The organism is Nostoc favosum CHAB5714, assembly GCF_020829495.1.
GTDB classification, from domain to species: domain Bacteria; phylum Cyanobacteriota; class Cyanobacteriia; order Cyanobacteriales; family Nostocaceae; genus Nostoc; species Nostoc favosum.
Genome location: NZ_JAIVFQ010000018.1, coordinates 1 through 88060, shown reverse-complemented (window position 1 = coordinate 88060; position 88060 = coordinate 1). Strand labels below are relative to the sequence as shown.

Sequence of the window (88060 nt, the reverse complement as noted above, 5' to 3'; positions counted from 1 at the left end):
AAACTGGGGTTTGAGTAAGTCAAAGCTGATTTTACTTACGGAAAACACCAAAATCAGAAAGCAAACTGGGGTTTGAGTAAGTCAAAGCTGATTTTACTTGCGGAAAACACCAAAATCAGAAAGCAAACTGGGGTTTGAGTAAGTCAAAGCTGATTTTACTTGCGGAAAACACCAAAATCAGAAAGCAAAAGCTTATTTTGAGTAAGTCAAAGCTTCTTTTGAGTAAGTAATTGCGGATTTTGCTTATTGAATTTAGTCAAAATATGAAGTTTAGATAAAAATATTGAAAAAATTACTGATAAATTTTGATCCGTCAGATTTGACTGTAATCCTTGAGCATCAATGCCTAGATGTAGATGCATAAAGCTATCACACTCAGGTGTCGCTTGTCGTTTAGCCCGGTACTGTTTCGGTATTGCATTTTCTGGTAGTAACTTCAGTGTGTCCCAAACCGATGCATTAGAAATTACTGCCCGCCGCGCCCGAATTTCTTGGCGATCGCGCAGACGCACACCCACCGCACGATTACCTTCTACAAGCACTTCTTCCACATGAGCGCCTAGAATCAGCTTCCCGCCGTGACGCTCCAATCCTTGTACAAGGGTGTCAACTAAAGCACCACTACCACCAATGGGATATTCAAGTATTGCATCTGGACGATACCAGTCCGCAAACATAAATCCTACCTCTGCGGCGCTAGTGCCATCTGCGGGCAATCCAGAAAGCAGGAAACACAGCAAATTAAGCCAATTTCGGGTAAATGGATCTTTAACAACGCCATCCATAATCCGGCTGAAGGGGCCCGTCAGCTTAATTATATTCGCCAGATGTTTTGTCAGAGATGGGATAAATGGGCCGACAGTTCTAGCTGCACCAAAGTCAAAGCGTAATGCCGCCGGTGGTATGGAAGTTGCTGCACTAGCGAATGGTTCCATAACGCGCTGGAGTTCTTGCCATTCGGCTACAGCATCATGTCCCCGGAATTTCATCAGCACTTCACAAAATTGCTTGGCACCAACTGACGTGTCAAAATCGCCTTCTGGTACACAACAACCCCAAGTATCATAGGTTACGCATGGTAATTCCGAACCAATTGCATCTAAGACTTGCCGCAGAGGGTTGGCAGAGGGGCTGTAAGACAGTCCAGAGTAAAGGGACGGGCCCGAGTCAAATTTGAAACCATTGCGCTCAAAAGCATGGGCAGCCCCTCCAGCAATGGAGTGGCTTTCGCAGACTATCACATCAAAGCCATACCGTGCCAAAACAGCAGCACAACTCAAACCGCCAATACCGCTACCAATGACAACTACATCTGTAACTTGCATATCTGTTTGCAACAATAAATTAAAACAGTTGGGGAAACTTGGATAAGTTATATCTTGCACCTGCCCCATATCCCAATACAGTTCAGTTAAGCTTTTTTTCTCCCCCTGCTTCCTCTGCCTCCCCTGCTCCCCCTGCCTGCCTTAACAGATAAATTTGCTTAACTGAACCGTATTGCCCCATATCCCGCCAGAGAATAAATTCTCAGGCTAATAGCGCAAGTCCACTCAAGTGGACTACAAACCTTACTCAGTCTTCTTTAGAAGACTTTAGCTATCAGCCTCAGAATTCATTCTGAGGCGGTTGTAGGGACTGGTGAAAGTTCTGAGATAATATCATTCGCTCCTCCATCCATAAACCGCTCTAATTGGTTAATATCATCACAAATGATGGACATTAAACCGCCAGTGCTGCGTTCTTCAGATTAAAGGCTTGATTCACACAGACTAATAAGAAGCTTAAACTAGTAACTGAGTTTACTCAAGCTAAAGTAAAACTTCTTACCCAGCACTGGGGCTAGACAAGAAAGGCAGGGAGAAAAATAATAACTCTTCATGACTAATGACTAATGACTAATGATCAATGACTAACTCATATTGGAGAGAGGAATTTGAAAAATCAGCAATTTGGAAATTGGCAAAGCACAGTTTTAGGAATTGTGTTAGCAACACTAGTGATTTTGGGGCTAAATTCCTTTATCATTATTAACCCAGGACAAGCAGGAGTGATCAGCATCTTGGGTAAAGCGAGAGATGGGGCATTATTGGAAGGGATTCATGTGAAACCGCCTTTTATCTCAGTGATAGATGTGTATGATTTAACGGTGCAAAAATTTGAAGTGCCAGCAGAGAGTTCTACTAAAGATTTGCAAAATTTATCTGCGAGATTTGCGATTAACTTTCGCCTCGATCCCATCAAGGTAGTTGAAGTTAGAAGGAAACAAGGAACCTTAGAGAATATTGTATCGAAAATCATTGCACCCCAGACCCAAGAAGCATTTAAAATTGCAGCCGCCAGAAGAACAGTAGAAGAAGCAATTACCAAAAGAAGTGAGTTGAAAGAAGACTTTGATCAAGCGCTAGGCGATCGCTTAGACAAATATGGGATAATTGTGTTAGATACTAGCGTAGTTGATTTAGCATTCTCACCAGAATTTGCCAGAGCAGTGGAAGAAAAACAAATTGCTGAACAGCGGGCGCAAAGAGCCGTTTATGTAGCACGGGAAGCAGAACAAGAAGCACAAGCAGATGTCAATCGAGCCAAAGGTAGGGCAGAAGCTCAAAGACTCTTAGCAGAGACACTCAAAGCCCAAGGAGGACAGTTAGTTCTGCAAAAAGAAGCAATTGAAGCTTGGAGGAGCGGCGGCGCTCAGATGCCCAAAGTCCTCGTTATGGGTGGTGACTCAAAAAGCGGCGTCCCCTTCATATACAACCTTGGGAATGTTCAAAATCAACCTTAATTTGAGTAAATAATATTTAGATAAGTTGGGCTAGACAGGTCGGCGGAAATAAACCTACCATTTCATTACAGCCATAAAGCCCAAAATTAAAGCTTTTTGACTTTTGACTTCCGCCTTGCGGCACTAGTACAGCACAGTGGAAATAAACCACCTATTTCAAATGTCTAGAACCCTTACGCAATCATAATTACGAATTACGTAGCTTGCTTCTCGCCGGAGGCGAGTATTACGAATTACGAATTACGAATTACGAATTACGCCTTGCGGTACTAGTCCCAATAACGTTCGGTTAAGGAATTTTTTGGTTGAGGCAGGCTGTTCTTGAGCAGGGGGAGAAGAGAAGCTGTTCTTGAGAGAAGAATTGCTGAACAATAACCTTCTTTCCTCAAGAGCCTCCCCTGCCTCCCCTGCCTCCCCTGCTTATCCGAACGGTATTGGTACTAGTCCCAACTTCAACATAGAAAAACCAACAAGACAATAATCCAAGTTTATGTCAACCCCCAATCCTCAGAATCTCACCGCCGAAGAAGCGAAAAAATTACTGAATAAATTCAACTGTCTAGACATTGCGCCTGTCCTCAAGCCATCAGAAAAATCAGTAATTCGTAGTGCCTTAATTTTGATCGCCAAACTTGCTGATTATCAAATTTTAGGAATCTGTGCTGATACAGCAGAAGAAGGAATACTTGCCATGAAGACTTATTCTCTGGCTTTGGGTTATGAACCACCAGACAATTTACTGACACCTGAAGGCCCAGTTTATATCAAATTAAATGGTAAAAATGGCTTGTGTTATCTTGATTCATATCCTGGACATCATCGTGGCGTATTAGTGTCTTGTCAGTCTTACCACGAAGACGGAATCAACGAAATGTATGGACATCTACCCTTGGATTTATTTCTATAGAATTCAGCGAATGTAGGTAAGGTATTTGCCTTACCTACTAACTAACGAGCAATGAAAAACTACTAAATCTTATGAGTATTATTACACTCCAATCAGTAAAAAAAGACTTTGGCATCAAAGAAATTTTAAAAGATGCTAGCTTTAGCCTCGATGCTACCGATAAAGTTGGCTTAATTGGTACTAACGGTTCTGGCAAATCAACCCTATTAAAAATGATCGCTGGGTTAGAATCGATTGATAGCGGTCAGATTTTAGTCAACTCTGGTTCTAGAATTATCTACTTACCCCAGTTGCCAGATTTAGATGAGAATCACACAGTTTTAGAGCAAGTTTTTGCCGACAGTGGCGAACACATGGCTTTGGTGCGTGAGTATGAAGAACTCTCAGATAAATTGGCTCACTATCCAGATGATAGCCAACTGATGTCTCGCCTTTCTGTGGTGATGCAACGGATGGATACAACTGGTGCTTGGGAATTAGAAACTAATGCTAAAATCATCCTCACTAAATTAGGAATTTCTGACTTTGATGCCAAAATAGGCACTTTGTCTGGAGGCTATCGCAAGCGTATTGCTTTAGCATCGGCGTTGCTAGCAGAACCAGATGTTTTGCTCATGGATGAGCCGACAAACCATCTGGATGCTCTTTCTGTAGAATGGTTACAAAGTTATTTAAATCGCTATCGCGGCGCACTTTTTCTCATCACTCACGATCGCTACTTTCTAGATCGTGTTACCAATCGGATCATTGAAATTGACCGAGGCGACATTTACACCTATACAGGTAACTATTCATATTACCTTGAAAAGAAAGCTTTAGCTGAAGAATCTGCTGTAAGTAGTCAACGTAAACACCAAGGCTTGTTGCGGCGCGAGTTAGAATGGCTCAAAAAAGGGCCAAAAGCCAGAAGTACCAAGCAAAAAGCGAGAATTGACCGCGCTCATGCTCTGCGAGATACTGAATTTAAACAAGTTCAGGGTAAAGTTGATATTTCTACAGTTGGTCGTCGCATTGGCAAAAAAGTTATTGAATTAGATAACATTTCTAAAGCATACAATGGACGTACCCTAATTAATAATTTTACCTACGAATTTAGCCCTGAAGACCGCATCGGTATTATTGGTGCGAATGGTGCTGGGAAATCCACTTTAATGGATATTATTACTGGTCAGATTAAGCCAGATTCAGGTATTGCAGAAATTGGGACTACAATTCACATCGGTTATTTTGACCAGCATTCTGAAGAATTGCTCACAGCCTTAAACGAAAATCAGCGCGTGATTGACTACATTAAAGAAGAAGGAGAGTTTATCAAAATTACCGATGGTACTCAAATTACTGCTTCTCAAATGTTAGAGCGGTTTTTGTTTCCTGGTAATCAACAGTATGCTCCAATTAATAAACTTTCTGGTGGTGAAAAACGCCGTTTATTTCTGTTGCGCGTCTTGATGAGTGCGCCCAATGTCTTGATTTTAGATGAACCGACCAATGATTTAGATGTTCAGACATTGGCAGTACTAGAGGATTATTTAGAGGATTTTGTCGGGTGTGTAATTGTAGTTTCTCACGATCGCTACTTTCTTGATCGCACCATCGACACAGTATTTTCCTTTGAGTCAGGCGGTAATCTCCGACAATATCCAGGTAATTACTCGATTTATCTAGACTATAAGAAGGCTGAAGAGGCACAGCAACAAGCTGCGAATACTAAGGAGAAGCCTAAAAATGCCGAAGTCCAAAATGGTGCGGCTTCACCCAAGGATGTAGAGAATACAAAGCGGCGGAGATTATCCAATTGGGAGAAAAAAGAATTTGAGCAGTTGGAAGGTAAAATTGCCCAGTTAGAGGGTGAGAAAGCGGAAACCGAGAAAACACTGGCGAATGTCTCACCGGGGAATTATAGCCAGGTGCAGAAATTGTACGATCATGTGGAATCGCTCAAGCAAGCGATCGATGTGGCAACTGAACGGTGGTTAGAATTGGCAGAGATGGAGTCTTGATTAGTAGGATGCATTACGGCGTTGAGCCTAACGCACCACATACTTTTACAAACATCTCGACACAAAGCCAATCATTGCCAGTCGTATTACCGCCTAATCGAACATAGGGTTTTCGATGCGTGGGTTAAAGGGCTTGGAGTACAACGTTGTCGATATTTATGTTGAGATCACTAAAACCACTTCTGACTACAATTTCATCAAAAGAGGTAATGATTCCAGGGCCAGAATCAACAGCTCTTACAAGGAAACCATCAATTGATGCACTTATCCGAACTGTTTGCGAATCTAACCGTCTGATAGTGAGGACTGCTGTATGACGTACTGTGTCGTCAATGGTTGGCACAGAGCTAGTTGATATTAACGAAAGACCTCCAAAACCACCAGTAATACTATCCCTACTGTTAAAGTTTTCTCTAGAAACTCCTAGATTGCTGGTACCAGCTAGACCAACTACTACAAAATAACCACCGTCATCTTCCACAGGAGTGCCGCTGCCGACAAGTGAAGCCAAAATATTAGTCGTCACAAGAGTAGATGCAGAGTTGTATAGACCAAAACGTAAACCCCCTGCGCGAAAATTCGGATATTGACTAGAGGTTGTGGAGGTACTAGGTTTAGTAGTAAAACGAAAATCAAAGCTCAAATAAAGCGTATCACCTGGATCACTTCCTAAACTAACGGGAGCGAAAGTTCCAAGGGCAAAGTGAGGAGGAATAAAATCGGGATTGCTAGTAGTAAAAGAGGGAGTGTCAAGGTTTAAAGCTTTTCCACTTCCAAGAATAGGCTCTTCAACTACGCTTAATTGAATTCCAGAAGGAGTTGAAACTGTTTGATAAAAATTTGATGAAATTCCAAACCAGGAAATATCTAACGGATCAGCACCATTGGTCAGTCCACCGTCGGTAAAAGTATCGTTAACAACAGCTTGAGCGTTGACGTTTTCACTGAAACTAGTTCCTACAGTAAGCAGCAAAGCAGATGAAAGAAGTACTTTAAGGTATTTATTCAGCACTGTTTTATCATTCTAGTATGCTGTTACTAAGCATATACCTAAAAGTGCAGTTTTATGCGAACGAAAGGCGCGATAATTTCATTTCTTGATTCTTTCTTACTCGTGTCCAAGAACACAAGTAAAGTCCTCATTAACTCTCTGAAGACCTTGATTTATCTTTATGTCAGAATCAAGCGATCGCCCTTATCCACTTGACCAATATCGTCAAAAGTCGAGCTTTTCGCTGAGTCCAACCAGGGGGGATTGACGGAAAAACCTACGATTCTAGTGGATTGGTCTGGGTGGGTGTTGTGTGTGGTCAGGCTTTGGGCAAGGAGTTAGATAATAAAGCAGTTATAATAAAGTTATTATTGGGTTAAATATTTGTCTTTTAGCCTAACGCAATGGAAGTTATGATGCCTTTGGCAACCCCTTTGGGGAACGGCAGAAGCTGCCGATCATTCTGCCTCCCCTACTTAAGATTTACTAATAACCATAATACAGCTACTCAACCCAGTTCTCTAATAACAGCGTAGGAATGCGAGAAAATTCTCGGACATTATTGGTAACAAGGGTAACTCCTAAACTTAGAGCATGAGCGGCTATGAGCATATCCATTGCACCAATGATCAGTCCTCTACTTTCGAGATCGCTTCTAATGCTGCCGTAAATTGTCGCAGATGCTTGATTGAATTCAACAATTTCTAAAGGTAGCAAAAATTGTAGCAGGGCGGTGCGGTTTTTCTCTTGCTCTTGGCTTTTAGCAATTCCATATTCGAGTTCCGCAACAGTGATGGAGGAGATACCCACATCAGAAATGCTAAGGGTTTGAAATTTATCCAGCACTTTTTGAGGTTTTTGCTTGATGAGGTAAATGCAGATATTGGTATCAAGCAGGTATCGCATTTACAAAATCTCTCTGGTGTCGATGAGTGGCTGATCTCTAGTAGTCATGAAATCATCAGAGAAATTGTCTAGACTGTCGATGAGCGATCGCCAGGGGTTATCTTTGGCAATGAGAACAATAGCGTTACCAATTTTTTTGATATAGACTTCTGTGCCAGTGAGTTGAAAATCTTCGGGCAAAATAACAACTTGATGAGTCCCATCAGTGATCAGTTTGGCGGTGTTCATGATATTACTTTTCTTCTGTTGCTGTTGCGAATTTGGCTCATGAGAGCTTTTGGGTTTTATGCAGTGTCTCTAATCTGTCAGCTTCTGCTTCTTCTGCTGCAATGTCAGCATCAACTTTGTCGCAATTAGCATGATAATAAGCTAAAGCTGCATAAACCTGCGCTAAAGTCAGATGACTAATTTGATCGGCAATCTCTTCTGCGCTGTAACCTTGTTTATACCAAATAGCTATGCGTCGGACTGTCACACCTGTACCAGCAATAATCGGACAACCGCCGTGTATTTCAGGATTATAGTTAATCAGTGTGCCAATATCGGTAATAGTTGTCAAAACTTGTTCTCCGAAATTTTTTACATTATCTCTAATTTGACCAGTTAGCAAGATATTCATTTAGAGTAATTGACTCACCATCGCTATACTCAGCGCGAACTGCTTGAATTTCTGCCAGCGTATCTGCATCGTCATCGTACAACGCTTCTTCGGCTTCAAAAATTTGTTGCTCAAGAGCTTCTTGAAGTTGACGTTTTTCTGTTAAATCAAGGGAAGATATTGCTTCTGCTAAAGTTTCTAAGGAGAGTTGTAGTTTAACAATGGCTGGCATTTTTCTGCTACTGGGTGTGTTTTTTTCGCATTTTGACATTATTATGCTGATTTTAACAGTTATATTTTTGTCAAGCCGAGAGTCTTTGGGTTGTGTTTCAGGACAAATGCATCTAGACTTCACTAATATCATGTCCGCTTAATCACTTACAATATGTCATTGCGAGTGGAACGGAGTGGAACGAAGCAATTCCCTTTGACTCTGCGATTACTTCACTCCGCTATCGCTGCGTTCGTAATGACAAGTATTTAGCCGGACATGATATAACTGACAATTAGTGCAATCTGCGTAGTTTACCGCCGTAGGCATCGCCAACAAAAGCTTTGCCTACGCACCAATATCCATCAGCAAGCCGCTTTGCATCTACGTACTCCCCAACTTACGGGAGCAGCTACAGAACTTACGGGAGCCGCTACAGAACTTACGGGAGTAACTACACAACTTATGGGAGCAGCTACAGAACTTATGGGAGCAGCTACAGAATTTATGGGAGCAGCTACAGAATTTATGGGAGCAGCTACAGAATTTATGGGAGCAGCTACAGAATTTATGGGAGCAGCTACAGAACTTATGGGAGCAGCTACAGGACTTATGGGAGCTTATAAATACCAAAATCTAGTAATTAAGTTACGAAAAATTACTGTTATCAATCAAAAATTTTAGTAAAAAAAATGCGAGTTTTACTGAACCGGAACGCAGTTTAATTGAGGCAAGCTAGCTATAGAAGCATCTTAAAGGAGTAATTTTATGTCTCGTAAAAAACGCACATCCCGTATTTTAGAAAAAGCTCAGTTAAGATCGGCTGGACTTAAATCAATTGTTCCAAACATCAAATTTGATGAAAATTATAGTCTGGAAAAACTAATTGAGTCAATCGATCAGTTACGTAACAAAATTGATGTTTATAATACCGCTCTGTCTGTGGTTGATTCTTCTAAAACTGAAATTGAAGAGATGGAAAAAAACTTGAGTCAGCTTTCTGAGAAGATGCTGATGGTAGTTGGTATCAAATACGGCAAAGACAGCCGCGAATATGAGATGGCGGGTGGTGTTCGCTATAGCGATCGCATCCGCAAAATCAGGTCGAGCCGCTTGAAAAATGTTGCAGAGCAAGCATCAGATGAGAATGCTAAAACTGCATGATCGTGGTTAGCATAACTATCTATGCGGACATGATATTATATGATGTCCGCTTGATTACTTATTAAACGCTAAGAACCCCACCCCGCCAAAGCTATGCTTTGTCTCCCCTCCCCGCTTGCGGGGAGGGGTTGGGGGTGGGGTGTAATGATCGTGGTTAGCATAACTATCTATGCGGACATAATATTATATGATGTCCGCTTGATTACTTATTAAACGCTAAGAACCCCACCCCGCCAAAGCTATGCTTTGTCTCCCCTCCCCGCTTGCGGGGAGGGGTTGGGGGTGGGGTGTAATGATCGTGGTTAGCATAACTATCTATGCGGACATAATATTATATCATGTCCGCTTGATTACTTATTAAACCCGAAGAACCCCACCCCGCCAAAGCTATGCTTTGTCTCCCCTCCCCGCTTGCGGGGAGGGGTTGGGGGTGGGGTGTAATGATCGTGGTTAGCATAACTATCTATGCGGACATAATATTATATCATGTCCGCTTGATTACTTATTAAACCCGAAGAACCCCACCCCGCCAAAGCTGTGCTTTGTCTCCCCTCCCCGCAAGCGGGGAGGGGATTAAGGGGTGGGGTGTAATGATCGTGGTTAGCATAACTATCTATGCGGACATAATATTACCGCCGACTGCGAAAACCCTGTCTTCCATTAACTTGGTCAAAAAGTACATCGTATTTATCAAAAAATGCGATGCCAGTATTTACAAATATAGGAAGTTCTGCTTGCGGTGAGATACTCAAATTCCAGCGATTAAATCCGTCGCGGGTTCCTGGTGTCACACTATAATCAAAAATGCCATTAATTGCTATTTTTAGAGCATTTGCTGAACGTAACACTCCTGGTTTAAGTTTACCTGCTGTGGAAGCTGACTTGAATTCAGTCAAACCATTAATAGTTCCAGTATCAGCGATCGTTGTGCCATTACAAGAATTTTTAGCAGAACTCCCAGCAAGAGTTAAACAAACTTTGCTCAGTCGAGAGTCCCATCTATTACCAGGTACACCATTAATTTCGCTTTGTTGACTCCAAGCAGCCATTTTGAAACCTGCTTGATTATTGGCAGTCAAACCGAGGATTAAACTGCCATTCTTGTTACTACCACCATTTCCAATCACGATAAATCCGTTACTCAGATTTCCTGGTAATTTTCTTAACGGATTATAGAGAAGTGACTTTTCAAAATAGTTGACACCGATAATACCAGAAAATGGCACACCACTCTTTGCTGAACAATTTGGCTTTTGGGCAGTACATTGGCGACTAGTAACAATCTGTACCAGAACGGGTTCTGCGGCGGGAAGCAAACCAAACCGGATGTTAGTATAAACTAATTCTCCCTCCAGGATAGTACCATCACTTAATACCTCCTTGATATTTTGTCCGGTTCTGCGGATAGGGGCATTACCTAAAAACTCTTTGGGAACTCGCAGCCCTGCTGAACCTGTATCTAATAAGATACGTCTTGGTTGACCACCTGCGATCGCCATTTCCAGAAAATAACCGCGAACCCGTTGACCGAGGGAAGGTTTTGTGTATAAAGGTAAGGATATGGTATCAAAAGTTGGCTTGCGGGGTGTATTTTGAGAGATGTCGCGCAACGCTGGATTTGGGAAAAGAGCCGCAAATGCTGACTGTCGTTGTGCTGCTGGTTCAGGCGCGATATCCCAAAGGCTTTCGTAGTAGAAAAAGCCGCTACCTAAACCGCGTTGTTGCGCTGCTTCTACCTGGGATTGAATTTGTGGCATGGAAACTGGGCGATTTCGCAATCCTGCCATAATACCGATACCAGTTGGGATGACTTTTTGTGTTTCTAAAATTTCTGGGCGGTTAATTTGAGCGATAAAACTTTCTAAATCATTACGGTATACTTGCATGACTAACTCATCGACAATACCCAACCGTACCCAGTTGAGCCAGTCTTGCAGTTGCAGCTTGTAGGCGAAATCATAATAATTAGGAGAAACTGAGAAGATGGCATTCGGTTTTCTAGCTTTCACGGTTTGGTGAAGGTTTACCATGAATGCAGTGATTTTATCTGCCCGCCATTTTATCCATGCTTGGGCTTGGGGATTGGGCGGGGGAGGATTGCCAGTTTCTTGAGTATATAGACTAATTGTGTATTTATCGTAACCAAAATCTACAGGTAAACTCATGTGGTCGTCAAATTGAACGCCATCAGCATCGTATTGAGTAATGACTTCCATCACGAGTTCAGTGATAAACTTTTGCACTTCCGGGTGAAACGGATTCAACCAAGCTACTTCACCCGCAGCACTAATTGAAGTTTGAGTCCCATCCGGCTTTTGTGTCAGCCAATCTGGATGCTCTGATGCAAGTTCCGAACTTAGGGGAACCATGAAACCAAATTCAAACCAAGGTATTGCTAGTAACCCTTCTCTGCGGGCTTGGCTGATTATGTCTGCAATCACATCTTGTCCATCTGTTCCCTTGAAGAAGAAGGGAATACCCTTTTTTTGCATGATGGCGCTGGGGTAATATGTATAGCCATCGTTCCACACTACTGGATAAACAGTGTTAAAGTTTAACTGCCGCAGTTGGCTCATGGCTGCAAGCACCTTTGAGCGATTTCGGAAAACGCTAAAATCGTTACCACTCAGCCACACCCCCCGAATTTCTTGACGAGGTTGAGGAGGTAGTTGGGCAATGGTAGGGGCAAAAGTGTTGAGTAGTAATACCGCAACGAATGATATCAGACATAATAATGGCAGCAGACGCTTCCTTAAAAGCAACCAACCTTGATGAATGAGGCGACTAGGGGCAATACCAGACGCTTTGTGTAGCTTGCTGCGACACAGGAGTAAGCCTCTATGCACAGGTGTAAATAGTAAGTTAGTTAGAGTAGCATTAATTTCTATGGTTTTTTCCCAGAACTGAGTTGTCATTACTTCTGCTTACTAAATGAGGTTAATTGGTTATATATCATTCCATATCAACGTTAAATTGCTGCACCAGGAAAACTGATACAGTAATTTAGCTGCAAGAAAGTTGACGCAATTATCGGGTTAGTGGTGCCAAGTATAAATGTTTCAAATGTAACCTGTAATAAATTCTCGCTGCTCTCACGCCTACGCCTGGTAGATTTTTTGCATAGCACCATTCCTCCTATTGAAATTAAGTCACAATGATAATAGGCAATCATAGAGGGTGCTGTTATGTTTCGTCTAACTCAAACTGTTCGGAACTTGTTCATTCGGATTCAAGGCTTGTTTGGTGTTTTATTCCAAAGTGTTTCTAATTTTTTCGGAAATTTCTTTGGTTTTTTTGGCAACCTGTTTGGATTCAATAGCTCTGGTTATTTCTTGGAATCTGATCAGCAGCAAGGTATAAAACAAGCTTCTGCAAAAGAGCCAAGTGAAACGAATCAGGATAACACTCCTAAAATTTCCGCCACTACCCGCCGTCGTTCTAATGCCAAAATTGACGACTACTTTCTCAATATGGCTCGTGATGTGAAAAAGAATTAACAAAAGCCATCAATTGAATGGTGATCTTAGTGCAGCGTTAGCGAACGCGAGTGCGTCTCCAAGAGTTGCTTGCCGTAGGCATCGCTTTGTCAGGGTAAGATCATCTCAATTAGACAAGTCAATTTTTTTAACGTAGACGCAAAGCGGTGAAGCAGCGCGGTCTTGGGGGTTTCCCCCATGAGCGACTGCACCAAGCCGGAGGGCTTGCCGCAGGCTACCACAGAGGCGCAGAGAACACCGAGAGAAGAAAGAAATGTTTAACTGAACTGTATTGAGGCGTAGCCCGTTCTAGACATCGCTCTTAGATCGAAAAAAATAGCCTAAGTTTTCTGTTGCTTATCGCTTGAGCATTGCGGCGATCAAGCTACATAATTTTTGTTTGACTTTTTTTACTTATTGTGATTTTAGCGGGGAGCGATCGCACCTCACGCTATTAATTGTGTTTTAATCGCCGTCGATGATTGGCTTTCTCTTCTGATACCACTCTCAATACGGTTCGGTTAAGGTTGTTTGATGAAAATTCTAGATCATAGACGCGACTTTTTGAGATTACTTATTTCATCCAGACTGGAATAAGTAGTTGTGCAAAATTAAATATACATTTGTCATTGCGAGTGGAGCGAACGCGAGTGCGTCTCTAAGAGTTGCGAAACGTTCGCGGAGCGTCTCGTAGAGAAGCAATTCGCTTGCGGCTTTGGATTGCTTCACTTCGTACCCTTCTCTTCTTAGGCTGCGCCAACGGGAACGCTAAGAGCGAACGCAATGACATAAATAATTTTGCGTAACCACTTAGCTAGGAATCTCATCAAACACAAGAGATTTAACAGACTCGAACACCGGGGTACTTTTCAACGCCTTAAGGTCTTTGATAAAACTAGGCATATACTCGCAATTCATAGTTGTTCAAGTTCCTCAAGAGCCTCATTCCTCCTTAAAGGTGTTTCGCCCTTAACTGCTTGCATTGCAGGGTAAAGTCCTTCGTCTTCAATCGCATCTAATAAGCGCTGATATGCCTTAAACTCTAGGACTACTTTGAGAACTTGACCTTGTTTATCCGTAATTAACTCCTGAACAAACGGATATTCTTCAGCTTTCATATATGAACCAAAGTAATTGTTTAATATCTTAGGAAATGGCAAGAAGCGCTGAAGCTTTGGCAACAAGTTGATGATAAACGCTGGGAAGCCGTCACCCTTCTTAACATTGGCAAAGTCTACTCCGATTTAGGGGAAAAGCAAGAAGCGCTCAAATACTACAACCAAGCTTTACCCATACGCCGTGTAGTGGGGGACAAGGGAGGGGAAGCCAACACCCTCTTTAACATGGCTTTCCTAGAACGCAGTCAGGGTAATTTACAACAAGCCCAAACACATATTCAAGCAGCTATTGAAATCATTGAAGATTTACGCACCAAAATAGCTAACAAAGAACTACGCGCTTCTTACTTTGCCTCAGTCCAAAACTACTACAAGTTCTACACCGACCTGCTGATGGAACTGCACAAAAAAGACCCATCAAAAGGATACGATGCTTTGGCACTGGAAGTTAGCGATCGCTCTCGTGCCCGTGTTCTAATAGAATTACTAACCGAAGCTAAAATAGACATCAAAAAAGGCATTGACCCAACACTTTTAGCAGAAGAACGCCGTCTACAATGGCAAATCAATGCTAAAGAAAAATTATTATCAGAACTATCAACTAAAAAAGAAACCCCAGAACAACTTTTAACCAACACCAAACAACAAATCCAAGACTTACTCAAACAACAGCGAGAACTTCAGATAAAAATCCGCGCCAATAACCCTGAATATGCCGATTTGATATATCCCCAACCTCTGACTCTCAAAGAAATTCAGCAACAACTAGATAAAGACACACTGCTATTGCAATATTCTTTAGGTGAAAAACGTAGCTATCTTTGGGCTGTCACACCCGACTCTCTCTATAGCTATGAACTCCCAGGAAGTGAAAAGATAGACAAAGCAGCCAAGAATTTATACAACAACTTAAGAAATCCTGGGATGCTGGGAGTTTCCCCAGAAGAAATGGCTCAAGCTGCTAATGAACTGAGTCAACTTATCCTCGCACCTGTTGCTGATAAGTGAATATCGTAGGTTGGGTTGAGGAACGAAACCCAACAAGCCCCGGAAAATGTTGGGTTTCACTTTGTTCAACCCAACCTACTTTGAGACAAAATTTACAGGAGTGATTTTTCATGAAAAGCATATTTACATCCAGACAATTTATTCTTCCCTGCGTAGCAACAATTGGGGTAGGAATTTTGGGGATTTGGGCTTCAGTCTCAGCCAAACCACAAACCCCACCCAGCTTTACCAAGGTTGAAAATCCCGGAGAATTTAAACTAGAAGGAAAAGGGGAGCCTTCGGTGCTAAATTAGAAGGAAGAACTCCCCGGAGAACGGGTAATCATTGGTTCAAAGGATGACCGTATTCCCATGACTAGCAGAGACTACCCTTGGTCAGCCATTGGTAAAATCGAGGGGATAGGTGCTGATGGTGGCGGTTACAGTTGCACGGGAACGTTGATTGCTGAAGACGTTGTTTTGACAAATGCTCACTGTGTCGTTAACCCGGAAACCAGAAAAGTTAGTCAAGAGTTGGTATTTCTGCCAAACTTAGTTAATGGTGTCGTCAAAAGTAAAAATGATGTAGCTTATGCAACTAATGTTTATTACGGCACAGACTTTAAAAATGGCGATTTAGGCGATTACGCAAATGATTGGGCGATTTTGAAACTCAACAAGCCTATCGGTAAAAAATATGGTTATTTGGGCTGGAAATCCCTACCATCTTCTACTCTTGTTGGAGATACAAAAAAATTCGCCTTAGTCGGCTACTCTGCTGATTTCCCCAACCCCAAGATATACGAAAACCTCGCTGCTGGTGAAAGTATGACTGCTGGCGTTCACCTGGAATGCAGCATCTTACGCCGTCAGGATAATTTGTTGTACCACAACTGTGATACTAATCACGGTGCTTCTGGAGGTGCAATTATCAGTAATATAAACGGCAAGTATTATATTTTAGCCCTCCACTCCGGCTCAAACGAGGTGAATGGATTGCTGTTGAACCGTGCGGTGGAAATGTCTCGCTTGGATGAGTGGTTGCAAGGGAATTAAGGACTAAAGTCCTTACTACGAACTTGCTTATCCATCAATTTAAATTTGACAAACTACTAGAAACTAAGCACAATTATAATCACTTTGTGCCTAGTTCTCACATTTATTGGCGGCGCATGAACATAATATCAGTTGGTTCAAAAATTTCCGCCTGCACTGCTATAGTGTGAGGGCGTTTTTCTAGAAAATCATCCAGCCACAATTAATATCATGTTCGCATAATTAGTTATGATTTCCACAGTCATTGCACCCCACCCCTTAATCCCCTCCCCGCAAGCGGGGAGGGGAGACGAAGCGTAGCTTTGGCGGGGTGGGGTTCTTCGGGTTTAATAAGTAATCAAGCGAACATGATATAACGGATAAGTCTTGTGCATAGGCGTAGCCCAACCCAGCCATCGCACCTTTCAAATAACTATATCCAGCTTGAGGCTGGACAATAGCTAGAGATATTTTTGAGATTCAATGTTTACTTGATTTTTAACTTACCAAATCAACCAAGGCGTTGCTCTGAAAGCGGACTATAGATGAAACTGAGCAACCGCGATAATTCTCAGATGTGAATACTGATAATGTGATATTAGCTTGACCGGGATCTAAAATACGTTTTACCTTGCAGGTTTGCATTTTGTTATTGCAGTAAGCAATAATGCGATCGCCAGCCTTGACTTCCAACGCTTGAATTTTCAATTAATACCAACCTTGCCAGGAATTTGCTTAGTTAAAGGAAAAATATATTGCTATATTTCACTTGCTCAACAATAGCAATGTTCTTCCAGTGTAACACAAAAATCAAGGATATCAATGCTATCAATTTAATCTTGATGATGTCAAGTTTATTTATGCTCAAAACACTATATAAATGCTGGATTTTCAGAAAATAAGGATAAAATCCCGACCTTCGCGCAGCCTCTAGGCCGGAAGCCTTATCTGAAAAATCCAGATGGTGGAAAACCTGCGCTCCAATTTCTCTGGAGCTAAATTTTTTCGAGTCCAGATTTTTTCCTTCTATGTTTTTGTTACAATCAATGAAATTTTTACATAAAAATACCACTATGGCTTTATATGCTGAATTACATAGACATCTAGGCGGCTCGGTCGTACCACGAGTTCTATGGCGATATTTTGAGCGACATTCTTCAGAGTTGATTTCCCGCTTTGCTGACTATTCACAATTTGAGGATTTTTACACCCGTCCACGCAACACCCTGGATGAGTATCTAGAATTACACACCTTGGTAGAAAGTGTGCAAACTGTTGAGACTTTGCCTTACTTTATCTATCGCTTAGTGCGGGGTGCTTACATTTTTGAAAATTTGGCTTATCTGGAACTGCGTTACACTCCCTATTTGCGGACACCTGAGCATCTGAGTCAATCCGAAAGAATTGACAAGATGGCAGAAATCGTTCAAGTAGTAGGGCTTGCCAGCAACCAGCCAGAATATCCGATTGTTACTAGCCAAATTCTCTGTATGCACACGCGCCTACCTTATGAGGTGAACAAGGCGATTGTTGATTTGGCGGCGCAAAATAAGCAGTATGTCTGTGCAGTAGATGTAGCGGGGGGTGATAGCTATTATGCTGATCGCTTAGAAGAATGGATTAGCTTATATGATTATGCGCGATCGCAGGGCGTTAACACCACCGGACATCTATATGAAACCACTGCTGGCTGTTACCCTGAACTGTTACCCTATCTCATGCGAATCGGTCACGGTATCCAAATTCCCCTACTATATCCAGAGTTACTTAATGATGTAGCTAGACGCGGACAGTGTTTAGAGGTTTGCCCCACAACTTACCTGAAAACTGGTACATTGCAGGATATCCGTCAACTCAAATTAGTTTTTGACCGTTGTTTTGATGCTGGGGTAGATATTGCTATCTGTACTGATAATGCTGGATTGCACAATGTGCGTCTGCCATTTGAGTATGAGAATCTCTTGACTTACAATATTATCAGTTTTGCACAACTACAAGCTTGTCAGGATGCAGCTTTCCGTCATGCTTTTGCTTGGCCTTACACTCAACGTCCCGCATCCCTGTTGAATGGGTTACTGAAACCTGAACCACCTAAAGTATTGGCAACAAGGGATAGTAATTAACCACCATCTAGAGGTAGGCAGAAAGTAAGATGATTTAAATAATTCGTAATTCGTAATTCGTAATGGGCTTCGCCCCGCTGCGAAGACAGTAAATTTTGTTTTGTAATGGGGATTTAACCCCAACACAAAACAAAATTTTTATTGAACCGGGGGACTTAAACCCACGGAACTAGTTAATGTTAATTAATGTTGCAATCAGTGTGTTTTTTTGATGCTGTAGAGAAAGCTATAATGCACAGTAGATAAGCTGTTACGCATTTAACTTGTACATTTACCTGATGACTGTTGACCGTCAACCGTCAACCGTCAACCGTCAACCGTCAACCGTCAACCCCTACGTAAGAGCCAACCAGTCCCAATTACACATATTCCGAATAGTGTTGTGTTAGTTCTTGGTTCTGGAGTTTTCTGCGGTGTCTGGAAGGAACCACTCAAAAAAGCTTGACCTTTCAAGGGAGCAGTTGGATCTTGATCGAGTGACTCAATTTCACTAAAGTTTAATATACCTGTAGCACCGCTAAACCTACCTGCACCACCAGTGATAGTTATAGTACCAGAACCTACTAATTGGCGGTTGATAAAGTCAAATGAAGCAGTAGCGCTACTGCTGCCAAATAATTTATCATCGCCACTGCCAAAAAACTCATCTCTGCCGATTGGTAAGCCTTGTAAACCAAATTTTGCTGGGTCTTGCAAGAATACGAGATTACCAGTATTGGGATCAGTTCGGCTGTAGTTATTTATGCTTTAAAAGTTACTCAGACCGTAAGGAGCATCAGAATTAAAGCCTGAGACAAATGCTTTTGATACGTCGGTCGATGGGATAGGTGTGAGAGTGACTTCCGTGTTGTATACTACATCAAATGGATAAATAGTCTGGGCGATCGCTTTTGTCGTATTCGCACCCACACTAACTAAAGACAAAACTAGCCCAACAAGACATATATTATGCGATCGCAGTGTCATTTGAAGACCTCTACTATAATGACAACGAGGAGAATCTTTGTGCTATGAGCTAGAGAATCAATTTTCTAGCAAGTAAGCATAGAATACCAATTTGTAATTCGTAGTTCGCCATAAATGCTACCACGTCAGCGATAAAAATTTTTTGTAAATTCGCTTCCTTATTTGGCTCAACTTCCTCACTCCCCCCACTTCCCTTGTACCCAGAAGCTATAAACGCTGTGTGCAACTTTTACTCGAACCTAACCCCCCAGCCCCCTTCCCTACTAGCGTTGGGGGAGAATTCAAAGCCTCTCAAGAGCAGGAGAGAGGAATGGAAGTGAGGTCAAAAATTAAGTTGCACATCGTGTTATAAACTATAATTTATGGCATCTACTATTCAAGCTCTACCAACAGAAGTCGTATATCTCATTACAGCTGGTGAGGTAATCGACTGTTTCGCTTCTGTGGTGCGGGAATTAGTAGAAAATTCCCTAGACGCAGGTGCAACGCGAATTGTGGTTTCTTTATGGCCGCAGCAATGGCGAATTCGTGTGGCAGATAATGGTTGTGGAATGAACCTAGATGATTTGCAACAAGCAGCCACAGCCCACAGCACCAGTAAAATTCGTTCTAGTGCCGATTTATGGAAAATTAACAGTTTAGGATTTCGTGGTGAGGCGTTACATAGCTTAACGACTCTGGCAGATTTAGAAATTTTGAGTCGTCCTGTGGGTGGAAAATTAGGATGGCGAATTAGCTATGGCGATGGTGGGGAAGTTGTGCAAGTTGAAGTAACTGCGATCGCACCTGGTACAGTGGTGACAGTTTCTCATCTTTTCGGTAATTGCTCATCTCGTCGTCAGGGATTGCCCACAGCAGCACAGCAAATGAAAGCCGTGCAAGCCACAATTCACCAAATCGCCCTGTGTCATCCTCATGTTACTTGGCAGATTTGGCAAAATGACCGTCAATGGTTTACCATCTCTCCCGCCGCGACAACTGGGCAATTGCTACCGCAGATTTTACCCCAAGTGCGACAAGGTGATTTGCAAGAAGTCAAACTCGAAATACCCAACCCTCCGAACTCTTGTACAGACGCGATGAATCGCGTCTCTACTCCCAACTCCTGTACAGACGCGATGAATCGCGTCTCTACTCCCAACTCCTGTACAGACGCGATGAATCGCGTCTCTACTCCCAACTCCTGTACAGACGCGATGAATCGCGTCTCTACTCCTAACTCCTTACTCACTTTAGTGGTAGGATTACCCGATCGCACTCATCGTCATCGTCCAGATTGGGTACGTGTAGCCATTAACGGACGGATGGTTAAGACACCAGAACTAGAGCAAACAATATTATCAGCATTTCACAGAACATTACCACGCGATCGCTATCCAATTTGTTTCTTACATCTTGCCATTTCCCCAGATCAAATTAACTGGAATCGCAATCCAGCAAAAACAGAAATTTATCTCAACGAAATCATTTATTGGCAAGAGCAAATTACCCAAGCTATTAACCAAGCACTCAGCATTTCTTCTAGCAATCTCAAAGAAGCTGTCCATACAACACGAGTTAGTAAATTACTCAAAGCCGCAGAAGCCAAAGGCAGCTACAATTTCAATTCTCAAAATCCTAACCCTTGTACAGACGCGATTAATCGCGTCTCTCCTAACTCCTTAAAAGCTGTCGCTCAAGTTAGCAACACCTATATTGTGGCGGAACATCCAGGTGGTATATGGTTAGTGGAACAGCACATTGCCCATGAGCGAGTTTTGTATGAGCAATTGTGTGATGATTGGCAACTTGTCCCCGTCGAACCGCCAATCATTCTTTATCAATTGTCGCCAGCGCAAGTATCGCAACTGCAACGCATCGGTTTAGAAATAGAACCCTTTGGCGAACAACTTTGGGCAGTGCGAAACATACCCGCACCTTTGCAGCAGCGAGACGATTGTGCAGAAGCAATTTTAGAACTTAGTTGGGGAGGCGATTTACAAACAGCCCAAGTAGCTGTCGCCTGTCGCAGTGCCATTCGTAATGGTACACCTATGAACCAACAAGAAATGCAGACACTTTTAGATGATTGGCAACGCACTCGCAACCCTCGCACCTGTCCCCACGGACGCCCAATTTATCTATCTTTAGAAGAATCAGCTTTAGCGCGGTTTTTCCGGCGGAATTGGGTAATTGGTAAAAGTCATGGAATTTGACTTTTTATTTAAATTATCTTAATTGTTAATTATCTGTGCCACCGCAACAGAAATATCTGGAAATGCCAGAGGTTGAATTGTTCCCGTAGTCAATGTTAGTTTTGTGGCATACTCTCCGTCTAAGATTTCCCGAAACACCACTAAGTGTAGCTTTTTGAGATTGACAACCCAATACTCTAAAATACCTGCTTCTGCGTATATTTTGCTTTTTCTCTGTAAATCTTTTTCTAAACTGGAGTTAGAATACTCAATTAACCAGAAAATATTTTCTGGATAGGGATGATGCTCTCGATACTCGCGTCCTAAACGTTGGACAATGGCAATATCTGGTTCTGGTTCCGAGTCGTTGGGTAATGTGATAGGCTTGGCATGACGAATTTTGGCACGTTCAGCCAATAACTTTGCCAGATACTCACCACTTTCATCACTACAATAAGCATGGGGTTCCCCTTCCGGCGACATTTCGACAATTTCTCCCTTAAGTAGTTCTACTTTGCGATCGCTCAAAATGCCAGCATCAATCATGCGGTGATATTCGTCAATCGTCCACTTTGCAAGAATAACAGTCATGACGATTGATTCCTCCCAATGATTATTGATATTTTCCCATCTTAAACGTATTTTAAAGGAAGCCGCTAGCGCGTATGTAGCCGTATAGCCAAGACTTACAATCATTAGGGTTGTAGTCAATACTGCGTAGGTTTTGAGTCGATCCCCCCAACCCCCCGATAAATTGGCTTGCTCAAAATATTGCCCTTTCAAATTTTACGCCAATAACACAAAAACTCCACTTCCTAAAAGATAGTGGAGTAATTAATGTTAGACTATCAGTAATAGAATCATCGTTAAGATTACTATTTACACTGCAAAAACTAAATTAGTCTAAAGCTTTCTTAAGTTCATCTTTAATGTTTTCTACAGTGTGAGTAGCTTGGGCTTGGGCTTGCTTTGTTTGTCCTTCAGCCTTATCTTGTGGATTGCCGGTTATTTCACCCACAACCTCTTGAATTTTCCCTTCAATATTTTTTGCAGTAGCTTCTACTCTTTTTTCAGCACTCATGGTTTTTATTTCCAGCTTGTAGTTGATTCAGCTATTACATAAACTAACAGTAGTGTATTATTTGTGACTTCCATCAACCGAGAGAAGAATTTGTTAGATTATGTATCTTAAGATAGATACGGGCTGCGACAGAACACCCGACTGAAAAAATATGAAGATATAGCAGAATTCAGAATTCAGAATTCATACCGTTTCTTTGTGAAGCTGCGCCAAATCTCTTAATTTCTTATTTCTTGGCGTACTTGGCGTACTTGGTGAACCAGCGCTGTAGGCGGGTTTCCCGCCGTAGGCGACTGGTGAACCCGAAGGGCGGTTCGTTCTTGCAGTATAGGCGCATCTTCATACAGAATTAGTATCAGAATTTAGAAGTAAAACAGGCTTTATATCTGGCTTTGAGATTTAGCTTGTGTACAACACTTTCCTTAAAATCTCCTGTATCATAAATTCGCGGTGTTCAAATCCCCGGTTTCTTTGAGAAGTTGGGGATCTAACTTTTCACGAATAATTTAGGACTGCTATATACATATTCATAGAGAATTAATATAAGTCAAAGCAAATTTTCAACAAAAGGAAATGGCAACAAAACGTCAAAAAAAAGTATGGAGGAGTGAGATTAATGACATCATACGGGGTGCTTGCGGAGGTTTTTTATTTGGTATACCTTTACTGTACACAATGGAGGTTTGGTGGATTGGCTCATTGGTAAAACCACAACTGATGATGATGGCGATCGCATTCATGTTTATTGTGGTTTACTTGCTGAATCACACAGAAGGCTTTCGGAAACGCAGATATAGCTGGCTAGCTCCTCAAGCCGTAATGGATACCGTAGAAGCGATCGCGATCGGGCTAGCTTGCTCTGCCTTTGTGCTGCTACTATTGCGAGAATTGACCCCAGAAACTTCCCTAAAGGAATCTTTAGGTAAAATCATCTTTGAAAGTGTGCCTTTCACCCTCGGTGTAGCATTAGCCAACCAGCTTTTGGGAGATACTAGAAATGGCAATGCAAAATCACAAGCAAGCGATCGGGTAAATAGCACAACCAAGAACAAAGGGGATGAGTTACACGCCACCTTTGCCGATGTGGGTGTAACCCTGATTGGTGCAACCATAATTGCATTTAACATAGCTCCAACAGATGAAATTCCTATGCTTGCAGCCGCCGCCTCGCCACCTTGGCAATTGGCAATGATCGCCACATCTTTGCTGATTTCTTATGGCATTGTATTTGAGGCAGGCTTTTCTGACCAGCAAAAGCGAAGACAGCAAAAGGGAATTTTCCAACGACCATCAAGCGAAACCATTATGTCCTACCTAGTATCACTGCTAGCAAGCGCTTTTATGCTGTGGTTTTTTCAAAAGTTAACTTTTAGCGACCCTTGGACAATGTGGTTAGATCACACCTTGATGCTGGGCTTACCTGCAACTATTGGCGGTGCAGCCGGAAGGTTAGCAATATGACTAAAACAGAACAACCAAAGCGTTCAATTGCAGAGTGGGTAACATTCAGCGTCGCCTCACTTATCGTAGCAATCATTGTGAGTTTGGTGGGCTACACTTGGCTGAACGAAAAGAATCAACCTCCCATTGTTTCTGTCAGCAAAAAACAAACAATTCGGGAAATTAATGGGCAATTTTATGTTCCCTTTGAAGTCGTAAATAGTGGAGGAGATACAGCCGAGTCAGTTCAAATTATGGCTGAGTTACTGATTAACGGTAAAGTTACAGAAACAGGAGAGCAACAGATCGATTTTTTATCTAGTGGGGAAAGTGAAGAAGGTGCATTTATATTCAGCCAAAACCCGCGCCAAGGTGAGTTAAATCTGCGTGTTGGTAGCTATAAATTGCCCTAACGAAGATTTAAAACCGCAGATATAGCGATTCTCACGGGTAGGGACACGGCAATGCCAATAGGTGTCAACCTAAGCTCAAACGCTTGTCCCACATACGCTTTACCCCACCCCCAACCCCTCCCCGCAAGCGGGGAGGGGAGACAAAGCACAGCTTTGGCGGGGTGGGGTTCTTCGGGTTTAATAAGTAATCAAGCGGACATGATATTACTCATGCGGCTGACAATTCAGGTTATGTGGAAAAGCCCGCGAAAACCTAACACCCTAGATTCAGATCCCTCCTGAATAGGAGCCACCAAATTTTTTGGTGGGGGTCTTAAACTCAAGTTCGCTACGGTCACGGGCAGAGAACTTTCCATCAGAATTCCCTTCTGCCCTCTGCCTTTCTTGATAATTTATTTTTTGGAAATCTTTAAGCTTTAACCTTAGCTTTTGACCAAACCCCATTTTCATCTTCATCATATTGCTGATGAACAGACTCCCAAGCGGCTTGTTCAGCAGTGAACTCGTCATTTTTCTCATTGAAGACAGTATTATAGCGCTCAATGAATGTGCGTTGAGCTTCATCAGAAAGATGAGCGCGAACTTCAGGAGACAAGTCTTCTGGGCTGTTGCACTGTCCAGGACAAGGACGAGCAAAGGTTTTTTCAATTGTGTGAATTTCTTCGCCACCAGCACTTTCGAGCAACAATTGAAATTCGCCAGTGCGATCGCTCGGAACTTCTGCCATCACTAAGAACTCGCCAGCTTGTAAGCGGGTTTGGTAGATAGCCGCTTTATCTTCTGGCATCCCCAAAGTAGTTAAAACCGATACTAGACCGGCACCTGCACTACCTGCGATCGCTCCACTAGCAGCCCCCAACAGCACTGCACCAATAGGCCCTGCTGCCACGATTGGGCCGACAAAAGGAATAAACAGTACGCCTACACCCGTGAGCAAGCTGAGAAAGGAACCAAACAAGGAACCAAAAACTGCTCCTGTTCTTAAACCTCCCAGAATCACATCTTTTTTACTAATAAAGCCAGCGATTCTAGTTTCGGACTGGAAATTTCTACCCATGACCGAAATATGATCTCTAGGCACACCCCTGTCTAGTAAACGCCGAATCACATCATCAATTTGCTTCTGCTCTTTAAATACAGCAGAGATAGTACGTTCTGCTTTATATACTTCTGACACTTAAAACCCCCTGTTTGGCTTGTATTATCTTGTTTCTGCAATGAATATGGTGAATAGATAGATGCAGGCAGATTAATTCCTTCATACCAATTAGAAGGAGAAATCAATCCTCCTTCTCACTGGTTTCACAGACAACCATCCTCTACTCAGACGTTATGAGCTACACACCTACAGGAGTCTTAGCCCCTTCTGCTGGCTGTCTACCATCTGGGCCCAGTGCTTCGCCTTCAATGAATGAACGCAGCATCCAAGCCATTTCCTCATGCTGTTCCATCAGTCCAGTCAGAAAGTCAGCAGTTCCCTGATCGTGGAACTGGTCACCAGACTGATCCACATGGTCTCTTAAGTTACGAATAACCTGCTCGTGATCATTCACTAGATTAGCTACCATCCCCGTTGCTGTGGGAACATTACCAGCATGTTCTTTGAGGCTAGCAATCTTAAGAAATCCTTCCATTGTGCCAACTGGATAACCGCCCAAAGCACGAGTCCGCTCTGCCAAAGCATCAATATTTAGAGTCAGCGTTTGGTAGTGTTCTTCCCAAAGCTGGTGCAAAGAGCGGAACTGAGGCCCAACGACATCCCAGTGATACTTTTTGGTTTTCACCAACAGTAGATAAGCATCTGCCAAATCTTGGTTTAACAGATTAATTACACCTTGACGCTGTTCTTCAGTCAAACCAATGTTTATCGAACGCATTGTTTTCCATCCCTAAGCAAACTTATCCATTAATTTCTCAAATTTCAGATAGATTCCACATCAACCAAAGGTAACATTGTCGGCTGAAATTAATTATATGCCTATGCCTTAATAGGTAGTGTTAAGCCAATATTCTAGTAATTAGCGAACTTTATTGATTTTTTGGCTACAACAATAAAATATACTAAATATAATTATCAATTAAGATATCTTTAATCAAAACTATGCAAACCCAGTTTCACCATAGATGCTCAAGGGTGAATATATTTTTATAATTAAATTGTAGCCGTCAGGTGAACAATACTAATTAGTAATGGGTAACTGCTTTTACGCAATCACCCATTACTATCGAAAAATTACCAGAACTATTAATTTAGTTCTTACCTGTAACTTTCTCCAATGCATTCTTTATATTTTCTTCCACTGAGGTTGCACTCTGGGAATTTTCTGGACGCTTCTGCTTGTCAATATCAGCAGCTCCCTGAACCTCATTAAGTCCTTCGTTAGTCTCTTTTTGAGTCTTTTTCAATCCTATTGGTGGTGCTTTACCGGCTTCATCAGTTTTGGCCTGAATGTCAAGCAGTTGTGTAGTACCTTCGGTAGGGTCACTTTGGTAACTATCGATCGCAAAAGCAGGAAAAGCACTAGATAACAATAGTAAGGCGCAAGTAAAAGCCACAACTAGGAAGCGTACTGGACTTAAGACAGAAGCAATAAATTTCATTTGAAATCCTCAATAACAGCTTTAACAACGCAGAACTTTGACTGAAATAGCGGCAGATCACACCTTACTTGGTAAAGAGCAATAATAAAAAGAGCCAGCTACGCTTCAATCGAAAGTTTTTTAGAAACGAACCTGACGAAGAAATTGTCTTAGGATTTCTGCATTGAACTAGTTAAGGCATAATAAGCAAATACCACCTTAATTCTTTAGCAAAATCATTACGTTTTTTATTGACAATCTTCTCTCAAGGTTCCCTGTTTTTACTTGTACTTTGAAAATGCTAACGCCTGCATCAATCTCTAGAATGAAATTTACTATATCTTTAGTTGTAATAAAATCAGTCTCTAGGTATATCGACTTAATATAGTTTTGGCAAGCTAATGGCTCTACTATTAAGCTGATATGCGTCTAAATTATATAAACATTCTTTATAATCGTTGACGGTTGACGGTTGACGGTTGACGGTTGACGGTTATCGGTCATCAGTCAACCGTCAACAGTCATCAGTCATCAGGTAAATGTACAAGTTAAATGCGTAACAGCTTATCTTCAGTAGCTTGACTTTATCCAATCAAAGGACTTTAAGGGCTATACCCCTTAACCGAACCTTATTGTGAGTGGAGGAGCAAACACAAAATTATGCCCCTCTGCTCTTAATAGTCCCCATTGACAATTTTTTCTAAACTTGATAAGTCTGCCTTATTACCTCTTCTATAGAACTTACACGATGAAACATTTGTATTAATTCATGGGATCTTGTTTTTCGCTTCGCCAGCATTACTTTTAACGGCGTTAAATAATGAACATCTGCGTCATCTCCCAAAGCAACTTCGGCCGCTTGCAAGACTTTTGTCGCATTCCCAAAAATATCCTCGTTATCAAACCCTTCTTTTGCAGAAAGTTGGTGTAATGCTGCATCGGGTACACTTGCTCTACCCAGCAAGGTTTCATCTAACACCAAACCTTTTAATAATGTCAGTAAAGCTGCATAGATTAAAAAGTTATCACAACTATCACAAGCCTTAAATTCAATGCGTCCCACTTCAGCCGGAATGCGGGCAATTTTTGTTAAGGAAGGTGTGCTATCAATCAGTTCTTCCTGTTTCTGAACAAAAACTAAGGCTGCTGGTCTTTTTCCAGTTCTGATAAACGTTCGTACTGATAGCCCATCCCATAAACCTCCCTTATAAAAAGGGGAACTATAACTAAAAGGGACGATATAAGGACTATAATAAGTTAACTTTCTGCCAATATCAATTACACGTTCAGTAGACAAATCTGCCACAGAAATATTTAAATCTGGGCCGTATGACACCATGTGAATATTAGCAGTTTGTTCGTCAGGATAAGCCTCTAGCTGTTTGATTTCATAATCATTTAATGGGGGTTGAGGCTCAAAAACCGGATTGTATGGATTAAAACTAACCAAAACTGGTGATAAACCAAAGTTAGCAGCAACCTCACGTAACAAGTGAAAACTTTCTGATAATTCAGTAATAGCGCCTTGAATATCAGAATGTATAGTCGTTCTAATTTCGATACCTTTAACATGACAGTCTATCACCTGATCGGAATCTGCAAATCTTTCAAATCCCTCAATGTACCATCTCTTCATCTTAATACCCGCATCCCCGACGCGCAGTTGAGAATAGTCGTTAGGGTATGTAGGTAGCCTTTCAATAATTTGATTGAAATCAGCAAATTTGGTGTGGGAAAAATCAGCAAACTTTCCTTCTTTGTTTAGGAAAGCGACTTCATGTTCAATGCCAAATAAAAACATTATGTATACCTTAATTGCTTAGAGCTAACCTAATTTAACTAATGCCAAACGAGACGAATCGCACAGAAGAGGAAATAACATCAGTAAACGATTCATTAGAGAAAAACGTCGGCGATATTTAGTTGGCAGATTGGCATAATTACAGACTTCCATGACTTCGTAACATGAATTCCAGTCTTTAATCTTATGAATATTTGAGATACACCAATCAAATTTTGCCGAAGTGTATTTGAGTGAGTCATGGTGTTTCTGATTCTTCACAATTAGCGGTGACAAGGAATCAAAGGCAAACCACGAACCAGGAAAATACTGCAAAAGATTAGCAAACAATAGCTTCACTTCCTGTTCATTGAAATACTGCAACACGCCTTCGGCGACAAACATAACAGGTTGTTTAGTAGTGGACTTGACATGCTCAATCCAATTGCTATCTAGGGCAGAAGCCGTGATTAATTTACGGCGTTCCGTTTCCTCAAAAAACTGTCGTCGCAGAACCATGACATCCGGTAAATCTATGTCAAACCAGCAAACCTTGCCGTTATCTACTCGCTCAAAGCGTGTGTTCAGTCCTGCACCAATCTCGATAACGGAACCTTGCGGATGTTGATTGAGGTAGGTACGTACCCAGTTGTCGAGGATAGTTCCTCGTAAACAACAGCCTATCTGAGAAGATTTTGCAGTAGTAAATTTATCAAATTCGTAATCTATCGCTGCAAGAATCTCAGATGATTTCGGGTCTACTATAATTGGATCTGCTGCCTGAAGCTCACAAGCTCTAGCCCAGAGGGGAATTAATAGTGTTTCTTGAATGACACCGAGGTGAACTTTGGTTTTATTCATCAATACCTCCACAGCACAGTTATATCTTGCTTTTCTGTTAAAGTAGAAAGAATTCTCAAGATAACTCTCAAATGGATTTTACGCCAAGACCGACTATTGGAATTTGGAAATTTCTCTGGTTTATTTCTTGAGGCAGCGATGCCTACGCACTTTCTTGATTATTCTGTATTGCCTCCACTATCTTCATAGTCGCTGGGTAGGGTAGCTTAGTAGTGACTGAGGAAAGCTTGAGACGTGAGTTTATGACAAGTACCGTTCAATCCCCATACAGCAACGAACAGATTGCCGCTTGGTTGCGTGGGCTGCTCACCATTGCTTGGGCAGATGGTAATTTTGATGCCCAAGAACAGGAATTAATTGCCAGCATCACCAAAAATGAATTAGCTCCTAAAATTAAATGGGACTCACTAGAGGTAATTACACCAGAAGAATTAGCCGCAGTCTTGGGTAAGGGTACGCCAGCAGCGGAAAATTTCTTAAGGACAGCAGTAATGGTAGCGATCGCAGATGGCACTTATTCTCCCAGCGAAGATCAGGTTCTGCATCAGTTCTGCCAAGCCTTAGAACAGCCAGAGAATTTACTAGAAGCCCTTCGCCACACCCTAGAACACCCACAGCTTACCCCCACTATCGCCAGCACCGAGCTTACAAAGCGTCAAATTGATGCACTACACCCCCTGCGCGACTGGCTGGATCGGCTAGATATCCAAGACCCAAGAGTAGCCCGCTTTTTGTGTAAAATGATTCCCTCCCAGTGTCCATTTGAGCGGGATGTCACCTTATTTGGACGAAAGATTGTCCATATACCGCCGATGTGTAAAATCAACCCCTTGTATGAGCAACTGGTGGGCTTACGTTTCCGCGCCCTCTCTTATCTGGCAGATAAATGTGGTGAAGATGTTTCACCATATATTTAGTCATTAGTCTTTAGTCATTAGTCATTAGTTAAGAAGGATAATGTCAAGTAGGAGGTTTCAAGAATTACGGGTTTATCAACTGGCAGAACGATTAGCTGACGACATCTGGAAAATTGTTAATGGATGGGAGTCATTGCCACAAGATACAGTAGGTAAACAGATTGTCCGTTCAGCCGATAGTATTGGTGCCAACATAGCTTTATGAGTAGGACGAGGGAGTTATCAAGACAATCGACGATTTGTCAGAATAGCAAGAGGATCTTTGTATGAAACTCAACACTGGCTAAGACGAGCATATAGCCGTAATCTGTTAACAGATCAACAAGTAGATGCACTCAAGCTAATCATTAATGACCTAGCACCTCAATTAAACGCCTACCTAAAATCAATTGGCAATGTTCCAGATGACTAATGACTAATGACTAATGACTAATAACTAATGACTAATGACTAACTATGCAATTTATCGACCAAGCAAAAATTGAAGTTGAAGCTGGTAAGGGCGGCGATGGTATTGTCGCCTTCCGGCGAGAAAAATACGTGCCGACTGGTGGCCCCTCTGGTGGTAATGGGGGAAGAGGCGGTTCGGTATTTTTCGTTGCCGACGAAAACCTGCAAACCTTGCTGGACTTCAGATATAACCATCGCTTTCAGGCAGAAAAAGGGACTCGTGGTGGGCCAAATAACTGCACTGGAGCAGGAGGAAAGGATTTAATCATCGAAGTTCCCTGTGGTACAACCATTTATGATGCTGAAACTGGCGAATTGCTGGGGGATTTAACTGAGCCTAAGCAGACTTTGCTGATTGCCCAAGGTGGTAAAGGTGGCCTGGGAAATCAGCATTTCTTGAGTAACCGTAACCGCGCCCCAGAATACGCTCTCCCAGGATTACCAGGGGAAATAAAACAGCTGCGCCTAGAGTTGAAACTTTTGGCAGAAGTGGGGATTATTGGCTTACCAAATGCTGGTAAATCCACTCTAATTTCATCTTTATCAGCAGCACGTCCAAAAATCGCAGACTACCCTTTCACTACCCTCATCCCAAATTTGGGTGTAGTGCGTAAACCTACTGGCGATGGTACTGTTTTCGCCGACATTCCCGGATTAATTGAGGGAGCGGCTCACGGTGCAGGACTGGGACACGATTTCTTGCGCCATATCGAGCGCACGCGAGTGCTACTTCACTTAATTGATGCCACTAGTGATGATGTGGTTAGAGATTACAACACAATTAAGGAAGAATTACAAGCTTATGGACGGGGTTTAGCAGAACGCCCGCAAATTTTAGCGCTGAACAAAATTGATGCAGTTGATCGGGAAACTGTCGATTTGGAGGCGTTAGCCACCCAACTTAATCATCTCTCCTACGCCCCGGTTTTTGTGATTTCAGCAGTTACCCGCACCGGGTTAGAGCCGATGTTACAAGAAATCTGGGGAATTCTCGACCAAATGAAGGTTCCTCAAGAAGTGGAGGTATTTAGATAATTACTAATTCGTAATTCGTAATTCGTAATTACTACTTCCAGAAGGGTTTGAAACGGAAGTAGGTGCTGGCAGGGGAAATACTTTGTTTTTACTTACGGTCTTAAAATTACGAATTATGTTGACGGATGCTGAATTAGGGGAATCTTAATCACAAACTCAGCGCCTTGTCCTGACTGCGAATGATTATTTCAATATTGATACAAATACTTAAAAGCCTTGTTTGCTCGTAAAAAAACGGAGTTAAACTAGAACCACAGGGTAACAATCAGAGGAATTTTATGATGAGCGATCGCGACTACACATTAATCATTGACAAAAGCGGTAGTATGTCCACACCCGACCAAGTGGGTGGTAGAAGTAGATGGGACATAGCCCAAGAGTCTACTCTCGCTTTGGCAAGAAAGGCTGAACAGTTTGACCCCGATGGCATTACGGTGTACGTGTTTTCCGGTAGATTTAAACGCTACGATGATGTCACTTCAGCCAAAGTCGCGCAGATATTTCTCGAAAATGATCCTGCTGGAACGACAAACTTAGCAAGTGTACTTCAGGATGCCCTAAATAATTACTTTCAACGCAAAGCTGCCGGTAAAACCAAGCCAAACGGAGAGACAATTTTAGTCATTACCGATGGTGAACCAGACGATCGCAAAGCTGTGTTTGAAGTCATCATTCATGCGACTCGCCAGATGGAACGTGATGAAGAATTAGCAATTTCGATTATTCAAGTGGGTTCAGATACCCAAGCAACTAAGTTCCTCAAAGCTTTGGATGACCAGTTGCAAAGTGTCGGTGCTAAATTTGATATTTGCGATACCGTCACTTTAGACGACTTAGAAGAAATGAGCCTTGTAGATGTATTGACGAACGCAATAACTGACTGATGTGTTGCTCGCCCATAGTCAAGTAACCAATTTTAGATTTTAAATTTTGGATTGAAGGATTTAAAATTTAAATCTGGTTTCACGACTAGTTTAAACTATGAAATTCAAATCCCAAATTTCTTTCCAATACCCTATCTTTAGGTTAACAATTAATCTAAAATCCAAAATCCAAAATTGATTGACTATTAATTGGAGATTGAATAATGCTAGAAAATCGTGATTATACCTTGATTATCGATAAAAGCGGCAGCATGGCAAGCAAAGATCAAAAGGGTGGTAGAACTAGATGGGTTGCAGCACAGGAATCTACTTTAGCTCTAGCTAGTAAGTGTGAGCAATTTGACCCAGACGGCATTACTATTTATGTATTTTCTGGTAAATTTAAACGATACGAAAATGTGACATCCGGCAAGGTAGCACAAATTTTTCAAGAAAATGACCCCTCTGGTACAACTGACTTAGCGGGCGTATTAAAACATGCAACTGATGATTACCTTCAACGCAAAGCAGCCGGTCAAATCAAACTAAATGGTGAAACAATTTTAGTGGTTACTGATGGTGAACCGGACGATCGCAAAGCAGTAATGAAGGTAATTATTGAAGCTTCTCGCCGCATCGATCGAGATGAAGAATTAGCTATTTCTTTCATTCAAGTCGGCACAGATCCCCAAGCTACCCGTTTTCTCAAAGTCTTAGACGATGAACTCCAAAGTGCTGGTGCTAAGTTTGATATCTGTGACACCATTACTATGGAAGATATGGAAGATTTGAGTCTATCGGAAGTGCTACTCAATGCCATTAATGACTAGCTATACTATTTATTAGGAATTACCAAAATGGATTCCATTGATAAGCTATTAGCTGAACTCCAAACCGAATACAAAGAAGTACAAACTCAACAGCAGCAGTCAAAATCAGCCACAGCTAAATCGTTTATGCCATCATCGCCAAAGTCGGCATCTTTCATGGATAACCTTTTGGCAGAAATTAAGGCTGATTTTGCCGAAGAGGATGCTGCTATTGAGTTAAAAAGACAGCAAGAACTAGAACAAGAACGAATTCGACAAGAACAACTCAAAGCCAAACAACTAGAGGCTTTGAAAGTGGAAGCAAAAGAATGGTTAGCCAAAGTAGATCCACTTTCTTCCGAAGGGCTTTGGTTTGAAAGGTTTGCTGAAAGTTACTCCTCAAAATTAGAGGCAGCGATTGAATATTTAAGAAACAACGAATAAAATAATTCGTAATTCGGAGAAAGCTGCTAGCTAAAATTATATAGCCGTTCCCATTCAGATGCGGTACAACATTACATCACGAGGTGTAGGGGCACGGCAGTGCCGTGCCCCTACGGGTGTACCTCATATCATGTTCGCTTGATTACTTATTAAACCCGAAGAACCCCACCCCGCCAAAGCTACGCTTCGTCTCCCCTCCCCGCAAGCGGGGAGGGGATTAAGGGGTGGGGTGCAATGACTGTGGAAATCATAACTAATTATGCGAACATGATATCACGTAAACGAGAACCGCTATAAGTTAGCAATTGTTATTTATTACCTGTGCTCAATATTGATGGTGATTTTTTAGAGCTAACCGTTGCACAGCCCATTCATGCATAGCATAGAGAATTGGTTGTAAAGTTTCTCCTAAAGGCGTCAGAGAATATTCCACCTTGGGTGGAATTTGGGGATAAACTTCTCGAAGAATAATACCGTCTTCCTCCATTTCTCTGAGTTGCTGGGTAAGCATCTTTTGCGTAACTCCAGGTAAAGCCCGTTGCAACTCACCAAACCGTTTTACGCCAGTCATTAATTCTCTAATAATCAAAACTTTCCAGCGTCCGCCAATCACCTTTAAGGTAGTTTCTACTTCACAAGTCAGCCTGCTATTGTTTTCTGCTTCAGCTTTCATAGTTAGTTTTTAGGAAAAACCTTACTCAGGTTTGTTAGGTAGTACTTATACTTCCAAGTATAGGTACATCCACAACACTCTACAAGATTTAACTGCTCTGTTTGATGGACTAAAGTTTTTTGAAAATGTGAAAAGCTGAGATATATGACAGATGAAGACTGCCTCCAAAGTCATCTTCTATTGTGTGCCTCAATCCTGCAAATAATGCTTCTTTGCTGTGTGAATCTAACTTTAGGTAAGGTGAGTAAGTGTTTAAAAGCATTAAATATTCATCAACATTATATGTTACTTCAGAGAGAAATTGTCCCGATATTAAATCTTTAAATTTCCCCGAATCAATTGCCATCTCTCCTAATCCTCTCAATATCTCTTCTTGCGTTTCTCTGTTTTCATATCGATCGAGAGATGGAGCATATAGTTGATAGATTCGGGATAAACGTTGATACACCTCATACGGGGGTTGAAGTTCCTTGTTCCATAGTAAAATTAGGTAGCCACTTTCATGTAAGGCATTTGCTGCTTTTGGATATCCTATTTCTGGTGGTATCCAATGAAAAGAACTCGCTGCTAAGACGGCATCAAATTCAGAAGTTTTTAGCGTCCACTCTTCAAAAGATGTATTCTGAATCTCTACATTAGGATACGGTTGACAATTCTGTTGAGCTAACCGAAAAAAATCTGGGTTGGGTTCTAAGCAGATCATTGAGCAACCCAATTGAGCGAATGCTACCGTTGCAGTTGCAGGGCCACATCCCACTTCTAGAATTTTTGAGTCAGTGGAGAGTTGAGCAACTTCCATAGCTTGGTGAATTAAATCCTCACGATAGCGGGGTCGTACCTTGTTGTAAGCCTCTGCTGCCGGAGAATACCAATTTTTGCGCTGTTCGAGTTCTCTACTGGAGTAGCTGATTATTGTTTGTTTTAGGTCTTCCATAATCTACTTGGAGATAGTGCATCATACGAATTCACGAAAACCTTGATACATATAGATTTATCGTAGGTGCATGGCATTGTTCCTACCAATATATTTGTATCATTATTAAAGCAGAATAATATCAAGGAAAGAAGTGTGGAATTAGCTTGAAAGGCAAGGACAAAGCTCGTGCCTTTCAAGCTAAATGTTGAATTTTCACAAATTTGTGAACATTAGATACTCAAGAATATCTATAATTACGTAGCTACCAACTCAGAATCGATTTCCGACGGCGCACTATCCTGGACTAGCGATCGCGTTTCACCATTACGCTGGAGAATACCGCCAACCATTGCCAACAAGGCGTTTACCTTGCGGGTTCGCCACATATCTACGAGTTTTTGCACTTCAGTCGCAGACATCCGTCGCATCATCGCTTCGTAGAGATAAGCAGCATGTCCAGTTTCATCTTGGGCAATACAAAGCATTCCTAACTTCAAGTTACGAGCGGTTGACTCGTTATCAGGTAATACTTTCGCCATTCGCGCAAAGTCTTTACTAGCATCTAACTCAAGAATGTATGTGCTAGCCATAAACACATCCCAGTCAATAACAGCCGGTTTTAGCTGTTCTTGGGTGTAGCCTTCAAAGAATGCTGCGAAAAAGGGACTACGCTGTTGTGATTTTTTTGTAGATGTAGTTTGGGGTTGACCCTTGAAATCTATAACTTGTTTATTCAACTGTTGTAAGGCGTGGGCAAAAATTTTACCATGCCTAGTTTCATCTGATGCATGTTTTGCTAGTTTTTCGGCTAGCCATGTATCGCCTTCAGCAGCTGCGCGATCGCTAAGTGCAGATAAAAACGGCACAGAACCAGATTCGGCCAACTGAAACCCCGCAAGGATATTAGGGCGGGTTTTAGAATCACGAATTTGAGCAGCAGAGTAATAGGCAAAAGCACCTGAACCAGCTAAATGCAGAACGTGAGTCAAGAAGTTCATCAGAAATTCCCGCCGACAATTGGAAGGTTACAATTCTTATACTAATCCGCATTTTCTATAGTGTGCCGCCAGAGGCTCTTACCATTTGGAATTTTCAATTGCCTGTGGCAATTATGTCAACGGTTAACAAATATAGCGGTTCTCGAATGGAAGCAATACACTTTGACCTCACTTCCATTCCTCTCTCCTAAAAGGAGAGGCTTTGAATCTTACTCCCCAACGCTACAAGGGTTGGGGCTGGGGGTTAGGTCTGTATTGCACTCAACAGAGAAGCGCTATATATCTTTGCATTTTGCTAGTATCATCCCACAGAGGTAATTTGGTAACTTTGGATGGAGAAATTAATTAAACCAGTGCGATTTTGGCTTTGTGCAACTATCCTAATTTTAGGTTTGATAGGCTGCAATCGCTTTATCGGTACTTCTGGAGAACCAGTTGAGCGAGTGAGTGATGGCGATACTTTAGTAGTGAAAGATACCAATGGCAAAAATCTTACCGTGCGTTTTGCTTGTGTAGATGCGCCAGAAATAGCTCATACTAACAAAGAAAAGCAGAGTAAACGCACTAGCGATCGCAATCAATTTACTTGGGGTGTGAAAGCCCAAGAACGGGTGCAAGAACTGGTGCAACAAGGAGGCGATCGCGTGACTTTGAATATCACCGATAGCGATCGCTATGGACGTAAAATTGCCGAAGTTCGTTTACAAAATGGCACTTTTGTGCAACAGGTATTGTTGCAAGAAGGATTGGCGAAAGTGTATCGTCCCTATTTAAACAAGTGTCCTAGCAAAGACTTAGTTCAACAAGTCGAAGCTAAAGCGAAGGAACAACGGCTTGGTATTTGGAGTGATACTAAATTTGTGAATCCTTGGGAATATCGCAGCCTATATAAAAAAAAGTAAAAACTCTAGCTGTTTCTAACTGAATACACTAAATTTTGTAGCATTGCATATTTGCATGATGATTCAGCAATTTCCAAAATCCCCCCCTGCCCCCTACTCTTCTCCCCAAGTTTGCAGTTGCAAATAAATTAGTACCAGCGTCGCTGCTAGTAACACCGTTGCGGCGGCCGCTGCATAACCAAAATCAAATTGCCCAAAAGCCTCTTGGTAAATGTAGTAAACTAACAAATTAGTCGAATTCAGTGGGCCACCGCCAGTCATCACAAAAACTTGCTCAAAACTCCGCAATGTAAAAATCGCGGTAGTGATGACTGCAAATATCACAGTCGGGCGCAATCCAGGGAGAGTAATATACCAAAATTGTTGCCAAGCATTTGCTCCATCCAAATCTGCTGCTTCATAACGACTGGGAGGAATTGCTTGTAACCCTGCTAAAAAAACTACCATATTGAAACCGAGTTGTTTCCAAATACTCATTAAAATAATTACTGGCATTGCCCAAAATGTGTCTCCTAGCCAGGCTATGTCTGGAATACCGAAAAAATCTAAAAGTCCGTTCACTGGCCCTAATGTTTGAAACAGCCAGCGAAATCCCAAACCGGCTGCTACAAGTGAGATAATTGAAGGCAGAAAATAGGCACTTCGCAAGATGCCCCGCAAGGGAATGGAGCGGTTTAATAGCACTGCCAATCCCAAAGAGATAACTAAACTGGGAATGATAGTGGCAACAGTAAAATAAAAGGTGTTACCCAGAACTTGCCAGAAGTCGGGGTTGAGTAGCAAGCGCGAATAGTTTTTTAAGCCTATCCAATAAATACCTTTTAGAGTGAAACTACCAGCAGTGAAACTGAGGTAAAACAAATAAGCGATCGGCCAAATGATAAAAACGCCCAGCAAAATTAGTGCTGGTGTGAGAAAAATCCAGGCAGCTACTGTATCATTATCCAACCAGGACTTAGTATTAGTATATTTTTTTTTCATCTATAATTAACCCTCTTAGCTGTTATGACCTTCCGCCCTGATTCTACCCTTAGCTTGGTTTCTCCCAGCATTAGCGATATTTGCCAACAAGTCGCCCCTCTAAAACTGGGAATTATGGCTTCTGGGAATGGCAGCAATTTTGATGTAGTTGCCCAAGCTATCCAAAATGGGCAGCTAAATGGCCAAATTCAAGTTTTAATTTACAATAACCCCTCGGCGAAAGCAGCCGTAAGAGCAGCCAATAGAGGTGTAGAAGCTGTTTTATTGAATCACCGCAACTATAAAAGCAGAGAAGAGTTTGATGAGAAAATTGTGCAGACATTGCAGCACTACGATGTGGAATGGGTGATTTTGGCAGGTTGGATGCGATTGTTAACATCAGTTTTCATCGATGCCTTTCCTGATAAAATTATTAATATCCATCCTAGTTTGTTACCTAGTTTCAAGGGAATCCATGCTGTAGAACAAGCCTTGGCATCTGGGGTAAAAATCACTGGTTGTACAGCGCATATAGCTTGTTTAGAAATGGACAGTGGCCCAATATTAATGCAAGCCGCAGTACCAGTATTGCCCGATGATACAGCAGAAACACTCCACGCCAGGATTCAAATTCAGGAACATCGGATTTTGCCATTAGCGATCGCTCTAGCAGCTTCTTCGTCAAAATGATAAGCTTTAGTAGCTTGATACGCTTGTGGTTAAGAATATTTGTAGGTTGTGGTTGAGGAACGAAACCCAACTATTGCAGGGTTTGTTGGGTTTCGTTCCTCAACCCAACCTACACATTTTTCTTTTTTGGGCTTAACCGAACCGTATTATATCATGTCCGCTTGATTACTTATTAAACCCGAATCAGCCCACCCCTTAATCCCCTCCCCGATGCCTTGGGGAGGGGAGACAAAGCGCAGCTTTGGCGGGGTGGGGTACAATGACTATGATTCCCACAATCATTGCACCCCACCCCTTAATCCCCTCCCCGCTCTTCGGGAGGGGAGACGAAGCGTAGCTTTGGCGGGGTGGGGTTCTTCAGGTTTAATAAGGAATCAAGCGGACATGATATTATATCAAGTCTGGTTAATCAGTTATGATTACCCCATCTGTGCAAAAATCCCAAAAGCCTCTTTCCCCAAGCTTTGTGCCCCCTGCGGTCTAAATGATAAGTTTTTACCCGCACATGATATTAGACATCTGGTAAAAATTAAATATGCGTTACCCAGAACCCTTGTAGAGACGTAGCAGTGCTACGTCTCTACGTTCTTTTTCGCCAGATGTCTATTGCATCCTCTTCCATAAAGCTATTCACCAGAGTTAGCTTCAGTAGCTTGATATGCTTGTAAAAGCCTAGCATGATCGAGAGTAAATCCTACTTGCATCGCTATCTGGGTAAATAAATCAATCTCAGGCTGTTGCCAATCACGGGGGCCAGAACACTGATGTGCAACTAACAAGCCAAACAGCTGCTCATCTTTGATAATGGGTGCTATTAAATTTGCTTTCACACCAAAGGATTCGAGCAGGGTAACGTGACAATCAGCCAAACCGGCCTCATAAATGTTGTTTATTGCGACAACACGACCAGACTTGTACTTTTCTATATAGTTTTCAGTGAAACAGGGGTCGTAGATTTTAGACCGCAAAACTTTGGGATAACCTGGAACTACTGATTCAGCAATTATAATTCCGAACCAATTAGCGTAAAAGCTATAAACCAATACTCGGTCAACACTCAGTGCTTTGCGAACCTCTTCCACAGTGGTTTTGATGACATCCTCTTCGTTAAGCGATTGGCGAATGCTGCGGGTAATATCCACCAGTAACTGACTTCGCCTACTTTCAGCTTCGATTCGTTGCAGGAGTCTTGCATGGTCGAGAGCAAATCCCACTTGCATCGCTATCTGGCCAAATAAATCAATCTCAGATTGTTGCCAATCACGAGGTTTGGAACACTGATGTGCAATTAATAAACCAAATAGTTGTTCATCCTTAAGAATGGGGGCAACTAAATTTGCTTTGACAGCAAAGGATTCGAGTAGGTTAATCTGATAATCAGCCAAACCGGCTTCGTAAATGTTGTTTATTGCTAAAACGCGACCAGACTGATAATCTTCTACATAGCCTTGACCAAAATATAGGTCTTGGATTTCAGATCGTAAAACTTTTGGGTAGGTGAGGACAACTGATTCGGCAATCACAGTTCCAGAATAATTAGCATTAAAGCTATAAACCATCACTCGGTCAGTACTTAGTACTTTACGAACCTCTTCTACAGTGGTTTTCAGGACATCCTCTTCGTTGAGCGATTGGCGAATGCTGCCGATAGTATCCGCCAGCAACTGACTTTGCACACTCTCAGCCTCGATTCGTTGCACGAGCCTTGCATGGTCGAGAGCAAATCCTACTTCCATCGCTATTTGGGCACATAAATCAATCTCAGACTGTTGCCAATCACGGGGTCTGGAGCATTGATGTGCAACTAATAAGCCAAAAAGCTGTTCATCTTTGAGAATGGGTGCGACCAAATTTGCTTTCACACCAAAGGATTCGAGCAGGTTAATATGACAATCACGCAAACCAGCTTCATAAATGTTGTTTATGGCTTGAACGCGACCAGACTGATACTTTTCTACATAGTCCTGAGCGAAACATGGGTCTTGGATTTCAGACCGCAAAACTTTGGGATAACCTGGAACCACTGATTCTGCAATCACTGTTCCAGACCAACTAGCGTCAAATGTATAAACTAGCACGCGATCGCTGCCCAGTGCTTTACGAACTTCTTCCACGGTGGTTTTGATGACATCCTCTTCGTTAAGTGATTGGCGAATGCTACGGGTAATTTCGATAAATACCTGAGCTATATCTGCCTTCGTATCAACCTGTTCTAGAAGTTTGGTGTAGTCAAGGGCGAATCCTACTTGTATAGCTATCTGAGTGAACAAATCAATCTCAGACTGCTGCCAAAAGCGAATTCTAGAACACTGATGTGCAATCAATAAACCGAATAGCTGTTTGCCTTTGAGAATAGGTGCTACTAAATTAGATTTGACAGCAAATTGCTCTAGCAACTCAATATCATCATCACTGAGATCGGCTTGATAGATATTATCAATAGCACGGATGGAACCATTCTGGTATTTTTCTATATACCCTGCCTCGAACCCAGGCTCAGAGACTGTAACCCCTAATATTCTTGGTAAACCAGGTGCCACTGACTCAGCGATAAAAGTTCCATTACAATTGGAGTTGAAGCAAAAAATGCTTACGCGGTCAATGCTTAAAGCTTTACGAATTTCTTCTGAGGTAATTTTGAGAACATCTTCTTCATTGAATGATTCTCGAACCCATCGCGTAACTTTCATCAATAGTTGGGAGTAATCAGCTTCGGTTTCTTTTTCCTTTATCAAAACTGAAAGCAGCTCTGTAAATAAGTTTATGTTTCTCTCTAACATCACTAATTCATCTTCGTTAGCGATGAAATATTGAGTAAACTCACTGTCTGGACGCAGCTTGTTTTTGATACTATTAGAAATTGCCGCAGCTTTACTGACTCGACTAATAGCTCGATTAGTCACAAAAACAGCGATCGCACCTGTTAAAATTGCTGTTACTCCCATACCAGTTAACAAGAGTGACAATTGTCTTTGTAGAGCTAGTTCAGTTTCTGTTGAACTTGCTGCACTCTCAAGTCTGACTTGCGGAATTTGTTTGGTAATTAAATTAATGCCATAGTAGTAAGTAGCTGTTCCAATTGCAACCACAGGAAGGATACTAATGCTTAGTGCCCAAACAATCGCTTTAGTTTTTAAACTCCATTTTTGTTGCCACAGCCTTTGTTCACGATTTCGTCTTGCTTGGTTTTGAGAAAAAGACTGATTCATAAATGAAACCTGGATTGCTGCAATTGAGAATCAAGTAAATAACCTCTCCACCAAATTCTACACAAAACTTATTAAACAAGGATTGGCTTTCAGGCTTATTTTGAGGGACTAACCTTTTACATCGTGCCCCATAAAGCTTTTGTTGCCTTTGACCTCAAAAAAAATCAGGTCTGATTAACGGGCTTGTTAACAATAAAATGGCGATCGCTTTGTTTAATGTCTTATTTTCTCATCAGGTGTTGTAGTTTTCTGGCAAAACAGCCAAAAATTCTTTCTTTTTCAACAAGAGTCATACAGACTTATCAGAGTTAGCCTCCCCCCTCAGAAAGAGAAGGAACAACGCGAAAATAAGCCTTTAAGCCTCTTGACAGAGAGAGACTTACTACTCACCTTCCTTAGATTTGTGTAGCGGCACGAAGTGCAGGAAGGAGTTTGGGTTTAAATATGTTTATTGTAGTCTACTTGACTAAAAATCTCTGTAGCTCCAATTACATAAACACGCTTTATAAAAAATTTCTAACACATAATTAAATCTGAAGCTATATTTAATATAACTTAAGCATAACTTATAACTTTTGAAGTTGTAGTTATAAACGCTCATCATACTATAAATAAAGTTAAAACTGTAGTTAATACAACTTAAGCAGTAATTATAAATACTTAGGACTTACGCACTGTACAAATGCATCGTGATGTGCATTACCTAAAATAGGTTATTTCAGGCTTTCTTAATTATCCTGCGATCGTAAATAGACCATGCTGTAGGGGCACAGCATTGCTCATTGGTGTCAACTTAAGCTAAAAGTAGCTTAACTGAAAGCTTGACTCACCCGCCTCGAACTAAAGTTCTTTGGCTTTTAGCTAAAGTCTACTGAAGTAGACTAAAGATTTTTTGCTATATTTAGTCATCAAGAGATGACTTGAGCTATTAGCAAGGAACTTCAGTTCCTTGCGGGACATGGCTTTTACGTTAAGTTGACACGTATGAGCAATGCTTAGCCCTTACGAAAGATATGGTTTTTAACTTGCTTCATATTTGGTCTTTCTTGTCAATGCGTAAGTCCTAATACTCATAAGTTTATAAGTAAAGTTGAAGCTGTAGTTAACACAACTGAAGCATAACTTATAAATATTTATTCTATGGTTGATAGTGTGCGATGCCTGGGTTGGGCTACGCCTACGCACTAATTCCTAGAAGCTCAAAATTTATTTTTTAATTGTCGCAATTGCGACATTTTCCAGAAATAGCTAGAAATCCAATTGGTAATAATGTGAGCGACAATCGGCACTAATAAGTTGCCAGTGAGCAGGGCACTATATGCGAATATCATCCCGACAATTGTTGCCCAAATCACATAAGGCCATTGTTGAGAACCGCTAAAATGCAAGATGCCAAAGCAAAGACTGGATACAATCACAGCCACATGATCCAAGCCTAAAGCTGGCAGCATTACACCTCTAAATAATAATTCTTCACTCAACCCTGGTAGTAACCCCAGCCAAATTAAGTCTGGTAAGGCTAAGGGCCTCAGTACCACTTCTAGATAATAATCTGCACTTTTACGATAGGCAGTCCAAACGCGATAAGCTACGCCACTTAACGCGGTGATGGCGAATCCCAACCCTACACCCAACACCAACTCTCTTTGGTTCAATTCCCAAGAAAATAGGGAAAAGTTGCCAAGGTATAACGACAGTTTGGCGACTATCAACAAAATGATTGCAGTCGCTCCCATCGCGCCAAGTACTTGGATGCGCGTCAGGTATGGAATTTCTGGCTTTTGCTTTTGTTGTTCAATCACGGGTTTTTAAGAAAGAGGGGGCATTGGGCATGGGGCATGGGGCATAGGGAGCAGGGGAGGCAGGGGAAAATAGTTTGTAGCTGTAATTCAGGGAATTAGTATAAATTCTAACTTCTAACTTCTAACTCCTAACTCCTAACTCCTAACTCCTAACTCCTAACTTTTAATTACTGGCTGCAAAGGTAATAATTTGGGACGGAGAGCGTCGGGATTAATACCTGCTTTGTGTGCTACCAATATACCTACTGCTTCTAAATATGAGTTTACCTGTATAGATTTGATCCCCAACGGTTGGGGAGGAACTTTTATAAGAGTTTTATTTTCTTCTACTGTAATTATTTGGCATCGTCTTTGGCTTAAACTCAGTAAGGCACTGCTACCACAAGCAGTTGCAGGTACGATCGCAGCATCTACTTCATCTACCCAAATATCTTCTTGCTGCGATCCGATTGCTCCTCTCTCTACTATAAATTGTGGGGCACGACTTAATCCTACAAGGACGCACGGCAAAAAGGTATAGCCCAATTCTTCGGCGGCGGAACGGGGAGATAAATCAGGTTGTGGAGGTTCGCTCAAAAGGGCGGGAGAATGGGCGCAAGGAATTTGAAAGGTTCGCACTAGCAAATGGCTAATTACGGCTTCTGCACCCGCGAGAGAATCTACGCCTTCACCCTGGCGGTATTTTTGTACTGCTTCTGAGTCTATATCATCGGGGAAACGGGCAACAACTGCGATCGCTTCTGCCCCGGCTTTTTTAATTAATATCTCTGCTGCCCGTAATAAACTATCTGGGTTACCAATTGTTCCCCAACTAGCTCCCGATGCTGTAGACCGTAATTCTACATTTAATGGTGCATCAGTAATTACATAATCTGTTAGGGTCAATCCCAGAGTTGCTCTGACTGCATCTGCTGCTTGTATATGTCGTAGCCGTAACTCTGGCTCAATAGCTTGGTCTAAAAGCAAACCTACCTTATTAGTGCGGACTGGACGCAAACCCCAGCACCCAGACGCAAATTTGTCAAGCCCGTAACCTTCAACATAGAAAGCATTTGCGAGATTCCAATACAAACTTGCGCCATTAAGGACATTGGGGTGAGTAATTAGGCGATCGCAAACCTGTGCTATAACTTTGGCTACAGGCAAAGCATCTCCTGCATAACCCCCAATGGCAGCCCCAACGCCAGTTGGTACAATTAAAATAGCGGTGTATGGACGATTCATTGTAAGTTATGAGTGCTGAGTTATGAGTGATGAGTTTATGAATCACAAGCCATCAAATACTAACTCCTAACTCCTAACTTCTAACTCTTAACTCTTAACTGTAGTTACCACGGCTTCAACTGTAGCTTTTTGTTCGTCAACGTCCACAGAGGTAATTGCCCAACGCAGAGGTTCGCCTTGTTTCTTTAACTCTGTTTCAATTACTTCTAATAATTCTGCGGGAGTTTCTTGTAAATCAATTTCTGCGGTAATAAAATGAGTCGTCATTTTGGTAAATCCTGTTGATTTGTAGTTTCTAGAATAGCTGATTTCATCTGCGATGAAATACTTATGTAATTTATCAGAATTGTTAACCTCAGTGAACAGTTATTCAGTTATGAATAATCATCCAATCTACTGATAACTGTTCGCTGATTATTTGCCTTTGCCAAATTGTAACTGATAAACTACATCTTCTTTTTCCGTCTGAATTTTCAAATCAGAAAGGGGTTTGGCAATACAAAGCAATACGTAACCTTGCTTTTGCAAATCTGGACTAACGCCCATACCATCAGTTTGATCCACAGTTCCCTCGCTTATTTGACCGGCACAAGTTGTGCAAACACCTGCATTACAAGAACTCGGCAGTTCCAAACCAGCAGCATCGGCAACTGATAAGATCGTTTCATTTTCAGGAACTTGCAAGGTATGAATTTTGCCTTGGTGATCAATTTCTACGGTGTAAGTTTTGGGCATATACAAAAGAAGGTGATGCTACGGACAAATTTATTAGTTTATCTGAATTAGTGAAAAATATCCAGATGTTACTATAAAAATTTAGGTAAAAGATTGATAATTATAGCAACCAATTCTGAGCATTTTGTAGGTTAGTAACATTATTTACTATACAATACACAAATAAAGTATACCAAAACTCAATTATTATTTTTGAATTTTGACTTCTCCAACGGGGCTGTGATAGCAAAAATCTGATTGTAAATTGCGTTTCGGGCGAGACATGAAAAGCTATAGCATTATTGCACTAAATATACAATAATTGATTAGCAATTTCGTCTGCGGTCAAAGTATCAAGAAGAATAGCAACCCTTTCGGCAATTTCATAAGAACTTCTACGTTTAGCAATCAAAATACCTGCATGAGGTTGACTATTAACTAGATAGTTTGTGTGTAATTCCTCAAAATCAAGTCGGTTATGAGTTAAAATACAATGCCCAATGGATACAGCAAAAGCTAGTTGTGTTTGATCTGGTTCTCCTAACATTTGCTGTTCTCGTACTGTCGTTGCATCAAAACCTCTTGCTAAAAGTAAAGTAGCTACAAGAACATCCACATCTTCATCAATATAAACTTGAGCAAAAATCGTCATTTTTGATTTAATCTAGCTTTAATAGCTGGATGGACTAATTCATCAGGGACATGATTCCGCTCGATATATTCATTAATTTCTGCTTGATTATCTAAGTAAAAACTCAAAGCATCAAAGACTTGCGCTAAGGTTAAATGAGGTAAGTGTAGCGGGATTTCTTCTGGTCTAATACCTAAACGCCAATTTTCAACAATTGCTCTCACAGGGGTTCTAGTTCCCTTAATAATCGGTTCACCTGATAAAATATCAGGCTGTCGGTTAACATAGCGAGAGTTTGTAGTAGTTGTCATACTATTGAGATTTTTGGCAGTATCTCTGTTAATGTATCACAGACTGGATTGAATGCGATGCGCAAAGAGTCAAACCACTCAAAGAAAGGATTTATACCATTAACGCTTAAATAACTCCTGATCTCCTTTGGTGAAGCTTCCATATTGGAATCTTTTTAAGCTCTGCGATCGCTGTAAATCAACAATATACACTAAGCTGTCGCGCATTTAACTTGCACATCTTTTCGTGTTGGTTGTTGACTGTTGACAGTTGACAGTTAACCGTCAGAGGTCAAGGAACTTAGGAAGTGACTATGTAATTTAAAAGCGTAATAGCTTATGTAGCGATGATTGCACTCACCAACAAACTTTGGTCATCAATGTTACAATGTTGACTCTTAAGGTTACAGCATTAAGCCTTAGAGCTAGAACATTTTGCCTTAAGGTGATAACATTAAGACTTCAGGTTATAACATTTTGCCTTAAGGTTACAACATTTTGCCTTAGAGCTAGAACATTTTGCCTTAAGGTTACAACATTAAGGCTTAAAGTTAAAGCGATCGCTTGGAATACAGACCATTTGTAGGGGCACAGCAATGCTGTGCCCTATTGTCTATTGCTTAAACATAATATTATTTTGCTGAAAATCAACCTTTGATGATTAAATTCCGAGAAATTACGGGCATAAATAAAAACTTTTACTAAAAAAATGCGCTTTTTGCTGAACCAGAATCCAGGTTAATTGAGACACAATAGCTCTGTAAAGCTTTTAAAGGTGTAAAATTATGACTCGAAAACAACGTAGTTCCCGGATTCTAGAAAAAGCTGAGTTTAGAGTTGCTGGGCTGAAAGCTATCGATCCAAATATCAATTTTGATGATACTTACAACTTGCAAAACCTGACTCAATTAATAGACAATTTTCACAATATGCTTGATGATTATAATGCTGCTATAGCTATGATTGACTCTTCTAGAAAAAAGCTGGATGAGATGGAAAAAACCTTGAGTCAGGTTTCAGACAAAATGCTGATGGGGGTTGGTTTCAAGTACGGCAAAAACAGCAATGAATATGAACTTGCAGGTGGCGTTCGAGACAGCGAACGTATCCGTAAAAGCAGATTGACACGCTTGAAAGCTAACACAGATAAAACATCAGATGAAAATGCAATAACCACCCTAGTACCGTTAGGCAAAAGTTTAAGCGAGTAAAGTAAACCCTTAGAACTTGAGTAACCCCACCTTTTACGTTATCAGCAAGAGATAGTTAGGGCACGGCATCCACAATCTTTTTGTAATTATTTTATCTAACTGGTGCCGTGCCCATAAAAATAATTTATGTGTCCCAAACATGATTGAAATTGGTATAAATTGGGTTTTGGGCAAAGGCATGAAAAATTAAAGTTAATTAGCCAAATATGACATTACAGATACAGCAGATCGCAACTTGGTTGAGGTATAGATTCTCGTAAGGGCACAACAATGTTGTGCCCCTACCCGTGTACTTCAATTACCTGAAGTACGCTGTATAATAAAAATTTGTATTCATCCAGGAATTCCGCAATTTTCAGATCAAATGACCCGTTTTATACATGATAAATTTGCCAAAGACTATCTAGAAGAACTACTAAAAGATTACGGAGAAGTCAAGGCATCAGAAAAAGTATCAGGAGAGATTAAAGAAATAGATGTTTTATTCACTCCTGCCAAACAGCAAAGCTCTAATATACAAATACTGGGTTTGCTAGGAAGATTTGCGGAACATCCTGCAATTATAGAACCATACCGCAATCCAGCTTCTACCGATGAAATATGCGACTGCATTCTAAAATTATTAGAAGTCAAGGCTCTCCTACGACGAGAAGCTAAAACCAATAAAACCAAACTTCAGGACTCAGAAATTCCCAAATTGTGGGTTCTTACTCCAACGGTATCTGAAACTAGATTGTCTAGCTTTGGAACTATGCAAAAAGCAGGTTGGTTATCGGGAGTACATTTTCTGCCAGATGCATTGCGGACAGCAATTGTGGGGATACACCAATTACCGCAAACACCAGAGACATTATGGTTAAGGCTTTTAGGGAGGGGAAATGTGCAGTCACAAGCAATTGTCGAGTTGCAAGCGTTACCATTAGATTATCCATACCAGAAAGCAACTCTCGAATTAGTTTATAACTTACGCGAAAACTTGAGAGTAAACCAAGAATTAGAAGCAGATGATAGGGAGTTAATTATGCGATTAGAGCCACTTTATCAAAGAAACAGAGAACAAGCTATACAAGAAGGAAATAAACAAGGAGAACAACGTTTAATTACACGTCAACTCAATCGCCGTATTGGTGAGATTGATCCATCATTAATCGAGCGAATTCAAGGTTTATCGCTCGAACAATTAGAGAATTTAGGAGAAGCATTACTAGACTTTTCTAACGTCGCTGATTTAGAAACTTGGTTAAACCAACAATCAATCTAATTCATTATTACTACACCTGGCGACTAAAAGTCGCGGCTATACAGACTTGTGTTGAGCGGAGTCGAAATACAAAACCCACCGACCTGGGTTAAAAATCCTTGATTTCCTCTTAGTCCACGGAGGTGGACTTTGTTTGTGTAGTAGCAAATTCTATTCGCCTAATACTTTTCAAACTATACCTTCAGTATAAAAAAACTTGATAATAACCGATTACCAGTAAGGCTTGCAGTAATAAAATTAAGCTAAACTTTTATAGCCAAGTATTGCCTAAAAATATTTCATAATTGAAGGGAGAAAATCCCAATGGAGAAGATAAAAATGCTGGAATCATATCGTAAACACGTTGCCCAAAGAGCAGCACTCGGTATTCCCCCTTTACCATTGGATGCGAAGCAAACCTCAGAATTATGTGAATTACTGAAAAATCCGCCAAAGGGTCAAGAGGAGATATTATTACATCTATTGCGCGATCGCGTTTCTCCTGGTGTTGATCCAGCAGCTTATGTCAAAGCTGGATTTCTCACCGCCATTGCCAAAAAGGAAATCATTAGTCCCTTGGTTTCGCGCATAGAAGCGGTGCAATTGCTGGGCACAATGATAGGTGGTTACAATGTGCAATCTTTAATCGATTTGCTGCAATGGCCCACCGTATCCGTCTCAGACTCATCCGAAACACCTCTAGTGATGGGTGGACAAGGAAAGGAACCCATCGCCGCTTATGCCGCCAACGCCTTAAGCAAAATCCTCTTGGTATATGACGCTTACCACGATGTTTTAGAGTTGTCTAAAACCAATCCTTTCGCCAAACGGGTGATAGACTCTTGGGCGGAAGCTGAATGGTTTACCCTTCGCCCCACAGTCCCAGAAGCGATTACTGTCACCGTTTTTAAAGTTCCTGGCGAAACCAATACCGACGATTTATCACCCGCCCAAAGCGCCACAACTCGCCCAGATATTCCCTTACACGCCTTAGTGATGTTAGAGTCACGGCAACCGGGAAGCTTGAAAACCATTGCCGAACTGAAGAAAAAAGGGCATCCTGTAGCTTACGTGGGGGATGTAGTTGGTACAGGTTCCTCGCGTAAATCTGCCATCAACTCGGTGTTGTGGCACATGGGAAATGATATACCTTTTGTGCCAAACAAACGCGCTGGGGGTTATGTTTTAGGTGGTGCGATCGCGCCAATCTTCTTTAACACAGCAGAAGATGCCGGTGCTTTGCCTATTCAGTGCGATGTCACCAAACTAGAAACCGGCATGGTAATTACCATCCATCCCTACAAAGGCGAAATCACAAACGTTGCTGGCGAAGTCATTTCCACCTTCGCCCTCAAACCTGACACCATCCTCGATGAAGTTCGCGCAGGTGGACGCATCCCCCTACTTATCGGACGTACCCTCACCGATAAAACTCGTCTTGCACTTGGTTTAGAACCCAGCACAGTTTTCACCCGTCCCCAGCAAGCCTTTGATACAGGCAAAGGCTACAGCCTAGCACAGAAAATGGTAGGTAAAGCTTGCGGATTACCTGGTGTGCGTCCCGGCACATCTTGCGAACCCATCATCACCACCGTTGGTTCTCAAGATACCACAGGCCCCATGACCCGCGACGAATTGAAAGAACTCGCCTGTCTTGGTTTCAGTGCAGACTTAGTGATACAAAGTTTCTGCCATACTGCTGCTTATCCCAAACCAGTAGACATCCAAACTCATCACGAACTCCCCGACTTCTTTGCATCTCGTGGTGGAGTTGCCCTCCGTCCCGGTGATGGTATCATCCACTCTTGGTTAAACCGGATGCTGCTACCCGACACCGTGGGAACTGGCGGCGACTCTCACACCCGCTTCCCCTTGGGTATTTCCTTCCCCGCCGGTTCTGGATTGGTAGCTTTTGCAGCCGCCTTGGGTGTCATGCCTTTAGATATGCCAGAGTCAGTATTGGTAAGATTTAAAGGTGAATTGCAACCAGGTATCACCCTGCGGGATGTCGTGAATGCCATTCCCTACGTAGCAATTCAAAAAGGTTTGTTGACAGCAGAGAAGCAGAATAAGAAAAATGTTTTCTCCGGGCGAATTCTGGAAATAGAAGGTTTGCCAGATTTAAAAGTTGAACAAGCCTTTGAACTCACCGATGCTAGCGCCGAACGTTCTTGTGCCGGATGCACAATTAAGCTGAGTGTAGAGACAATTTCTGAATATCTGCGTTCTAACGTAGCGCTACTGAAAAATATGATAGCACGGGGCTATCACGATCCGCGTACCATGCTGCGTCGTGTGGCAAAAATGGAAGAATGGTTAGCAAATCCCGTGTTATTAGAAGGCGATGCCGATGCGGAGTATGCCGAAATAATTGAAATTGATTTGAACGAAATTAAAGAACCAATTGTTGCCGCTCCCAATGACCCCGATAATGTGAAATTATTATCGGAAGTTGCTAATGATCCAGTGCAAGAAGTATTCGTCGGTTCTTGTATGACGAATATTGGTCATTATCGCGCAACAGCCAAAGTTTTGGAAGGTGCCGGTGAAGTGAAAACTCGCCTGTGGATAGCACCACCAACGCGCATGGATGAACACCAATTAAAAGAAGAAGGTGTATACAGCGTTTTTGGGGCTGCGGGTGCTAGAACAGAAATGCCGGGATGCAGTTTGTGCATGGGTAATCAGGCGCGAGTTGCTGATGGAACAACAGTGTTTTCTACCTCTACCCGCAACTTCAATAATCGCATGGGTAAAGATGCCCGAGTGTATCTTGGTTCAGCAGAATTAGCCGCAGTTTGCGCCCTGCTGGGACGGCTTCCGACAGTGCAGGAATATTTGGATATTGTGGCGAGTCGAATTCATCCTTTTGCAGATGATTTGTATCGGTATTTGAACTTCGATCAAATTGCCGGTTTTGAGGATGAAGGGCGAGTGATTTCTAAAGAGGAGCAGGCTTTGTTAGTATAGTTTAATTAGGTGGGTGTTATGCCCACCTAATTTTTAGCGTTTCCAAGAGGAATATTCATGACTAGTCCATCTTTTATAAATGAAAAAAACCTTTATGAACAAGACTTTTACTTGTGGACACAAACAATTGCCCAGCAGTTAAAAGAAAATAATTTTAATGAAATAGATATACCTAATTTAATTGAAGAAATTGAAAGCATGGGGAGAAGTGAAAAACGCGAATTAAAAAATCGATTAATTGTACTATTGATGCACTTACTGAAATGGCAATACCAACTAGAAAAACGTAGTGAAAGTTGGCGCAGTACCATTTCTGAACAGCGTATCTGTATTGAAACATTATTAGAAGATAGTCCCAGTTTGCAACCTCTACTTGCAGAAGTATTTGAAGATTGTTATCGAAAAGCTCGTCTCAAAGCATCTGATGAAACAGGGATTAAATTAAATTTCTTTCCTAAAGAATCTCCATTTACATTAGAAGAAACGTTAAAGAATACTTATTAAGTTGTATGAATTAATTCAAAATGCAGCGTTGTGATTTACTATGTTTTCACCAATTGATCATTCTATCAGCGCGATCGCACCTTCGCACTTCGCACACAGACCTAACCCCCCAACCCCCTTCCCTACTAGCGTTGGGGGAGAAATCTGGCTCCCCTCTCCGCTTGCCTAACGGCAGGCTGACGCCAACGGAGAGGGGTTGGGGGAGAGGTCAATCTATGCGATCGCGATAAACTGTTAAAGTCTAATTACTTGACACTAATGGATACCCCTGATTCCTCAAGTACGATTGTCAAGTAGTAGAGCGAATTGACTGAAAACACCTATTCGTCCTCATCCCTAGCCCCTTTCCCAACTTTGAGAGAGGAATTTAGGGTGAGGGTCTAAAGATGTTTCTTCCAAAACGGGATGCTCCCTGATAGTCAAAGATAAATGTTTTCTTCACAAGTTCCTCAAAATGTTTTGCTATAAACATAAATAAGGGGTGAAAACCTTTAATAAATTTAAAATTCACAAGTCGCTAAACATAGTTGAGGGATTAGTCATTTTTGACAATCCAGCATCTGGAAACCCGAAACCGTAAAGACCAATTACCAATGAAATCGGAGGTCTATATGATGTTTAAAAAAATTATAGTTGCATTAGATCGCTCGGAAATAGGGCAACAGGTTTTTCAGGAAGCGTTGGGTTTAGCAAAGTTAACACAAGCCAGCTTAATGCTAGTACATGTCCTATCTCCCGAAGAAGAGTGTAGCCCTTACGTACCTATGGTGTCTAATTTTGACTACTATCCAGGATTGAACAGTCAAAGCTTCGAGTTATACCAAAAGCAGTGGGATACCTTTAAAAATTTAGGAATCCAGATGTTGCAATCTTTCTGCGCTCAAGCTAGCGCAGCAGGTGTAACTACGGAATTTACACAAAATATTGGTAATCCTGGTCGCATCATTTGTGATTTTGCTCATAGTTATAGCGCTGACCTAATTGTGATGGGGCGTCGGGGTCGTTCTGGGCTGATGGAACTATTTCTCGGTAGTGTAAGTAACTATGTTCTTCACCATGCTCCTTGTACGGTGCATGTTGTGCATCTTTCAGTTGCTCCTAAAACACATGAAGTTGTCAAAGAAACTACAAGCAGTTTAAGCGTTAACTAATTACTAATACCAATTTGAAAAAAGAATGCGACAGATGGGTAGGGGCACAACAATGTTGTGCCCTTACAAATAATTGATGTGTCGCAAACATTATTTGAGGTATAACATTGCATAAATCTGAGCGAGCCAAACTCTGAATTTGGTTTATTTTCGCCTACCTACTTCTCTCAATTTCCACAACCGATTCTTAACTGCACGGTATTGGGCTAAAATTAAGCGTAGGTATAGCCCAATACGCTTGGGTTAAGGATAATTGTAGGTTGGGTTGAACGAACGCGAACAGCGTCCCGTAGGGAAGTGAAACCCAACAAATGCCCGAAAATGTTGGGTTACCCTGCGGGAAGCCCCTTTGGGTCTACGTTCCTCAACCCAACCTACACATTTTTATTTTTTGGGCTTAACCCAAGCGTATTGAGGTATGTTAAAACTTCATTCATTTTGTAGCCAAATTAACCTAAACATATACATTTATGATAGTTTGAGATAGACAACTTGAAAAGTTTTTCGAGCCTCGTCATTAAGATTAAGTAGACCTTAATCACCTAAGAAAAGTAATCCTGATGAATATAGTTCAGAGGGATAGGGGATGTCAGGTAGTACATCCAAGGCGTATTACTTCAACATTTAAGCGTGTCCATGCTGAAATTGGAGTAGCTCAAACACCTGTAAAATAGCCTGTCTATATTTGGCTATGTGAAAGGTAACTATAGCCCGCACTTCTCTACGAGACGCTGCGCGTAGCTTGCTTCCCCGAAGGGGTAGGGCTGCGCTCAGTGACCACCGTAGACATCGCTTTTTCAGTGAAAAAGAAAAAGTCCGCTACCCAAAATTAGAGTTGAGAGCGAAAAGTGGATCTATGAAAGAAGATACTATCGAGATCACTGGTTTTCATGCTCATGTTTACTTCGATCCCGCCAGTCGGGATGTAGCTGCGCGTGTACGTGAAGGATTGGGCGCTAGATTTGACGTGCAACTTGGACGCTGGTTTGACAAGCCCATCGGCCCCCATCCAAAAGGAATGTATCAAGTTGCTTTCTTACCGAATCAGTTTGATAAAGTCGTTCCCTGGCTAATGCTTAATCGTCACGGATTAGATATTCTCGTCCACCCTGAGACAGGCGATGCTGTGGCTGACCACGCGGTTCATTCTTTATGGTTAGGAGAAAAGCTAGATTTGAATATTGAGTTTCTTCGACAGCTTAATTCAACTTTATCTAATTAACAGAAGTGGCCCACTTTATTGGGTAAAAGTTCTGGTCTGGGGCGTAGAACTTTTTCTGTTGATTTATTTTAATGAATATTAAACCGATTGGCGTTGAACACAATTTAAATTATGAATTATGAATTATGAATTATGAATTATGAATTATGAATTATGAATTATGAATTATCTTGACTTTAATATTTAGTCAATCGGCAGTTGCTTGAGTAAAGCTATCCACATATCGGACGGATCTGAGTAATAATCAACTTCCTCAACTTGATATTGATAAGATTCATAACCTTCTCGTAAAATAATGCGATCGCAGGGTTTAATGCCTTTCCCGATTCCAGTCATATACCCGATCGTTCCTTCATTGAGGCGCTCAAATACGTAGTCGCTTCCACAAACTAGTTGGCTATAATCGTGTACTTTATGCTTCTGTTTTAATTCGTTTGCTGGAAAGCTAACTAGGGCTAACTTATTTAAAAAACTAAAACTTAAGTTCATACCTGTTCTGATCAAAGACATAAATGAGTTCTCCCCAAGAAGAAATATATAACGAAGAGTTCTAGACTGTAAGTGAATCTCAATTCCTTTCAATCACCAATCCAGAATTGAACTAGTTCCGTGGGTTTAAGTCCCCCGGTTCAATAAAAAAGCAAGTTTTGTGTTGGGCTTAAATCCCCATTACAAAACTTAATTACGAATTACGTTAGCGCAGCGTTAGCGAGTCATCGAGCGTCATTACGAATTACGAATTACGAATTATTTAACAGGTGGACAATCTAGTTAGTAATCAACCACATTGACAGCTAGTAAAGGCAATTTATCACCCGATGTCTAATTAAGCAGTTCGTTGAGAAGATAATTAATAATAATTTATAAAATAAGATCAATGATTTTCAATTATTTTTTCTTAAATCTTAATTTTTAATTATTAATGTTTGAATTAATGTTTGAATTAATGTTTGAATTAATGTTTGATTTTACTCCATGATATCTTTTGCCCAACAACTATTTAAATTTACAGTACCATCAATTGCAGCTTCAACTGTAAAACCACCGAATTATTGGACAAGAAGAGGTCAGATATGACATTTTTTTACTTAACTAGATAATCCTAAAATTTATAAAGCTTTTATGTCTTGAGAATGTCATCTATGTATCTTTTTTAAGATAAATAGCATCTAGTCCTTACTAATGGTTTTTAGGGCTACATCTACCTGCTCTAGTAATACTTCTAGGGTGGAGGAGTTATCTAAAACGACATCTGCATGAGTCACTTTTTCTTCGAGAGATAATTGGCTGTTGATCCTGGCTTGTGCCTGTTCTCTATTTAAATGGTTTCGTTGTATCAATCTTTGTAGCTGTTGCTCTTGGGAACAACGCACTACCCAAATTTCTGTAACTAAATCAGTCATCCCAGCTTCAAATAATAGAGGCACTACTAACACCAGTGTTTGCGAGGAAGATAGGGCGATCGCTTTGAGGAAGCGATCGCGCACATCAGGATGAATCAAATTGTCTATCCAGTTGCGTTCATCTTGACGATTAAAGATAATTTCCCCTAGCTTTTGGCGGTTGAGGCTGCCATCTGGTAGTAAAATTTGTTCGCCGTAACGTTGAGCGATCACACCAAGAATAGGCGAACCTAAAGATACTGCCTCTCTAGCATAAATATCTGCATCCAGAATCGGCAGCTTATAAGTGCTAGCCAAATAATTAGTGACAGTGGTTTTGCCTGTGGCAATACCGCCAGTTAAGCCGATTATACGTTTTGTCATTAGTCATTAGTCATTGGGCATTGGGCATTGGGCATTGGGCATTGGGCATTGGGCAATAATTAATAGTTCTTCTCCCCCTCATCTCCCTCATCTCCCTCATCTCCCTCATCTCCCTCATCTCCCTCATCTCCCTCATCTCCCTCATCTCCCTCATCTCCCTCATCTCCCTCATCTAAGAATTTGTCGCCCATGTTATCAATGCTTGGGTTAAACCATCTAAAGTATATTCTTGGGCTTCTACATCCACACGCCTGAATAAAAAATGACAGGTTTTGGAGGTTTGCGGCCCGATAGAGGCAATACAAACGCCCTCTAATAATTGACTAGGATCAGAGTTGTTGGAAAATATCTTGTCAGTAAGTTGACAGAAAAATTGCACAGTTTTAGAACTGGCAAAAGTAATCACATCTATCTTGCGGTTTTGGAGAGCTAACTGTGCCTCTGGTGGAATACCACTTGGACAACAAGATTGATATGCGGCAACTTCTATCACCTTTGCTCCCTTGAGAGTTAATTCCTTAACCAAAATTTCTCTGCCGCCGCTTTCAACTCTGGGAAATAAAACCTTTTTACCATGCAGATCCTCTGGGAAATTTTCTACTAAAGAATCGGCAACAAAGTTGGGGGGAATAAAATCTGGTTGGAGAGAGTGTTGTTTGAGACAATGGGCTGTTTTCTCACCAACGACGGCAATTTTGACGCCTGCTAAGGCACGGCTATCTTTACCTTGGGCGATTAGCCTTTCAAAAAAGTAGTCTATGCCATTGGTAGAAGTGAGAATTAACCAGTCGAAGTCAAATAAATGAGCGATCGCATTATCCAAAGCTTCCCAACTGGAGGGCGGGGCGATTTCTAAGGTAGGCATTTCGATGACTGTTGCACCTAATGCGATGAGGCGATCGCTAAATTGGCTCGATTGTCCAACTGAACGTGTCACCAAGATTGTTTTGCCACTGAGGGGAAGAGGAGATAAGGGGAAGTTACTTAACATAGGTTGGGGTATAAAAATACTCTCGTTCACAGCCGGAACCTGAGAATGCTTTTCTCCAGACTCCTGCCTGATAATTTGGTCTAAATATATATTCTCAGGTTGTAAGTACTTCCGTAGCCCAACAACTTCGCCAATAACAATTACTGCTGGAGAAAGGGATAATTCGGTGGTTTGTTCCACAATATTGCCCAGTTGCGCTGTCCAAATTTGTTGACGAGGAGTTCCTGCCCAACGGATGATGGCAATGGGTGTTAAGTGCGATCGCCCGTGTCGCACCAGTTGATGTACAATTTCTGGCAGATGTTGCCCTCCCATCAAAATTACCAGTGTCTCTAGCCGTGAGAGTGCCTCCCAGTCTAAAACTTCTGGTTCATGAGCTGTAAGCACTGCAAAAGTGCGACTCAACACCGGATCTGTGAGGGGAATTCCTGCTAACAAAGGTGCTGCTAGGGCTGAGGAAATTCCTGGTACTAGTTCAAAATCACAACCAGATGCTTTCAGCGCTTCAATTTCGGAAGTACAACGCCCAAAAATCAACGGATCGCCTGATTTGAGCCGTACAACTTGTTTCCCTTGCTGGCAATGCTTTACTAGTAACTTGTTAATATCAGCTTGGGTTGTACTGGGTTTACCACCGCGTTTTCCAACATCCAACTTCAAGCAATCAGGTGGTACGCACTGCAACAATTGAGCATCTACCAGGGCATCGTAGACTAAAACCTGAGCAGCAGCTAAGAGATTGTAAGCTTTTACCGTCAGGTATGCCACATCTCCAGGCCCAGCACCTACGAGGTAGACTTTACCCTTTTCTTGAGTCATCGTCATTTGTCAATTGTCATTGGGCATTGGGCATTGGGCATTGGGCATTGGGCATTGGGCATTGGGCATTGGGCATTGGGCATTGGGCATTGGGCATTGGGAAGAGGTAGAGGGACAGAGGAGATATATTTTAGAATACAATTTGGTGTCAACATAGTTTTATGACTCTTTGATACTCATTAATGAGGTTTAGAACTCCGTTAATGAGTCTTTTGATACTCGCCAACGAGTCTTTGATACTCGCCAACGAGTCTTTGATACTCGCCAACGAGTCTTTGATACTCGCCAACGAGTCTTTGATACTCGCCAACGAGTCTTTGATACTCGCCAACGAGTCTTTGATACTCGCCAACGAGTCTTTAATACTCGCAGACGAGTCTTTGATACTCGTTAATGAGTCTTTAATACTCGCGGACGCAGATTCAGAACTTCACTCCTTTGCTGCCATGCCCAATGCCCCATGCCCCATGCCCAATTCCCAATGCCCAATGCCCCATGCCCATTATTCAATTCGTTCGGATATTCATTTTTTGGATTAGCTGATCAACTTGCTCAACCATCTCCTTATTTTCCTCAGCTTGGAATAACTCTCTGGCTTTTTTGAGATTAACGATCGCTTCTTCTAGCTGTTGTTCTCTTCCTAAAGTGATCCCCAAATTATAGTAAGTGAATGCATCGTTGGGTACTAGGCTAATGGCTTTTTTGTAATGTGCGATCGCTTCTTGGGGTTTACCTTGATCGTCCATCGCATTTCCCAAACCCGTGTAAGCTTGTGCATGTTTGGGATCAAGGCGAATCGCTTCGGTATAATCTGCGATTGCTTCTGTTAGCTTGCCTTGAGCGTAAAAAGCGCTTGCTAAATTATAGTGAGCGTCTGCATAGTTAGGAGCGAAGCTAATGGCTTTTTGGTAATGTGCGATCGCTTCTTCTAGTTTGCCTTGAGCGTAGAGAGTATTTCCCAAGGCGTTATAACCTGCTGGATTTTTTGGATCGAGGCGAATAGCGGCTGTATATTCGGCGATTGCTTCGGCTGGCTTTCCTTGAGCATACAAGGCGTTCCCTAAGTAATAGTGAGCGTCTGCATACTTGGGATCAAAGCTAATGGATTTTTTGTACTGAGTAACTGCTTCTGCTAGCTCACCTTGATCGTAGAGAGCATTTCCCAGACGGGTATAAGTTGGGGCATAATTGGGTTTGAGGCGAATAGCTGCTGTATATTCGGTGACTGCTTCTGTTAGCTTGCCTTGAGCGTAGAGAGCATTTCCTAAGTTATAGTGAGCGTCTGCATAGTTGGGTTCAAGGCTGATAGCTTTTTTATATTGTGCGATCGCCGCTTCTAACTGATTGAGTCTTGTTAAAGTCAAACCTAAATTAAAGTATGCTCCAGAGTTTTTCGGATCGAGGCTAATGGCTTTTTTGTAAATAGCGATCGCTTCTTGTGGTTTCCCTTGATCGTCGAGAGTATTTGCCAAAGCAATATAAGCTTGGGCAAAGTTGGGTTCTAGTTCAATTGCTTTCCGAAAAGCCGCCTCTGCTCCTTTGAAATCTCCTTGTTTGTAGAGATTGGTTCCTTGCTCGAAGTTAGCAACTGCGTTTTTGCTCTGAGGAACTGCGGACTGTGCATCATGAATTTTTGATAAAACAACGCCGACATCTTTACCAAAGGCACTATCCCCATTACTCAAACACAAGCAGATAATAGCTGCTACCAGTAGATTCTTGTTTTTCAGCATTTTTATTACTTTACCTGCTTAGTTTACGTGTAATATCGAGTGCGGCTAGTTGCCATCATAAAAACACCCCTGCCCCTCCCTGTTTGCGTACAACACAAGTCTTGCCGCAGCCATATCTTTATTAATAAATCTCGCACTGCGTTTCTATCCCGCCTCGGAATAAATTCCGAGTCTCATAGCTGAAGTCCACTAAGCGTGGACTGAATTGATCATTTAGTCCACGCTTAGTGGACTTTCGCTATGAGCCGCTGAACTTCAGTTCTGAGCGGGATGTCGGTGAGTGTGACAGTTTCACTCTGACAAAAATGTGGTTAGAGAATTTTTCGACTTGTGTGTACACAGTAGGCTTGCGAGGAGGGAAGCAAAAGCATAGCTTTGGCAAAGTTATAGCAGGAATTATAAGTGATTAACCTAACTGGATACAACTATACTCTCATAGAAATGCTCATTTCTACACAATCAATAGGGCTTTATTAAAAGTAAAAAGTCCTTTTTTAGGTAATTGCTGACACTTTTGCTTCAACAAGTTTAGCAATGGCTGCAATTAATTTTTCTGGGTTAAAAGGCTTGGGTAAATGCATCTGAAACCCAGCTTTTAGTGCTTCTTGCTGGTCATCGTTTCTAGCAAAAGCCGTCAAGGCAATTGCTGGAATTTGTCCACCTTGTTCTGGTGTCCAAGTTCTCACTTGACGTATTAACATATAGCCATCCATATCGGGCATACTAATATCACTGACCAACACATCTGGCTTTACCTCTGCTAGAGTTTGTAATGCTTCAGAAGCGGAAGATAAAGCGATAACAAAAGCCCCATCTTGCTCTAATACAAAAGCAGCAAAATCTAGCGAATCAGCATCATCATCGATAACTAAAACCCGAACGCCAGCGAGAGGTAAAGACTTAGGAGTTAATAATACAGGGTAGTTTTGTTCATCCGTCAGGCTTGGGCTTTCATCTTGCAGAAGCGGCAAACTAACAGTAAATGTTGCCCCTTTGTCCTCACCGTGGCTATCTGCTTTGACAATGCCGCCATGTATCTCGATGATATTACGCACGATTGCCAATCCCAGCCCTAATCCACCAAAATTTCTCGTAGATGTGCTATCTGCTTGGCGGAAGTAATCAAATACGAATGGCAAAAACTCAGCGCTAATTCCCTTACCTGTATCGCTAACTATGATTTGAGCATAGCCATCAGCTTGCTTTAGTCGCACTTGTACCTTTCCTCCCTTGGGTGTAAATTTGACAGCGTTAGAAAGGAGATTCCAGACGACTTGCTGCAAACGAGTAGAGTCACCCATAACTTCCCCCACATCGGGTTCAAATACTGTACTTACCTCAATCAACTTTGCTTCTGCGGCTAAACGCATTGTCTGTAATGCGGACAATATCGTAGACTCTAGATTAATCTTCGTAATATCCAGCGTCAGTTTGCCCTGTAAAATTCTGGAGATATCCAGCAAGTCTTCAATGAGTTGAACCTGTAAGGTGGCATTCCGCTCGATTGTGGCTAGTGCTTCAGATGTTTTTGCTTGGTTTAACCTGCCGGTTTGCAACAACTTTGACCAGCCGAGAATTGCGTTCAGTGGAGTGCGTAGTTCGTGAGAGAGGACGGCTAAAAATTCATCTTTAATTCGATTGGCTGTTTCTGCTTTAGCTCGTGCTATTTGTTCTAATTCCAGCAGGTGCGCCCGTTCTTCAAGTATTTCTTTTTGTTCGTGGATATCTGTACATGTTCCAAACCACTTTACTACAATACCTTGCTCATCTTTGAGTGGTAAACCTCGTGCTAGCTGCCAACGATAGGAGCCATCAGAAGCCCGTTTAAAGCGATATTCATTGTTATATATAGTGCTATTTTTTACAGCATTAGACCAAACTTCATCAGCATTTTGGATATCATCTGGATGCAATGCAGCCAACCAACCAGAACCCAAGGATTGCTCTAATGTTAGCCCAGTGTATTCGCACCAATTTTGATTAAAAAAATCACATTCACCGTTAGGATTGGTTGTCCATACAAGTTGGGGAATTGCCTCAGCCAAGTAACGGTAGCGTTCTTCGCTTTGTCGAAGAATTTCTAAGATGCGTTGGCGTTCAAGGATTTCTTGTTGTAATTGCTCATTAGTCTTGCTAATTTCATTGGTGCGAACAGCAACCATTTCTTCGAGATGATTCTGGTATTTTCGTAGTTCCTCCTCTACCCGTAAGCGTTCGCCTATTTGTATTTGAAGTTCTTGATTTGCTTGTTCTAGTTGAACAGGGCTAGGAAGTGCCAGTGCTTGTGGTACTAGAGGTATAAGTTGTACTGCTGTAATTACAGATATTATTGCAGTTACTGCTTTGACAAACCCCGATACCCAATAAATTGGATGCCAAAGCGTCCAAATCTCTATTAAATGAGTGGTGCCGCAAGCTACGATAAATCCACTAAACAGGAGAAAAATCCAATCAAAGGGCAAATCCTGCCGCTTGCGGACAATGTAGAAGAGTGTAGCTGGAATCGAGTAATAAGCTAGTGCAATGAAGGCGTCAGATAATATGTGTAACCAAACTAAATTCGTTTGCCATAGATAGCAGTGTCCATGTGGAATAAATGCTCCTGATGTAAAAAAATTATTCCACAATTCTGATATTATGTCTGACATAAACACTTAATTTTTTTGAATCTATAAAATTTACTACTAAATTTATTTTTTTAATTAGCCCAAGTTGTTCGCACATTTTAAATTTACTATTATCCTGTCTGAAGATAGGAATAAGAGAATGAGTAAACGAACCGCAAAGGGCGCAAAGAGCGCAAAGGTAAGAGAGTTGTAAAGGGTTTTTGCATCAGTACCGTGAACTTTTGAAAAATAGGGATGCTTTCTTAGATTGTAATTTTAAGGGCTATGAGGGTAGTAGTCAAACTTGCGAAAATTGCGGACATAATTCAAGACAGTTCAGTTAAGCATTTCTTCCTTCTCTTCCTTTGCGCTCTTTGCGTCCTTTGCGGTTCGTTAAAAAAATGACTTTAATAAAGAGTTAAGCTGTAACTGAACTGTATTAAGACATAATTAGGGCAGACACTGGTAAATTCCAAAGCAAAACCCATTCTCCCCATCATGAGGGGAATGGTAAAAGAATTAGGAAACGGAACAGGAAAATTTAATCTCCGCAATTCTAACTTAATTTAAGATTTGCTTGACTTCTGACTCATTTTATCTAACAATTCAGTGATTTTTTTAGCTTTTTCAGGTTGTCGTTGTTTTTGCAATAAATCTTTAGCTTGTAGCAGGTTAGTTTTAGCTTCCTCTTCTCGCTCTTGCTGCATGAGAATATTTGCCAGACGCAAGTAACCGTCAGGATTTTTCGGACTGCGGCGAATCACTTCTTGGAATAATTCTGTTGCTTCTTCTACTTGGCCTTGTTGGTTTAAAACATCTCCCAAAAACAAGCGCACTACATCATTAGTAGAGTTAAGAGAAATCACTTTACGAAACGCTGCTTCTGCACCTTGGTAATCTTTTGCTTGAGAAAGATTGATTCCTTTTTGAAACAAATCTGAGGTAATCAAAGTTTTCCAAGCGAAATAGCCTAGAATTGATAGACTAAGAACAACTACAACAGCAGCAATAATAGAACTAGTGGAAAAGGTTTCTAGCATTGTCTAAGCCAAAAGACAGGCGATAGGAAAAATTAGATATTCGATAAAAAATAGTTTCCAGATAAATTGGTAGAATTGAGCGATCGCACTTTTATCTTGTAAGTCTACTGCTAAACTCTGCAACCACATCCAAACTAGCAGGGCTAAATGAGTAATTACCAGAAATATGGGGTTAACTGAGGCCACATGTAGCACACCAACTAAAATTATCCCCAAATAGCAGGCAGTTATCACCCAAAGAGCCAGATTAAACACAGCTTGCGAACCGAGTTTGATAGTGAAAGTAGAGATATTATAGAGGCGATCGCCTTCTATATCGGGTATATCTTTAAATATAGCGATCGCAAAGGTAAATACCAAGATAAATAACGTCAGTACCCACACCACAGGCGGAATTACTTGGCTTTGTTTCAGCACCCAACTATAGTGCAAATACAATCCTAAATTAACAATCGTACCGCGCACCGAAAAAATGCACAGTGCTGCCCAAAATGGAAACTGTTTCAAGCGAATTGGCGGTAAAGAATAAGCAGTACCAATTGCCAAACTAATTGCTACCATGCCAAATAAGAATGGCCCAGTTAGCCACGCCACAACTAGCGCCAAAATCCCAGTAAAAGCAACAATTAATTTCCCCGTCTGTTGGGAAAACTCACCTGATGCCAACGGTAAATGAGGCTTATTAATCTTGTCAATATCAACATCTTCTAATTGATTCAGCCCCACAATGTAGACATTGCCACACAGACAAGCAATCCATGCACCTAAGACAGGGAGTAGGTAATGGGGAGTAGGCTTGCCGTGACTTGTACTGAGCGTAGTCGAAGTAGCGTAGCCGAACGTGAATAGGGAATCAGTACTATTACTAATTGCAATAGCAATAAAATACAAACCCAACACACTCAAACTTGTACCAATAATCGTGTGAGGGCGAGAGAATTTCCAGAAAGCGTATAACCAATGGAAATATGATTGAACGGCTTTGCCACGCAAAGGGCTGTTTTGAGAACTCTGGCTCATGAGTACCTTAAATTCAGTATTCCGGCTTATTGTTAACCCTGACTTTTCACGGGATTTGGAAAACCTCACTTCTGCTCTCTCCTGCTCTTGAGAGGCTTTGAATTCTCCCCATTCCCTATTAAGGAAGGGGCTGGGGGTTAGGTTTAGCGTTTATTTTTCCACATGACCTAAATTGTCAGATTGTTAACCATTGTCACAGAATTTGGTCATTAACAAGAGCCAAAGCTTTGGACGTACTGGATTTCCTAGGGGAGGTAGCGGCGGCTTTGACCGTTGCCACAGTTCGCCGTAACCCTAATCAAAAGGCACTTTCACCTAACGGACAGAGAATCAATCTTCCTTATGTAAAGACGCTCTATCCAGAAAAAATCTGACAACCAACCATGAAAATACTTCTTGCTGATTCTCGACTCCTACTCCCCATAACGGTACAATCTATCAGAAAAGGAAATAAACAGTTAAATTATGACAGCTAATTTGACATCTAAAGCGACATTTGACTTTGTGAGCGTGCTATCCCAAGCTGCGGCTGCGTATCAAGGACAGAGAAACACACCCCTTAGTACTGAAATATTAGTAAATGCGTTGCTAGAAGCAGAAAAATCTGCCAAGCAGGAACGGTTAACTTATCCGTTTGAATCTCTTCTAGGTAAATGGCAACTTTGCTTTGCCACTGGCACTAACAAAGTCAGAGAGCGCGGCGGAATTGTATTAGGCAAGGGTTTGTATGTACCCAAGTTTATAAAAATTAATGTTTCCTTTAATACCACTTTGGAACAGGATTTAGACAAAGGCGAAATTGGTAATCAGGTTGAATTTGGCCCAGTTTTGTTAAAACTCACGGGGCCAGTGCAATATTTAGGTAAGAAAAATTTATTGGCGTTTGACTTTAACCAGATGCTTATCAGTTTGTTTGGTCGTATCGTTTACAACAGACCAATGCGTTCTGGTAAAGTTCAAACAGAAGATTTTTACAACCAGTCCATAGCTAAACTGCCCTTCTTTGGCTTCTTTTTAGTGACGCAAGATTTTATTGCAGCTCGTGGGCGTGGCGGAGGATTGGCATTTTGGATTCGAGAAACTTAAAGACAGTGGATTTAACTCTTGCGCCAACCATCAAACTGGACGACAACTAGACAATATATTGTGCATATTTACTACTTGTCCAATCACTGCGATCGCAGGCGCACCAAATCCAGTTTGCTCTACTTGAACTGTATTGAAATTGACCGATAGTCTCGATAGTCTTTAGGGAATGAAAAGCCGACTCACGCCCAAGTAGTTCTCAATGTACAGCATAATGTCAGCAAGACGGGCACTACATTGCTCTCGATACTCTCGTTCGATGAGTCGCTCAAGACTTCCAATTGTGACCACAGGCAGCGATGTAGGTGTACCCTCTTCACGAATTGTCTGCTCCAGTGAATCCTTGCCTTTTGCATTTCGATTTGCGGTTAACAGAAGCATTTGGTTAGCTTGCGCGAACTGCCAGATGACTCGATCATTGCTATCAACGGCTAATCCAGCCTCTTCTAACATTACAAAGCGAATCGACAAAAGATCGAGCCAACCCTCAGCAGCTAAGGTTCCTTGTAGAAGAACGACGTAGCCCTTCAGGTTATAGTCAACCAATACAATCATGCAGTGAGTCCAAGCTTTGCTTTCCAGGCTTGGAGTTTAGTAGAAATTTCTTCTTGTCCTGGTTTTGGCGGCATCTTTGCAATTTCTGCCAGCCGATCGCGATTTTTATCTTCCCAATATTCTCGCATCTCTTGGGCTTCCTGTAGAACGGTTTGATACTCTGCTTCCACTTCAGTACGATTAGTGTCAATGTAGGAGAGTGCGGCGTCAAGTTGTTCTTCCGTCAAAGGCAGCCAGTTGGGGATTAGTTTAGATGCCCATCCTGCTTTGAGATGATCCATAACATCGTAAATCGTGATGCGTGTTCCAGCGATCGTCAGCCCTCGTTCGGTGCGGATAATCCTTGATTTTTCATTTGATGTGGAAGTCATACCCAAATTTTCTAAACAAAAGACTTACAACTACTAACCGTAGTATATATTAACAGTAATTTTACGCTGAATAATGACAATTTCGCGACTATTTGCAGTCTACAGAAAAATCGTTGTTGTTGCCCTTTGTATCACGTTCTTCTCTAAAACCTAGACGCTGACCATTAACAGACATGTAGGTATCACTCTGCCAAGTTAAAGGATTACCAGCATCAATTGTTTCGGCATAGAAATAGAAGATGCGGTTATTAGACATAATAGGACTATCACCATCTTTCTTAGAGAGATTAGCTTTTTCGCCAGGAGCAAATTGCCACCAACCACGAGTCTCCCAATTATTATTTAAATTTCTGTATCCCAGAGCTACTTTAACCGGACGCGAGCAGTTATTACTGAAACGAAACTGATAGCTTTGCTGACTTGGGCGTTGTTGAGATGCTGATTGATCTCCATAACAAGATGGATCTTCGGGAGGCATAAATATACTCCGAGTTTGACCCGTGACAAGATCGATATCAATACCTGAAAAAGAACATTTTCCACCACTCCGATATGGGATTGCGATCGCAGTTTCAGTAGTGGCAACAAGGAAAGGTAGAACTACAAAAATCGGTAGAAATATTACGGCTGGTTTCATATCCCTCTTGCCTTTAGATACCTATGCTTATCGGACTAACGATAATATACAGGAATTTTCAGGATAAAATTTGGTGATATCTAGAATTTTTGGAATAATATTCCGAAGTTTCCATATATCATTTACCCTATGATGAAGCTGCTATGCTTCAAAAAATACGATAGTTTGTGAACTGCATCTACGGAATGTGCTTATGAATTTTAGTCTGATGTTGGACAACCTTCAAACCAACCATCAAACTGGACGATAATTAGACAAAATACTGTGCATATTTACTACTTGTCCAATGACTGCGATCGCAGGCGCACCAAATCCAGTTTGCTCTACCTGCTCTACAATTGTTTCTAAAGTACCAATCAATTCTTCTTGTTCTGGGCGCGTACCCCAGCGCACTAAAGCAATGGGCGTTTCTAAATTCAACCCAGCTGCACTTAACTGTTCCACAATATAAGGCAGATTGTGAATTCCCATATAAATTACAATGGTTTCGGAACCGTGAGCGATCGCATTCCAATCCACTTTCGGTCTATACTTACCTGCCGCCTCGTGGCCAGTAACAAATGTAACTGAAGAACTATATAGCCGATGAGTCAATGGAATACCTGCATAAGCTGCTGCTGCAATTCCCGATGTGATACCGGGCACAACTTCCGTTGATATTCCCGCGTTGACTAATTCTTCCATCTCTTCGCCACCGCGACCAAAAATAAAAGGATCGCCACCCTTTAAGCGCACCACAATTGCATGATTCTGCGCTTTCTCAATCAGCAATTGAGTTGTTTCTTCTTGGAACAAGGAATGTTTCCCCCTCCGCTTACCAGCATTAATTTGCTCGGCTTGGGGATTAATCATTGCCAGAATTGGCGGACTCACTAAGGCATCATAGATAACTACATCTGCACATTCCAATAAACCTTTTGCCTTCAGGGTAATTAGTCCTGGATCTCCTGGCCCCGCACCTACTAAATAAACCTTTCCCAAATACTTATTCTCCTGTTTTTCTGTGCGGTTCATCTATCTATCTGTTAAATCCCAAATTAGCTCGGCTAATTCTGCACTTGCTCCCAGTGGTTCTGCCAATTGGAAATTCACCGCAGAAAATTGTAATTTTAGCTCCTCTATTGAGGCCGCGATCGCATCGGTTATTCCACCAGCGAATAAAAAGTATGGCAAAATTGCAATTTCTTTATAACCAGCAGCTACCAACTCTTTCACCCGTGATTCTAAACTAGGAGGGACAGCCCAATAAGCAGTTACTGCTGGTAAACTCGCCGCCATTGCTTCCACAGTTTCTTTAGAACCTGGGCGACGGCTACCATGAGCTAAGAGAATCCATGCTTCTGTTTTTATAGCAGCTATTTGCTTTGCCAGCAATTTCTCTAAATTGGGGTGAGAGCCTAAGTATGGTTGCAACTCAATCATGATATCCTGACCAATAGCCTGTTGTGCTAGTGCTACTTCGGCGGGAATATCTGTCATTACATGCACTCCCGGCAGCAGAAATAGCGGTACAATTTTGAGGCGATTTTCATTTTGAGATAGTTTGCCATCGCCAAAAGCACTCTTGGCAAATTCTTGAATCTGCTCGTGTAAAGGCTGAGGACTCATTTCCAAAGCAGCTATGCCAACCTGATCTGCGCCATTTAATGCGTTGTGGCTTTCTGGCAATTTGTGACATACCAGCTTTGCTAGTTGCTGCATAGCAATTTCTGGGCGGCGATCGCGACTTCCGTGAGATACTAGCAGATAGGCAGATGACATCGGCAAAGCTTGAACTCTCAGTGACTAATTATCATATCTTACTTAATATTAAGCTGGTGGTAATAGGGACTCTCGTGATTATTGAAACTATTATCAATTACTAAATAGAAGTATTTTTAATTACTTTTATCGGGAACTCAAAAATTAAATTACTCAATTCCTACATCCAAGACAACTATCAGCTTCTGCTCCCTTATCTCCCTCATCTCCCTCATCTCCCCCTGCTCCCTCATCTCCCCCTGCTCCCTCATCTCCCCCTGCTCCCTCATCTCCCCCTGCTCCCCCTGCTCCCCCTGCTCCCCCTGCTCCTTGCCTTATTGTTTTTCGGCAGTGTAAGTATAAAATTGATCAAAAGCTCCCACGGTTTCAAATTTGTAAGAAGGTATCCAAGAGTTTATTTTTAAATCTGTACGGTAAATGCTAAAAATAATATAATTTTGTCTTTCTGTAGTCCTGGCAAGAATTTCTTGGATTTGCGGGTTAGCCGAGTCAACCAACTTATCACAATTAAAACGGATTAAATTTTCTATAAGATTGGTAGTTTTTTTGCACACATCGGTTTTTAAGTATTCTGTCAACCGTTGCACCGCATATTCTTCATACTCAACCTGACTGGGATTGGTCTTCGCCATTGCCACACCCAAGGCGGCTAGTCCTGCTGCTGCTCCAGTATATGCAATGATCGTTAAGGGTTTCATGTTTGCCAAGTAAAATTCATTATAATTGTTAGATTCCAGAGACTCTAAATCAACTCAGTCCGTTCCTTGAAGAAAAACTCTTGATCGCTTGCCAAATTATTGCTATAATCGAAATTGTTGAATGGCGAGCGTAGCCAAGTGGTTAAGGCAGTGGTTTGTGGTACCACCATTCGTGGGTTCGAGTCCCATCGTTCGCCCTACATAATTTAATAGTGATCCATAAGTTCCTATAGAAGATGGGTGGTGGTTTTGAAGATTCATAACCATTACTTTAGCAAGGATCTGCCATCTACGAGTTTATGCACTTGGAAGGGTCGCAAACCCACTATTAATCATTAGATTAGCTTATGATTAACTTTATGTATATAAATAAATCTACTTGCTAAATAAAAGTTAAGTGTGCAATGTCCACTTCTTTACAAAACGCTGCGCGTAGCCTGCTTCTTTGCAGAAGTAGGTTAGGACTCAATACAGTTCAGTTAACGCTAAAAACCTTAAACTATGTAGCGACTGTTTTAAAAGTCAAGCGACGCCGAATAGCCCGTCGTAGACATCGCTTTGTTTGTGGAGATTTATGAAAGCGATGCCGTTCGCAAAGCGTCTCCAAGAGTTGGCTGGCTATGACGCTCGATAGCGTAGCGTAAAGCCTTCGGCATGGCTTCGCTTAGAGCGACGCAGGAGCGTCTGACTCGCTACCGCAACGCTTACGGCGTCGCACCTGTGTACTTGATCGCGGTGCGACAAAGTTTGAAGTACTCCAACACGACTTTCAAGTACCTTAACATGACTTTGAAGTACCTCAAAACGACTTTGAAGTACCTTAACATGACTTTGAAGTACCTCAAAACGACTTTGAAGTACCTCAAAACGACTTTGAAGTACCTCAAAACGACTTTGAAGTACCTCAAAACGACTTTGAAGTACCTCAAAACGACTTTGAAGTACCTCAAAACGACTTTGAAGTACCTCAACACGACTTTGAAGTACCTCAAAACGACTTTGGAGTACCTCAACACGACTTTGGAGTACCTCAAAACGACTTTGAAGTACCTCAAAACGACTTTGAAGTACCTCAACACGACTTTGGAGTACCTCAACATGACTTTCAAGTACTTCAACACGACTTCGAGGAATTACGAGAAGTTCAGCTACGATCAAAGTCGCAAAATAGCTCATCTATATCTAGTGACATACTCCTACACTTCTGCTTCGCAGTAAGTGTAGGCTTCCAAGACAATCCGGCTATTGCTTAGGAGGCTCTTGGCTTTAAGAACGGAATGCCCTACCGCTCTATTTTTTATGTTAACTGCTGCATTATGATCACGATCAAGACTGCATTTACAATTAGGGCAGTCGTGCCATCTTTCATGCAATTTTTTAGGAACTTTCACCCCGCAACTGGAACAATCCTGTGACGTACCTGATGGATTCACTGCAATTACCAACAGCCCAGCATTTTCGGCTTTGGTTGTTAGAATTGACAGAAAGCTTGACCATCCGGCATCATGCACAGACAAAGCTTGCATGGAACGAGAAAGTCCTTTGACGTTTAAATCTTCGTGAACTACAACATCATATTTTTTCAGGAGATTATTGGCAGTTTTAAAGTGAAAATCTTTGCGTTTATCAGCTACTTTTTTATGTTGTTTGGCGACTTGCTTAATAGCTTTTTTACGACGGATACTTCCTTTCTTACGGCGTGAGATACGTTTTTGAATGACCCGTAATCGCTTCTGAGCCTTGCGATAGTGTTGAGGAATTGAAACAACATTACCATCGGAAGTCGTCAAAAAATCTTTTAAACCGAGGTCAATACCTGTAATTGAATCCGCATTGAAATCAGGCAAAATATTCGGAACTGTTGTATCTTCAAGGCTTAAAGTTAAATAATAACTATCAGCTTTTTTGGTAACAGATGCAGTCTTGATTTTAAAGCCATCTGGAATAGGACGATGCAAAATAACTTTAACTATGCCAAACATCGGTAAAGTTATTAAATTACCTTGCAAACACCCATCCTTCATCTGTGGATATGTAAATGTGCGATAACTCACGCGTGATTTAAACCTCGGTCGCCCACTTCGTTTTCCATTGCTATCACCTTTTAAAAAACGGTCAAACGTTACCTTAACTCGTTTAACTATATCCTGTAGCACCTGCGAGTAAATTTCACCGTACCAAGGATGAGTTTTTTTAAGCTGTGGTAGTGTTTTCTTTTGTGAGTAATAGTCTGGGTTATCCCGTAACTCTGGTATATGGCAGACAAGAGGACAGGCATTAATCGGTGAACGGTTGCGCTCGTACCAATCAAATCTATCACCCAACAAATAATTGTATTGTGAACACAACATCGACAACCATCTATCTATTTCTGATTTCTGTTGTTTTGTTGGGCGTAATTTGTATTGGTAAGCTGTCCTCATTTTCTGTTTCCTCCTTATGTCCCTATGCTAGCATCATGAGGAAGCGTTGAGGAAACAAAATGAAAGACAAATACATCAGAGTTAGAACATCAGAGAGAAGATTAAATAAGCTACGTTTATATGCAAACTTAACAGAAAAAACGATGACTCAAGTAATCGATGAGATGATTGACTCGTTGAAAATTCCAGAAACTGGCAATTCCGACGCTCGAAGACTCGCTAACGCTTCGCTATCATCGACCAACATCGCTCAATGAACTACGTTCATTATCTCCTGTTGGTCAATTCGTCATTGCCCAGAATTCATCCCACGCTCCCCTGAGTACAGGGTGAGACGTGGGGCTTCTTCTGTTGCTAGCTAAAAAAAATCAATATTAATACCCTGGAATAATTTAAAAAAGTATTGATTTACAAGCCTTGCAGAGCTTGAAAGCTAAATCTTGGCATTATCAGTGTGCAGATAATCAGATACACGTAAATAAATGATATAGTAAAAATTAGCTTAAGCAGTTGAGGGCGTGAGATGTTGTGCCCTCAGTATAATTATGCAGTTATTTACTAACCTCTATCAAAAGAAATAAAATTGTATTCCTTTGGTTAGAGCCAAAAATACTGAGTCATAGATACTTTAAGTAAAGAAGAACACGATTTAAGTGCCTGCTGAAAAGTTGATATTTGTAGGTACACAGATAAATACAATTTATCTGTGTTATTTCGTGTTTGTATCTGATCTAAAAAAGGTGGAGGCTTATTTGTCTCGCCTTGAAAGTAAACAATGCAAACATCGTCATCTAGTGGAGTTGCCATGTCTGAATTGCTTCAAGCAGTCTTAGATAGTGAAGAAAAAAGTGATTTGCGTTCCTTTCTTAGTGAATTACGCCAACAAGAAAAGAAGTATTTGCTGCGGAATGACATACTGAATGTATATAGTGAGTATTGCTCAAAGTCCCAGAAACCAGAGGAATTTTACACTTCCTCTGAGTTAGGTAAACTGATTTACTATACTCAAGAAATTATTCAGGAGGAATCAAACTTCTGTTTCATCATCCGTTCTAAGATTGCCAGCCAAGAAGTTTATTGGTTGACATCAGACTTGAGCATTGAGCCGATGACGGTACAGGATTTGCTGGATTTGCGCGATCGCTTGGTGAATAAATATCATCCCAACGAGGGCGACCTGTTAGAATTGGACTTCGGCCCGTTTTATGACTACACCCCAGTCATCCGCGACCCCAAAAATATTGGTAAGGGGGTACAATTTCTCAACCGCTATCTATCCAGCCAAATCTTTCAAGACTCCAAACAATTGCTGGACAGCTTATTGAATTTCCTGCGCCTGCACCACTACAACGGTGTGCAACTGCTGCTTAACGATCGCATTCAATCACAGCAGCAACTTTCCGAGCAAGTTAAGAAAGCTATTGGTTTTGTTAATAATCGCCCCGATGATGAACCCTACGAACAATTCCGATTCCAATTGCAGTCAATGGGTTTTGAACCAGGTTGGGGTAACACCGCAGGGCGAGTGCGGGAAACTTTAAATATTCTCGATGAATTGATTGATTCTGCCGATCCCCAGACGCTAGAAGCCTTGATTTCACGGGTTCCGATGATTTTTAAAATCGTCTTGGTGTCAGCTCACGGTTGGTTTGGGCAAGAGGGAGTGTTGGGGCGTCCCGATACTGGCGGTCAGGTAGTTTACGTCCTTGACCAGGCAAAGAGCCTAGAGAAGCAGCTACAAGAAGATGTCCTGCTTGCGGGTTTAGAGAAATTGAATGTCGAGCCAAAGGTGATTATTCTCACCCGCTTGATTCCTAACAGTGATGGCACCCTTTGTAATCAACGGCTAGAAAAAGTCCACGGTACCGAAAATGCCTGGATTTTGCGAGTGCCTTTACGGGAATTTAATCCTAACATGACTCAAAACTGGATTTCCCGGTTTGAGTTTTGGCCTTATCTAGAAACTTTCGCCATTGATTCAGAAAGAGAACTAAGGGCAGAATTTCACGGCACACCTGACTTAATAGTTGGAAACTATACTGATGGGAACTTAGTGGCATTCTTGCTGGCGCGACGGCTGAAAGTTACCCAATGCAATGTTGCCCATGCTTTGGAAAAATCTAAATACTTATTCAGTAACCTCTACTGGCAAGAATTAGAGGAGAAATATCATTTTTCATTGCAATTCACTGCTGACTTGATTGCAATGAATGCTGCCAATTTTGTTGTCAGCAGCACCTATCAAGAAATTGTCGGAACACCGGATAGTGTGGGACAGTACGAGTCTTATAAGTGCTTCACCATGCCGGAGTTGTACCATGTGACCAATGGCATTGAATTATTTAGTCCCAAATTTAATGTTGTACCGCCTGGAGTAAACGAAAATAATTACTTCCCCTATACCCGGACTAAAGACCGAGTAGAGAGCGATCGCCAACGCCTTGCAGAAACACTCTTTACTCTAGAAGACCCCACGCAAATCTTTGGCAAACTCGACGATCCTAACAAGCGCCCTCTCTTCTCAATGGCGCGTCTTGACCACATCAAAAACCTCACAGGTTTAGCTGAATGTTATGGTCAAAGTAAAGAATTACAAGAGCATTGCAATTTAATTTTGGTGGCGGGTAAATTGCGCGTCGAAGAATCAGGCGATAACGAAGAACGTGACGAAATTATCAAACTCTACCAAATCATTGAGGAGTACAATCTCCACGGAAAGATTCGTTGGCTGGGTGTGCGCCTGACTAAAACCGATTCTGGTGAAATTTACCGAGTGATTGCCGATCATCAGGGAATTTTTGTACAACCAGCTTTATTTGAAGCTTTTGGTTTGACAATTTTAGAGTCGATGGTTTCAGGATTACCGACTTTTGCCACACAGTTTGGTGGGCCGCTGGAGATTATTCAAGATAAGGTTAATGGCTTTTTGATTAACCCAACAAATTTAGATGAGACAGCCACAAAACTTGTGGACTTTATCACTAAATGCGAACAAAATCCTAACTATTGGAATGAAATTTCGCAGCGAGGAATTGACCGAGTTTACAGCACCTATACTTGGAAAATTCATACTAGCAAGCTGTTATCATTAGCACGGATTTATGGCTTTTGGAACTTTACCTCGAAAGAGAATCGGGAAGATTTGTTGCGTTATCTTGAGGCTTTGTTCTATTTAATTTACAAGCCAAGAGCGCAACAACTATTAGAGCAGCATAAGTACCGATAATAAGTTAGGAGTGAAATTAAGTTAAAAGTGAGGAGTGAGGAGTTAGGAATTATAAAAATAACAAATTTTCCTAACTCCTAATACCAATTCATTGTGAAGATGCACAAAATCAACCTTGGTAAGACTTGGTATTTTCTCCTTGTTCGGGAGCAAGCTCACAGGTAATCGGTATAACTCCTAATTCCTAACTCTTAACTCCCAACTAAATTGTCAACGCCCGCCAGGTTTGTTGACCAACTACTCCATCCGTTGCTAAATTCTGCTGATTTTGAAAGGCTTTAACAGCACTCTCTGTCAGTGCGCCATAAATCCCATCCACTCTAACGGCATAACCGTTAGCCACTAACAGCCGTTGTAAGGCTCTGACAGCAACACCAGAGCTACCGAAAGAAAGAGTCGGCATAGGTTGGCTACTAAACTTTTGCAACTGTCCTGTAGCCTTTACACGGACTTGATCTCCAGACTGAGAATACTTATTAGACTCACCTAACTTAGAAGAAGCTAGTCCCGGATTCTTTTTGCTGATTTTCTTAAGTATATGTTTTTTCTCTGGTGCGCTCGCCCAGGAAGAACCCTGATAAATCCCATCTGTCTGCATGAATTCAGGTGGTGTAACTTGAGCAGTTATCTCTAACTGACTCTGTTTTGACTGGTTTACGTCATTCTCCATCTGAACTAATTGCTGCTGTGGCAAATTGGCCCCAGATGCTTGTCTTATTATTAACACGTCCGTCATCATCAGGCCAATTTCAGTCATCGTAATTTATTTTACTTCTTTGTCGTATTCTTGGAAAACGCATAATTTGACCTGAATAAAATAAAAGCGTACAACGTTGTTGCACAGTCTTAAATTTTAACTATAATTTAGATTACTGCATGACAAAATTACACAGTAGGACTGAACATCCTGTCTGTGCAATTCTCTTATCTAACCTGTGTTAAATTTCATATCATTTTTAAATATTCAGAAAGAAGCACCTTAATAAAAAGCGCGACACCTAATAGTACGCTCAGTTGTGGATATTGAAAAAGTTTTTACCTTTTCTCATCTCGCCACAAAGCAATACCGCCTAACAAACCAGCGATATTGGGGATGAGTTTTACATTTAACGGTAGCTGTAAATTCACTCTCACAGCTTCACCGCCGCCAATGTAAAGGTAATCATAATTGAACAGATGTTGCAAGGATGCGATCGCTTTTTCTAAACGCCTGTTCCATCTTTTCTCACCAATTTTTTCTAACTCTGCACGCCCCAACTGCTGCTCAAAAGTCTCTCCTTTGCGAAATGGATGATGCCCCATTTCCATATTTGGCACCAGCTTACCATCTACAAATAAAGCCGAACCAAACCCCGTACCCAAAGTAATCACCAGTTCGACACCTTTACCTGCGATCGCACCAAACCCCTGCATATCTGCATCATTAATTACCCGTACAGGCTTGTTTAAGTGTTTTAATAATGCTGTTTCCAAATCAAATCCAATCCAATCTGGGTGTAAATTTACCGCAGTTTCCGTGACTCCAGACCTTACCACACCGGGAAAACCGACCGAAACGCGATGAAATTCACCTTGAGCGGCTGCTAACACAACAATTGCATTAATTACAACCTCCGGTGTAGCAGGTTGGGGCGTATCTAAACGCGCCCTTTCCGTTACAGGATTCCCCGTAATATCCAAAACCATAGCCTTAACGCCACTACCGCCAATATCAACCGATAAGGTACGAATCGATCCGTTTTCGTCAACCATTGAGTTACATCCTTCTTACTGCTTAGTTAGTGCTTGTTACTTCGTTATTATCCTCTGCTGAATCTTATAATATCTGGATGTTTGGAGAGTCTTCACATTGGTGGGAAGCGGGGAGGCAGGGGAGAGTAACTCTTGACTAATGACTAATGACTAATGACTAATGACTAATGACTAATAGATTTGCTAATGTAGGAATAATGGAAATAGTACTGGCGTAGCTGCTTAAAATCTATCGGGTAGCAAATTTCTATTAAAAGTAATATAAGAGAAAGAATTATGACGACATTTGAACCCAAGAGCCTCCGCTCTTATAGCCAAGATGATGTCCAACAAATTCTGCAATTAGCGATCGCTCGTCAAGCTGACGACAAAGATACAGAATTTTCTTATGAGCAGATATTAGAAATTGCTGCTGAGTTAGAAATTTCACCTGAGTCTTTAAAGTTAGCAGAACGCGATTGGCTAGTACAACAGGGGCAAGTTCAACAGCGAAAGGCTTTTGACGCTTACCGCATCAGAAGATTTCAGAAGCGCCTAGGGAATTATGCAATTTTTAATGGCTTTTTTATACTGCTAAATTTAATCACTGGTGGCGGAATTTCTTGGTCGCTGTACATTTTGCTATTCTGCGGATTGCCTGTAGGACTGGATGTCTGGAATACCTTTCAAATGAAAGGCGAAGAGTATGAAATGGCATTCCAGAAGTGGAATCGTAAGCATGAGATTAAGAAAACCATCAGCACAGTTTTGAATAAGTGGTTTAAGGCATTACAGGCTTAGTAGATTTGCTTGGCTTTAGCAGAAACAAAAAGAAGCCCCACATCTGACCGTCGATAGCAGTGTGGGATGAATTTTTGGGTGATGACGAATTGACCCACAACCAAATCAATCCGCAGGATTGACAGGGCAGGGGGTCGATGAGGAATCGCCATCTTTAAGATTAAGAGAGTCGATAAAGTCCTCAATTATATGAGTCATGGTTTTATCGTTTTGAGCCGAGTATAGACGTAATTTGTTTAATCTGCGCTCAGATATTCTCAAATTTAATGCTTTGTTTTTCATTAATGCCTACACAATGTCTTTGCATTCATGTTATACTATCTGGAGGTCAAGAAAAAGATAGAAATGAAAATTTCATACCAGTACAAAATCAAACCAACTAAAAAGCAAGTAGAAAAAATTGATAAAACGCTAGAAATGTTGCGTTGTCAATACAATTTTTTATTGGCTCAAAGGTTTGACTGGCATGAGATGAATCGTTGTCTTATTGATAGATGCCCATTAATTTGTCATATACCAGAGCTAAAAGAACAACCTAACTATTACAATCAAAAAGCATCTCTAACTAAGCTTAAAGTAGATAGACCTTGGTACAAAGAGATTCACTCTCAAGTACTACAAGAAATCCCTAAAAAAGTTGAATTAACTTTTGACAGATGGTTGAAGGGTGACGTTAATGGTAAGAAATCTGGTAGACCTAGATTTAAGGGTAAAGGGCAATACAAAACATTTACATACTCCCAATTTAAGAGACATCATTTTGCTGCTAGCAAAATTACGTTATCAAAAATAGGTGATGTTAAGGTGATTCTTCATCGCCCAATACCTGATGGATCTGATATTAAAACCGTATCTGTCACTAAAAAAGCAGATGGTTATTATGTGACTCTCAGCCTTGACGACAAAACAGTTCCAGCTATTAAACCTGATTTTGACGCTAACAATATTGTAGGAATTGATGTTGGGCTGATAGATTTTTATGTTGCCTCTGACAATACCAGAATTGCTGCACCAAAACATTTACGCAAGGCTGAACGTAAATTAAAGTCAGCACAGCGAAGGGTATCAAGACGCAAAAAAGGTTCTAACCGACGTAGAAAAGCAATTAAACAATTGGGTGTCAAGCACAAAAAAGTTGCGGATACTCGTAAAGATTTTCACTTTAAAACAGCTAAATCACTACTTGATAAGTATGATGTCGTAGCTGTGGAAAAATTGAATATCAAAGGACTCGCTAAAACACGACTGGCTAAAAGTATAAATGATGCTGCTTGGGGGCAATTTATATCAATACTAACAGTCAAAGCCGAAAATGCTGGGCTAAAAGTAGTTGCAATAAATCCAAGCGGTACTAGCCAAGAATGCTCTAGATGTGGGGAAAAGGTCAAAAAACTGCTATCTCAAAGAATACACAACTGCCCTAATTGTCAGATCAATTTGTGCAGGGATCTAAATGCCTCTCTTAATATAAAGGCGCGTGGGACACACGCCCTTAAAGCTCAATCAATGTCCTCATAGAGGAGTCGTTGAGAAGCCCACACTCACCGTCGATAGGAGTGTGTGGAGTATGTCACCGTACCCCCACCCAGAAGCTAGCTTCGTGCAGCATCTCGTAAATAAGCTCGTCGTAAACATTGCTCATTCAAAAAAAAACCCCGCAGGAGAATTCGGGGTAATATTTACCGCAATATTTGTTGTGTAATACCACTAAAAATAAATTTTAATAACCCAGCAATTATCAGGGTTAATATTGATGTTATCTGATTGGCTGAAGTATTATTTCTATCTTTCTACGGATATGACACTCTATCAAAAGTCTGAAAGATGATTTTCTCTAAACAGAATTCAGGAGCAAAGCCGGAGACGTTTCCTGTCTTCTCCGGTTAGAATTCCGTTGGGCAATCAGCCAGTATAAAATAATTGAAGGACAGATTTTTGGTATATACTATAAATGCGCTTTGAGTGGGACGACAACAAAGCTGAGTCTAATTTTCTTAAGCATGGTATTACATTTGAGGAAGCCGTAACAGTTTTTGCCGATGCCTATCTCCTGTTTAGGGAAGACTCCAAGCATTCCGAGCAAGAAGAAAGAGAATGGGCAATTGGAGAAATGGAAAATCGCTAAATGATCGTGGTTGTCTTTACAATGCGTGGCGAACAGATCAGGATAATAAGTGCGAGAAAAGCAACAAAAATAGAGCGCCAAAGATATGAAGAAGGAATCTGAGTTCCCTTTCGAGAGGGCGAGGCGAGTCACACCAGAAGAAAGTGAGAAATTCAAAGAAGCAATTTCTGAACAGTTTGGCATGAAGTTGATAAAGCGGGGTAGACCACCAAAACATGAAGATGAGAAGTATGAATTAATTTCTCTCAGACTTCACCCGAAAATCCTAGCTTGGGCGAAAGAAGAAGCCCAAAAAAGAGGCATTGGCTATCAAACAGTTATTAATGAGGTACTACTACAGCGAATTAGCTGATATGCGATCGCCGTCGTAGTTAACAGCGATCGCTCGCCGAAATATATAATATTAGTCTTGGAATTCTATTCCGAAGCGGGATAGAAACGAAGCGGGGATTGTCATATATAGGTAATCACAAGCCCTACTAGCTTTGGGGAGCAAGATTCAAAGCCTCTGAAAACCTACACTATCCTATTTATTTAAGTTTTTCGTGAGCAGCCAAAATAATTTTTTCGGTTTCTTCCCAGCCGATACATTTATCAGTTACAGAAATCCCATATTTTAATTCTTCTTTACCAGTAATTGGTTGACTACCTTCATTCAAATGCGATTCCAGCATCATGCCAACTATTGATGTATTACCATCTACTATTTGCTGAATAATATTTTCTAAGACAGCACCTTGTAATTTGTAATCTTTATTGGTATTGCCGTGGCTACAGTCGATAACAATCCTCGGTGGTAAATCTGCCTGTTTTAATTTCTCTTCTACCAGTTTGACATTTGCTGCATCAAAGTTGGGTTGACTACCACCCCTTAAAATTACGTGACCGTAGCCATTACCTTTAGTTTGAAAGACGCTAACCTGTCCGTTTTGATTAATTCCGATAAAATTATGCGGGTTTCTAGCTGATTGTAGGGCATTCAAAGCTACTTGAATATTGCCGTCAGTACCGTTTTTAAAACCCACAGGCATCGAAAGTCCGCTTGCCATTTCGCGGTGAGTTTGTGATTCGGTCGTGCGTGCCCCAATGGCAGACCACGTAATTAATTCACTAATGTATTGGGGTATAATTGGATCTAATGCTTCTGTACCAGCAGGTAATCCCAATTCTGTAATTTTTAATAATAGATCCCGTGCAATTAATAACCCATTCTCTACATGGAAAGAATCATCCATATGTGGATCGTTAATTAACCCTTTCCAGCCTACGGTTGTTCTTGGTTTTTCAAAGTACACTCGCATAATTAGTAGTAGCTTATCCTGGACTTGCTCGGCCAATCTTTTCAACCTTTGGGAATATTCGAGTGCTGCTTTTGGGTCGTGGATTGAGCATGGGCCAACTACTATAAATTTTCTGCGATCCTGAAAATCTAGGATCTGTTCTATTTCCTGCCTATATGCTAAAACTCTTTGCTCGGCTAATTGTGTTAAAGGTAATTTTGATTTAACTTCATTGGGAGTTAATAAAATGCGATCGTTCTCAATGTTAGCGTTGTCGATATTAGTACTAAATAATTTATTGTGCATGGGGATGCTCTGGCAATTTTATATACGCACTTCAACTCAAAAGTGTAACACAAACCCATGAAATTTTAAAATTGCTTATTTTTTAATTGACAAATTTCTAATTAGATTGTAGATGAATAAGGGAATAGCTAAAAAAGGGGAAATATTTTCCCCTTTTTTATTTGCTATTGGACTACTTACTCAGTAGTAGTGTATATGATTACTGCCATACAAACACTTTGGCTTCGTATGGCCCCAAGTCAGTTATGATACCATCATCACCAGCTTCGACATCATAATTGCCTGTCCACTCATGCCATGTACCAGGGCTAGGAAAGTTAGGAACATGATAGCCAGCTAAGAAGTTTTCTGAGAAATTTGCAATTACCACTACACGAGAACCTTCATCATTCCAACGAGTATAAGCTAATACTTTTGCCTCGGCATTTTCGTGGATAAAATCAATATTTTCTGTGTAGAGGGCATGATTGCTTTTACGCAGGTTGGTTAAGCCTTTGTATGAATCAAATAAACTACGATTTAGATCGTTACCTAACAGCGTCCAATCGATTTTGGATGATTCAGGTTGTTTAGGTTTGTACTCACCAAATTCCTCTCCCATCCAAATCAAAGGTACGCCAATAGCAGTCATCAGGATGGCTACTCCTAATTTAACCCGCCTAAAGGCTTCTTCGTTAAAAATCTCACGGTTTCCCAATTCAACCATGACATGGTTATGGTCATGGTTAGTGAGGTAATTTACTACATTGGTAGCACCCAAGAAGCCTTGGCGCTTGCAGTCAATGACATCTTTTAGACGCTCTAAATCAAATGTATCGCCGCATATATGTTCTAGAATGCAGTGATAGAAACTATCATGCCAGCAACCATCCATTGGGCCGTCTACATTGGTAATGCTGCTAGTTTCAGGAATGTGCTCGGCAACGTTGTAAAAAGGCTTCATGCTAGCAGTGTTTTTGGCTTCCTGAACAATCCAGTGCATGAAATCGTAGTTAGCAATTTGCCGTGCTGCATCATAGCGAATACCATCAAGATGATATTCTGATATCCAGAAACGGATTGTATCACCAATAAATTTCCGCGCTGGATAAATATCTAAATTCTCGTCATAATGTTCATAATTAAACTCAGGCCCCCAGTTATTATCAGGGTCACGAGGTTCATGATGATACCAATAATCGTGGTCAATTTGTGTTAAAGGACTGGATGCTTCTGAATGGTTATAAATACCGTCAATAATTACACGAATACCTTTGCCATGACACTCATCAATCAATTTTTTCAACTCAGCAGTAGAACCATAACTAGATTCTGTTGCAAAGAAGTGGCGGGGGTTATAACCCCAACTATAATCACCAGGATATTCTTTAAGTGGCATCAACTCAATAGCGTTGATTCCTAGTTCGCATAGATAATCTAACTTTTCAATGACGTGTTTGTACTTGCCTCGTGCATAAGGATCATCCTCACCACCAGAAAAATCACCGACATGCAATTCATAAATTACCAATTCGTGGTCAGCAGGTAAAGGTTTATCATCATGTTGCCAAAGGTATGTATCGGTAATCCTTTCGCCATCTTTGACCCGGATAACACCATCATCTTTTCCACTCAGTTCATCTATATCAGTTGCATAGGGATCTGTAACATCAACCCATTGTTCTGGTTCAAAAAACCATGAATTTGACTGGACGCGAAATTTATAATTATAAACGCCGTCCTCTAGTTCAACACTTGTCCGAAAATAACCATCATCACCTTTTTCCATTGGAATTTCTTGCCAATCAGAAAAAGAACCAATTAATGCGGCTCCCTTGTTGTAAGGTGCAAATAAATTAAATTCAATTGGCTTTGCCATAGAAGTGTTTGTAATATCAAGGGTTGGTAGAAGTATTCTCTGATACTCAATTGAATTTATAAATCGCTCTAAAGAAATATTTATATAACTAGCGCTTCTATCTTGAGGATGAATTTATAAATATTTTATAAAAATAACTACTTTTGGGCTATTTTCTGACTGTTTTTAGAAGTTATTTTTTAACTAATATCCAGATTATATTCAGTACACTTACTGCCTATAATACTAAATTTTAAAGGGTTTTATTAAGTTATTAATGAGCAGATATTAAGTAAAACTAAAATATAGGACTCATATTTGATTTTTGAAAATATACGTAGGGTGTATAGCTGCGAGAGTACCACACTATTCTTAAGGGTTTGGTGCGTTAGCGTTTCGCGTAACGCACCCTACAAATACCTAATTTTGTTCAAAAATCAAATCGGATTCCTATAGTTCTTGCTAAATATCTGCTGTATAAGATTACTCAATTTTGTCGTTGGTTTGTTGCAGATAACTTAACAACCAATTTGCCGCAGTCGCTCTACGAGTTTGCCGAGGCCCAAATTCACCAATTTTGTAACCTTTAAAACCCAGTGTTTCTTTGAGCATTTGTTTATTTTCAGCAGGGATGGAACGAGTCAATTTTACTGTTGCGGGTCGAGATTCAATAAAATTTGGTGGTTGGGGGTAATCATCTTGCCATTCTGGTGCAACTTGGCTAGTGTCCCATTGTGCAGTTGAGGAATCATAGCGATAGCCTAAATAATGCCATAGCAACTGGTTGACTGTGACATCATCAAGTTTTTCGTCAAGAATTGCCCAAATTGTTTCTGTATTGAGTGGTGGCAGGTTAGACATAAGCAATTCAAAATTCCAAGTTGAAAAACTGACTACTGATTAATTAAATTCACTACAGTTAGTAGGTATTGAAAAATACTTTATCACTACTCTGCGACACTCCCAAAGATAGGGATAATTTTATTTTTATCTACACCTGCTGGAAGATTTATCCGCTACAAGCATTAGACAAACTACTAAAGTGACCCTGAATAAGGAGATTCGCTAACTCAGGAGGAAAATTATGGAAATAGGGGATATGTTCAGAAATATAATCGGTGGCAAGCAGAAAAAACGTGATGAAGAATGGGATAATCGCGATCGCCAGTACAAACATCGTGGCGATGATGACGATGATCGCCAGTACAAACATCGCGGGGATGATGACGATGATCGCCAGTACAAACATCGAGGGGATGATGATGATGACGATGATCGCCAGTACAAACATCGCGGCGATGATGATGACGACGATGACCGGGAGTACAGACATCGCGGCGATGATGACGATGATGATGACCGGAAGTACAAACATCGTGGCGATGATGACGATGATGATGACCGGAAGTACAGACATCGCGGCGATGATGACGATGACGAAGACCGGGATTAATTTCGCTAGTTGGAGTTAAAAATAGGTTGTGTATACACAAACTAGGTAGACTGGAATCGTAAAGATTAGACCAGTCTATGCAGAATTCCACAGCACTGCCAAAGATCATCCGCGCCCATGTATTCATTTCTGGCCGAGTCCAAGGAGTTGGCTATCGCTATTCCACTGTGGATACAGCTAGCCAGTTGGGATTAACCGGTTGGGTGCGGAATCTCCCCGATAATCGAGTAGAGGCAGTCTTTGAAGGGGCGCGAGATGTTGTAGATGACATGGTTCGTTGGTGTCACTCTGGGCCACCTGCTGCTGTAGTTAAAGATGTTGCGGTTGAGTATGAAGAACCGGAAGGGTTGCGGGGATTTGAAGTTAAGCGGGTTGACTAATTCGTAATTCGTAATTCGTAATTCGTAATTCGTAATTCTATGCCCTGTATGCTCGTGGGGTTTTTCCTGTCCATTGCTTGAAGGCGCGGTGGAATGCACTCGGTTCAGAAAAGCCTAGGAAAAAAGCCACATCATGTATTGGGGCATCTGTTTTTTTAAGGTGTCGTAACGCTAATTCTTTGCGTGTCGCATCCAAGAGTTGTTGGTATGAAGTACCCTCTGTTTCACGCCACAAGGCTCTCAAGGGCGCTCCAGTAATCTGCTGATCGGGCATTTCTATAAGTGCTAATTCAATTCCCGCAGCAGTACAGAGGTTCTTAGCATCAATGCCATAGGTTGCTGCATATTGAACAATGTCTCGAACGATAGATACGGAGAAAGTTGCCTCTTTCTTGAGAACCCTGTGACAGGCGATCGCATGACGATTCTTTGCTCAACTCATGATACCAATGGGGAATATGTAAAATTCTATTTTGAGTTGCCACCAGGATCGCAAGGTAGCCCTCTGCATACCACGATACTAAGACAGAAATCTTTGAAGTCTTGAGTGGTTCACTGGAGATGGAAGTAAGTCACAAAGGAAATATCAAAGTATTGCGTGCAGGAGAAGTTTTACAGGTTCCGGCTGGCGTGTGCATCATAGTTCCAATATTGGCACAAGTAGTGATGCTAGCGATGTCTACGATGGTCACTGAGCGGCTGGTGAGCGGAGTCGAACCATGCCGTACCACTTCGGGGATCTTGCTACGCGCAGCGTCTCGTAGAGAAGTGCGGGCTACGCCTACGCATTTTTGCCCTGGATTGCCCGTGCATTGGAACGGCTAATCCCTGATGAAAAAAACCAAAATCGGCAAACGTAAAGAGTGTAGGCGGGGTGCTGACAGAAGTAATGGTGATTTTGAGTTATTCTCACCGACCTAGTTAACTCTACTTGACTTATCAATGTTTCGTGACCTATGTCAGCATTTTTTGTTTTAAAAACCAGTTAAAAAGCGCATTTTCAAGCTTCTAGCGATTTTTTGGGAATTTATATCTGATTATTTACTCAGATGATCTCCATTTGCGGTGTACTCTCAGTATACGCTAACTATCACACTCGACCTTTGAGATAAATTACACCCAGAGGTGAATACCATGAAAAATTATGCTGCTCAACAGGAATTTATATTAAGTCAAATCACAAATAAATATTATCAGCGCCGAGATTTCAGTGGATGTGACTTGCGTGGAATCGACCTGAAAGGAATTGATTTAAGTGGTGTTAACTTCATAGGAGCGGATTTGCGTGATGCAAATTTGTGTGGCTGTATCCTCACTCGTGCTAATTTAAGTGGCGCAAATCTGATGCAAGCTAACTTACGTGAAGCTAATTTGTATGAAGCATCTTTGTGCGAAGCTAATTTGATTAATGCTGATTTAACACGAGCAAATTTGTGCGGAACTTTCTTATGGCGGGCAAAATTCACAGGTAGTAATCTTTGGGGTGCTTCTTTATGTGATGTGGATTTGAGAGAAGCAGACTTAAGTGAAGCCAAATTAATTGAAGCATCACTGATTGAAGCTAATTTAGTTAGAGCTAATCTCACAGCAGCAAAGCTATGTGGAGCAAAATTACTAGAAGCTGATTTGACTGAGGCTAACTTAACTGGTGCAGACCTGACATGGGCAAATTTAACCAAGGCAAACTTGAATAAGGCAAACCTTTGGGAGACAAACCTGATTTATGCCAAGCTTCGGGATACTATCATGCCTGATGGCACAATTGAGCAACCTCAGATAGTGATTTATTAGTCATTTGTTAGGAGTTAGGAGTTTGGAGTTAGGAGTTAGGAGTTTGGAGTTTGGAGTTTGGAGTTAGGAGTTAGGAGTTAGGAGTTTGGAGTTTGGAGTTTGGAGTTTGGAGTTTGGAGTTTGGAGTTTGGAGTTTGGAGTTTGGAGTTTGGAGTTTGGAGTTTGGAGTTTGGAGTTTGGAGTTTGGAGTTTGGAGTTTGGAGTTTG

At 41.4% G+C, this 88060-nt stretch carries 89 protein-coding genes, 1 tRNA gene and 5 pseudogenes; 43 read left to right on the top strand and 52 right to left on the bottom strand.

Annotation, left to right across the window (positions count from 1 at the left end):
- Positions 1-314 precede the first annotated feature (314 nt).
- A pseudogene (locus tag LC586_RS14905) lies at positions 315-1325 on the bottom strand (phytoene desaturase family protein); the annotation flags it as partial.
- 608 nt (positions 1326-1933) lie between these two features.
- Between LC586_RS14905 and LC586_RS14900 the strand changes: the two are divergent.
- The 3 genes from LC586_RS14900 to LC586_RS14890 all read left to right on the top strand — a co-directional run bounded on the left by LC586_RS14900 (position 1934) and on the right by LC586_RS14890 (position 5689).
- Positions 1934-2782 (top strand): prohibitin family protein, encoded by an 849-nt coding sequence (locus LC586_RS14900; protein ID WP_229485559.1) that lies wholly within the window; start codon positions 1934-1936, stop codon positions 2780-2782.
- Positions 2783-3272: 490 nt separating this feature from the next.
- Entirely contained in the window at positions 3273-3689 is a 417-nt protein-coding gene (locus tag LC586_RS14895) for a DUF1824 family protein (RefSeq protein ID WP_229485558.1), read from the top strand.
- 71 nt (positions 3690-3760) lie between these two features.
- Complete coding sequence (locus LC586_RS14890; RefSeq protein ID WP_229485557.1) at positions 3761-5689, top strand: ABC-F family ATP-binding cassette domain-containing protein; 1929 nt, start codon at positions 3761-3763, stop codon at positions 5687-5689.
- Between the two features lie 124 nt (positions 5690-5813).
- Here the strand turns inward: LC586_RS14890 and LC586_RS14885 are convergent, their stop codons facing one another.
- From LC586_RS14885 to LC586_RS14865, 5 genes are all read right to left on the bottom strand, one after another.
- On the bottom strand, positions 5814-6701 hold the full coding sequence (locus tag LC586_RS14885; RefSeq protein WP_229485556.1) for a hypothetical protein: 888 nt from the start codon (positions 6699-6701) through the stop codon (positions 5814-5816).
- 483 nt (positions 6702-7184) lie between these two features.
- A complete protein-coding gene (gene vapC, locus LC586_RS14880; protein ID WP_229485555.1) occupies positions 7185-7586 on the bottom strand; it encodes a type II toxin-antitoxin system tRNA(fMet)-specific endonuclease VapC in 402 nt (133 codons plus the stop codon).
- On the bottom strand, positions 7587-7814 hold the full coding sequence (locus LC586_RS14875) for an antitoxin (protein ID WP_229485554.1): 228 nt from the start codon (positions 7812-7814) through the stop codon (positions 7587-7589).
- 37 nt (positions 7815-7851) lie between these two features.
- Complete coding sequence (locus LC586_RS14870) at positions 7852-8145, bottom strand: DUF433 domain-containing protein (RefSeq protein ID WP_229485553.1); 294 nt, start codon at positions 8143-8145, stop codon at positions 7852-7854.
- A 31-nt stretch (positions 8146-8176) separates the two neighbouring features.
- A complete protein-coding gene (locus LC586_RS14865; protein ID WP_229485552.1) occupies positions 8177-8416 on the bottom strand; it encodes a hypothetical protein in 240 nt (79 codons plus the stop codon).
- Positions 8417-8773: 357 nt separating this feature from the next.
- Between LC586_RS14865 and LC586_RS14860 the strand changes: the two genes are divergently transcribed.
- The gene (locus LC586_RS14860; RefSeq protein ID WP_229485551.1) at positions 8774-9079 is read left to right on the top strand and encodes a hypothetical protein; all 306 of its coding nucleotides are present in this window, start codon (positions 8774-8776) and stop codon (positions 9077-9079) included.
- Positions 9080-9163: 84 nt separating this feature from the next.
- Positions 9164-9559: a hypothetical protein gene (locus LC586_RS14855; RefSeq protein WP_229485550.1), complete on the top strand. Its 396-nt coding sequence runs from the start codon at positions 9164-9166 to the stop codon at positions 9557-9559.
- A gap of 629 nt (positions 9560-10188) precedes the next feature.
- On the opposite strand, the gene LC586_RS14850 is transcribed toward LC586_RS14855, so the two are convergent.
- Entirely contained in the window at positions 10189-12474 is a 2286-nt protein-coding gene (locus tag LC586_RS14850) for a glycoside hydrolase family 10-like protein (protein WP_229485549.1), read from the bottom strand.
- A gap of 270 nt (positions 12475-12744) precedes the next feature.
- On the opposite strand from LC586_RS14850, the gene LC586_RS14845 reads away from it, so the two are divergent.
- Entirely contained in the window at positions 12745-13056 is a 312-nt protein-coding gene (locus LC586_RS14845; protein ID WP_229485548.1) for a threonine dehydratase, read from the top strand.
- A gap of 893 nt (positions 13057-13949) precedes the next feature.
- Here LC586_RS14845 and LC586_RS14840 read toward each other — a convergent pair.
- Positions 13950-14153 carry a RelB antitoxin-like protein gene (locus tag LC586_RS14840; protein WP_229485547.1) on the bottom strand — a complete coding sequence of 68 codons (204 nt, stop codon included), beginning with the start codon at positions 14151-14153 and terminating at the stop codon, positions 13950-13952.
- Positions 14154-14201: 48 nt separating this feature from the next.
- On the opposite strand from LC586_RS14840, the pseudogene LC586_RS41370 reads away from it, so the two are divergent.
- From LC586_RS41370 to LC586_RS14820, 4 genes and pseudogenes are all read left to right on the top strand, one after another.
- Positions 14202-14294, top strand: a pseudogene (locus LC586_RS41370) (hypothetical protein); the annotation flags it as partial.
- A 45-nt stretch (positions 14295-14339) separates the two neighbouring features.
- The gene (locus LC586_RS14830; RefSeq protein ID WP_229485546.1) at positions 14340-15161 is read left to right on the top strand and encodes a hypothetical protein; all 822 of its coding nucleotides are present in this window, start codon (positions 14340-14342) and stop codon (positions 15159-15161) included.
- Positions 15162-15271: 110 nt separating this feature from the next.
- Positions 15272-15454 (top strand): hypothetical protein, encoded by a 183-nt coding sequence (locus LC586_RS14825; RefSeq protein WP_229485545.1) that lies wholly within the window; start codon positions 15272-15274, stop codon positions 15452-15454.
- 57 nt (positions 15455-15511) lie between these two features.
- A complete protein-coding gene (locus LC586_RS14820; protein ID WP_229485544.1) occupies positions 15512-16195 on the top strand; it encodes a trypsin-like serine peptidase in 684 nt (227 codons plus the stop codon).
- A 477-nt stretch (positions 16196-16672) separates the two neighbouring features.
- On the opposite strand, the gene LC586_RS14815 is transcribed toward LC586_RS14820, so the two are convergent.
- Positions 16673-16882 carry a hypothetical protein gene (locus tag LC586_RS14815; RefSeq protein WP_094352741.1) on the bottom strand — a complete coding sequence of 70 codons (210 nt, stop codon included), beginning with the start codon at positions 16880-16882 and terminating at the stop codon, positions 16673-16675.
- 365 nt (positions 16883-17247) lie between these two features.
- Here LC586_RS14815 and LC586_RS14810 point away from each other — a divergent pair, with 365 nt between their 5' ends.
- Complete coding sequence (locus LC586_RS14810) at positions 17248-18297, top strand: adenosine deaminase (RefSeq protein WP_229485585.1); 1050 nt, start codon at positions 17248-17250, stop codon at positions 18295-18297.
- Between the two features lie 327 nt (positions 18298-18624).
- Here LC586_RS14810 and LC586_RS14805 read toward each other — a convergent pair whose 3' ends face one another.
- The gene (locus tag LC586_RS14805) at positions 18625-18993 is read right to left on the bottom strand and encodes a hypothetical protein (RefSeq protein WP_229485543.1); all 369 of its coding nucleotides are present in this window, start codon (positions 18991-18993) and stop codon (positions 18625-18627) included.
- Between the two features lie 51 nt (positions 18994-19044).
- Complete coding sequence (locus LC586_RS14800; RefSeq protein ID WP_229485542.1) at positions 19045-19263, bottom strand: hypothetical protein; 219 nt, start codon at positions 19261-19263, stop codon at positions 19045-19047.
- Between the two features lie 362 nt (positions 19264-19625).
- Here LC586_RS14800 and mutL point away from each other — a divergent pair, with 362 nt between their 5' ends.
- The gene (gene mutL / locus LC586_RS14795) at positions 19626-21458 is read left to right on the top strand and encodes a DNA mismatch repair endonuclease MutL (protein WP_229485541.1); all 1833 of its coding nucleotides are present in this window, start codon (positions 19626-19628) and stop codon (positions 21456-21458) included.
- A gap of 18 nt (positions 21459-21476) precedes the next feature.
- On the opposite strand, the gene LC586_RS14790 is transcribed toward mutL, so the two are convergent.
- Positions 21477-22028, bottom strand: a complete 552-nt coding sequence (locus LC586_RS14790; RefSeq protein WP_229485540.1) for a Uma2 family endonuclease — start codon at positions 22026-22028, stop codon at positions 21477-21479.
- Positions 22029-22335: 307 nt separating this feature from the next.
- On the bottom strand, positions 22336-22518 hold the full coding sequence (locus LC586_RS14785) for a CsbD family protein (protein ID WP_100901031.1): 183 nt from the start codon (positions 22516-22518) through the stop codon (positions 22336-22338).
- Between the two features lie 573 nt (positions 22519-23091).
- On the opposite strand from LC586_RS14785, the gene LC586_RS14780 reads away from it, so the two are divergent.
- Both LC586_RS14780 and LC586_RS14775 read left to right on the top strand, forming a co-directional pair.
- Positions 23092-23979 carry a TIGR02587 family membrane protein gene (locus tag LC586_RS14780; RefSeq protein WP_229485539.1) on the top strand — a complete coding sequence of 296 codons (888 nt, stop codon included), beginning with the start codon at positions 23092-23094 and terminating at the stop codon, positions 23977-23979.
- Positions 23976-24371 (top strand): TIGR02588 family protein, encoded by a 396-nt coding sequence (locus LC586_RS14775; protein ID WP_229485538.1) that lies wholly within the window; start codon positions 23976-23978, stop codon positions 24369-24371. The genes LC586_RS14780 and LC586_RS14775 overlap by 4 nt, the downstream gene beginning before the upstream one ends.
- Before the next feature lie 409 nt (positions 24372-24780).
- Here LC586_RS14775 and LC586_RS14770 read toward each other — a convergent pair whose 3' ends face one another.
- The 5 genes from LC586_RS14770 to LC586_RS14750 all read right to left on the bottom strand — a co-directional run bounded on the left by LC586_RS14770 (position 24781) and on the right by LC586_RS14750 (position 29592).
- Positions 24781-25548, bottom strand: coding sequence for a ChaB family protein (locus tag LC586_RS14770; protein ID WP_229485537.1), 768 nt, complete (start codon positions 25546-25548; stop codon positions 24781-24783).
- Between the two features lie 160 nt (positions 25549-25708).
- Complete coding sequence (locus LC586_RS14765; protein WP_229485536.1) at positions 25709-26248, bottom strand: Dps family protein; 540 nt, start codon at positions 26246-26248, stop codon at positions 25709-25711.
- Positions 26249-26621: 373 nt separating this feature from the next.
- Positions 26622-26972, bottom strand: coding sequence for a hypothetical protein (locus tag LC586_RS14760; protein WP_229485535.1), 351 nt, complete (start codon positions 26970-26972; stop codon positions 26622-26624).
- Between the two features lie 679 nt (positions 26973-27651).
- Entirely contained in the window at positions 27652-28752 is a 1101-nt protein-coding gene (locus tag LC586_RS14755) for a glutamate-cysteine ligase family protein (RefSeq protein WP_229485534.1), read from the bottom strand.
- Between the two features lie 24 nt (positions 28753-28776).
- Positions 28777-29592 carry a class I SAM-dependent methyltransferase gene (locus LC586_RS14750; RefSeq protein WP_229485533.1) on the bottom strand — a complete coding sequence of 272 codons (816 nt, stop codon included), beginning with the start codon at positions 29590-29592 and terminating at the stop codon, positions 28777-28779.
- A 242-nt stretch (positions 29593-29834) separates the two neighbouring features.
- Here LC586_RS14750 and LC586_RS14745 point away from each other — a divergent pair, with 242 nt between their 5' ends.
- The 6 genes and pseudogenes from LC586_RS14745 (at position 29835) to LC586_RS14720 (ending at position 34110) form a co-directional block, all read left to right on the top strand.
- Entirely contained in the window at positions 29835-30509 is a 675-nt protein-coding gene (locus LC586_RS14745; RefSeq protein ID WP_229485532.1) for a Mo-dependent nitrogenase C-terminal domain-containing protein, read from the top strand.
- Between the two features lie 40 nt (positions 30510-30549).
- Positions 30550-30921, top strand: a pseudogene (locus LC586_RS14740) (four helix bundle protein).
- 44 nt (positions 30922-30965) lie between these two features.
- Positions 30966-31994 (top strand): GTPase ObgE, encoded by a 1029-nt coding sequence (gene obgE / locus LC586_RS14735; RefSeq protein ID WP_229468622.1) that lies wholly within the window; start codon positions 30966-30968, stop codon positions 31992-31994.
- Positions 31995-32272: 278 nt separating this feature from the next.
- Complete coding sequence (locus LC586_RS14730) at positions 32273-32878, top strand: vWA domain-containing protein (RefSeq protein WP_229485531.1); 606 nt, start codon at positions 32273-32275, stop codon at positions 32876-32878.
- A gap of 203 nt (positions 32879-33081) precedes the next feature.
- A complete protein-coding gene (locus tag LC586_RS14725) occupies positions 33082-33687 on the top strand; it encodes a vWA domain-containing protein (protein WP_229485530.1) in 606 nt (201 codons plus the stop codon).
- A 27-nt stretch (positions 33688-33714) separates the two neighbouring features.
- The gene (locus tag LC586_RS14720) at positions 33715-34110 is read left to right on the top strand and encodes a salt stress protein, Slr1339 family (protein WP_229485529.1); all 396 of its coding nucleotides are present in this window, start codon (positions 33715-33717) and stop codon (positions 34108-34110) included.
- A gap of 325 nt (positions 34111-34435) precedes the next feature.
- Here the strand turns inward: LC586_RS14720 and LC586_RS14715 are convergent, their stop codons facing one another.
- The 3 genes from LC586_RS14715 to LC586_RS14705 form a co-directional block, all read right to left on the bottom strand.
- Positions 34436-34783, bottom strand: a complete 348-nt coding sequence (locus tag LC586_RS14715; protein ID WP_229485528.1) for a winged helix-turn-helix transcriptional regulator — start codon at positions 34781-34783, stop codon at positions 34436-34438.
- Positions 34784-34892: 109 nt separating this feature from the next.
- Entirely contained in the window at positions 34893-35717 is an 825-nt protein-coding gene (locus LC586_RS14710; protein WP_229485527.1) for a class I SAM-dependent methyltransferase, read from the bottom strand.
- Between the two features lie 236 nt (positions 35718-35953).
- Positions 35954-36697 (bottom strand): ferritin-like domain-containing protein, encoded by a 744-nt coding sequence (locus LC586_RS14705; protein WP_229485526.1) that lies wholly within the window; start codon positions 36695-36697, stop codon positions 35954-35956.
- 332 nt (positions 36698-37029) lie between these two features.
- Here LC586_RS14705 and LC586_RS14700 point away from each other — a divergent pair, with 332 nt between their 5' ends.
- Positions 37030-37599 carry a thermonuclease family protein gene (locus LC586_RS14700; protein WP_229485525.1) on the top strand — a complete coding sequence of 190 codons (570 nt, stop codon included), beginning with the start codon at positions 37030-37032 and terminating at the stop codon, positions 37597-37599.
- A 93-nt stretch (positions 37600-37692) separates the two neighbouring features.
- On the opposite strand, the gene LC586_RS14695 is transcribed toward LC586_RS14700, so the two are convergent.
- On the bottom strand, positions 37693-38580 hold the full coding sequence (locus LC586_RS14695; RefSeq protein WP_229485524.1) for a carbohydrate ABC transporter permease: 888 nt from the start codon (positions 38578-38580) through the stop codon (positions 37693-37695).
- A gap of 24 nt (positions 38581-38604) precedes the next feature.
- Between LC586_RS14695 and purN the strand changes: the two genes are divergently transcribed.
- The gene (gene purN, locus LC586_RS14690; protein WP_229485523.1) at positions 38605-39249 is read left to right on the top strand and encodes a phosphoribosylglycinamide formyltransferase; all 645 of its coding nucleotides are present in this window, start codon (positions 38605-38607) and stop codon (positions 39247-39249) included.
- Positions 39250-39875: 626 nt separating this feature from the next.
- Here purN and LC586_RS14685 read toward each other — a convergent pair.
- The 7 genes from LC586_RS14685 to LC586_RS14655 all read right to left on the bottom strand — a co-directional run bounded on the left by LC586_RS14685 (position 39876) and on the right by LC586_RS14655 (position 47140).
- A complete protein-coding gene (locus LC586_RS14685) occupies positions 39876-42458 on the bottom strand; it encodes a GAF domain-containing protein (RefSeq protein WP_229485522.1) in 2583 nt (860 codons plus the stop codon).
- A gap of 1199 nt (positions 42459-43657) precedes the next feature.
- Entirely contained in the window at positions 43658-44260 is a 603-nt protein-coding gene (locus LC586_RS14680; protein WP_229485521.1) for a CPBP family intramembrane glutamic endopeptidase, read from the bottom strand.
- A 156-nt stretch (positions 44261-44416) separates the two neighbouring features.
- Entirely contained in the window at positions 44417-45484 is a 1068-nt protein-coding gene (locus tag LC586_RS14675) for a DUF3326 domain-containing protein (protein ID WP_229485520.1), read from the bottom strand.
- 87 nt (positions 45485-45571) lie between these two features.
- A complete protein-coding gene (locus tag LC586_RS14670; protein WP_229485519.1) occupies positions 45572-45751 on the bottom strand; it encodes a DUF8621 family protein in 180 nt (59 codons plus the stop codon).
- Positions 45752-45898: 147 nt separating this feature from the next.
- The gene (locus tag LC586_RS14665; RefSeq protein WP_229485518.1) at positions 45899-46219 is read right to left on the bottom strand and encodes a 2Fe-2S iron-sulfur cluster-binding protein; all 321 of its coding nucleotides are present in this window, start codon (positions 46217-46219) and stop codon (positions 45899-45901) included.
- A 286-nt stretch (positions 46220-46505) separates the two neighbouring features.
- On the bottom strand, positions 46506-46850 hold the full coding sequence (locus LC586_RS14660; RefSeq protein WP_229485517.1) for a DUF5615 family PIN-like protein: 345 nt from the start codon (positions 46848-46850) through the stop codon (positions 46506-46508).
- Positions 46847-47140 carry a DUF433 domain-containing protein gene (locus LC586_RS14655; RefSeq protein WP_229485516.1) on the bottom strand — a complete coding sequence of 98 codons (294 nt, stop codon included), beginning with the start codon at positions 47138-47140 and terminating at the stop codon, positions 46847-46849. The genes LC586_RS14660 and LC586_RS14655 overlap by 4 nt, the downstream gene beginning before the upstream one ends.
- A gap of 764 nt (positions 47141-47904) precedes the next feature.
- Between LC586_RS14655 and LC586_RS14650 the strand changes: the two genes are divergently transcribed.
- The 6 genes from LC586_RS14650 to LC586_RS14625 all read left to right on the top strand — a co-directional run bounded on the left by LC586_RS14650 (position 47905) and on the right by LC586_RS14625 (position 55417).
- The gene (locus LC586_RS14650; RefSeq protein ID WP_229485515.1) at positions 47905-48330 is read left to right on the top strand and encodes a hypothetical protein; all 426 of its coding nucleotides are present in this window, start codon (positions 47905-47907) and stop codon (positions 48328-48330) included.
- Positions 48331-48694: 364 nt separating this feature from the next.
- A complete protein-coding gene (locus LC586_RS14645; RefSeq protein WP_229485514.1) occupies positions 48695-49591 on the top strand; it encodes a DUF4351 domain-containing protein in 897 nt (298 codons plus the stop codon).
- Between the two features lie 318 nt (positions 49592-49909).
- Positions 49910-52540: a bifunctional aconitate hydratase 2/2-methylisocitrate dehydratase gene (gene acnB, locus LC586_RS14640; protein WP_229485584.1), complete on the top strand. Its 2631-nt coding sequence runs from the start codon at positions 49910-49912 to the stop codon at positions 52538-52540.
- A gap of 57 nt (positions 52541-52597) precedes the next feature.
- A complete protein-coding gene (locus tag LC586_RS14635; RefSeq protein WP_229485513.1) occupies positions 52598-53044 on the top strand; it encodes a DUF29 domain-containing protein in 447 nt (148 codons plus the stop codon).
- 614 nt (positions 53045-53658) lie between these two features.
- Complete coding sequence (locus LC586_RS14630; protein ID WP_229485583.1) at positions 53659-54195, top strand: universal stress protein; 537 nt, start codon at positions 53659-53661, stop codon at positions 54193-54195.
- An 856-nt stretch (positions 54196-55051) separates the two neighbouring features.
- Positions 55052-55417 (top strand): DOPA 4,5-dioxygenase family protein, encoded by a 366-nt coding sequence (locus LC586_RS14625; protein ID WP_229485512.1) that lies wholly within the window; start codon positions 55052-55054, stop codon positions 55415-55417.
- 183 nt (positions 55418-55600) lie between these two features.
- On the opposite strand, the gene LC586_RS14620 is transcribed toward LC586_RS14625, so the two are convergent.
- The 5 genes from LC586_RS14620 to LC586_RS14605 form a co-directional block, all read right to left on the bottom strand.
- Positions 55601-55927: a hypothetical protein gene (locus LC586_RS14620; protein WP_229485511.1), complete on the bottom strand. Its 327-nt coding sequence runs from the start codon at positions 55925-55927 to the stop codon at positions 55601-55603.
- Between the two features lie 659 nt (positions 55928-56586).
- Entirely contained in the window at positions 56587-57183 is a 597-nt protein-coding gene (gene coaE / locus LC586_RS14615) for a dephospho-CoA kinase (RefSeq protein WP_229485510.1), read from the bottom strand.
- 59 nt (positions 57184-57242) lie between these two features.
- Positions 57243-57374, bottom strand: a complete 132-nt coding sequence (locus LC586_RS40625) for a hypothetical protein (RefSeq protein WP_267921675.1) — start codon at positions 57372-57374, stop codon at positions 57243-57245.
- Complete coding sequence (gene cobA / locus LC586_RS14610) at positions 57356-58993, bottom strand: uroporphyrinogen-III C-methyltransferase (protein ID WP_229485582.1); 1638 nt, start codon at positions 58991-58993, stop codon at positions 57356-57358. Before cobA (LC586_RS14610) ends, LC586_RS40625 begins: the two co-directional genes overlap by 19 nt.
- 2 nt (positions 58994-58995) lie before the next feature.
- Positions 58996-59148 (bottom strand): hypothetical protein, encoded by a 153-nt coding sequence (locus LC586_RS14605; RefSeq protein ID WP_229485509.1) that lies wholly within the window; start codon positions 59146-59148, stop codon positions 58996-58998.
- A 48-nt stretch (positions 59149-59196) separates the two neighbouring features.
- Between LC586_RS14605 and LC586_RS14600 the strand changes: the two genes are divergently transcribed.
- Complete coding sequence (locus LC586_RS14600) at positions 59197-59532, top strand: hypothetical protein (RefSeq protein ID WP_229485508.1); 336 nt, start codon at positions 59197-59199, stop codon at positions 59530-59532.
- Here the strand turns inward: LC586_RS14600 and LC586_RS14595 are convergent.
- The 4 genes from LC586_RS14595 to LC586_RS14580 form a co-directional block, all read right to left on the bottom strand.
- Positions 59500-60726 carry a tetratricopeptide repeat protein gene (locus tag LC586_RS14595; RefSeq protein WP_229485507.1) on the bottom strand — a complete coding sequence of 409 codons (1227 nt, stop codon included), beginning with the start codon at positions 60724-60726 and terminating at the stop codon, positions 59500-59502. The genes LC586_RS14600 and LC586_RS14595 overlap by 33 nt on opposite strands.
- 494 nt (positions 60727-61220) lie before the next feature.
- Positions 61221-63374, bottom strand: coding sequence for a hybrid sensor histidine kinase/response regulator (locus tag LC586_RS14590; protein WP_229485506.1), 2154 nt, complete (start codon positions 63372-63374; stop codon positions 61221-61223).
- A gap of 524 nt (positions 63375-63898) precedes the next feature.
- On the bottom strand, positions 63899-64372 hold the full coding sequence (locus tag LC586_RS14585; RefSeq protein WP_229485505.1) for a tetratricopeptide repeat protein: 474 nt from the start codon (positions 64370-64372) through the stop codon (positions 63899-63901).
- Between the two features lie 3 nt (positions 64373-64375).
- A complete protein-coding gene (locus tag LC586_RS14580; protein ID WP_229485504.1) occupies positions 64376-65392 on the bottom strand; it encodes a homogentisate phytyltransferase in 1017 nt (338 codons plus the stop codon).
- 227 nt (positions 65393-65619) lie between these two features.
- On the opposite strand from LC586_RS14580, the gene LC586_RS14575 reads away from it, so the two are divergent.
- Both LC586_RS14575 and LC586_RS14570 read left to right on the top strand, forming a co-directional pair.
- Positions 65620-65766 (top strand): hypothetical protein, encoded by a 147-nt coding sequence (locus LC586_RS14575; RefSeq protein WP_229485503.1) that lies wholly within the window; start codon positions 65620-65622, stop codon positions 65764-65766.
- A 91-nt stretch (positions 65767-65857) separates the two neighbouring features.
- Positions 65858-66478: a hypothetical protein gene (locus tag LC586_RS14570; protein ID WP_229485502.1), complete on the top strand. Its 621-nt coding sequence runs from the start codon at positions 65858-65860 to the stop codon at positions 66476-66478.
- A 30-nt stretch (positions 66479-66508) separates the two neighbouring features.
- On the opposite strand, the pseudogene LC586_RS14565 reads toward LC586_RS14570, so the two are convergent.
- From LC586_RS14565 to LC586_RS14535, 7 genes and pseudogenes are all read right to left on the bottom strand, one after another.
- Positions 66509-66604 (bottom strand): annotated as a pseudogene (locus LC586_RS14565) (uroporphyrinogen-III C-methyltransferase); the annotation flags it as partial.
- 36 nt (positions 66605-66640) lie between these two features.
- Complete coding sequence (locus LC586_RS14560; RefSeq protein WP_229485501.1) at positions 66641-67033, bottom strand: ACP S-malonyltransferase; 393 nt, start codon at positions 67031-67033, stop codon at positions 66641-66643.
- Entirely contained in the window at positions 67030-67404 is a 375-nt protein-coding gene (locus LC586_RS14555; RefSeq protein WP_229485500.1) for a DUF433 domain-containing protein, read from the bottom strand. Before LC586_RS14555 ends, LC586_RS14560 begins: the two co-directional genes overlap by 4 nt.
- 88 nt (positions 67405-67492) lie before the next feature.
- Positions 67493-68041 (bottom strand): DUF1036 domain-containing protein, encoded by a 549-nt coding sequence (locus LC586_RS14550; protein WP_229485499.1) that lies wholly within the window; start codon positions 68039-68041, stop codon positions 67493-67495.
- Between the two features lie 234 nt (positions 68042-68275).
- Positions 68276-69055, bottom strand: a complete 780-nt coding sequence (cobA, locus tag LC586_RS14545; protein WP_229485498.1) for a uroporphyrinogen-III C-methyltransferase — start codon at positions 69053-69055, stop codon at positions 68276-68278.
- Positions 69056-69802 carry a sirohydrochlorin chelatase gene (locus LC586_RS14540; RefSeq protein WP_229485497.1) on the bottom strand — a complete coding sequence of 249 codons (747 nt, stop codon included), beginning with the start codon at positions 69800-69802 and terminating at the stop codon, positions 69056-69058. It lies immediately after the preceding gene.
- Between the two features lie 314 nt (positions 69803-70116).
- Positions 70117-70500: a DUF4359 domain-containing protein gene (locus tag LC586_RS14535; RefSeq protein WP_229485496.1), complete on the bottom strand. Its 384-nt coding sequence runs from the start codon at positions 70498-70500 to the stop codon at positions 70117-70119.
- A 124-nt stretch (positions 70501-70624) separates the two neighbouring features.
- Here LC586_RS14535 and LC586_RS14530 point away from each other — a divergent pair.
- A tRNA-His gene (locus tag LC586_RS14530) sits at positions 70625-70697 on the top strand.
- A gap of 457 nt (positions 70698-71154) precedes the next feature.
- Positions 71155-71718, top strand: coding sequence for a hypothetical protein (locus tag LC586_RS14525; protein ID WP_229485495.1), 564 nt, complete (start codon positions 71155-71157; stop codon positions 71716-71718).
- On the opposite strand, the gene LC586_RS14520 is transcribed toward LC586_RS14525, so the two are convergent.
- On the bottom strand, positions 71697-72923 hold the full coding sequence (locus LC586_RS14520) for an RNA-guided endonuclease InsQ/TnpB family protein (RefSeq protein ID WP_229485494.1): 1227 nt from the start codon (positions 72921-72923) through the stop codon (positions 71697-71699). The genes LC586_RS14525 and LC586_RS14520 overlap by 22 nt on opposite strands.
- 59 nt (positions 72924-72982) lie before the next feature.
- Here LC586_RS14520 and LC586_RS14515 point away from each other — a divergent pair, with 59 nt between their 5' ends.
- Positions 72983-73180, top strand: a complete 198-nt coding sequence (locus LC586_RS14515; RefSeq protein ID WP_229485493.1) for a hypothetical protein — start codon at positions 72983-72985, stop codon at positions 73178-73180.
- Positions 73181-73728: 548 nt separating this feature from the next.
- Complete coding sequence (locus LC586_RS14510; RefSeq protein ID WP_229485581.1) at positions 73729-76149, top strand: sucrose synthase; 2421 nt, start codon at positions 73729-73731, stop codon at positions 76147-76149.
- 202 nt (positions 76150-76351) lie between these two features.
- Here the strand turns inward: LC586_RS14510 and LC586_RS14505 are convergent, their stop codons facing one another.
- Positions 76352-76906 (bottom strand): peptidoglycan-binding domain-containing protein, encoded by a 555-nt coding sequence (locus tag LC586_RS14505; RefSeq protein ID WP_229485492.1) that lies wholly within the window; start codon positions 76904-76906, stop codon positions 76352-76354.
- A 278-nt stretch (positions 76907-77184) separates the two neighbouring features.
- Complete coding sequence (locus tag LC586_RS14500) at positions 77185-77901, bottom strand: ROK family protein (RefSeq protein ID WP_229485491.1); 717 nt, start codon at positions 77899-77901, stop codon at positions 77185-77187.
- A gap of 276 nt (positions 77902-78177) precedes the next feature.
- On the opposite strand from LC586_RS14500, the gene LC586_RS14495 reads away from it, so the two are divergent.
- From LC586_RS14495 to LC586_RS14480, 4 genes and pseudogenes are all read left to right on the top strand, one after another.
- On the top strand, positions 78178-78681 hold the full coding sequence (locus LC586_RS14495) for a 2TM domain-containing protein (protein ID WP_229485490.1): 504 nt from the start codon (positions 78178-78180) through the stop codon (positions 78679-78681).
- Between the two features lie 345 nt (positions 78682-79026).
- The gene (locus tag LC586_RS14490; protein WP_229485489.1) at positions 79027-80199 is read left to right on the top strand and encodes an RNA-guided endonuclease InsQ/TnpB family protein; all 1173 of its coding nucleotides are present in this window, start codon (positions 79027-79029) and stop codon (positions 80197-80199) included.
- Between the two features lie 433 nt (positions 80200-80632).
- Positions 80633-80908: pseudogene (locus LC586_RS41885) on the top strand (BrnT family toxin).
- Entirely contained in the window at positions 80892-81158 is a 267-nt protein-coding gene (locus LC586_RS14480) for a BrnA antitoxin family protein (RefSeq protein WP_229485487.1), read from the top strand. Before LC586_RS41885 ends, LC586_RS14480 begins: the two are co-directional and overlap by 17 nt.
- Positions 81159-81336: 178 nt before the next feature.
- Here LC586_RS14480 and LC586_RS14475 read toward each other — a convergent pair whose 3' ends face one another.
- The 3 genes from LC586_RS14475 to LC586_RS14465 form a co-directional block, all read right to left on the bottom strand.
- On the bottom strand, positions 81337-82392 hold the full coding sequence (locus LC586_RS14475; RefSeq protein ID WP_229485486.1) for a 3-deoxy-7-phosphoheptulonate synthase: 1056 nt from the start codon (positions 82390-82392) through the stop codon (positions 81337-81339).
- Positions 82393-82591: 199 nt separating this feature from the next.
- Complete coding sequence (locus LC586_RS14470; RefSeq protein WP_229485485.1) at positions 82592-84250, bottom strand: alpha-amylase family glycosyl hydrolase; 1659 nt, start codon at positions 84248-84250, stop codon at positions 82592-82594.
- Between the two features lie 462 nt (positions 84251-84712).
- The gene (locus LC586_RS14465; protein WP_229485484.1) at positions 84713-85090 is read right to left on the bottom strand and encodes a DUF1823 family protein; all 378 of its coding nucleotides are present in this window, start codon (positions 85088-85090) and stop codon (positions 84713-84715) included.
- Between the two features lie 238 nt (positions 85091-85328).
- Here LC586_RS14465 and LC586_RS14460 point away from each other — a divergent pair, with 238 nt between their 5' ends.
- Together LC586_RS14460 and LC586_RS14455 are read left to right on the top strand one after the other, a co-directional pair.
- A complete protein-coding gene (locus LC586_RS14460; protein ID WP_229485483.1) occupies positions 85329-85682 on the top strand; it encodes a hypothetical protein in 354 nt (117 codons plus the stop codon).
- A 77-nt stretch (positions 85683-85759) separates the two neighbouring features.
- Positions 85760-86062, top strand: a complete 303-nt coding sequence (locus LC586_RS14455) for an acylphosphatase (RefSeq protein ID WP_229485482.1) — start codon at positions 85760-85762, stop codon at positions 86060-86062.
- A 37-nt stretch (positions 86063-86099) separates the two neighbouring features.
- Here LC586_RS14455 and LC586_RS14450 read toward each other — a convergent pair whose 3' ends face one another.
- Positions 86100-86336, bottom strand: coding sequence for a helix-turn-helix transcriptional regulator (locus LC586_RS14450; protein WP_229485481.1), 237 nt, complete (start codon positions 86334-86336; stop codon positions 86100-86102).
- 269 nt (positions 86337-86605) lie between these two features.
- On the opposite strand from LC586_RS14450, the gene LC586_RS14445 reads away from it, so the two are divergent.
- Together LC586_RS14445 and LC586_RS14440 are read left to right on the top strand one after the other, a co-directional pair.
- Entirely contained in the window at positions 86606-86887 is a 282-nt protein-coding gene (locus tag LC586_RS14445) for a hypothetical protein (protein ID WP_229485480.1), read from the top strand.
- Between the two features lie 309 nt (positions 86888-87196).
- Positions 87197-87853 (top strand): pentapeptide repeat-containing protein, encoded by a 657-nt coding sequence (locus LC586_RS14440; RefSeq protein WP_229485479.1) that lies wholly within the window; start codon positions 87197-87199, stop codon positions 87851-87853.
- Positions 87854-88060: the final 207 nt, after the last annotated feature.

Coding starts and splice junctions, on each gene's coding strand:
- LC586_RS14895 (WP_229485558.1), top strand. CDS start 3,273: ATGTCAACCCCCAATCCTCAGAATCTCACCGCCGAAGAAGCGAAAAAA.
- LC586_RS14890 (WP_229485557.1), top strand. CDS start 3,761: ATGAGTATTATTACACTCCAATCAGTAAAAAAAGACTTTGGCATCAAA.
- vapC (WP_229485555.1), bottom strand. CDS start 7,586: ATGCGATACCTGCTTGATACCAATATCTGCATTTACCTCATCAAGCAA.
- LC586_RS14875 (WP_229485554.1), bottom strand. CDS start 7,814: ATGAACACCGCCAAACTGATCACTGATGGGACTCATCAAGTTGTTATT.
- LC586_RS14865 (WP_229485552.1), bottom strand. CDS start 8,416: ATGCCAGCCATTGTTAAACTACAACTCTCCTTAGAAACTTTAGCAGAA.
- LC586_RS14855 (WP_229485550.1), top strand. CDS start 9,164: ATGTCTCGTAAAAAACGCACATCCCGTATTTTAGAAAAAGCTCAGTTA.
- LC586_RS14850 (WP_229485549.1), bottom strand. CDS start 12,474: ATGACAACTCAGTTCTGGGAAAAAACCATAGAAATTAATGCTACTCTA.
- LC586_RS14845 (WP_229485548.1), top strand. CDS start 12,745: ATGTTTCGTCTAACTCAAACTGTTCGGAACTTGTTCATTCGGATTCAA.
- LC586_RS14840 (WP_229485547.1), bottom strand. CDS start 14,153: ATGAAAGCTGAAGAATATCCGTTTGTTCAGGAGTTAATTACGGATAAA.
- LC586_RS14825 (WP_229485545.1), top strand. CDS start 15,272: ATGAAAAGCATATTTACATCCAGACAATTTATTCTTCCCTGCGTAGCA.
- LC586_RS14820 (WP_229485544.1), top strand. CDS start 15,512: ATGACTAGCAGAGACTACCCTTGGTCAGCCATTGGTAAAATCGAGGGG.
- LC586_RS14810 (WP_229485585.1), top strand. CDS start 17,248: ATGGCTTTATATGCTGAATTACATAGACATCTAGGCGGCTCGGTCGTA.
- LC586_RS14800 (WP_229485542.1), bottom strand. CDS start 19,263: ATGACACTGCGATCGCATAATATATGTCTTGTTGGGCTAGTTTTGTCT.
- mutL (WP_229485541.1), top strand. CDS start 19,626: ATGGCATCTACTATTCAAGCTCTACCAACAGAAGTCGTATATCTCATT.
- LC586_RS14790 (WP_229485540.1), bottom strand. CDS start 22,028: ATGACTGTTATTCTTGCAAAGTGGACGATTGACGAATATCACCGCATG.
- LC586_RS14785 (WP_100901031.1), bottom strand. CDS start 22,518: ATGAGTGCTGAAAAAAGAGTAGAAGCTACTGCAAAAAATATTGAAGGG.
- LC586_RS14780 (WP_229485539.1), top strand. CDS start 23,092: ATGGCAACAAAACGTCAAAAAAAAGTATGGAGGAGTGAGATTAATGAC.
- LC586_RS14775 (WP_229485538.1), top strand. CDS start 23,976: ATGACTAAAACAGAACAACCAAAGCGTTCAATTGCAGAGTGGGTAACA.
- LC586_RS14765 (WP_229485536.1), bottom strand. CDS start 26,248: ATGCGTTCGATAAACATTGGTTTGACTGAAGAACAGCGTCAAGGTGTA.
- LC586_RS14760 (WP_229485535.1), bottom strand. CDS start 26,972: ATGAAATTTATTGCTTCTGTCTTAAGTCCAGTACGCTTCCTAGTTGTG.
- LC586_RS14755 (WP_229485534.1), bottom strand. CDS start 28,752: ATGTTTTTATTTGGCATTGAACATGAAGTCGCTTTCCTAAACAAAGAA.
- LC586_RS14750 (WP_229485533.1), bottom strand. CDS start 29,592: ATGAATAAAACCAAAGTTCACCTCGGTGTCATTCAAGAAACACTATTA.
- LC586_RS14745 (WP_229485532.1), top strand. CDS start 29,835: ATGACAAGTACCGTTCAATCCCCATACAGCAACGAACAGATTGCCGCT.
- obgE (WP_229468622.1), top strand. CDS start 30,966: ATGCAATTTATCGACCAAGCAAAAATTGAAGTTGAAGCTGGTAAGGGC.
- LC586_RS14730 (WP_229485531.1), top strand. CDS start 32,273: ATGATGAGCGATCGCGACTACACATTAATCATTGACAAAAGCGGTAGT.
- LC586_RS14725 (WP_229485530.1), top strand. CDS start 33,082: ATGCTAGAAAATCGTGATTATACCTTGATTATCGATAAAAGCGGCAGC.
- LC586_RS14720 (WP_229485529.1), top strand. CDS start 33,715: ATGGATTCCATTGATAAGCTATTAGCTGAACTCCAAACCGAATACAAA.
- LC586_RS14715 (WP_229485528.1), bottom strand. CDS start 34,783: ATGAAAGCTGAAGCAGAAAACAATAGCAGGCTGACTTGTGAAGTAGAA.
- LC586_RS14710 (WP_229485527.1), bottom strand. CDS start 35,717: ATGGAAGACCTAAAACAAACAATAATCAGCTACTCCAGTAGAGAACTC.
- LC586_RS14705 (WP_229485526.1), bottom strand. CDS start 36,697: ATGAACTTCTTGACTCACGTTCTGCATTTAGCTGGTTCAGGTGCTTTT.
- LC586_RS14700 (WP_229485525.1), top strand. CDS start 37,030: ATGGAGAAATTAATTAAACCAGTGCGATTTTGGCTTTGTGCAACTATC.
- LC586_RS14695 (WP_229485524.1), bottom strand. CDS start 38,580: ATGAAAAAAAAATATACTAATACTAAGTCCTGGTTGGATAATGATACA.
- purN (WP_229485523.1), top strand. CDS start 38,605: ATGACCTTCCGCCCTGATTCTACCCTTAGCTTGGTTTCTCCCAGCATT.
- LC586_RS14685 (WP_229485522.1), bottom strand. CDS start 42,458: ATGAATCAGTCTTTTTCTCAAAACCAAGCAAGACGAAATCGTGAACAA.
- LC586_RS14675 (WP_229485520.1), bottom strand. CDS start 45,484: ATGAATCGTCCATACACCGCTATTTTAATTGTACCAACTGGCGTTGGG.
- LC586_RS14670 (WP_229485519.1), bottom strand. CDS start 45,751: ATGACGACTCATTTTATTACCGCAGAAATTGATTTACAAGAAACTCCC.
- LC586_RS14665 (WP_229485518.1), bottom strand. CDS start 46,219: ATGCCCAAAACTTACACCGTAGAAATTGATCACCAAGGCAAAATTCAT.
- LC586_RS14660 (WP_229485517.1), bottom strand. CDS start 46,850: ATGACGATTTTTGCTCAAGTTTATATTGATGAAGATGTGGATGTTCTT.
- LC586_RS14655 (WP_229485516.1), bottom strand. CDS start 47,140: ATGACAACTACTACAAACTCTCGCTATGTTAACCGACAGCCTGATATT.
- LC586_RS14650 (WP_229485515.1), top strand. CDS start 47,905: ATGACTCGAAAACAACGTAGTTCCCGGATTCTAGAAAAAGCTGAGTTT.
- LC586_RS14645 (WP_229485514.1), top strand. CDS start 48,695: ATGACCCGTTTTATACATGATAAATTTGCCAAAGACTATCTAGAAGAA.
- acnB (WP_229485584.1), top strand. CDS start 49,910: ATGCTGGAATCATATCGTAAACACGTTGCCCAAAGAGCAGCACTCGGT.
- LC586_RS14635 (WP_229485513.1), top strand. CDS start 52,598: ATGACTAGTCCATCTTTTATAAATGAAAAAAACCTTTATGAACAAGAC.
- LC586_RS14630 (WP_229485583.1), top strand. CDS start 53,659: ATGTTTAAAAAAATTATAGTTGCATTAGATCGCTCGGAAATAGGGCAA.
- LC586_RS14625 (WP_229485512.1), top strand. CDS start 55,052: ATGAAAGAAGATACTATCGAGATCACTGGTTTTCATGCTCATGTTTAC.
- LC586_RS14620 (WP_229485511.1), bottom strand. CDS start 55,927: ATGTCTTTGATCAGAACAGGTATGAACTTAAGTTTTAGTTTTTTAAAT.
- coaE (WP_229485510.1), bottom strand. CDS start 57,183: ATGACAAAACGTATAATCGGCTTAACTGGCGGTATTGCCACAGGCAAA.
- LC586_RS40625 (WP_267921675.1), bottom strand. CDS start 57,374: ATGGGCGACAAATTCTTAGATGAGGGAGATGAGGGAGATGAGGGAGAT.
- cobA (WP_229485582.1), bottom strand. CDS start 58,993: ATGACTCAAGAAAAGGGTAAAGTCTACCTCGTAGGTGCTGGGCCTGGA.
- LC586_RS14605 (WP_229485509.1), bottom strand. CDS start 59,148: ATGTTGACACCAAATTGTATTCTAAAATATATCTCCTCTGTCCCTCTA.
- LC586_RS14600 (WP_229485508.1), top strand. CDS start 59,197: ATGAGTCTTTTGATACTCGCCAACGAGTCTTTGATACTCGCCAACGAG.
- LC586_RS14595 (WP_229485507.1), bottom strand. CDS start 60,726: ATGCTGAAAAACAAGAATCTACTGGTAGCAGCTATTATCTGCTTGTGT.
- LC586_RS14590 (WP_229485506.1), bottom strand. CDS start 63,374: ATGTCAGACATAATATCAGAATTGTGGAATAATTTTTTTACATCAGGA.
- LC586_RS14585 (WP_229485505.1), bottom strand. CDS start 64,372: ATGCTAGAAACCTTTTCCACTAGTTCTATTATTGCTGCTGTTGTAGTT.
- LC586_RS14580 (WP_229485504.1), bottom strand. CDS start 65,392: ATGAGCCAGAGTTCTCAAAACAGCCCTTTGCGTGGCAAAGCCGTTCAA.
- LC586_RS14570 (WP_229485502.1), top strand. CDS start 65,858: ATGACAGCTAATTTGACATCTAAAGCGACATTTGACTTTGTGAGCGTG.
- LC586_RS14560 (WP_229485501.1), bottom strand. CDS start 67,033: ATGATTGTATTGGTTGACTATAACCTGAAGGGCTACGTCGTTCTTCTA.
- LC586_RS14555 (WP_229485500.1), bottom strand. CDS start 67,404: ATGACTTCCACATCAAATGAAAAATCAAGGATTATCCGCACCGAACGA.
- LC586_RS14550 (WP_229485499.1), bottom strand. CDS start 68,041: ATGAAACCAGCCGTAATATTTCTACCGATTTTTGTAGTTCTACCTTTC.
- cobA (WP_229485498.1), bottom strand. CDS start 69,055: ATGAACCGCACAGAAAAACAGGAGAATAAGTATTTGGGAAAGGTTTAT.
- LC586_RS14540 (WP_229485497.1), bottom strand. CDS start 69,802: ATGTCATCTGCCTATCTGCTAGTATCTCACGGAAGTCGCGATCGCCGC.
- LC586_RS14535 (WP_229485496.1), bottom strand. CDS start 70,500: ATGAAACCCTTAACGATCATTGCATATACTGGAGCAGCAGCAGGACTA.
- LC586_RS14525 (WP_229485495.1), top strand. CDS start 71,155: ATGGCTTCGCTTAGAGCGACGCAGGAGCGTCTGACTCGCTACCGCAAC.
- LC586_RS14520 (WP_229485494.1), bottom strand. CDS start 72,923: ATGAGGACAGCTTACCAATACAAATTACGCCCAACAAAACAACAGAAA.
- LC586_RS14515 (WP_229485493.1), top strand. CDS start 72,983: ATGAAAGACAAATACATCAGAGTTAGAACATCAGAGAGAAGATTAAAT.
- LC586_RS14510 (WP_229485581.1), top strand. CDS start 73,729: ATGTCTGAATTGCTTCAAGCAGTCTTAGATAGTGAAGAAAAAAGTGAT.
- LC586_RS14505 (WP_229485492.1), bottom strand. CDS start 76,906: ATGACTGAAATTGGCCTGATGATGACGGACGTGTTAATAATAAGACAA.
- LC586_RS14500 (WP_229485491.1), bottom strand. CDS start 77,901: ATGGTTGACGAAAACGGATCGATTCGTACCTTATCGGTTGATATTGGC.
- LC586_RS14495 (WP_229485490.1), top strand. CDS start 78,178: ATGACGACATTTGAACCCAAGAGCCTCCGCTCTTATAGCCAAGATGAT.
- LC586_RS14490 (WP_229485489.1), top strand. CDS start 79,027: ATGAAAATTTCATACCAGTACAAAATCAAACCAACTAAAAAGCAAGTA.
- LC586_RS14480 (WP_229485487.1), top strand. CDS start 80,892: ATGAAGAAGGAATCTGAGTTCCCTTTCGAGAGGGCGAGGCGAGTCACA.
- LC586_RS14475 (WP_229485486.1), bottom strand. CDS start 82,392: ATGCACAATAAATTATTTAGTACTAATATCGACAACGCTAACATTGAG.
- LC586_RS14470 (WP_229485485.1), bottom strand. CDS start 84,250: ATGGCAAAGCCAATTGAATTTAATTTATTTGCACCTTACAACAAGGGA.
- LC586_RS14465 (WP_229485484.1), bottom strand. CDS start 85,090: ATGTCTAACCTGCCACCACTCAATACAGAAACAATTTGGGCAATTCTT.
- LC586_RS14460 (WP_229485483.1), top strand. CDS start 85,329: ATGTTCAGAAATATAATCGGTGGCAAGCAGAAAAAACGTGATGAAGAA.
- LC586_RS14455 (WP_229485482.1), top strand. CDS start 85,760: ATGCAGAATTCCACAGCACTGCCAAAGATCATCCGCGCCCATGTATTC.
- LC586_RS14450 (WP_229485481.1), bottom strand. CDS start 86,336: ATGCCCGATCAGCAGATTACTGGAGCGCCCTTGAGAGCCTTGTGGCGT.
- LC586_RS14440 (WP_229485479.1), top strand. CDS start 87,197: ATGAAAAATTATGCTGCTCAACAGGAATTTATATTAAGTCAAATCACA.